General features: G+C 43.9%; 65 protein-coding genes, 3 tRNA genes, 3 rRNA genes and 1 pseudogene (2 of these 72 only partly in view). 13 read left to right on the top strand and 59 right to left on the bottom strand.

What is annotated here, in order from left to right; translation table 11 throughout:
- Both HXT26_RS01040 and HXT26_RS01035 read right to left on the bottom strand, forming a co-directional pair.
- Positions 1-791: the 5' portion of a ribose-phosphate diphosphokinase gene (locus HXT26_RS01040; RefSeq protein WP_004107531.1), read on the bottom strand. 223 nt of this gene lie to the left of the window's left edge; the window shows 791 of its 1,014 coding nt (coding positions 1-791); the start codon lies at positions 789-791; the stop codon falls past the left edge of the window.
- A 117-nt stretch (positions 792-908) separates the two neighbouring features.
- On the bottom strand, positions 909-1,985 hold the full coding sequence (locus HXT26_RS01035; protein WP_004118656.1) for a DMT family transporter: 1,077 nt from the start codon (positions 1,983-1,985) through the stop codon (positions 909-911).
- Positions 1,986-2,189: 204 nt separating this feature from the next.
- On the opposite strand from HXT26_RS01035, the gene rfbB reads away from it, so the two are divergent.
- Positions 2,190-3,281, top strand: coding sequence for a dTDP-glucose 4,6-dehydratase (gene rfbB / locus HXT26_RS01030; protein ID WP_004118653.1), 1,092 nt, complete (start codon positions 2,190-2,192; stop codon positions 3,279-3,281).
- 99 nt (positions 3,282-3,380) lie between these two features.
- Here rfbB and HXT26_RS01025 read toward each other — a convergent pair.
- Positions 3,381-3,465 (bottom strand) — tRNA-Ser (locus tag HXT26_RS01025).
- A 146-nt stretch (positions 3,466-3,611) separates the two neighbouring features.
- Positions 3,612-4,847 carry a UDP-galactopyranose mutase gene (gene glf / locus HXT26_RS01020; RefSeq protein WP_422112024.1) on the bottom strand — a complete coding sequence of 412 codons (1,236 nt, stop codon included), beginning with the start codon at positions 4,845-4,847 and terminating at the stop codon, positions 3,612-3,614.
- Positions 4,848-4,962: 115 nt separating this feature from the next.
- On the opposite strand from glf, the gene HXT26_RS01015 reads away from it, so the two are divergent.
- On the top strand, positions 4,963-7,107 hold the full coding sequence (locus tag HXT26_RS01015; RefSeq protein ID WP_410299555.1) for a glycosyltransferase: 2,145 nt from the start codon (positions 4,963-4,965) through the stop codon (positions 7,105-7,107).
- A gap of 50 nt (positions 7,108-7,157) precedes the next feature.
- On the opposite strand, the gene HXT26_RS01010 is transcribed toward HXT26_RS01015, so the two are convergent.
- Together HXT26_RS01010 and HXT26_RS01005 are read right to left on the bottom strand one after the other, a co-directional pair.
- Complete coding sequence (locus HXT26_RS01010) at positions 7,158-8,465, bottom strand: ATP-binding cassette domain-containing protein (RefSeq protein ID WP_174163626.1); 1,308 nt, start codon at positions 8,463-8,465, stop codon at positions 7,158-7,160.
- A 54-nt stretch (positions 8,466-8,519) separates the two neighbouring features.
- Positions 8,520-9,356 carry an ABC transporter permease gene (locus tag HXT26_RS01005; RefSeq protein ID WP_004107518.1) on the bottom strand — a complete coding sequence of 279 codons (837 nt, stop codon included), beginning with the start codon at positions 9,354-9,356 and terminating at the stop codon, positions 8,520-8,522.
- Between the two features lie 104 nt (positions 9,357-9,460).
- On the opposite strand from HXT26_RS01005, the gene HXT26_RS01000 reads away from it, so the two are divergent.
- From HXT26_RS01000 to HXT26_RS00990, 3 genes are all read left to right on the top strand, one after another.
- Positions 9,461-11,776, top strand: a complete 2,316-nt coding sequence (locus HXT26_RS01000; RefSeq protein ID WP_032835509.1) for a glycosyltransferase family 2 protein — start codon at positions 9,461-9,463, stop codon at positions 11,774-11,776.
- A gap of 63 nt (positions 11,777-11,839) precedes the next feature.
- Complete coding sequence (locus tag HXT26_RS00995; RefSeq protein WP_421777022.1) at positions 11,840-12,820, top strand: glycosyltransferase family 2 protein; 981 nt, start codon at positions 11,840-11,842, stop codon at positions 12,818-12,820.
- A gap of 296 nt (positions 12,821-13,116) precedes the next feature.
- Positions 13,117-14,541 (top strand): glycosyltransferase family 39 protein, encoded by a 1,425-nt coding sequence (locus HXT26_RS00990; RefSeq protein ID WP_422112023.1) that lies wholly within the window; start codon positions 13,117-13,119, stop codon positions 14,539-14,541.
- Here HXT26_RS00990 and HXT26_RS00985 read toward each other — a convergent pair.
- Positions 14,476-15,441 (bottom strand): DMT family transporter, encoded by a 966-nt coding sequence (locus HXT26_RS00985; RefSeq protein WP_116971168.1) that lies wholly within the window; start codon positions 15,439-15,441, stop codon positions 14,476-14,478. The two genes, HXT26_RS00990 and HXT26_RS00985, sit on opposite strands and share 66 nt — an antisense overlap.
- A gap of 98 nt (positions 15,442-15,539) precedes the next feature.
- On the bottom strand, positions 15,540-17,336 hold the full coding sequence (locus HXT26_RS00980; RefSeq protein ID WP_422112022.1) for a phosphotransferase: 1,797 nt from the start codon (positions 17,334-17,336) through the stop codon (positions 15,540-15,542).
- Between the two features lie 264 nt (positions 17,337-17,600).
- On the opposite strand from HXT26_RS00980, the gene HXT26_RS00975 reads away from it, so the two are divergent.
- Positions 17,601-18,731 (top strand): LicD family protein, encoded by a 1,131-nt coding sequence (locus HXT26_RS00975; protein WP_422112021.1) that lies wholly within the window; start codon positions 17,601-17,603, stop codon positions 18,729-18,731.
- Between the two features lie 268 nt (positions 18,732-18,999).
- The gene (locus HXT26_RS00970) at positions 19,000-21,192 is read left to right on the top strand and encodes a hypothetical protein (protein WP_407645753.1); all 2,193 of its coding nucleotides are present in this window, start codon (positions 19,000-19,002) and stop codon (positions 21,190-21,192) included.
- 326 nt (positions 21,193-21,518) lie between these two features.
- On the opposite strand, the gene HXT26_RS00965 is transcribed toward HXT26_RS00970, so the two are convergent.
- From HXT26_RS00965 to HXT26_RS00950, 4 genes are all read right to left on the bottom strand, one after another.
- The gene (locus tag HXT26_RS00965) at positions 21,519-23,531 is read right to left on the bottom strand and encodes a GH25 family lysozyme (RefSeq protein WP_422112020.1); all 2,013 of its coding nucleotides are present in this window, start codon (positions 23,529-23,531) and stop codon (positions 21,519-21,521) included.
- A 139-nt stretch (positions 23,532-23,670) separates the two neighbouring features.
- Positions 23,671-23,744 (bottom strand) — tRNA-Gly (locus HXT26_RS00960).
- Between the two features lie 120 nt (positions 23,745-23,864).
- On the bottom strand, positions 23,865-24,347 hold the full coding sequence (locus tag HXT26_RS00955) for a 4'-phosphopantetheinyl transferase superfamily protein (protein ID WP_174163604.1): 483 nt from the start codon (positions 24,345-24,347) through the stop codon (positions 23,865-23,867).
- A gap of 235 nt (positions 24,348-24,582) precedes the next feature.
- On the bottom strand, positions 24,583-25,164 hold the full coding sequence (locus HXT26_RS00950) for a DUF4190 domain-containing protein (protein ID WP_410297329.1): 582 nt from the start codon (positions 25,162-25,164) through the stop codon (positions 24,583-24,585).
- A gap of 713 nt (positions 25,165-25,877) precedes the next feature.
- On the opposite strand from HXT26_RS00950, the gene HXT26_RS00945 reads away from it, so the two are divergent.
- A complete protein-coding gene (locus tag HXT26_RS00945; protein ID WP_422112019.1) occupies positions 25,878-35,258 on the top strand; it encodes a Rib/alpha-like domain-containing protein in 9,381 nt (3,126 codons plus the stop codon).
- 327 nt (positions 35,259-35,585) lie between these two features.
- Here the strand turns inward: HXT26_RS00945 and HXT26_RS00940 are convergent, their stop codons facing one another.
- The 3 genes from HXT26_RS00940 to HXT26_RS00930 form a co-directional block, all read right to left on the bottom strand.
- Positions 35,586-45,170 (bottom strand): fatty acid synthase subunit beta domain-containing protein, encoded by a 9,585-nt coding sequence (locus HXT26_RS00940; RefSeq protein ID WP_422112018.1) that lies wholly within the window; start codon positions 45,168-45,170, stop codon positions 35,586-35,588.
- A 128-nt stretch (positions 45,171-45,298) separates the two neighbouring features.
- On the bottom strand, positions 45,299-46,945 hold the full coding sequence (locus HXT26_RS00935; protein WP_112928804.1) for an acyl-CoA carboxylase subunit beta: 1,647 nt from the start codon (positions 46,943-46,945) through the stop codon (positions 45,299-45,301).
- Positions 46,942-48,846, bottom strand: a complete 1,905-nt coding sequence (locus tag HXT26_RS00930) for a biotin carboxylase N-terminal domain-containing protein (protein WP_112928805.1) — start codon at positions 48,844-48,846, stop codon at positions 46,942-46,944. The genes HXT26_RS00935 and HXT26_RS00930 overlap by 4 nt, the downstream gene beginning before the upstream one ends.
- A 205-nt stretch (positions 48,847-49,051) precedes the next feature.
- On the opposite strand from HXT26_RS00930, the gene HXT26_RS00925 reads away from it, so the two are divergent.
- Entirely contained in the window at positions 49,052-49,702 is a 651-nt protein-coding gene (locus tag HXT26_RS00925; RefSeq protein WP_004106293.1) for a biotin transporter BioY, read from the top strand.
- A 227-nt stretch (positions 49,703-49,929) separates the two neighbouring features.
- On the opposite strand, the gene HXT26_RS00920 is transcribed toward HXT26_RS00925, so the two are convergent.
- The gene (locus tag HXT26_RS00920; RefSeq protein ID WP_112928807.1) at positions 49,930-50,832 is read right to left on the bottom strand and encodes a biotin--[acetyl-CoA-carboxylase] ligase; all 903 of its coding nucleotides are present in this window, start codon (positions 50,830-50,832) and stop codon (positions 49,930-49,932) included.
- A 102-nt stretch (positions 50,833-50,934) separates the two neighbouring features.
- On the opposite strand from HXT26_RS00920, the gene HXT26_RS00915 reads away from it, so the two are divergent.
- Positions 50,935-52,965 (top strand): DUF6020 family protein, encoded by a 2,031-nt coding sequence (locus HXT26_RS00915; protein WP_422112017.1) that lies wholly within the window; start codon positions 50,935-50,937, stop codon positions 52,963-52,965.
- A gap of 15 nt (positions 52,966-52,980) precedes the next feature.
- On the top strand, positions 52,981-54,342 hold the full coding sequence (locus HXT26_RS00910; RefSeq protein WP_422112016.1) for a helix-turn-helix domain-containing protein: 1,362 nt from the start codon (positions 52,981-52,983) through the stop codon (positions 54,340-54,342).
- Positions 54,343-54,463: 121 nt separating this feature from the next.
- Here HXT26_RS00910 and HXT26_RS00905 read toward each other — a convergent pair whose 3' ends face one another.
- From HXT26_RS00905 to HXT26_RS00815, 19 genes and pseudogenes are all read right to left on the bottom strand, one after another.
- Complete coding sequence (locus HXT26_RS00905; protein WP_004118594.1) at positions 54,464-54,925, bottom strand: hypothetical protein; 462 nt, start codon at positions 54,923-54,925, stop codon at positions 54,464-54,466.
- Between the two features lie 388 nt (positions 54,926-55,313).
- The gene (locus tag HXT26_RS00900; RefSeq protein WP_422112015.1) at positions 55,314-56,759 is read right to left on the bottom strand and encodes a hypothetical protein; all 1,446 of its coding nucleotides are present in this window, start codon (positions 56,757-56,759) and stop codon (positions 55,314-55,316) included.
- A 430-nt stretch (positions 56,760-57,189) separates the two neighbouring features.
- On the bottom strand, positions 57,190-58,050 hold the full coding sequence (locus HXT26_RS00895) for a hypothetical protein (RefSeq protein ID WP_004118590.1): 861 nt from the start codon (positions 58,048-58,050) through the stop codon (positions 57,190-57,192).
- A gap of 611 nt (positions 58,051-58,661) precedes the next feature.
- A complete protein-coding gene (gene rplA / locus HXT26_RS00890; RefSeq protein ID WP_004106273.1) occupies positions 58,662-59,357 on the bottom strand; it encodes a 50S ribosomal protein L1 in 696 nt (231 codons plus the stop codon).
- 14 nt (positions 59,358-59,371) lie between these two features.
- Positions 59,372-59,803 (bottom strand): 50S ribosomal protein L11, encoded by a 432-nt coding sequence (gene rplK / locus HXT26_RS00885; RefSeq protein WP_004118588.1) that lies wholly within the window; start codon positions 59,801-59,803, stop codon positions 59,372-59,374.
- Positions 59,804-60,302: 499 nt separating this feature from the next.
- Positions 60,303-61,235: pseudogene (locus tag HXT26_RS00880) on the bottom strand (ORF6N domain-containing protein).
- A gap of 348 nt (positions 61,236-61,583) precedes the next feature.
- Positions 61,584-62,951: an ATP-binding protein gene (locus tag HXT26_RS00875; RefSeq protein ID WP_422112014.1), complete on the bottom strand. Its 1,368-nt coding sequence runs from the start codon at positions 62,949-62,951 to the stop codon at positions 61,584-61,586.
- Between the two features lie 186 nt (positions 62,952-63,137).
- Positions 63,138-64,148 carry a class C sortase gene (locus HXT26_RS00870; RefSeq protein ID WP_422112013.1) on the bottom strand — a complete coding sequence of 337 codons (1,011 nt, stop codon included), beginning with the start codon at positions 64,146-64,148 and terminating at the stop codon, positions 63,138-63,140.
- A gap of 750 nt (positions 64,149-64,898) precedes the next feature.
- Positions 64,899-66,863, bottom strand: coding sequence for a SpaH/EbpB family LPXTG-anchored major pilin (locus HXT26_RS00865; RefSeq protein ID WP_422112012.1), 1,965 nt, complete (start codon positions 66,861-66,863; stop codon positions 64,899-64,901).
- A 242-nt stretch (positions 66,864-67,105) separates the two neighbouring features.
- Positions 67,106-69,496 carry a hypothetical protein gene (locus tag HXT26_RS00860; RefSeq protein ID WP_422112011.1) on the bottom strand — a complete coding sequence of 797 codons (2,391 nt, stop codon included), beginning with the start codon at positions 69,494-69,496 and terminating at the stop codon, positions 67,106-67,108.
- Positions 69,497-69,834: 338 nt separating this feature from the next.
- Positions 69,835-70,737: a transcription termination/antitermination protein NusG gene (gene nusG, locus HXT26_RS00855; RefSeq protein ID WP_422112010.1), complete on the bottom strand. Its 903-nt coding sequence runs from the start codon at positions 70,735-70,737 to the stop codon at positions 69,835-69,837.
- 41 nt (positions 70,738-70,778) lie between these two features.
- Positions 70,779-71,006, bottom strand: a complete 228-nt coding sequence (gene secE, locus HXT26_RS00850) for a preprotein translocase subunit SecE (RefSeq protein ID WP_004106254.1) — start codon at positions 71,004-71,006, stop codon at positions 70,779-70,781.
- Positions 71,007-71,042: 36 nt separating this feature from the next.
- Positions 71,043-71,118: transfer RNA gene (locus HXT26_RS00845), tRNA-Trp, on the bottom strand.
- A 156-nt stretch (positions 71,119-71,274) separates the two neighbouring features.
- Positions 71,275-72,513 (bottom strand): pyridoxal phosphate-dependent aminotransferase, encoded by a 1,239-nt coding sequence (locus tag HXT26_RS00840; protein ID WP_415706129.1) that lies wholly within the window; start codon positions 72,511-72,513, stop codon positions 71,275-71,277.
- Positions 72,514-72,615: 102 nt separating this feature from the next.
- The gene (gene proB, locus HXT26_RS00835) at positions 72,616-73,761 is read right to left on the bottom strand and encodes a glutamate 5-kinase (RefSeq protein WP_174163575.1); all 1,146 of its coding nucleotides are present in this window, start codon (positions 73,759-73,761) and stop codon (positions 72,616-72,618) included.
- A 25-nt stretch (positions 73,762-73,786) separates the two neighbouring features.
- On the bottom strand, positions 73,787-75,469 hold the full coding sequence (gene obgE, locus HXT26_RS00830) for a GTPase ObgE (protein WP_004118573.1): 1,683 nt from the start codon (positions 75,467-75,469) through the stop codon (positions 73,787-73,789).
- Positions 75,470-75,616: 147 nt separating this feature from the next.
- A complete protein-coding gene (gene rpmA, locus HXT26_RS00825) occupies positions 75,617-75,868 on the bottom strand; it encodes a 50S ribosomal protein L27 (protein ID WP_004106248.1) in 252 nt (83 codons plus the stop codon).
- 33 nt (positions 75,869-75,901) lie between these two features.
- Complete coding sequence (gene rplU / locus HXT26_RS00820; protein ID WP_004111933.1) at positions 75,902-76,210, bottom strand: 50S ribosomal protein L21; 309 nt, start codon at positions 76,208-76,210, stop codon at positions 75,902-75,904.
- A 174-nt stretch (positions 76,211-76,384) separates the two neighbouring features.
- Positions 76,385-79,669, bottom strand: coding sequence for an Rne/Rng family ribonuclease (locus tag HXT26_RS00815; protein WP_112928812.1), 3,285 nt, complete (start codon positions 79,667-79,669; stop codon positions 76,385-76,387).
- A 394-nt stretch (positions 79,670-80,063) separates the two neighbouring features.
- On the opposite strand from HXT26_RS00815, the gene HXT26_RS00810 reads away from it, so the two are divergent.
- Positions 80,064-81,005 carry an AEC family transporter gene (locus tag HXT26_RS00810; RefSeq protein WP_004106240.1) on the top strand — a complete coding sequence of 314 codons (942 nt, stop codon included), beginning with the start codon at positions 80,064-80,066 and terminating at the stop codon, positions 81,003-81,005.
- 221 nt (positions 81,006-81,226) lie between these two features.
- Here the strand turns inward: HXT26_RS00810 and HXT26_RS00805 are convergent, their stop codons facing one another.
- The 14 genes from HXT26_RS00805 to HXT26_RS00740 all read right to left on the bottom strand — a co-directional run bounded on the left by HXT26_RS00805 (position 81,227) and on the right by HXT26_RS00740 (position 99,565).
- Positions 81,227-82,666 carry a Maf family nucleotide pyrophosphatase gene (locus HXT26_RS00805; protein ID WP_112928813.1) on the bottom strand — a complete coding sequence of 480 codons (1,440 nt, stop codon included), beginning with the start codon at positions 82,664-82,666 and terminating at the stop codon, positions 81,227-81,229.
- Positions 82,667-82,699: 33 nt separating this feature from the next.
- Positions 82,700-83,776: a homoserine kinase gene (gene thrB, locus HXT26_RS00800; protein ID WP_032842465.1), complete on the bottom strand. Its 1,077-nt coding sequence runs from the start codon at positions 83,774-83,776 to the stop codon at positions 82,700-82,702.
- 18 nt (positions 83,777-83,794) lie between these two features.
- Complete coding sequence (locus HXT26_RS00795; RefSeq protein ID WP_004106232.1) at positions 83,795-85,168, bottom strand: homoserine dehydrogenase; 1,374 nt, start codon at positions 85,166-85,168, stop codon at positions 83,795-83,797.
- A gap of 61 nt (positions 85,169-85,229) precedes the next feature.
- Positions 85,230-86,222 carry a CPBP family intramembrane glutamic endopeptidase gene (locus tag HXT26_RS00790; protein ID WP_004118563.1) on the bottom strand — a complete coding sequence of 331 codons (993 nt, stop codon included), beginning with the start codon at positions 86,220-86,222 and terminating at the stop codon, positions 85,230-85,232.
- A 101-nt stretch (positions 86,223-86,323) separates the two neighbouring features.
- Entirely contained in the window at positions 86,324-87,466 is a 1,143-nt protein-coding gene (locus HXT26_RS00785; protein WP_174191631.1) for a D-alanine--D-alanine ligase, read from the bottom strand.
- 72 nt (positions 87,467-87,538) lie between these two features.
- On the bottom strand, positions 87,539-88,534 hold the full coding sequence (locus tag HXT26_RS00780; protein WP_422112009.1) for an NAD(P)H-dependent glycerol-3-phosphate dehydrogenase: 996 nt from the start codon (positions 88,532-88,534) through the stop codon (positions 87,539-87,541).
- A 141-nt stretch (positions 88,535-88,675) separates the two neighbouring features.
- A complete protein-coding gene (locus tag HXT26_RS00775; RefSeq protein ID WP_064340516.1) occupies positions 88,676-89,560 on the bottom strand; it encodes a lysophospholipid acyltransferase family protein in 885 nt (294 codons plus the stop codon).
- Positions 89,561-89,580: 20 nt separating this feature from the next.
- Positions 89,581-90,444: an anchored repeat-type ABC transporter permease subunit gene (locus HXT26_RS00770; protein ID WP_064340515.1), complete on the bottom strand. Its 864-nt coding sequence runs from the start codon at positions 90,442-90,444 to the stop codon at positions 89,581-89,583.
- A complete protein-coding gene (locus tag HXT26_RS00765) occupies positions 90,444-91,232 on the bottom strand; it encodes an anchored repeat-type ABC transporter ATP-binding subunit (protein WP_410295756.1) in 789 nt (262 codons plus the stop codon). The genes HXT26_RS00770 and HXT26_RS00765 overlap by 1 nt, the downstream gene beginning before the upstream one ends.
- 20 nt (positions 91,233-91,252) lie before the next feature.
- Entirely contained in the window at positions 91,253-92,968 is a 1,716-nt protein-coding gene (locus tag HXT26_RS00760; protein ID WP_004118551.1) for an anchored repeat ABC transporter, substrate-binding protein, read from the bottom strand.
- Positions 92,969-93,019: 51 nt separating this feature from the next.
- Positions 93,020-95,215 carry a choice-of-anchor M domain-containing protein gene (locus tag HXT26_RS00755; RefSeq protein WP_410299598.1) on the bottom strand — a complete coding sequence of 732 codons (2,196 nt, stop codon included), beginning with the start codon at positions 95,213-95,215 and terminating at the stop codon, positions 93,020-93,022.
- Between the two features lie 13 nt (positions 95,216-95,228).
- A complete protein-coding gene (locus tag HXT26_RS00750) occupies positions 95,229-96,431 on the bottom strand; it encodes a choice-of-anchor M domain-containing protein (RefSeq protein WP_117009056.1) in 1,203 nt (400 codons plus the stop codon).
- A gap of 34 nt (positions 96,432-96,465) precedes the next feature.
- Positions 96,466-98,784 (bottom strand): choice-of-anchor M domain-containing protein, encoded by a 2,319-nt coding sequence (locus tag HXT26_RS00745; RefSeq protein WP_117009050.1) that lies wholly within the window; start codon positions 98,782-98,784, stop codon positions 96,466-96,468.
- 226 nt (positions 98,785-99,010) lie between these two features.
- Entirely contained in the window at positions 99,011-99,565 is a 555-nt protein-coding gene (locus HXT26_RS00740) for a cysteine hydrolase family protein (protein ID WP_004118531.1), read from the bottom strand.
- A 346-nt stretch (positions 99,566-99,911) separates the two neighbouring features.
- Between HXT26_RS00740 and HXT26_RS00735 the strand changes: the two genes are divergently transcribed.
- Complete coding sequence (locus HXT26_RS00735) at positions 99,912-100,472, top strand: hypothetical protein (protein ID WP_117009052.1); 561 nt, start codon at positions 99,912-99,914, stop codon at positions 100,470-100,472.
- 113 nt (positions 100,473-100,585) lie between these two features.
- On the opposite strand, the gene HXT26_RS00730 is transcribed toward HXT26_RS00735, so the two are convergent.
- The 10 genes from HXT26_RS00730 to HXT26_RS00685 form a co-directional block, all read right to left on the bottom strand.
- The gene (locus HXT26_RS00730; RefSeq protein WP_415688424.1) at positions 100,586-101,836 is read right to left on the bottom strand and encodes a DUF6591 domain-containing protein; all 1,251 of its coding nucleotides are present in this window, start codon (positions 101,834-101,836) and stop codon (positions 100,586-100,588) included.
- A gap of 381 nt (positions 101,837-102,217) precedes the next feature.
- Positions 102,218-102,334, bottom strand: a 5S ribosomal RNA gene (gene rrf, locus HXT26_RS00725).
- Positions 102,335-102,513: 179 nt separating this feature from the next.
- A 23S ribosomal RNA gene (locus HXT26_RS00720) occupies positions 102,514-105,575 on the bottom strand.
- Between the two features lie 374 nt (positions 105,576-105,949).
- A 16S ribosomal RNA gene (locus HXT26_RS00715) occupies positions 105,950-107,476 on the bottom strand.
- The 16S, 23S and 5S rRNA genes sit together here, the layout of an rRNA operon.
- A gap of 192 nt (positions 107,477-107,668) precedes the next feature.
- Entirely contained in the window at positions 107,669-107,815 is a 147-nt protein-coding gene (locus HXT26_RS00710) for a hypothetical protein (protein WP_162720529.1), read from the bottom strand.
- A 144-nt stretch (positions 107,816-107,959) separates the two neighbouring features.
- On the bottom strand, positions 107,960-108,775 hold the full coding sequence (locus tag HXT26_RS00705) for an HD domain-containing protein (RefSeq protein WP_004104700.1): 816 nt from the start codon (positions 108,773-108,775) through the stop codon (positions 107,960-107,962).
- Between the two features lie 23 nt (positions 108,776-108,798).
- Positions 108,799-111,432 (bottom strand): KUP/HAK/KT family potassium transporter, encoded by a 2,634-nt coding sequence (locus HXT26_RS00700; RefSeq protein ID WP_012914496.1) that lies wholly within the window; start codon positions 111,430-111,432, stop codon positions 108,799-108,801.
- Between the two features lie 164 nt (positions 111,433-111,596).
- Positions 111,597-112,577 (bottom strand): TatD family hydrolase, encoded by a 981-nt coding sequence (locus tag HXT26_RS00695; RefSeq protein WP_004104703.1) that lies wholly within the window; start codon positions 112,575-112,577, stop codon positions 111,597-111,599.
- Between the two features lie 54 nt (positions 112,578-112,631).
- Positions 112,632-114,428 carry an ABC transporter ATP-binding protein gene (locus HXT26_RS00690; protein ID WP_012914497.1) on the bottom strand — a complete coding sequence of 599 codons (1,797 nt, stop codon included), beginning with the start codon at positions 114,426-114,428 and terminating at the stop codon, positions 112,632-112,634.
- 2 nt (positions 114,429-114,430) lie between these two features.
- A protein-coding gene (locus HXT26_RS00685) for an ABC transporter ATP-binding protein (protein ID WP_012914498.1) crosses the window boundary here: on the bottom strand, positions 114,431-115,343 show its 3' portion. It continues 902 nt past the right edge of the window; the window shows 913 of its 1,815 coding nt (coding positions 903-1,815); its start codon lies beyond the right edge, outside the window; the stop codon is at positions 114,431-114,433.

Below are 115,343 nucleotides of genomic sequence, written 5' to 3'. Positions count from 1 at the left end.
AGCAAAGCATGCGTTGCAACCAAAGTAACAGATTTTGCTCCAGCCTCACGCAAAGTGCGTACAGCTTCGCAAATAGTGCCAGCAGTATCAATCATGTCGTCAACAACAATGCAATCGCGTCCTTTAATCTCACCGATAATGCCATGAGCTTCAGCATGATTTGGACGAGTAATATCGCGCGTTTTATGAATAAAAGCAAGAGGTAAATCTCCGAGTTTTGCAGCCCATTGCTCAGAGACTTTGATGCGACCAGCATCAGGAGAAACAATAGTTGCGTTGTCGAGCTTCATAGAGTTTCGCACATAATCAATAAGCACAGGCATCGCAGTCAAATGGTCAACAGGACCATCAAAGAAACCTTGCTCCTGAGTTGCGTGCATGTCGACAGTCAAAATGCGCGTGGCGCCAGCAGCGCGGAATAAGTCAAACATGAGGCGAGCAGTAATAGGCTCACGTCCCTGATGCTTTTTATCCTGACGCGAATATCCAAAGAACGGTGCAACCACGTTAATACTGCGAGCAGATGCGCGTCGCAAAGAATCGACCATAAGCAGCTGTTCCATAATCCAATTGTTAATAGGATTCGTATGTGCCTGAAGCACAAACACATCTGAGCCACGAACAGGCTGAGTAAAGCGCACATACATTTCGCCATTCGCAAAATCGTAGGCAGTAGTCTCAAGCACATCAATACCAAGATACTGTGCAGTCTCATTAGCAAGCTCTGGGTATGCACGACCCGTAACTAACATCATCTGCTTTTTTGGATTGCCTTCAAGAATTATTGACATAATTGCCTTCCCGTTTGCAAACTGGTGTACGCGACATAGTCACTTCCCATTTTAGCAGCCTGTACGCCTCGTACGACACAACAAGCGTTTTATTTTAATGCGTTACTTTAAAAATTACTAAGCGCTACGTTTGCAAAGCAAAATCATCATTACGAAAATAAGCCCGAATCCCACAAAATCTGCCCATGAAAAAACGGCTCCAGTAAACATAACAGCAGTAATTGCAGCAGTAACAGGCTCGCTAGCTCCAAGCAAGGTGCCACGAACTGAACCTACTCGCATAATGCCCTCTAAGAAGAGCCAATATGCTCCAAAAGTTCCAGCAATAACAGTAAAAGTAAAAAGCAGCATAGCGCGCAAATCTAATGCAGGCATTGTTTCCCACGGTCGCACAAACGGAAGCATAATAAAACCAGCAATAATAAACGTAATGCCATTAACAGTCAGATTTCCCCATTTTGCAATCAATTTCACAGGCATAATAGCAAGCGCCGCTGTAGACGCAGCATCTGCAAGACCCCAAAGCAAACCCATAACAGGCAAAGATAGTGAAGAAAGATTACCGCCTGTAGCCATTAAAGCGGTTCCTGCAAAAGCTAGCACAACTCCAATAGTTTCGCGCATAGTTGGCACGCGGCGAGAGCGAAAACACACATAAACCAAAACAAACAGTAAGTTAAGGCTTTGAAGCACAGTAGCAGTGCCAGAATTAGTCCAATCAATAGTCCATAAATACGAAACTTGCGTAAGAAGAACACACACAATTCCCGTAATAGCCATTGAAATCCAAGTACGACCAGTTTTCACAGCACCACTTAACTGCTTAGGAGTGCACACTGCAGCAGTAATGACAAATAACATGCCAGCAGCAATTTGACGAACGCAAGCGATTTGCAAAGGAGATACGTGATACGTCGACATAAGGATTTTCGAAACTGTTGCGTTTGCACCCCAAAATGCGCCACCCAAAAGAGTTAAAAATATTCCTACAAGAATAGCGTTTGTAGAATGATTTAACGCTGGATTAGGTTTATTTGGAGTACCTTCAATTGCTTTTGCTGCAGCTTTTGATGTGTCAAAAGTCTTTGAACCTGTTGATTGCAATTTCGAAGATTGTTGCTTTTTTGTTGAAGAGGAATCAATATTTGATGAATCCAAATCATGCGCACTGCTACGCCAAGAAAACTTAACCATTATTAGATTCACCTCGCATCCCCAAACAAGCAAACATGCAGTAATTATTGCACATCTACTCAACTAATTTGCTGGTAAACAACACTTTAGAGAAACATACTCTATTTGCACACACGAAAGAAATGTATAGTATTAAAAAATTACAATTCAAAATGCGCATATTAAACAATAAAATCAACGCACTAGCCATATGAAGGCGGTAACATGCACAACTACGCATCAAGCAGTAATACTTTTCAACCACACCACATCTTAGTTACTGGCGGCGCAGGCTTTATTGGATCTAATTTTGTGCATTACATAGCTAAACATCATACAACGGTTGCTGTTACGGTACTTGATTTGCTTACCTACGCTGGGAATATGGCAAATCTTTACGACTTACCTCAAGATTTTGCAAACAACCGATACGCTTTTATTCGCGGAGATATTCGAGACGAAAATATAGTTGATCAGCTATTAGATCCGCATAATCCAATTAAAACGGCAGAAGGAACAACACTTCCTGCTATCGACGCAATTGTAAATTTTGCTGCAGAATCACACAACGATAATGCAATCGAGTTTTCTGACCCATTTATAAGCACAAATATTTTAGGAACGCATACGCTCATTAAATTTGCACACAAATATAATATTCGTTTCCATCAAGTAAGTACCGATGAAGTTTACGGGGATTTTCCTATTGACAGCGTGCTTAAATTTGACGAGTCAAGTCCATATTGTCCGTCTAGTCCATATTCTGCAAGCAAAGCTGCAGGCGATCTGTTGGTAAAAGCATGGTGTAGGACTTACGGTTTGCGCGCAACTATTTCGAATAGCAGCAATAATTACGGGCCACGACAGCATATTGAAAAGTTTATTCCTCGCCAAATCACAAATATTATGTGCAATATGCCAGCAAAATTGTACGGCGTAGGAGATTCGATACGCGATTGGATCCACGTTGAAGATAATTGCGACGCAATATGGCATGTTCTAACGCGTGGAACAATCGGTGAAACATATAATATCGGTGCCAACTGTGAAGTTAACAACATAAATATTTTGCGGATTTTGATGCAGTTAATGGGCATGCCGGAAACAAATATAGCGTATGTAAATCCCAGAATAGGCGAGGATAGGCGTTACGCACTAGATACTACGAAAATTCGAACGCAATTAAAATGGGAGCCTAAGTACAACAATCTGAAGCAAGGCTTGCAAGAAACAATATCGTGGTACGACTCTCACGCTGATTTATGGAAGCCTATTAAAGCGCAAGTCGAGCAGCATTATGCTGAATTAGGGCACTGAATTTGGGTGACGAATTTGAGTGACGAAATTGGGTTAAGCATCAATCGGGTTTTCGGCATGAAAAAAGGGCTTCTAGCGATTGGCTAGAAACCCTACTCGCGGAGAATACGAGATTCGAACTCGTGAGGCTGTTACACCAACACGCTTTCCAAGCGTGCGCCATAGACCACTAGGCGAATTCTCCAAATGTTAACTTAACAACCAAATCGCTTGATAAGCAAACAACTTAAATAGAATACCACGAATTTGAGATATTGCAAACTCGCGCGCGCCGAGGCGACTAACCACGACCAAATCCCCGGCAAATGTTTGCGGCGACGAAAGTTGAGACTACTTAAGCAGCGGCTCTACTTGCGATTCATAAGCTCGCAAAGCCATGTCGATTACGTTGTGCATGTCGTAATAGCTGTAAGTGCCCAAGCGACCGCCGAAAACTGTGCGAGGCTCAGCCGCAGCAAGCTCCGCATAGCGCGCGTACAAGGCTTTATCTGCATCAGTATTCACAGGATAGTAAGGCTCATCGTCGCGAGTTGCAGCGCGAGAATACTCCTGCCACACTACAGTTTCCCCAGCCTTCACGCTCTTTCCAGGCACAAAATCAGCCTCGCCACTAGCCTCTCCGCCAACTTCTTCACGCTCTGGATTAAAGTTCTTAAACTCAATCGCGCGCGTAAATGGCACATCAGCATCCGAATAGTTCATAACTGGGCAGCCAAAATGGTCGCTCTCCTCGTAACGCACTTCCTTAAAGTCCACAGTGCGCCACTTCAACTCGCCGAGCGCATAGTCAAAATACCTATCAACCGGACCGGTATAAACAACCGGCACTCCAGCCTCCGCCAACGCGCGCTTGTTAAATGGCTGCGACTCGTCGAAAAAGTCTACGCCAAGCGAAACGTGAATACGCGGATCGTCAATCATGCGCTGCATCCAAGCTGTGTAGCCGTCCGTTGGCAAGCCTTCCCAAGTGTCTTTAAAATAACGATTATTGTAGTTAAATCGCACAGGCAAGCGTTTAATAATTCCAGCAGGAAGCTCAGAAGGATCCGTTTGCCACTGCTTTGCTGTGTAGTTTTTAATAAACGCTTCATAAAGCGGACGCCCAATTAAGCTAATGCCCTTATCGTTCAAATTTTGCGGATCTTTGCCAGCAAACTCCCCCGCTTGGCTTGCAATCAAAGCCTTCGCTTCTTCTGGCGTGTAGTGCGCATGGAAGAATTGGTTAATCGTACCCAAGTTGATTGGCAACGGGTAAACTTCGCCGTCGTGAGTTGCGTACACGCGATGCACGTAGTTAGTAAACGACGTAAAACGGTTCACATAATCCCACACGCGTTTGTTGCTTGTGTGGAAAAGATGCGCACCATACTTGTGAATTTCGATTCCCGTTCGCTCGTCAAAATACGAGTAAGCATTGCCGCCAATATGATTACGAACGTCAATAATTTCAACGCGAGCGCCAGTATGCTCCACTGCTTGTTGAGCTACAGTTAAGCCGAACAATCCTGCTCCAACAACTACTAAATCTGGGTAAGTTGCATTTTGGGAGATTGCTGCTTGCGTCATATCATTTACCTTTCGTACTTTTAGTTGGGCTTATTATTCAAACTATGCTCCAACTCAATTCATTCATGCACAATACATTCTAAGAATAGGCTTAAGCGTATATATAATATCTAATATGACTAAGGCAAAGAGTGCAAAAACCCAAGAAATACAAGAAGCGCAAAATACTAGCAGCGCAAATAGCAACAATAGAAGTTGGGAAGTTGTAAATCGTGTTGTTTACCCTGTAAAAGACGCTGAAATTACTATGCCACTTTACGTAATTCCTTGGCATCGCTCGTATTTGCAGCGCACTGTGCTCGATCCTCGTATGAATATGCGCGCAATCGATATAAATAATCTCAATCTTACTGATTTTAAAAAGCTTCTTGCAGACACTAGCAGTCATTTGCCAAATGTTGAAACTCAAGGGGTTTGCACTGTTCTTTCGCGCAACTCACTTTGCATTGCATCTGGAAAACATGTGTCTCTTTGCACTTTCTTTAACGCTTTTCCTGCAAGCTATTGGCAGCATTGGACGAGCGTAAAAACTGTTAAGTTCACTGCCAGTGTTGAAGGCACTGGCTACTTGCAACTTATGCGATCGACTGGCCGCGGGCTTACGTATCCTGTGCAAAAGTTTGAGTTTGATTCTAATAAACAGCAACCAAACCAGCCAGCACAAGTTACGCAAGATACACAAATTATTAGCTACGAAATACCTATGACCGGTCTTGCAGACGGTGGATATTTTTGGTTTGAAGCTAAAGCAAGCGATTCTAGCAGTCTAACTGTTAGCAATGCCGAATGGAGTGTTCCTTTTGTAAATAAAGTGCAATTTAGCAACACAAAGCATCAGGAAGATTCAGCTAAGCAATCAAATAGCACTTTTTCTATTGCTATTACTACGTTTAATCGCCCTTCATACTGCCACAATCAGCTGAAGGCAATAGCAGAAAACAAAGCACTTCGCGCGCGACTTGACACAATTTATTGCACAGATCAAGGCACCGATTTAGTTAAGAATCAGCCTGGATTTAATGAAACAAGCGCAAATCTTGGCAACCAGCTCACCTATATTCAGCAGGCTAATTTAGGCGGTTCCGGCGGATTCTCGCGCGGCATGTTTGAAACGCTTAAAGCAGGAAAAAGCAGTTACACAATGCTTCTCGACGACGACGCAATTAGTGAAACAGAGTGTATTCTTCGCGCGCTTCAGTTTGCTGATTACACAATTAAGCCAGCCATTATTGGCGGCGGAATGCTTCACTTGGACAATCGTACCGTCCTTTACACTCAAGGTGAGCGTTTCACGCGCAACAATGTGTGGATGAAGCCTTCACAGAATCTTGATTACAATCATGATTTTGCAGCGATTACTTTGCAAGATTGCCCAGAACGTCACCAGCGAATAGACACTGATTACAACGGTTGGTGGATGAGCCTTATTCCAACTGCGATTATGAAAGAAATCGGTCTTTCGCTACCTGTGTTTATTAAGTTTGACGATACTGAATATTCGATTAGAGCACTTGAGCACGGATACCACACGATTTGCCTGCCAGGAGTGGCAGTTTGGCATCAAGCTTGGCACGATAAGGATCCTTCACGCACTTGGGAAGAGTACTTCTTCCAGCGCAATCGTTGGATTTGTGGATTACTTCATTGCACTCATCCAAGCTTACGTTTCGCGATTGAAATGCTTCGAAGCGACTTGGCTTCCGGCTTAAAACTTGCGTATTCTGCAATGCATTTGCATCATATGGGATTACAGGATATCTTGCGCGGACCGCAATATATTGTTGATTCAATGCCACAAAAGCTTGGCGAGGTTCGTAAAGCGCGCCAAGCGTTTAGCGACACGCAGCCGGTAAACGATAAGGCACTCATTAGTGAGGTTTTGCGCGAACACGTAAGCCCGTTTACTGCACATGACGCTAAGGCTTTGCGTAAAACACAAAAGCACGCAACGATTAAGGCTTTGTTTGCGCACGAAAAGCACGCAAAGAATCCTCGCCCAGAAGTTGCAATCCCAGCTCAAGACGTTTCTTGGCCTTCGTTTGTGGGAGTTAATACCGCAATTGTTACGGCTCCAGATGGCACTACTCTGAATCTTTTCCAACGAGATAGCAAGTTATTCCGTAAAATGTTGCGTGCGGACGCACTTTTGTCGTTAAAAATGTTGCGTAAGTGGAAGAAGCTGTCTAGAGAGTATCGCAGCTACGATATGGCGAACGTTGAAAGTTGGGATAAGATTTTCAACTCAACCAACAACAAGTAAGTAACGGAAGAAACAGCTACAAAACGCCGGAGAAATTACCGGCAAATGTTTCACGAAACTTGCTTAATCGTCATAGCACGATCGCTTAGCAAAGCATAATCACGATTGCGACTATCTCTAATCACAAACGTGCAAGCGTTCTCGTCAACAGCCACAGCTAGCAAATCTGTATAATCATCCTCAGTTGGGCTAGGTGTGCGTAAAGAAGTAAACAGCGTAAACTCGCCATTGTTAAACAAATTTAGCGGCATTTCAAAATACACTGTTTGATGCCCACGCTTTTGCATTTTCAGCACTTTAGAACCAGTATCGTAAGTGATTCCACCACGTCGAACGTCATGCAAAGCGATCGCCAAATAGAAGTCACCCGGCTCGTCATACTGATACTCAACAGCAAAACGGAAAGTATCGCTACTTTTGTAAATCTTGTCTTCCAAAGCATACGTCCTAAGCAACGGGCACTTTGCATTCAAACCTTGAGCATACTGACCCTTGCCCAGCTTTTCGCCAAGCTTATTTTGCTTTTCGCGTTCAGCTTCGATATTTGCCAAAGTATATTGATCTGCCACGGACTCAGTATTGCCAATCGCAGCAACTTCACCATCACTGATCATCATCGCACGTGTGCAATAGCGTTTAACAGCATTCATATCATGCGTAACAAGAATAACTGTTTTAGTAGGATCTTTTCGAATTTCAGTAAAGAAAGAATCGCACTTGCGCTGGAAAGCTTCGTCACCAACAGCCAAAACTTCATCAAGAACTAAAATATCTCCTTGCGCTTTAATTGCCACAGAAAAAGCCAAGCGAACTTGCATACCAGAAGAATAATTCTTTAACTTTTGATCCATAAAATCTTCAAGCTCAGCAAATTCCACAATATCGTCGTACATTGCGTCGATTTCTGCGCGAGTGAAGCCAAGTAAAGCTCCGTTAAGATACACGTTTTCGCGGCCGGTAAGTTCCGGATTAAATCCAACACCAAGCTCAATAAACGGCACAAGCTTGCCTTTTACTTTTACACTTCCAGTATTCGGGTAATAGATTTGCGAAATGATTTTTAGTAGCGTTGATTTTCCGCCACCGTTTCGACCGACGATTCCGAAGAATTCACCGCGATGCACTTGAAAGCTTATGTCTTTAAGAACGTTCTGAATTTTATAGCCTTTAATACCTTTTGTAAGATTTATAAACGCTTGCTTTAGACCAGTTGCTTGCTCTGTTGGTAGTTTAAAATACTTGCCTACATGATTGACTGATAGAACAATATCGTCGTCGCTTGCTTCCGCTTCTCGCGCTACATCCACTTCAGCTTCTCGCGTTGCCGTCACTTCCGCTTCTTCCTGTAATGTATTCATAAATTCCACTTCCCCGTCATAACTGTCGTAAAATTTTCGCAATTTTCAACATCGTCACATAACTTCTACGAAAAGACGACTGTTTCTTCTAAATAGATAAACTCCCAGCCACACTATGAGCACAGTAAGTAAAAGTGGCACACAAGACATCCAAGAGAATCCAAACTCACTCCACACAGTTGGTTGCGTGTCTGGAGCCAACATATTGTGACGCATATCTTGAATGCATTGTGCTATAGGATTAAGCAGCTCAAGCTTTGCCAGTGCCGCAAAAATACCGCCTTTATTAATCACATAGCTAAGCGGATAAATAATTGGCATGCCGTAAAACAGTAGCTGTTGAACCACTTCCCAAATATGCAAAATATCGCGGAAAAACACGTACATAGTAGACATTATTAACGCCATACCAATTGCAATCGCGTAAATCTGCACCAAACTTATTGGCAACAGAACCACTCTCCAAGTAAAATGCACTCCTCCAATAATTGCAAAAATAAGCACAACTACTAAGTTGATTAAGAAGCTTATTAAAGAACCAACTGTTGCTGAAACCACCACAATGTAGTTTGGAAAATGAATTTTGCGCAACAAATCGCCACGATCTACAAGCGAGCGCAAACCGATCGAGGTTGATTCTTGCACAAACTGCCATGCACTAATACCTAGTAATAACACCACAGGATAAGTCGGTGTGCCATCTGTCATTCGCAAAAACTTGCCAAAAATAAGATACATCACACAAAACATCATCAACGGCTTCAACGCCGACCATGCTACGCCTAAGAAGGAGCCTTGATAGCGCAGCTTAAAATCGGTTTTTACTAAACCACGAAGTACGATATTTGCATAAGCGTACTTGTTTCGACAACGAGTTATGAGATTTTTCACGTTCCCTATAATATCAGTTATATTGTAATTGAATGTGCTTAATCAAATATGATACGAATACACGCAAGTGCTACACATAAGACATTTATGCTAACATCGTACGTATGCCGAAAGTATCGATTATCGTTCCAATTTATAATGTTGAAGCCTTTTTACCAGAATGTTTAGAGTCTATCCAAAATCAAACTTTTACTGATTGGGAATGTTTAATGTTTTCAGATGGGAGCAAAGACGGTTCCATCGATATTATGAAATCTTTTGCTGAAAAAGATAGTCGCTTTGTTGTTATTGAAAAAGAAAACGAGGGCTATGGAGCCACTTGCAATCGCGGTTTGGAGCGTGCTAAAGGCGAGTGGATTAGCATTGTTGAGCCGGATGATTTCATCGATCCGCACATGTATGAGCGTCTTTTAAGCAATACAGATCTTACGAATGAAAAGATCGATATTATTAAAGGCGGATACTGGCTTTTTTACGATGGAAAAGATGGATATAAGGATGCAGTAGACACGCCAAACTTGTGCTATTTTATGCCTAAACACAGGTCTATTTTTAGCTTGAATGAATTTGCTGAGCCTTTCTACCATCATCCTTCTATTTGGTCCGCTATTTACCGCAAAGATTTTCTTAACGGAGATAACAAAAATAATGAAACCATACGTTTTAAGCCGATTCCTGGAGCAGGTTGGACTGATAATCCTTTCTTTGCGCAAACTATGGTTTTAGCAAATAAAATCTGCTGGAATCCTGGAAAGTACTACTATTATCGTCAAACTAATCCTGGCGCTTCTAGTTTATTGAAGGATTTTCATCTTCCGTTTGACCGTTTGCGTGATATGCGCGAGTTTCTCAGTAAGCAGAATATTTCACGCGAAGTTTTACAAGCTTTTTATTCACGCGAATTTGATTACGTTAATTCGTTAATTACTGAGTTTGGTTTTGACGATAAGAATCCGGAAATACGCAAGCTTATTCGCGAAGTTTTTAGTTCTATGGATTCAAAAGAAGTTTTCCTTATGGCTTCACGTTTAAGGCCAGAGTTTATGGATTACTACATGGATTTCTTAGGATCCTCGTACGAAGTTAAAGCACACAAAGCAGAATCTAATCCTGAGCTTTCTCTTGTTATTTTTACGCATAATGCTCATTCTTGGATTGTTGATTCTCTTAAAGCTTGCACTTCTATAAGCAATATTTCTTGCGAATTTATTATTGTTGACTCTCATTCTTTGGACAGCACTCTTAATATTGCTAACAGATTTACAGATAAAGATAAACGCTTTACAATTCTGCAAAATGACAATTTATATACTGTAAAAGATATGCTCTCTAAAGCGGTTGATTACGCTCATGGAGAATACACTATTTTTATGCCTTCAAGCTATATAATCAACGAAAACGTGCTTAGAGCCGCTTTAGATAATATGCTTAAATGCTCTAACAATAAAAATAAGATCATTGATCTTGAGTTCTTTAACAATAAGAGTTTGCATAGCGATTATCTAATTGATTGTTCCATTAAAAATGATATTAAACATAATATTGATCTTTCTGAAGAAAGCTTTATTAGACCTGTAAATAATGATGACACACTGCAAGATACTTATTACGGGTCTTACGCTCCTAAAGATATTGCAGAGCTTCTAATAAACAGTTGCTACAACTATGGCTGGCAGAAAGTATGGAGAACTGAATTTCTGAAATCTGCTCACATTGAAGCTGGAGTTAACGATACTCCTGCAACTCTTATGACTTTTAGCACTCGCGCAGCATTAGCAGCTCAAAATATTATGTATTGCGATTTGGCTAAATCATACGAAAATGCTTATGGCAGGTTCAGCATTGGAGCTGACGAAGGGTTCGAAAACCTTAACAGTAAAACAATTCCAGAAAACTTCTGGCTTTCAATAGAGCATCATACCTCATTCAACGAAGCACCGCTTGAAGTTGATTCGGTGTTAGAGGTTGGAAAATGGCTTGAAAGCGAAGGGCTTCTTGAAACATACAATCAAGGATACGCGAATGCTCTTGTGGAAAGCTTCGTTCACGATTGCCATACGCGAGTAACTGCTGAATCGTTGGCAAACATCGTCCAAGATAAGTTAAAAGAAGTATTAGAGGTTCTGAATTACGAAAGAAATTCACACAACTTACCAACGTATTTTTACGACGAAAAAGCTTATAACGAATTCCAAAAGTTGCAGCTTAACGCCACTTCTCGCACTTTGTGGCTAAAAGAGCGCATGCTTGATTTTGAGCGCAAAAGCGAATTATGCGAGCAGGAAATTAGTAATATTCGCACTTCTGCACGCTATGTTATTGGCGAAAAAATCGTAAAAACAGCGAAGAAAATAGCCTTCCCGTCTATTATTGCAAAATTGCAGAAAAAGATACGCCTCATGAGAAGAGATAATAAATAATTTAGATTCTCGTAATATACTATACTGTTTGTTGTAGGTAAATCTGTTGGAGATCGTTAGATTATGAATACTTCGTTAAACAATGAGCGTAAAAGTGTTCCAATTTTATACATTGTTGTACCTTGTTTTAACGAGGAAGAAGGCATTTCTAAAACCGCCGAAGTCCTCCAAACGAAGATGAATTATCTTATGAATCAAAAACTCATTCACTCTTACAGCAAGGTGATTTTTGTAGATGACGGTTCTAAAGATTCAACATGGAATTTAATTGCTTCTTTTAATCGCAAAAACCCTTCACTTTTTGGCGGAGTAAAGCTTGCGCATAACCGCGGTCACCAGAATGCGCTCTACGCAGGGCTTATGTACGCTCGCAAGCAAGGTTGCGACGCTGCTATTTCTATGGATTCTGATTTACAAGATGACGTAAATGCAGTAGACGAAATGCTTAAGAAATTTGTTGAAGAACATTGCGAGGTTGTTTACGGAGTTCGTTCTTCGCGCAAAAAAGACACTTGGTTTAAGCGCAATACGGCTTTGGCTTTTTACAAGGTTTTTGCTTCAATGGGTGCGGAAGTTGTGCCAAATCATGCTGATTATCGCCTAATGAGCGCAATTGCTTTGGATGCTCTTTCCGAATACAGTGAAGTCAACTTATTCCTGCGCGGAATTGTGCCAATGCTTGGATTTAAAACTGGCAAAGTTTATTACGAGCGTGGAGTAAGAACTGCTGGAGTTTCAAAATACCCTTTGCGGAAAATGATTTCTTTCGCTTTAGAGGGTATTACTTCATTCTCCGTTAAGCCGCTTAAATTAGTTACGTATATGGGATTGCTTTCTATTGTTATTGGTTTTGCAATGTTCGTATACGTAATTGTGTCTTTATTTACCAATCACACTGCTGTTGGTTGGTCATCGCTTATGTGCTCAATATGGTTTATTGGCGGATTCCTTATGATTTCTATGGGCATACTGGGAAGCTATATTGGCAAAATTTATTTGGAATCTAAGCATCGTCCACGCTACTATATTGAGAAATCTTTGTAAATACAGCCTTTGTAAATATAATTTTATAAATACAATTTCGTGAAGGCACTTTATAAAAGCAATTTTTAAAGAGAGGTTCAAAAAGTATGATTGAGCGTTTTCAGCATGTAAGCGTAATGCTCGGGCGCTTTTTTAGCAATGCTATTGTATGGTGTTCAGCTGTATTTTTCAGCGCGTTAGCATTACTGAGTTTAATTCTTTCTGCTCATCTTTTCCCCGGAGAATACAGACTTGAGTTTTTATGGTTTCAGTCGCCATTTGTACTCATTTTAAGTGCTTTATTATTCTTTATTTTCGTGTTTTTAAAGAAACGGCATGTTTTTGATAAAATCCGTATTCGATACTTTGCTGCAGCAGTTTTTGCTTATGTACTTGTATTGGGATTTTTGTGGATAAAAGTTACTCGTGCTTGGCCTGAATGGGATCCTGCTTATATGTTTAGCGCGGCGCAATATTATGCGGATCCTAATCGAAAACCTATAAATTGCGCTACTGATACGTCGGAATTATCGTGGATTATTTGCCCGGGCGGTTACTTCACTAGATTCCCATTCCAATTCCCTCTTCTTTCTCTTATGCGATTTTTGGTAATCGTTTTTGGCTCTAACGCGTACCTTGCTTTTGAAGTATTGAACGTGTTATGCGCTGCTATTACTGGAATTCTTATTGCATACTACGTAAATTTGTTGTTCCGTAATAAGAATGTAACTATTCTTTCTTTGCTTTTGTATGCAGCTTTTTTGCCTATGATTTTTTACGCGACTTTTGCGTATGGCAATACTGTTTGCTTACCGTTTGTTTTTGGCGCGCTCATTTTTCATGCTAAAAATATTAAAAGTGGAAGTTGGCTTAATGCGGTTCAGTCGTTGATTTGCATGTTCTTTGCTATATTGCTTAAGTCAACTATGGCTTATTGCTTAATTGGCATGATTGTCGTGTGGATTGTGTCGGCTTTGCGCTCTAAAAAGTGGGAACACGCTGTTTGCGTATTGCTTGCCATTGTGTTCTTTGCTTTAAGTAATGTTGCTGTGGCAAGTTCAGCTAATTCTTTCGGACATAATGCAAAAGATGGTTTGCCTTCTACTGTTTGGCTTGCAATGGCAACAGATCCCTCTCGCAAAATAGGTCCAAATAATCCTGGATGGTATAACGGGTATCCTACGAGCTTTGACGTTAAAACGTATAACAAAGATGATATTAAGAAAGAATCTACGGAATTATTGCGCAATAATCTTAAGCATTTCGCAAATAATCCTGGCGATGCTTTTAGTTTTGTCACTAAAAAATTTGCTGGAGAATGGCTTGAGCCAACTTATGAATCTTTGCTTGCAAGTAGTTGGAAGTGGAATGGTCCAGATAGGCCAGTTTTGCTTGATCGCAAAATGAATCCTGTTTTAAGATCGCTTTATTCTGGAAAGCTTAATATTATTACATTTACTTTCTTAGACGCTCTTCAATTTATGCTTGTTGCTTTTACCGCACTATTCTTATGCGTAACTCTACGAAAGAAAAAGTCAATTTCTTGCGAATATTTTACTCCGCTTGTTATTATCTTAGGAATGGCTGTTTTGTATCTTGTTTGGGAAGCACAGTCGCAATATATTTTGCCAGCATACTTGCTTATGATTCCGTTTGCCGCGCGAGGTTTCGATATGCTACTTTCGCGCTACGAAAATCGTGCTGCAAATAATAGTAATGCAGCAAACCCAAGCAATAATTGATGGCATTGTTTGGTAAATTATGGAAGATGCAATCATTCCCCATGCAGCGTATGTGACGTTTGCTGCCATTGCGCGAGAGGCTCCTACTTGTGCAATTCCGCGATAATAGCTTAAATACGAGCTTGTGCCTAGTAAACCTATTGCAATTATCATTGATATAGTTGCTAAAAGCTTAGAAGACGCAAATATGCTACCTGTCGCAATATTGGCTGTGAAGCATAGCATTAACGCGATTATCGTGTAAGAAATAGCAGATACTGTTTCTCGAATGTGTAAGATTATTTCGTCGTCTACGCTTTGTTTTCTAGCTGCCCAAGCACATACTACAGCTTCACTACCCCAACCAATTACGCTTAAAAACGCTCCAGCTAACCCTAGTAGTGTGTTTGTAATGTTTGCAGAACTTAATGTATTTTGCGCATCAGAGCATGAATAATATCCAAGTACTCCTACTGCTATAAGAGCTAAAGTAAAAGCTGCGTATTTTTTTGCACTTAAACGTTCTTTTAGCACGATTGCGGAAAGAACTGCTCCAAAAGCAGGATATAGTGCGGAAATCGCTGCAGCATACCCAGCTCCTATATTGCTTGCTGCTAAAACATATCCGCTCATGCCAATAGGCCCGCCAAGTAAGGATCCGATGATAATAGGCGTGAGAATTTTTGGCTTTTTTAGTATTTCAAAAGTTTTATTCCACTTTTTTCTAACACTTATATAAGTCCATATGAGTATTGCGCATACAATATCGTGAAGTAATGCGCCAATAATTCCTGTGAAGATTACTAGAGCAGTGTTGTTTTCGTATGATGTGTTATTTGTAAATACGAATGATGCAGTTAAAAGAGCTAGAAGAGCTGTATCTACTCCCCATAAAAGTCCACTTAGAAACGAATATTTCATAAATACCTACTTGCTTGTTAGAAGATGTTTGTGATTTGTTTCTGCTTGTTTATATGCTGCTTATTTAGCTTTCACTTGCTTGTTATTAGTTTGTCGATTTATTTATTATTTTCATAAGCTTTTAAAGCTTCGTTAATATATCGTTTCGCATAGCTGTAATACGTGTACATGCAAGTTCCTATATTTTCGCCTTCTGCTTGTTTAACAAGTGACCACAAATGCCAGCACCATCCTGCAAATCCTATATAAGCCAATAAATGACGCTTTTCTTGCGTAGATGGAGTATGCGCTAAATAAATAGGCATTGCTTCGCTTATTTCGGTGTTATTGAATTCGTCTGAAACACATAAAGTACCAAAATCTTGAGCGTAATCAGACATTCCAGCATATTCCCAATCGATAAGATGATAGCGATTGTTTTGATCTATTAGAATATTTGCGCCTAGTATGTCATTATGGCAAAGGCAAGTATGCGAGCCGTCTTGAGTAATTACAAAGTTATGAAGCTCGTCAGCTAAAACACTTAGGTCGATGATTTTTGGCGGTATTTCTACATTTCTATCATTAAGTTCTTTCATATAGCGCTGAGATTCTGCGTAAAAATCAAAGTTGCGATGCACGCTTTCGTTACTTTCATGCAAAGAACGAACTAATTTCAAGCTTTCCTGTAATTGGTTAGGATCGTGCATATTTGCAATATGGCAATCTGGCAAAAATCGTGAAATCTTCCAACCTTCTTTAGCGTCTGCTGTAATAAAAGTGCCATCTAAACCAAGTTTTTGAGCCAATTGCAAAGCTTCAGCTTCAGCTTGTCTGTTAATAAGCACGTCTGTTCCAATGCCAGGATGCCTATAAACGTATTCGCTATTGTCAACCGAAAAATGGCAAGATAAATTAGTAAGACCTTTTTTAAGCGGATAAACGTTATGAATATCGGATTTTTTGCAGTTAAGTGTTTGAGTGATATGGTCAAAAATTGCGCTATCAATATTTTCTAGGAAAAGTGGATCAAATTCGCGTAGCTCATCAATAGAATCAAATTCGTGAATAATTGGCGTATCGTACTTGCGTATTTGCATGTCGAGTTCGTCAATGTGTTCAATAAAAATATCTTCCCAAAGTTTTCCTGCAGTTTGTGGCAAATCGTATTCTTCACGAAGAATTTGCACAAATCGTTTAGAAAATGCTTCGTCAAAATATACGTGACCAATCATGTACCAAGCGTTACTTCCGCCAATCGTGACTTTTGTAATGCGATCATGCGCTCCGCAAGTCATGCACCATTCTTTAGTGTATCCTTGCTGGAATTGCGCGGAATAATAAGCTTTCCAAACGTATTTTTCAAATGGATTTTCGTCGAAATAATTGTCCGATGAGCAAATATAAGTGTTCGATAACTGGTTTGCTACTGCCATAATCGAGCTGTTATTATTGCGCGTGCTGTACTCGCTATTGGGCACGATTTTTACGTTAAAAGCGTCTTCTAAGTAGAAAAATTGCTCTTGCTTGTAGCCAACAACAATTGTTATATCGTTAATCCCAGCTTCGTTAAGTTGCTTGATTTGGCGTTCAATAAGAACTTCTCCTCGAACTTTGATTAGTCCTTTAGGTATCTCGTATGAAATAGGAGAAAATCTTGAAGAAAAGCCTGCTGCCATAATAATAGCGTTGCGTACTTTATATGGTTCAAGAGATTTCATGCCTTCTTCAGTGATGCGCAATTCGTTTGTTATTTCAATAAGATTTTTATTTTCTGCGCTTTTTATTGCTGAATTAACAGTTCCGAGTGAAATTCCTGATTGCGAGGCTATGTCTCGCTGGCTTAATTGCGCACTTCTGTTTTTGTTATTTAATAGCGTTGTAAGAAGCTTAAATTCGTTGTGATTGATAGCCATGCGAGCCTCGCTTGTGTTGGTATTTTGTTCATTATACAACAAGTGTTCAAAAATAGCTATTAAATTTTTATTTTGAACAACGCGCAGCTAAAGCGACCGAAACTGCGCAAGCATGTAAAGTTTATGTCGCTTTTTAGCGAGAATCCGACCGAAACTGTGCAGCCACGTAAAGAATAGGTCGCTTGCAAGCAACAAAACGTATATAATGAGTAACCATATGACTTTTGCTAGTAAAAGTGAGAGAAAGCAACAGAAGGTGTAAGTATGGCGTCTGTATTTCGTAAACTAATGCACAAATTTATTGAGCATTGTCCTTCATCAAAACGTTCAATAAAAGATCTTAGAGCGCAAGTTAGCGATTTACAGAACAGCATAGATCGCATGCAACGCGTGTTAGACGAGCAATTGCCACGCATTATTGAAAACCAACGCAATATGCACGTTGACATACTTACGAATCGAGAGCACGCTTCTCTCTTAGCTTGGGCAAACTACCGTCATGACAATGAAAGCGATTTTGACGCTCGCAAGCGTTTTTACTATGGTCTTCCTCAGGCAACTGGTTCAGTACGACTTATTCAACGCGGTTGCGCTTCGCTTTTAAATGAATTTGCAACGTTTGCTAAAGAATATAATTTGCAATATTGGGCTGATTTTGGTACTTTGCTTGGCACTATTCGCCATCGCGGATTTATTCCTTGGGATGACGATACAGATTTAGGAATGATGCGAAGCGATGTAGATAGGCTTCTCGAATTGCTTAAAAAAGATGAAAAGTTGTCTAAACGCTATCGCGCAGTGCTTATATTTGACCCTTACGTTTTCTGCAGGCAGCTTAGATTGCGATACAAAAATTCTGAAGACCCCAGCTTCATTGATATTTTCTTCTACGATTACATGCCTAAATACGATGAGCATACTAAGAAAAGGTTTATTGAAATTCGTGAAGAATTAAAAAAAGATTTGAAATCTAAACCTTTCTATAATAAATGGCACGCAAACGGATACTTGGAAGATGGCGAAGAGTTTAGTGACGAAATAGAAAATACTTTCACCAAATATCAAAATATTGCAAAAAGTGAAAATATTATTGCAGATAACATTACTAGCAACGAGTGCAATATTATTTACGGGCTTGATAACGTCGATTCTGAATTAATATACACATCGCAATATGAGGATATGTTCCCGCTTAGGCAAGAAGAATTTGAAAAATTCGCAATTTTAGTACCTAATAAAGCAGAAAAAATTCTCTTCAATTATTATGGGAATATTTATCAGCTTCCTTCAGATATGGTTTCGCACTTGCAGCATATAAGCCGTGAGTTACTTAATAACAAACATACTATTGAAGCAATTGAGCAAGATATTGAAACTAACCCTTATATGCACTGATCATGCTTAAACTCTGGAATGTAACAAGTATACGCATTACATTCATTGTCATTGATCATAAAATACATAAAGCGGTAAGTATTCGCGCTACTTGCCATGCGTTTGCAATATACTTGCTTTAAAAGTAACAGATTTTAGAACCGATACGCACAATAATGTGGGGTAAATAGTGGCAGCAATAGCGACAAAAAGCGAAATGCATGAAAACAGCACAAACGAAAAAAGTACGCGCATAATGCAGAGTTTTCTACTAAAAATAATGCCATCTATGCAAAATACGCAAAACTTTTTAAAAACCCACGCATTATTGCGCAAAATATTACCCTTTATAACAATATTTGTAATTACTGGACTTGTTACTATTTTCTTCTTCAGTAATCTATATCTTTCCTATAGTTCTAAAAATTATGCAGAAAAACAACTTGCTCTAGTTAACGCATCAATACCAGACTCCAGCAGCTATAATGCGCAAACAGGCAAAAAAGAAACTAAAGATCAAGCTCATATAGTTGGAAATACAATAAATATTCCAACTTCTGGATCAGATGTAATATTAAGCGACATCAACTCCGCTACTAAAGCTATAAAAATTGAGTTAGAGCAAACAAAACCAGTAACACTAGTTACAGGAACTGTTGAGATCGAAGACTTCGGCATAGCTCCAAACGCGTACACTCTAGCAGACTCTTTCCAAATGTCTACAGGAAAACACAACACTAGAACACTTCGATTTGAAAGCCACGGAGACGCTTATAAAATTCGCTTACACTTCAACCAAACAGGAGCTCCTTTTACACTCAAAGCTGTAACAGTAAATCCGCCTTTTGCGCTGCACATAAACTTTGGAATGTGGGCAATACTTTTCGTTGCAAGCTCACTTATATTCTTGGTATACAAGAAAAAGTGGTATTTGCTTAACTACGACCGCCACAATCTTGCACAAAATATAGTTTTTTGGGCAGTATGCGCAATGCTTATGGGATTCTCGCTCTACCTGTGCTTTGTTGTATATCACGGCCACGGCATACGAGTGCCATTCCCGTCTGACCTATACGATCGCGTCAACGGAAATCCGTACACTGAGCAGCTTAAAGCTTGGAAATCAAACTCTTTGGCTCTGCTGCAGCAGCCACCTAAAGAATTAGTAGAATCCGCAAACCCGTTTAGTTGGGGCCAACGCATGGACTTGGGTTCTAAAGGAGTATCCATACCTTGGGATGTGGTATTCCACAACAATCATTACTACTGCTACTTTGGCATAGTACCATTCCTGCTCACTTACTTGCCTTTTAATCTGCTCTTCCCACATGCAGTTCCTTCCGCAATATTAGTTGTTACAATATTTGCGGTTGCGATTATTCCGTCTATGTTCGCGCTTCTTAGAGAAGTTGTTGAATTCTTTGCAATACGTGCCAATTACTGCCTGTTTTTGCTTTCTGCAGCAGCCTTCCCATTTGGATGCTTAATCTTCTACTTGCAATCTTCAGCATCCCTTTACTATATGCCTCTGCTTAGCGCAATACTGTTCGGGATCTTATTCGTATACGCTTCTCTTAAAGCTGTGCGACTTCACGCAACTCATCCGCGCGCTGGGTATGCTCTTTTTGCACTCGCTGGCATAAGTCTTGCTTTACAGTGTGGATCTAGGCCAAACGCGTGCATTCCTGTTGTTGCTTTTATAGCTCCGCTGTTTATTGCGCTATTATTTGACGCGAAACGAAGTATTGCAAATCGCGTTGCTGCGGCTTCAAGCTTCCTTGTTCCTGCAATCGTAGGTGTAGCTGGAATATTAGCTTATAACTACTTGCGTTTTAAGTCTTTCTTTAATTTTGGCAATGAAGAGCAACTTACTAATTTCGATTTGCGATTTAATAGTAAATCTTTTGACCCTACTAAGATTCGCGATATTTTCCTTAATTATTTCTTAAAACCTTTTAATATTTCGGAAAATTTCCCATATATCTCTATACCTTGGGCAAATAATCAAGGTTATGGAAATTCTTTCTACACGCATATGATTTTCGGTCTTATGATGATTCCGCTTTTCTGGTGGCTGTTTACATTAAGACGTAAGTTTATGCAAAAAATTGAGTATATTATGACAGTCGTTGGATTAGTAGCATCCTTCTTGCTGCTGTATCTTAACTACTGTTTAGGCGGCAATTTGTACCGCTACTATTGCGATTCGATTATTATATTCATTTTGATTGCAATAATGAGTATGCTTCACAGAGTTAAGCCTTATAGCAAAGATATTGATATTACTTGTGAAAAAGATTGTGCAATTGCTGAGCAATCGTCTTTGCGTTTGTATATTCCAGCTGTGCTTTGTGCAGCGGTAACTATTGTAATAGTTGGTTTATTAGTATTCAGTAATCATACTGAGCCGTCTGCAGATATACAAAACGTAAACCCTGATTTATTCCTTAAGTGGAGTGATTTATTTACGATTGGTCGCTGATTTGCGCGACGACCTGCCGTAGCGCTTAAAGCGTAGCGCGCGAAGGCGACTCGGAGCGTGAGCTTGCTCAAGTTGAAAGCACGGTGTGCTTTCAACGCAAGCTCAGCAGCAAGTACACGCAAAGTGTACGAGCGCTATAAGCGCAAACACAAATTTTCCAGCCTCGTCAAAACCGAAAAATTAAATCAGTTACAAAACTCATAGACGATACTAAAGAATATCGAAAATAAAACTCGCGCAACATGAAACAAAATGTAAAATAAACTATATAAAAAATGGCCAGCATGCTGTTGAGCACACCGGCCACTTTAGACTAGTAGACTTAATTACTTAGCTTGCAATGTAGCCTTCTGACAATCCTGACGCCAAATACCATTGCCGTCATAATGCTCATCTTCAACAGGAGCACCGAGCTTTTCGAAGCCGCCGCGAGCGTAGTAATCTTTACGAAGATTGAACATAAGAACAAACTTCTTATCCTTACCATGCGTCCAAACGTCACCATTTTGGCAACGCTGACGCCACCAGCCAGCACCCATGTTTTCCTCTTCGGCAACAGGAGCGCCAAGCCAAGCAGCACCACGATGCCCTTGGTAAGAGTCGCGTAACTCGAACTGAATCACGTACTTAATGTCTTTGCCGTGCGTCCAAACGTCACCGTTCTTGCATTGCTGACGCCACCAGCCAGCACCCATATTCTCCTCTTCGGCAACAGGAGCGCCAAGACGACCATAGCCACCATGCTTGTAGTAAGAGTCACGCAATTCATACTGAATCACGTACTTCTTATCTCGACCCTGCGTAAACACGTCGCCATGCTGGCAACGCTGACGCCACCAGCCGCCTCCCAAGTTTTCTTCGTCTGCAACAGGAGCACCAAGACGACCATAGCCACCATGCTTGTAGTAAGAGTCACGCAATTCATACTGAATTACATACTTCTTATCTCGACCCTGGGTAAACACGTCGCCATGCTGGCAACGCTGACGCCACCAGCCGCCTCCCAAGTTTTCTTCGTCTGCAACAGGAGCACCAAGACGAGTGAATCCGCCGTGCTTGTAGTAAGAGTCGCGCAATTCGTACTGAATCACGTACTTCTTATCTCGACCCTGGGTAAACACGTCGCCATGCTGGCAACGCTGACGCCACCAGCCGCCTCCCAAGTTTTCTTCGTCTGCAACAGGAGCACCAAGACGAGCGTAACCGCCGTGACCATAGTAGGAGTCGCGCAATTCGTACTGAAGAATAAAGCTTTTATCTCCGTTGGTCCAAAGATCGCGGCGATTTGCTTTCTTACTTACTTTCCAGCCGTCTCCAACTTCTTGCGAAGAATTTGTGCTGGTGTTAGTAATCGTGTTACCAAACTCAGAAACACCATTGATTTCGCTGCCATCAGCCATGCCAAATGCGTTCAAATCAACGCGACCATCAATTCCGTCAACGCTGCCGTCGGAAGTATACTGCCATCCGCGCAATGCTGTAGAAATAGGGAAGCCTACACGAGAACCGTAGCTAGCAACCCAGCTTGTACGCTCGTGAATATACTGAGAATTTAATGGTCCTCTCAAATAATTTGTATAAGAGTAAACGCCGAGCTTATGGTAGCCTGCAGAAACTAACTGATTCCACCAGGAAGCAACAATATCCTGGTAAACATATGGGGATGTTGGTGGTTTATGACCACTCCAGCTCCACTTTTCCAAATCGTAATAAACAGGATACGTTAAATCTTGAGGACTTACTCCAGCACCCTGTAAAAGATTTACAATGTCGGCGCCTTCAGCAGCACCATCTTCAGCTTTTTCAGCATAGGAATACATGTAAATGCCGAATGGAATACCAAGACGCTTGCATTCGCTAATATTGCGCAAAGCTTGCTTGTCATATCCATTATCCCAGCCATAGCTAATACGAATAATCGCACCATCTACTCCAGAAGCTTTTACAGCATCCCAATCAATTTCTTTTTGATGCTCAGAAACGTCAATAACCGCCTTAGCGTTATTAACGAACACATCATCATTTCCATCGATAAAAGCCGTAGTACCATCAGCATCGCTCCAATGCGCACCATACTCATTATCAATAAACGAGCTTTGATACACAGTGCCAGAATGTGATTGAATAATAGGCTTAACAACACTTTTGGTATGCACATTAGCACGCACATTTGCATGCACATTAGTATTCACATGTTCAATCGATGAAGATTTTTGCGGCGCAATGACATTCATAGTGAAAGCAGTAGCAGCCGACACTAATCCAGCTAATACACGTACGATAATCTGTCCCACGAGTCCTCCAGACATGTTTTTTACGTGTTTCTCCGCTACTACCATAGCAATAGCACCCTAATAACAAGCATAAATTCAATAGAAATGTGAAAATAATATGCAAAAATATGTGATTTTTACAAAAAAACTGAAATAAATAAACCATTAAAAAGAGAATTGCAAAACGTAAAGCAAAAATAAAAAATGGAGCGGACGACGGGAATCGGACCCGCGTAATCAGTTTGGAAGACTGAGACTCTACCATTGAGCTACGTCCGCAATTACGCACCATACTTGCACGAAATATTCACGCACAAATATCGACTCGTTCAAGTATACAGATGCTTGTGACATCGACACAAGTGCACAAAACATATTTTTCTTATATTGTATCTTTTCTTATAAGACTTCAAGCATTACAACAGCTGATGCGAAAGCTGAATTATCGTCTAATAATCCGTCATGGCTGAGCGAAATATGCCAACGAATATTAGCTACGTGCTCACTACTATCTACACACTCGCTGGACGCACTGAAAAGCGATTTTACAAGTTGCGAATGCACATCTGAGCTGAGAATAACGCGCGGGCAACCATGGGAATCGTTAAGAATCTCGATACTAGCCCACGGCATGTTATCCAGAGTATATGGATAAGGGTTATTTATTGTGCATAACGCCTCGGACCACGCTTTAACCACAGCTTCTTTGCCAGCCCAACGTGCTGCAATATGTAAAGCTTTCTCATCATTCTTCACTTGCGCACGAAGATCACATTGTCGAAGCTCTCGCACAGAAAACAGCGCACGCCAACCATTGCCATCCTGCATCTGCTGAGCAAACTGCGCAACGTTTACCAAGTCGTGCCCTATTCCTGCAATCATACACACCTACTTTTAGTACATATACATACTTTTAGAATGGCACATGTTTTACACGCACCTACTTTTACACGCACCTACTTTTATGCGCACCTACTTTTAAATTGCATACTATTATTACTATATAAGCATATTTCGTTAGGTAAAAAGTAAAGGCGGATGCACAACACCCGCCTTTACAAGTAAATTTTTAATTATTACTAAAGAACTTATTATTACAAAATTACTTTATGCGAATTTAATAATTATAAGAACGAGAATAGCTGCTCTGCAAATCATTCACACCGTTAACAAAGGCATCAATCTTGCTGACCACAGTAATTTGAATATAAGCAGCAATAATAATAGTTATAATTCCAAGAACCAATCCTGCAACAGCCATACCGTGACCACGCTTGGCACCTGGAACACCAGCCTTGGTGTTACGCATTGCAAGAACAGCAAAAATAACAGACAGAATACCCAAAACCCACCAAATAATAGTGAATACAGGTACCCAAGCAAATATGGTACCAATAATTCCAAGAACTAATGATGCAACAGCCAAGCCTGAAACAGGAGCCTGCTGAATATACATTGGTTGCTGACCATATGGCTGCTGAGGCTGCTGAGGCTGCTGAGGCTGCTGAGCATAAGGCTGCTGAGCGTAAGGCTGCTGTTGAGCAGGCTGAGCATACGGTTGCTGAGGTTGCTGAGCATAAGACTGCTGAGGCTGCTGAGCGTAAGGCTGCTGTTGGACTGGCTGAGTGTAAGTCTGTTGGACTGGCTGAGCTTGAGGAACCGGCTGAGCTTGCGGAACCTGCTGGTTATTTTCGTCCATTTTCCCTCCATCTGCAAAAGCAATACAAGTAATACAATTCCATGTAGCTCATAAAGCTTTCCAAATAATTTCGATTGTCAAACGATAAGACAAACAATGCGATTATACAACACATGTAAGCCATGCAACACATACAACATTAATTAATTAATTAAGCGTCAACACATAACATATTTTGACATTTTTATGCTCTACGCAAAAATACTATATAAAATCTTGTATAAAATATATTTAAATCAACAATCACTTACGTGATTCTTTACTGCAGTAGCAAACGCCGAAAAAATCACCGGCAAATGTTTTCCAAAACTACAAAAACGACAGCAAACGCCAGAAAATTACGCACGCTACGACCTGCTTAAGCATGTGCGTGAGAAACGCTACAAGTGCGATTAATTCATATGCGAATAAATTACTATAAAACGATAAAATTTTAGATAATTTTAAATAATCCGTCGTTATGACAATATTTTATACATAGAGCACCCCCCCCCGGCAGAAAATTTTAAAGTTGTTATATATCTAACAATAAAAAAATTATATAAACTTTAATAAAATACTGTATAATATTATGAATTATGTGTATGCGCATAAATATTTATGCCAGTATTCGTTATGAAAAAATAACGAATAAGTATAGAAAAAATGGACATAAGTTTAGAATAAAACGCACTCATAGAAGTAAAAGTTAAAACCAAAACAAGGGGAATACTATGGCAAATAACACTCGCAAAAAGCTCTCTAGCAAAAAAGCTACGAGCGCATTTGCAAACACATGCGCATATTACGCAGCAAAAACGAACGCAACTTCCGCGTCTGCTACCATGCGCAAGGTGTCATTGAGCACACTTGCCACAGTTCTTACTGCCGCCACTTGCTTAGGCGGTCAGCCAATCCTCGCATCCTCTAATATTCTTCTTCCTCCAACTACGGCAGCTTTTGCGCAAGAAGTGCGTAGCGCAGACACTACTACTCCTTGGTTGCACACGCCAAATATTCTTGAGTTCCAGAGGTATCGCTTTGCTAACAGCAATGGAAACACTGGTTCAACAGCCGATTTAGGCGAATACGATAACACCACTAAGAAATCGGATATGTACGCACATCTTGAAAAGAACGGAAGCGACCAATACCTAGTCTTCGATGTGTTCTTTAACAACGATGGTAAATCTATGGTCACCCATTCTACACAACACCAATATATGTGGCAGATTCCTTATGCAATTGCAGATTTAAAAGGTGACGGTTCTTACAAAGGTGACACATTAAGCGATGTTTCCTTTGATTTCTATAAACGCAATCAAACTAATCCACAGATGACAAACGCTGTTCTTTCACGCGACATCAGATTGTTCGAAAAAGATAATAATAAATCATTTGTCACTGGTTTCTTAGGAAAGGATAATGATCACAATGGTTCTATCTATTTGTATACCTTAGGTATACGTATGGGAGCCAGCAACAGACAAGATTTGAAGGCTACTTTCCACAACAATGCAGGCGACGGCGTCATTAGCAATGCTACAACACTGAAAGGTGTTTACAGTAAGTACAGTTATGGCATTGGTTTAAGAACCACAAACGTCAACTACGCAGTACACATGCATTGCAAAGTAAAATTACGTCAAGGAGTCACTCTTGACGACATTCAAGATGCTTATACATTAGCAAATACAAGTAGTTATGGAACTACTACTAACTCCGCATATACATTTATTTCTGGTCGCGAGCGCTGGAGTGAACCAAATCTTAAGCGCACAAAAAGCGATAAAATCCCTCCAAAGCTGTATTTTAATGGCAAAGAGATTAGCGATTCAAACAACAGCATAACCGTATATCAGGGAGATATTCCTACAATCACTTTCGGCACATCAGATGACAGCGGAAAGGTTAATAGCTTCTCAGTTAACGGTCTTCCTAACGGTAAGGGCGATGTCACTGAAAACAGTAATGGCATGGAAGCAACTGAAGCTAAGCATCACAACCATGTTGTTAATAGAGTTAAGTTTGAATATAAGAACGGCAACACGCCAGCAAATACTGACTACACGGTTACTGTCTCTGCAACCGACGCTTCTGGAAACAAAGTAGAAAAGAAAGTTACAGTACATCTTAAGAACCTGAACCAGAAGTATCCTTCGCCAACCGCTACCCCAATTACTGTTGATTGGGGGCATACGCTTACCGAAGATGATTTAAAACCTCACGTTACTGGCATTAAGGGCGGCGGTAAGCTTGTTTTTAACGACTTCCCACAAACCAACATTCCAAAAGAATACTTTAATGGAAAAGATACTCTCCAAAACAATGCATCTGCAAAAGTTGTATACTCTGATAATTCGTATCATGTTGTTACAATTCCTGTAAACATTAGGAAACCACTCGCTTTGCAACATAAGAGCGAGCTGAAAGATCACGAAGTTAAAGTAAATGTTGGCGACACTCTTACTAAAACAGGAAACAAGGTTGACGCTAAGAAATATCTTGGCTTAACAGATAACGAAGTTAAAAATAAGAAAATCAAGAGCGCAGAGTGGGTTAATGGCGAACCTTCCACAGATGTTGCCGGAAAGAGAACTTACACTGCTAAAGTCACGTTTAATGACGACAGTACTGCGGAAGAAAAGGTTACTTTTACAGTTAAGCCTAAGAAACCTACAATTGAGACTGATTTGACTGGTGTTGCAGGCGTAAAGGGCAAGGAAGTTGTAGTTGATGCTGGTCCTGGCACAGCTGGAAGCACTGTAACGCTTAAAGATAGCAAGGGCAATCAAATTGGAACTGGAAAAGTTGGCAACGATGGCAAAGTTACGATTACAGTTGCTAACGGCATTCCTGAAGGAAATGTTACTGCAGTAACTACTACTGCAGATTCCGTAAGCTCTGAAGAAAGCGACGCTAAAAACGCTAGTAAAGACAATACTGCTCCAACACTTACTGGTCCTAATAGCGTTACAGTAAAAGTTGGCGAAGATCTTAAGATTAATCTTATTGCAAAAGATGATGTAAAGATTGAGTCTATTGACACAGCAACAGCAACTACAGCATTTTCTGGAACTGATTTCAATAAAATTATTGCTAACATGTCTCGTGCAAAAACTGCCTACACGAAGAATACTAATACAGAAAAAGAGTTTACGTACAGCTTCTCCGGCTTTAAGCCTGAAGAAGTTGGCACTTATACTCTTACGTTCTCCGCAACTGATGCTGCTGGTAACAAAGTAGAAAAAACTGTGGCTGTAAAAGTGGAGAAAAAAGAAGACATTAAGTCAAAGAATATTACTGTTGACTTAGGTCACCAGCTAGACGACAAAGATGCAAAGAAAGCTATTGCCAATAGTCGCAAGCTTCCAAAAGGGACTACGTTTGCTTGGGCAAAGAATGGCAAACCGGACACTTCCACTGTTGGCAAAGAAAAGTCTGGAACAGTTATTGTAACTATTCCTACTAACGACCCAAAGAATCCGCGCGTTGAAACTGTTGACGTTAAAGTAACTGTTAAGGATAGCGAAAGTCCTAAAGTTGCGATTCAGCAAAAGGGCAAAGGTGGCACATATAACACCATTAACGGCACATACCCTGATGGGCCAAAACACGCACAAGTATTCACTATCACTACGTACCGCGGCGATAAGAACGATATTAAGATTACTTCAACAGACAACAGCGGCAACGTTACAACTTTGACGTTGAAGCCATCTGTTCCAGGCGAAACAACTGGCACAACTACCGGAGATGGCACAACTGCAAAACCTAAGACTTTGACTCTTAACAATATAACGCCAATTAACACTAAGCCTGACACGTATACGCGTACCTTAATGGCGGTGGATCCTTCGGGCAATACTACTGAAGTTACGGTGAAGTTTATTGTTAAAACACAGTCCGAGAAATATGGTGACGTTAAAAACAATCCTGTAACGTACAACATGAGCGACGGCACAAAGCATCCGGATCCTAAGAGCGGAGTCGATCCAAAGTCACTAGAAAAACTACCTAGCGACGCTACCTACTCTTGGATTAAGGAGCCTGATTGGAATAAGCCTGGCGAACAAACAGAAGCTAAAGTTCGCATAACTTTTGCAGACGGCTCAACTAAAGACGTTACTACAACTGTTACCGTTAAGGACAATATTGCGCCTGTTATTAACACACCTAGCACCAATAAGGCAAAGAGAGCAGATACCGATAAAACACCTGAATACTACCAGTTCAAGGTGCATAAGGGCAAGCAGTTCAGCATTGATATCAACGCTTATGACAACAGCGGAAAGATTAAGAGTGCGGAATTTGGTTCGGCTTTGCCTAAGGAAATAACTGGCAGCAAGATTAGTATCACTGATAAAGATAAGAATTCTGCGGAAAAGCCTGCAAAAATTACTATTACAGGTACTGCTAATCGCGCTAATAATACGAATCCTGATGCAAACAAGTGGTCTCGTGATCTTGTTGTTAAAGACGAAGCTGGCAATACGTCCAAGATAAAGGTTCAGATTTCCGTATACACGGATGCTGAAGAGCACAATGCCACTGCCAAGCAAGTCGATAATCCTAAGGATAACAACGCAATTACCAACGCGATTACCATAACAAAATATGACAATCCAAATACGCCAATCAAAAAAGACGGCATAACATTTGATGTTGGCAATATTCCTACTAAGAATGGAAATTACACTATTCCTGTAACAATTCATTACCCAGATAAGTCAACAGAAAAAGTGGAAGTTCCTGTAAAAATTCAGAAAGATTCAAACGATTTTGAGCCTGAAGGCAAAACAATTGAAGTGTCTTGGCACTCTAGTGCGGAAGAATTGAAGAAAAAGGTTACATCCTTTGGTGACAACAACGGTCTTAAGTGGAAAAGTACAACAAAACCCGACGATAAAAATAAGCCAACGGTAACTATCGTAAACAACAGTTCCGTTCCAAGCACCGATAAACCTGGCGAGAGCCAAGTACAAGTTAAGGTTACGTATTCGGATGGATCTAGTGACGTTGCAACAGTAACTGTTAAGGTGCTGAATCCACAAAGCGAAACTTATACGCCAGAAGGTCAAACAATTAACATTGACTACAATAAGACGCCGAATACAGGTATATTCAGCAAGATTACTGGTATTGGCACTGGTAAGGGTATTAAATTAAAGAAGAACGGCGAAACAACCGACCTTACAAGGCTTCCAGAAGGTGCAAGTATTGCTATTGACGACAAGGCTAAGACTGTTCCAGATGGCACTCAGTCTGGCACGTTTGATATTCCTGTAACAATTACGTATAAAGATGGTTCTAAGGATCATGCAACGGTAAAGGTTACTGTAGGAAAGCCTCAGAGCGAAACTCACACGCCAAAGGTTGACAGCGGAATCACTAAAAAGTATGGAGAAAGTGGTCCTTCTGACACTGACATCATTGCTAAAGTCACTGTTCCAAACCAACCAACTGGTACAACAATTACAGTTGATAAAGGTCAAACACCTATCAACACTAAGACTCCTGGAACCGTAAACATTAAGGTTACTGTTAAGTATCCTGACGGTTCTGAGGATCATGTGGAAGTTCCTGTAACAGTTGAACAACCAGATAACGTGACTCATAAGGCTTCTGCAACTCCTATAGAGTTGAAGCGCAATAAAGACAATACAAATAAGCCAAGTGAAGATGAAATCAAGAACCACGTCAGTACTGGTGTCGATAAAACTAAGAAGCAGCCAACTATTACTGTAGCTAAGGATAAGATTCCAAACACAGACAAGACTGGTACAACTAATGTTCCTGTAACTATTAAGTATGAAGACGGCACTACCACAACCGTACAGGTTCCTGTTATTGTAACAAATACAAACGCAGACGAATATACTCCGAACGTTGACCCTGTGGAAGAGCCGTATGGCAGTAACGAAGAGACAATTAAGAAAGCGATTACTAATGCAGTAAACGTTACAGATTGGCCAGAAAAATCCGATAATAAGCCAAAATATGAAATTGTTACAGGCGAGACAATCCCAAGCGGCACAAAGCCTGGCACTTATCACGTTAAGGTTAAGGTCACGTACCCAGATAAAACAACTGATGAAGTTACTGTTGATGTGACTATTAAGAATAAGCAGTCGGATACTTTCGAGCCAACAGCAAAGCCTGTTGTTAAGCCGTTTGGCAAGCAGGTTACATCTGATGATGTAACTAAGAATGTAACTGTTCCTCATTGGCCAGAAGCAGACAAGGATAAGTTAACGATTGAGTTGAACGATTCTAACAAAAAGCTTCCAGATGGTAAGACTCCTGGAAACTACCCTGTTGAAGTTAAAGTCACATACCCAGATGGCACGACTGACACTGTTGATGTTCCAGTAACTATTAGCAATAAGCAGTCTGAGCTTTACCCACCTAAGGCAGATAATCTTGAAAAAGAGAATGGTCAAAAGCCTTCGGATAAAGAAATTATCGACAAAGTAAGCGTTCCTACTTGGCCAGCAGGCGAAAAAAATAAGCTAACTTACTCTATTGCTGATGGCGATAAGGATAAGATTCCTACTGGAGATAAGGCTGGCAAGTTTGAGGTGCCTGTAACAGTTACGTATCCGGATGGATCAACAACCGTGATCAACGTACCTGTAACTATTAAGGCTCCGACTCCAAAACCGCAAGTTGTGACTGTGCCAAAGGGCGTGGAACCTAAGCCAGAAGACATGATTTCCAATAAGGATAAGTTCCCTGATGGAACCACCTTCGAGTGGAATAAAGACAGCAAGCCAGACACCAAGACAGCTGGAAACAAGCAAGGCACTGTTGTTGTAACAGTTCCAGATCGGCCTTCTCAAGAAGTGCCAGTGACTGTAAACGTTGTTGATCCAAGTGCATCTGAAGTCAACGTGCTACAAAAAGGCAAGTTGCCAGAAGCTAAAGATGTTATTAAGGATTCTAGCAATAATAGTAAATTCCCTGATGGCACTCAGTTCAAGTGGAGTAAGGAAGATACACCGGACACTAACAATACTGGCAAAAAGAACAGCAAGATTATTGTTACCCTCCCAGGTCAATCCCCTGTAGAGGTGCCTGTAACGGTTAATGTTTTGCCAACGCCAGAAGCGAATATTGTGAACATTCCACAAAATGGAACAGATTTCCCAATCGCAAGTGATGTTATTAAGGATTCTACCGATAAGAATAAGTTCCCTAAGGGCACTAAGTTCGAGTGGAAAACTAAGCCAGATACTAAACAGTCTGGCAACAACAAGAAAGGCACAATAACCGTCACTGTTCCAGGTGTAAATGGAAAGCCTGGAACTTCTGCTGATGTAGAAGTTACTGTGAACGTAACTCCTGAGCCTAAGGCAAAGGACACCTCCGTTATTCAGAACAGCGATCCTGATCCTAAGAACAGCATTGAGAACAAGGATAAGTTCCCAGACGGAACTACCTTTACTTGGGGTACAGGCAAAGACGGAAAGTCTGGCAAGCCAGACACATCTACAACTGGCGAAAAAACAGTAAACGTTGTGGTAACTGTTCCAGGACAAAAGCCTAAAGAAGTGACTGTAAAAATTACTGTTACAGCATCTCCTGAAGGAAAAGACGTAACCGTGCTGCAAAAGACTGACGGCAAGGATACCACTCCTCAGCCAAAGGATGTTATTAATAATCTACCTAAGGATGCTAATATTTCTTGGAAGAAGAAGCCTGATACGTCAAAGACTGGCAACCAGCCAGGAATTGTGACTGTTAAGGTGGATGGCGAGCCAGATGTTGACATTCCAGTCAACGTGCTCGTTGTGCCAAATCCAAAAGGCAAGACGGTAAACGTGCAAAAAGACTCCGCTTTGCCGGATCCAAAAGACATGATTGCCAATAATGGTGACTTCCCTGAGAAAACCACATTTACTTGGGCAACTAACGGTAAGCCATCAACGTCTAGTACTGGTGAGCAAACTGGAACTGTTGTTGTAAATATTCCGGATATTACAACTCCTGTGAATGTAACAGTAAAAGTAAACGTTGTGGATAAAGACAAGCCATTTATCAACGATGACAAAGCCGAGAACACACCAGATAAGCCTGATAAGACCACTATTACTGGTAAAACTCAGCCAGGAAACACAGTAACTGTCAAAGACAATGACGGTAATACTGTTGGTACTGGAGATGCCAACAAAGACGGAAACTTCACTATCGAAATCGATAAGAAGGATCCTGGTACAAAACTCGAGCTTGTTCCAAGCAAGGGTAATAACGAAGGCACTCCAGTAGAAGTAAAAGTTACTGCTAAGCCACAAAAGCCAAAGATTACGGTACCAACCGACGATCACAAGAACGGCGGAAACGTAACTGTAACACCGCCACACGGCGATGAAAACGTTGTCAAGATTGTGATTAACGACAAGCCAAATCCGCTTAACGGTCCAGAAAAGCCAGAACAGACAATTATTGTCAAGAAGGGTGATGACGGCACGTGGAAGATTGACGGAGACACTCCAGAAGGTGTAACTGTTGATCCGCAAACTGGCGTTGTTACGATTCCGGCAAAAGACTTGGAAGACGGTAGCACTATTACTGCAGTAGCTAAGAACAAGACGGATAAACCATCTGATCCTGCTACTGCTGTAACCGGCTTTAAGACTCCGCAGATTACCAAGCAAACGCTAAAAGACAATCCATATGATTCTACTAAACAAATCATCACTGGAAAGACGCTTCCAGGCGCGAAGGTAATTGTTACCGACGAAAAGGGCAAGGAAATAGGAAGTGGCGTTGCAGATAAAGATGGCAACTTCACTATTACTATCCCGAAGCAAAAGCCTGGTGCTATCGTCACCCTCACGCCAACCAACGGTAAGGGTGATGATGCAAAGACGGGCGATAGTGTAAATATTACTATCGGCGGAAATATTACTAAGCCAAAGATTGACACTCCAACCAATGGTGGCGCTAGCGTAACGCCGGATCTCACGGATACTCGTGTCAACAAGGTTGTAATTACCTACACGCCAGAAGGCAGTGAAACAACCGCAACGATTACCGTTGTTGCTGAAGGCGATAAGCATGAGTGGAAGATTGACGGCTCTGCACCTAACGGCGTGACTGTTGATCCGCAAACTGGCGTTGTTACGATTCCAGCAAACAAGATTAAGCACGGTAGCACTATTACTGCGCAATCAGAAGACAGTAGCGATAAGACTGGCAAGAGCAAGTCAGAAGTGGTAACTGCTAAAGTTGGCGAAAAGGAGAAGCCTGCACCAACTCCAACGCCTATCCCAACAGACAGGCCACTTGTGGTAACACCACAAGATGGTGCCGAGCAGGGCTCTGCAACTGTTACACCACCATCTGACGCTGATTCTATGGAGATTACATACACTCCTGAAGGAACTGGAGCGGCTGGTGAAATACCTGGAATCTCTATTCCTGGTTCCCCGTTGGTTCCAACACCAACACCAACACCTACCCCAACACCTACCCCAACTCCAGCGCCTGATACCACTCCTTCTACACTCGTAACAATCAGAGTGAAGAAAGGAACGGACGGCAAGTGGACGTTTGACGGAAAAGCTCCAGAAGGCGTAACAGTTGATCCAACTACTGGTAAAGTAACGATTCCAGCGAATAAGATAAAAGACAATACCCAAATCACTGCGAAATCGAAGAAGGGTGAAACTACTTCTCCAGAAGTAACAGGCATAGCTGGAGCGAACCCAACAGGAAACCCAACGCCGTCTCCTTTGCCGTCTCCTTCACCGCTTCCTGATAAGCTTCCTGACGTTCTTCCTGAGCAACTTCCAGAAGAACCTACTGAGCAAAATCAAAGCGACAAGAAGGAACAAGAGCAAGATTCTAAGGACAATAAGCAGCAAACCCAAACTGCTAAAACTCAAGAATCTAATGAGAATAAGTCTGATTCAGACTCTGTAAAGCAAAATGCAAGCAACGCGAAGAACGTAGCAAATAACGCTCCGGCACGGCACTCATCCGGTAAGGTTACTACTTCAAATCTGAGTAACACTGGAGCCGCTATTGCTGCTGCAGGAGCTGTTGCAGCATTTGCAGTAGCAATAGGTGGAGCGATTGCTGTTATTGCTCGCAAAAGGAAGCGCAAGTAAGGCGTACATGCTGGGAAATAGTCAGCATAAACCACAAAACTAAATAAACTAAATAACTAAATAACTAAATAACTAAATAACTAAATGCTCTGTGGAAGAGAAAATTCGCAAATTGCGATAACTACTCAACCACAGAGCATTTTAATATACAGGTTTTTGCCCACTATTTCGCGTTGACATACTGTAGTGCTCAAAGCGCAGCGAGCGAAGTGCACAACGGTGTAAAGTTTCTGCCGGATTTCGCCTAAAAAACGACCTTTATTTTACACGCCTGTAAAATTTAGGTCGGATTTAAGCTAAAATCCGACCTTTTCTTTACATTTGCAACTACTTAGACTCAGCAGTATAGTATCCGTTAGCGTTAAGGCGAGCTTCAGGATTAAGCAACATCGCCTTTTCTGCTTCGTGACCGTCGTAGCGAGTGCCATCCGGAAGGCGCGTGCCATCCTTCAGCAAGTGACGATTCTCAACAGGCTCGAACAAAGCAGATCGACCCATCATGCCTTCCTCAAATCGCCTCTGACCTGCAGCCAAACGCGCATTTGCCTTGGTACGCCAATTCTTAAGCGCATCAACACCTGCGCTAGCAGCCACAGCCGCCTCAAAAGCACCAGGGTGAACCAATGCCACAAATCCGCTAACATGACCGAAGCCGAGCGAAGTTGCGAGAGCAGCCTTCACTGCGCAAGAACCTGCACCATCGCCAATCCGCATCGGCTCACGCAACCAAACCATGTGGTCGTCGCGCGCAAGCTTAGGATCCACGCAGTCAAGTGATGCGTTTCCAGGAATTACGCCACTTCTAAACAGTTGAGTCAAACCGTTGATTTGGAAGATGCACGCGCCACCCTTTGCGTGCCCGGTCAGCGTCTTTTGGCTGATTACGAACAGCGGATTTCCGTCCGTACGTCCGATTGCGTGCGCAAGAGTATTGTGCAGCTCGGATTCGTTCGGATCGTTGGCATTCGTAGACGTATCATGCTTAGAAACCACAGCAATATCGTCCGGAGTAACGCCGAGAGCTGCCAAATCACGCACGAGCTTAGACTTAGCTCCACCCATGCCCGCAGCCAAAGCACCCAAGCCCGGAGCAGGAATAGAAGTGTGAATGCCGTCAGCGTAGGAGTGAATGAAACCAACCACACCAGCAACAGGCAAGCCAAGCTTCAAAGCAATATCGCCACGCGTAACCAAAATCGTACCGCCACCTTGAGCTTCAAGGAAGCCGCCGCGTCTGCGATCGTTTGCGCGAGAGAAGAATCGTGGATCGATGCCCTTCGCATACATTTCTTCGCTATTGGCAGTTGCGTTCATATTGCCGAAGCCAACTACGGATTCCACGCCGATATCGTCAATTGCGCCAGTTACTACGAAGTCAGCTTTGCCGAGAGCAATCTTGTCGACGCCTTCTTCGAGCGAAACAGCTGCAGTTGCGCATGCAGACACCGGCTGAACCATATTTCCGTAGCCGCCGATATAGGTTTGCATTACGTGAGCTGCAACAACGTTTGGAAGCGCCTCTTGCAGTACGTCCGTAGGAATTTCGTGGTTAAGGAAGCGATCCAAGTACAGTTTTCGCATTGAGCTCATGCCACCGAAACCGGTTCCTTGCGTGGAAGCAACCATTGACGGATGCACAGATTGCAAAATCTCCGAAGGTGTGAAACCAGCAGAAATGTAAGCGTCTACAGTTGTGACAATATTCCACAACGCAATCGTGTCAACACTTCCAACCATTGAAGCAGGAATTCCCCACTTCAGCGGATCGAAGCCCTTAGGGAATTGTCCACCGACGGTTCTGGTCATTGCAGCCCTACGCGGTACGCGAATCATAGAACCTGCCTTGCGCGTAACAGTCCATTCGCCAGATTCTGCATCGCGAGCAATCTCAGTGTGCGATTCGTCAAGTGCCACATATTCGCGCGCAATTGTTTCTGTTGGAACGCTGAAGCTCACGTCGTGATCGAGGAAGATTTCTGCTTCTTCTTCGTTCGCTCCATCCTTGTAGTCGCCGCCCATGCCGGTTTCGAATGGTCGAATACCCGAGCGCGCAACTACTTCATCGCGATATTTCTCTGCAATATCTTCTTCTGGAACAAGCGTGCCGTCCGCATCGTACCAGCCTGGCTTTGGTGAATCCTGCCAAGTAAGCAAGCCCATATTCCAAGCCAATTCCAGTACTGCTCCTGCAGAAAGCTCCACGGATCCATCTTCGCGAATTCCAAGTTCTGCTTCGAAACGAGTACGTCCGGAACCCCACGGTCCAAGCTCGCCGACTGAGACGATCACAATTTCGTCTTCTGGACGCGCTGTTACGTTCTTCCAATCAGCCAAGTTGACTCGCGGCTGAGTTGGCACGTAAGGAGTTGGAAGTGCTTTGTTGGTTGATTTAGCAGTTGATTTAGCAGAAGATTCTGCAGCTTCTTCTACAGCTTCCACCGCTTCTTCCTCAGCTTCCGCACGCTTCTGATCTTCCAACGCTTCTGCACGAAGAGCATTCAAATCAAGAGGCTCCTTGCCTAATCCACCCGTAAGATCAACGTCCAAAGGCGCAATTGCAGCCTGTTCGCGCGCTTCCTTCGTGCACAAATCGAGCAAACGATCTGCCATTTCTTGCGTTGAGTAGGTAGTTAAGCCATGACGTTCAACTACAGCCACAAGCGGATCATTTCCACCCATCAAGCCGGTTCCACGCACCCATCCAATCTTAGGATGCGCAAAAGTCACGCGATCCGACCACACACTTTCTGCATGCGCACGGTTCACAATCGCATCGAAAGCACTCTTGACTTCGCCATAAGCACCATCGCCGCCAAACATACCGCGGTTTGGAGAGCCAGGTAACACAACGTGCATACGATGTTGCACATCCGTATCTGCTCCAATTTGCGCAAATCCGGCGATTGCACGCTCCACTCCCCACAGCATTAAGCGCGATTGCGATTCAAAAAGCGAACCAGAATCAGCCAAAGTGCCGTGAACTGGAGGCGCTGCAAACGGGAAGAACATGCTCGGCTCGTAAGCAGGCTTCAAAATAGTAGTAGTTGCGCCGCTAACTTTCTTCGAAACTGTGCCAACCCACTTTACAAGCGCGTCAACATCGCGGTAGCTAGACAAGTTTGCTGGAACAAGCCACAACTTTGCGCCCATTTGAGCGTTTTCGCGATACGCTTTCTTCGCCCAAGACTTAACGCTCGGCTTGAAACTGTGCGAAGTTGCGATAACCGTAGCTCCACCCTTAAGCAAGCCCGTTACTACGCGAGCAGCAATCGAATTAGGAGCAACACCTGTAACTACTGCAACTTCTCCTGCAAAACGAGTCGCTTGAGCAGTATCAGCGTTGTTTTGCGCAAGTTTAGTGCGAGAATCGTGAGCAATATCATTAAATATTGTTGCAAGATTGTTTAATTCGCGAGATTTAGAAAGACTTGCAAACCACTCAGCTTCCGAAGCTACTGCTTCCCCTGCACCAAGGAAACTACCAAAATCATTTAAGATTTCAGAAACTTCATTTACCTGAATATCAACATTCTTTCCAGCATACTTGTAGTACAAGCGAGCAACGTCTTCGCGAGCCGAAGCCCAGCGGTCGTCGAAAAGAATTGCCTTACGCTCATCAAATCGAGGAGCCACCTGCTTTGGCCAATCCGCACCAAGCTCAGCTTCAACAGCAGACACAACAGCAGCATTTTCGTCACTTTCAGTTTCTGCTTTAGGAGCCTCAACACCAAGCTTTGCTAGCACAAACTTAGCAGTTGCAGCAAGTACGCCATCTGCGCCAACAACCTGCTGAGCGAAAGCGTCAAGAGCTGCAGAATCAACAACAGCACCGCCTGCGCCGCCAGCAGCACCAGGCTGAGAAACGCTAACGCCGTGAGCTTGAGCAACTTGCGCAATTGCTGCGTCGATTAAAGCGTCAGCTGCAGCAGTATTCTTTGCAGGATCAGTTGAAAGTTGCGCAAGATTTTCACCGCGCACGCTAGCACCTTCACGCGTTTGCAAAACCAAAGCCGCAAGAACGTGCGCACGCCAGCCTTCGCCAAGCTGCCAAACTTCAGAGATTCGCTTGTCAATTTGCGCTGGTTTCACACCGGCTGCACCGAAAAGCGCACGCAAACGTTCGCGCACAATATCGGAAAGCACAGCACCAAAAGCCTTATAGCGCGGAGCAACCGAATCAACTAACTTTTTAAGCGCACTCATTGGAGCTTCTGCAGCACCATCCACGCTTGCCACGCCAAGCTCGGAACTAATATCCATAAGAAGCTGGTTTCTGCGCGAAGATACGCCGTTTGTAAGCGTATCAGTTGTATCAGTGTCGCCGATTTGGTCAAGACGGATTTTTGCACTATACGCAATAAGCATTGAGATTGCGTCGGATGCTTTGAATGGCAAGTCTGCTACAGGTCCGCTTGCTGCTGCATTAGCTGCAGAAGCAGAAGCCGCAGGAGCAGCAGAGACAACATTTGCTGCAGGAGCTGCAGGAGCAGCAGTCGCATCAGCAATGCTACTTGCTTCTTGACTATCTTCCTCAGTAAACACTTCAGGCACAAGCGAATCAGTGTCAGTCATATAAACGCGGCCTTCATCACGACCAACGTTGTAAACAGTCACTTTTTCGCCACTAAACTCCGGCAAAGCAAGAGTTTTAGCACCAAGATTTGCCAAAGTTGGCGCATTTCCTAAACCAACTTCAACGTACTCTTCAACACCAAGACCACCGCGAGCGCGATCGGCAAACATAAGAGCCTGCGTTTCAATCCAGCGAACTGGAGAAGCGAACTGCCATGAAAGAAGCTCCGTAAGAAGCAATCTACCGAGCTTCTGCTCATCCTCTGCATAAGATTTCCACGTAGTTTCATCTTCCAAAGCTGCTTCAATGCGCTCAGATGGCACAACATCCAAGATCTTTTGCGCAAATTCTCGCGTAAGCTCAAACGGGCAAGCCACGAGGTTTGGAATGTAACGGTCTACAAGCACAGAGTAATCAATATGCTTCGGTAGCAGCGAATCGAGCTTGTCGCGGAATTCCGGCACACCCTTTCGAAGAATTCGAGAGTGGAACGGCACGTCAATTCCTGGAACAAACATGAATGGAGGTTTGCCGCCATACTCCTTAGCGCGCTTAGAAGCGTCTGCCGCCAATGCCTTCAAGCCTTTAATAGTTCCAGCAATTGCGTACTGCTGACCTGCCAAGTTGTAGTTTACAATTTGCAAGAATTCGCCAGTAGCCTTGGAAATGCCATCAACGTAAGCGTTCACGCCTTCGTCTGACACTCCAAACTGGTTTGGTCGAAGCGCACCCATGCGGTAGTTCGAGCGACCTTGCGCATCGCGCTCAATCAAGTGATGCATTGTAGATCCGCGGTGGAACACCAATTCAAGCACAGTTTCGAGTGGAATAATTTGCGCGAAGGAGCTCAAAGCATTGTATTCGCCAAGCGAATGTCCTGCAAAGTAAGCAGGCCAAATATCGCATCCTGCTTCACGCAAACGCGCGGTTTGCGCAAAGGCAACTGTTGCGAGCGCAACTTGCGTAAATTGCGTTAAATTAAGCAATCCTTCAGGATGGTGATAAGTTACGCCGTGAGCAGTAAGCTCCTTTGGATTATCGCGCACGACTGCGAGGATTGAGAATCCAAGCTTTTCGCGAGTAAGCTTGTCTGCTCGCTCCCAAGTATCGCGCACTGCAGGTGACTTTGCGCGCTCATCCAGCGACATTCCTTGCTTTTGGATACCCTGACCTGGGTATACGAATGCTGCACGTGGAGCGCGAGTAAGTGCGCTTGCTTTAGACACGATTTGCCCATCAACTCTGCATGTAACTTCCAAAGCGAGACCGCCGCGACGAACTTTTCCAACGCGTTCAACTGTGATTTCTACTTCGTCATCAAGTTGGACCATGCCGTACATGTTGTAGGACCAGCCAATGAGCTCGTAGCGAGCACCTTTTTCATCAACTGCTTGAGCCACATGCTGAGCTGTTGCAGAAAGCCACATACCGTGTACCAAAGGAGCAGAAAGCCCGGAAATTGCAGCACCTCGCTTAGAAGTGTGAATTGGGTTGAAATCTCCAGAAGTACGCGCAAAAGCGGTCATATCGTGAGGAGCGCGAACGACTACTCTGCGTAAAGCTCTGCGAGGCGTGTCTTCAATTTCATATCCGTGCAATCCTGCAGCTTCGCCATATTGCGCAGCTGGAGCAGGAAGCGCGTTGCTGAAGCTTCGTCCACGAATAGCAAAACGCTCAGTTTCGTGAGCCAAACGAGTTCCATCTGCAGCAGTATGCACTACGTGAATAGTTACCACGCGTCCGGAAGCAGATTCTGCATACGGCTCAGCCCAGCCGAGCAAATTAATTCGCTTGTCGACATACTTTTTAAAATCTTCAGCATCGACGTCAAGTTCTACTAAATGATCTAGGTGAACAGCGTTAAGCAGACCCTCAATAATCGGGTATCCATCAACCATTACGGAACCCAAAGCCGAGTAAATAGTCGGCCAAGCAGGACCTACTAACGCGTCTGGCACAATGCGAGAAGCAAGCAATCCATCTGGAAGTCTTCCAGCAGTAGCAGACTCGTGATCAATTCCAAGATTTCTTGAGAAAGTATAGGAAGAATGAACCAATCCAAACGGGAAATCTCTATAACCTTCTGCGAGCAAATCTTCCGGCAATTTTGCCAAACTGCCATCTTCTTTTACTGTTTCAACCTTAGGCATAGCGTCAAGCACATCGCCAGTAATCGCTGTATTTCCAATACCTGCGGTTGCTGCAAGCATTTCGTACACGTGCTTTGGCAAGCGCTCGCGGTCAACTACTGGTATGCTTCCAGCTTGACTTGCGTCAACAGTTAGCGGAATTACAATATCTCGTACTGCATGCTTGCGTTTTGGCGAGTTTGCAGCATTTTTTGTAGAGTGTTTTGCTTCCTGATTTTCTTGATTATCCCAGAATGTATCTAGCTTAATATCTAAATCAAGCGAAATTACGTCATTATTACTAGAAGTTACTGTAATTACGTAATTTTCGTCTCCTAAAGACGTTCCGTAAGCAGGGTTTGCAGTTACATGACCAACCCAAGAAATATTCGGGCATGCGCGCACGTAAGCTTCAACGTTTTTAGCATCAGCAATCTGACTAAAAGCAGATTTTGAAGACTTGCTCGCCGCATTTTCCTTATTTTCTGCTTCTACTCCAGTTTCAGCTCCAGATTCTGCACGATTGAGCACAGCTGCTTCAAAACGTCCCAGAATATCGGCAATCGGCTCATCCATAGTCGTAATTCCAGCCACGGAAATCGGTCCTGGAATTACGCGCACAGCATCTGCCGAGTAACGCGAATCTTCCGACTGCCAAAGCTGATCTTGACCCCACCAACGCAACAAATCGTTGTCAATAACTGGCACGAATGGCATTGGCTTAGGGTATTCGCGCACCAAAGTTGGGAACCAAGCGGCATCCATTGGCACAACGTTCATCTCGCGAGCTTGAGGCAACGCATCAATCAGCGTATATAAAGCAGCTTGAGGGTGCTTAGAAACTTCTTCAATAGAAGGCAGAATAGAAGTAAATTCGCCTGAATCTTGATTAATTAAACGCGCTTCAATACGCTGTAACAAATGCATGTAGCGATCTGCGTAAGTCGGATCCACCCAAGGGTATGCCAAATCTAGGAAACGTTGAGCAAATTGCAAGTAAGTCATGCTTTCTACGTCACCAAAATATGGCTTTGCAGTAGAGTTAAGCGCTTCGATTACTTCATCGCGACGTGATTCAAGCTCTTCAGGATGTTTCATCATATGAACGAGCAATCTACCGCAGCGAGCAGAAGCGTTTTCTAACTCGTAAATATCTGCGTGCAAATGGCTTAAACCACTCGTCACACCGCCAATCACTTTGCCAGAAGGCACCCAACGCTCACCCATTGGCGCGAACGGATCCTCATCAAAACCTTCAATGCTAGAAGATTTTGGCATCGCAATACCCGGAGTTTCCACAAGCATACGCTTTACTTCAGGGCTTGTATGCGCTTCTTTTGCTGTCATTGCAGCTGTGCCAATCATTACAGCATCAACTGGCATATTTGGCAAACCGTATTCACTCGCCCATTCACCAGAAATGTAGTCTGCAGCACGCTCAGGAGTACCAATACCACCACCTGCAACAAGCACCAAATTTTCGCACTCACGCACTTGCGCGTAAGTTGTCATAAGCAAATCATCAAGAGATTCCCACGAATGGTGACCACCTGCAACACCGCCCTCAACCTGCACAATAATCGTGGCTGGAGCAACAGCCTTAGCAATTCGCACAACTTGACGAATTTGATCAACTGTTCCAGGCTTAAACGTTACGTAAGGGAATCCATCAGCTTGCAAAGATGCTACTAATTCCTTGGCTTCGTCAAGTTCTGGAATGCCTGCAGAAATAACTACACCATCAATAGGAGCTCCCGACTGCCTCTTTTTTGGCACGATTCGCTTCGAACCAAATTGCAAATTCCACAGGTAGCGATCCATAAACATGGCGTTAAATTCAATAGTTGCGCCTTCACGAAGCTGATTTTCAAGCGACTTCATATGACGATCAAAAACTTCTGCAGTTACTTGACCGCCGCCAGCAAGCTCAGCCCAGTAGCCTGCATTTGCTGCTGCAGCAACGATTTCCGGCTCTACTGTCGTTGGTGTCATTCCTGCAAGAAGCACAGGAGCTTTGCCTGTAAGCTTGCTAAATTTAGTAAGTACTTTACGTCCTGCAGGCGTGTTGATTACTCGAGGAGCAAAATCAGCCCAGCAGCCCGTACGCTCTGGCTCAGAAGCAGAGTCAGCTGTTGAAAGCTCTGCACGCGAGCGCAATGTAGCAGCCTCTACTATTCCAGCGCCGGTTCCTTGCACAAGCACTCCAGTAAGCTTTCCTAGCACTTCGCTAGGACCCATGTCTAAAATCCAAAGCGAGCGCGCGTCATTTTGCTCCAAAACTTCGCCAATTTGCGTAGCCCAATCAACAGGAGTTACAAGCACTGCATCCGCCAATTCGCGAGCAACTGTAGTGTTCAAACCAGCCTCATTTGCCCACTCTACTACCTGCTCAACTGCAGATTGAAGCATTGGCGAATGGAATGGAACTGTAACATCCAAATATTCAGCAACTGGCGCAAATACAGCTCCACCGCGAACTTTCATTTCGCGCAATTTTTTCGAACGCTTTGTTTCTTTTTGCGCTTCGTTTGCAACAGCTTCCATATCTTCCGGGTATCCTGCAATAACCACGTGATTGTAAGCGTTTTTAACAGCAATTGACACTTCACCGCGCGTGCGCTCTACGCGTGAAATTAACGCTTCTGCCTGCTTTTTAGTAACTCCTTTAAGTGACAGCATTGGCGTATGCTCGCCGTCACCAGTAATTTCAAGCATTCGAGATTCGCGATCTCCTGCAGCTCCAATTAAGTAGGCAATTGCGAGTAACTCTTCGATTTGAGCGCGAGCCTTCTGCCAAGACTTTGCTTTTATGCGAGCTTTTACCATTTCTGCTGCGATTACGCCTTGAGAATGACCCAAAACTGCGCACGGCTTATTTACTTCAAAGTTGTATCCAAGATTTGTTAAGTCGCGCACTGCACCGAACTGTGCAAGCGTAATTCCAGGCACACTAAGAAGCGCGTTTGCAGCGTTAATATGCTTATTTTCTAGCGCGTCAAACACGTTTATGTCGCCGCCTGCATTTGCTAAAAGCTCAGAATAAATTGGCGATAGCAAAGCTTTTGCGCCTGCTTCATACTCGTGAAGTTCTGCGTTTAATTCTTCGTCTGAACTAAGCTCGCGCAAAGCTTCAACCCACGGAGTTGACTGACCTGCAAACACGAGTGCGTGCGGATTATTAGCGAGTTGGTCGAAAAAGTATGTTGTCATGATGTTTCCTTCTCGTCGATTTGGATAAGTTTTATAAATTCTGTAAGTTTTGTAAGGTTTATAAGTTCTGTAAGTTCTATAGTTTTTAGTTATAAGTTTGATAATCCCTATTGTTTTTATAAATATGCTTACATTGGCTGATTTCCGTGATGCTTTCCAGTTCTGGAAACCCGCTTTTTACTGCGCAAAAGCTTCAATGAGCCAGCAATCATATCGCGAGTCTGCTCCGGGTCAATCATTGCGTCAATCTGCCCAGTTTCCAACGAAAGATTTGCGTTAACAGTAGTCGCCTCATACTCGTCAACCAGCTGCTTTCTAAGAGCTGCAACGTCTTGTCCACGCTCTTTAGCTTTTTGCAAATCTTTACGATGAATAATATTCACAGCACCTTGCGCACCCAAAACCGCAATCTGGCTGGTTGGCCACGCGTAATTTACGTCCGCACCCATCGACTTGGAACCCATAACGATATAAGCTCCACCGAAAGCTTTGCGCAAAATCACCGTAACCAGTGGAACTTGCGCGTTCGCGTACGCATAAATCACTTTCGCACCTCGGCGAATAATTCCTGCGTGCTCTTGATCTGAACCAGGCTTATAACCAGGAGTATCTACTAGAGTCACCACAGGCAAATTAAACGCATCGCACAATCGCACAAATCGCGCGACTTTTTCAGAAGAATTTACATCCAAAATACCAGCGTTCACCTTCGGCTGATTTGCTACGATTCCAACAGGATGACCCTCAATGCAAGCAAAACCAACCACTGCAGAAGCAGCATACAATTCCTGCACTTGCACGAACTCACCATAATCAACAATTCTGCGAATCACGTCGAGCACATCGTAAGGCTGACGGTCGTTATCTGGCACAATATTCGCCAACTCGCGCGCAGTTTCGCGATCCGCGCGCGTTGCAGCGTAGGCAAAAGTTGGAGGCTCTACCTCACAGCTAGATGGCAAATAAGCCAAAACTGTGCGCGCGTAGTCAATTGCGTCAGCTTCATCCTCTCCCAAATAGTGAGCGACACCGGAAGTTGCGTTATGCACAAGACCGCCGCCCAAATCGTCCATGCTAATAGCCTCGCCGGTTGCAGCTTTAACAACATCCGGACCGGTTACAAACATGTTTGAGTGCTCGCGAGTCATAATAATCAAATCTGTTAACGCAGGGCAATAAACTGCACCGCCAGCGCAAGGACCCAGAATAATTGAGATTTGCGGAATCAAGCCGCTTGCTTCGCAAGTTTTTTTGAAGATACGCCCGTATTGCATAAGCGCGCTCACGCCTTCTTGAATGCGAGCGCCGCCGGAATCAATTACGGCAACAACTGGCACGCGAAGTTCAACAGCCATATCTAAAAGATGGCAGATTTTCTCGCCTTCAGCTTTGCCTAAAGTTCCGCCGCGCACGGAAAAGTCTTGCGCATAAACTGCAACTTTTCTGCCATAAACTTCGCCAAATCCGGTGATAACAGCGCATCCTGCAACGTCGTTATTAATGTCACCACCGTTAAAACGTCCGATTTCCACGAACGATCCAGTGTCAAAAAGCAAGTCAAGACGCTCTCTTGCAGTTGACTTTCCTTTTGCGTGCTGACGTTCTAAAGCTTTTTGTTCTGCGTCACGAGCAAGTTGTGCTGCGTGCTGAACTGCAGCTTTTCCGCGACGAGGCTGCAAGTTTGTATCGTCAGCAGAGCTATTAACAGAAGAGTTATTAACTGTTTTCGCTGAAGTTTCAGAGATTTCAGACTTTTCTTTTACTAAAGCGCTCATTTCTGCTCTCCTTCCAGCTTTTCATCGCTTTTTTCGGAAGATTTTTCTGCGCCTTTATCTGCGCTTTTGTCTCCAGCAAGATCAATCGTCACAAGCTTTGCGCCCGATTCCACGCCGTCACCAGGCCCCACAAAAATTCCAGTAACAGTACCAGCTGCAGGAGCGTAAACATAATTTTCCATTTTCATAGACTCAAGCACCACAAGCAAATCACCCTTGGCAACCTGCTGGCCTTCAGCCACATTCACGCGCGTAATAACAGCTTGCATAGGCGCTGCGATTACGCCAGGAATCTGCTTTTGTTCTTCAGATTTGTGAGTACTTCCGCGAAGCGAACGTCCGCGCAAAGGCTGCGAAGCTCTAGAAACGCTACGAACTCGCGCAGAACCAGTCAAATTATCAACAATATCTTGCGGAATCGTAAGCTTTACGCGCTTATTATCAACCTCAATAATGAAGGATTCCATTGCAGGCTGCTTATTTTCGGATTCATCCGCAGACTTTCCAGAAACAAGCGAAGCCGGCTGACCGCCCAAGGAAGCTGCAGGAACGCGGTTCAAATACTTGCGTTCCATCCACTTAGTAGACACGTCAAAACTGTGATTTTCCGCAGTAAACTCAGGGTCGTTAAAAATCTGCTCAAAAAGTTTTGCTGGAGTTGGCACGCCCTCAATACAAAGTTCCTTCAAAGCGCGACGCACGCGAGCGACAGCAGTTTCGCGACTTTGCGCAGTAATAATAAGCTTGCCCATCATCGAATCGAATTTTGGCGAAATATTATCGCCAACTTCAACACCAAAATCGACGCGAATACCAGGACCGGAAGGCCACTTTATTTTCGTTAAAGTGCCGGAACTTGGAGTCAAATTCGTAGCAGGATCTTCCGAAGTAATGCGAAGCTCGAAGCTGTGTCCGCGAGGTTCTGGATCCTTAATCAACTCGCCGCCGTCAGCAATATTGAGCTGTTCTCGCACTAAATCAAGTCCACTAACTTCCTCACTAACCGTGTGCTCAACTTGCAATCGCGGATTAACTTCCAAGAAGTAGACTTTATGCTGAGAAGTCACCATATATTCGCACGTGCCAAGACCAACGTAGTCAACAGCTTCAAATAGGTTACGAGAATATCGGTAAAGCTGATCTTTTTCATCGTCGGTCAAGAACGGTGCAGGAGCTTCCTCAACCAGCTTTTGGTTTCGGCGCTGCACCGAGCAATCGCGCGTGGAATATACGGTGAAATTTCCGTGAGCGTCGCGGCCGCACTGCGTTTCAACGTGGCGAGCCTTGTCGATAAAACGCTCAATAAAATATTCATCTAAGTCGCCGCCCTGAAGAGCGTCGTGATTCATGTAAAAGCCTCGCAACTCGTCATCGTTACGAACGACTGTAATGCCGCGTCCGCCACCGCCATCCGTGCGCTTCATCATCACAGGATATCCGTGCGTTTGCGCAAAAGTTAAAAGTTCTCGAATATCTTTTACCGGCTCCGAAATGCCTGGAACTGGCGGCACTTTCGCGCGAACTGCCACGCGACGAGCCGTAATCTTATCTCCCAAATCAATAAGAGCTTCCGGGCGAGGACCAATCCAAATAACCCCAGCATCGTTAACTTTTTTCGCAAAAGACGCAACTTCCGAAAGGAAACCGTAACCCGGGTGCACAGCATCCGTGCCGCTTCTTTTAATAATGTCAAGAATCGCATCTTCGTTTAAATAAGTATCACGATACGTGTCTCCGGAAAGTGCGTACGCTTCGTCTGCCATTTCTACAAACTGCGCGTTGCGATCAGTCGGTGCATAAATAGCAACGGTAGAAATGCCCATTTCGTGAGCCGTGCGAATAACTCGCAAGGCAATTTCACCGCGGTTTGCGATGAGAATTTTTTTGATATTCGTAACCATACGTTACAAGATATTAGAAAAGTTGCGTTTACGGATGAGTCGACATACACAAAAGCTAGAGCAAAATTTTGTACACTTCTCCAATGCACATGATTTTTTAGGCACGTAATGTGATTAGCGAAACGGAAAACAACCGGCAAAACCGTTTAATTGACAACCTATTAGCTGCAAACGGCAAACCGGAAATAACCAAAAGAAGGTTTTCATGACTAACATAAATCAAAATAATGCAGCAACAGCAGCAGCAAATTCAAACGTTGCAAATAAGTTGAAAGTAGCTGCAGCATGGCTTGCAAAGCCAGCGCTTCTCACTGTGCTTTTGGCTCTTTCTACCATGGCAGGCGCAATTTATCTTCCTATTACTCCTGTGCCTATTACGTTGCAAACTCTTGTTTTGTGCATTATTGGTTTAACTTTGAGCTGGCGCGAAGGCGTAGCTTCTGTAGTTATGTACCTTGCTGTTGGCGCAGCAGGTTTGCCTGTATTTGCTGGCTTTAAGGGCGGCTGGGCTGTTTTTGTTGGCCCTACTGCAGGATTCTTAGCCGGTTTCATATTTGGCGTTGCTGCAACTGCAGCTTTGAAGCGCGTATTTGACGTAGCTCTTGACGCAATGATGCCAGAAAACTCCTTCAAGAAGACTTTCGCACGCTTCTGCACTTACTCTGTAGCTTCTATAATCGGCACGATCGTGATTTACGCATTCGGCATTTTCGGTCAAAGCTACCTAACTGGCATGCCACTTTCAACTGCCGCCGCAACCTTGATTATTTTCATGATTGGCGATTTGATTAAGGCTTTTGTTGCGAGCGCGGCTTGCTCCGGCTTGTACAACGCACTTAACAAAAAGCGCGCGTAGCGGAAACGTTATATTGCAGAAAAACGGCATTTCCTTTACACGACTGTAAAGGGAATGCCGTTTTGCATAAGATTGCCGCGCACTTGCTCTTTGACTGAGATAACTAGCAAACAGCTGACGCTTGCGCTTTAAGCGCTCGCTGCTGAGCTTGCACGGAAAGTCCACTGGACTTTCCGTCTGAGCAAGCTCGGCGCTCCGAATTGCTTTCGCGCGCTAAATCGCAGCGCTCAAGCAGGTCGTCGCGCTTCATACGCAACTGCGTGCACATCGCCGCTTTTTACCACAATTTCCTCGCCAGATGCCTCACGAATTGTAAGCGACGCATCTTCTCCAAGCCGCACAGCAGTTCCTGTCACCACGCTTCCGTCAATTGGATGCACGTTAACTTCGCGTCCAAGAGTCCAACACACACCATTTACCTCTTTAAGCAAATCGGCAGCGTTACTTGGATAATCACGCATAAAATCGCACAATCTCGTCCTCAATCCAGTAACTATTTTTGCAGCAATCGTATCACGCAATTCTTTAGATTCCGGCAAATCAGTCATATGCATTTGCAACGAAGTTGCCATCTTAATTGGCAGCACTTCTTGCGGCACGCACAAATTCAATCCGATTCCAAAAATTACTCCAACAACATTGTCTTTGCTTGGATCGGCTACAATTTCTGTTAAGATTCCGCCTTCTTTACAATCGTGCAAAAACACGTCGTTAGGCCATTTAAGTTTTATCGCGCAAGCATCACCGTGTATCGGCGAACTTCCGCACTCTTTAAACGTTTCTAGAAGTGCGTCACGCGCTGCAAGCCCTGCAATAATAGGCAGCCAGCCATTGTGACTTGCGTCCATAACAATTGACTTCGGCAGCAAAGTTACGAATGAAACTAAAAAGCTTTCTCCCGGTCGGCTTACCCACGCGCGCCCTAATCGTCCTCTTCCTGCTGTTTGCTCGTCTGCCACAATCGCAACTATTGCTGGCTTTCCGTCATCTCGCGCGATTATTTCGCCTTTTTGTATCATTTCTCGCGCAATATTTTGCGTAGAATCTGTAATTGCGAAATATTTTACCAAATCTGCTACTTCTGATGTCTGCGGCATCAATGCCACACTTTGCGAAGAAAAAATAGTCATATGTATAATTTACATCAGATTATATTTTTGCGCGCGTAATTGCATGTTTTGCGCGCAATAGCAACCAAAATAGCTAGGCATCAATTAAGCAGGTGTTAACACATGGAGCGCATACGTCGCAAAAAGCAGTACAAGAAGCCGCGCACATTGCGTGCTGTTGTAGCACGTTTTTTAGATTACACTCTTGCTGCTTTGTTATGCTTTATACTTGCTTTTTGCACTAGCCTGGGGCCAATTTTCCGCAGTCAAGATATTAAAGTTCATTTAGGATCAATCGCTGATTTTTCGTTGGTTAATGCTTTTATTTTCGTTGCTGCCTTCATAATATACGCATTAATACTGACTGTGCTTATTTACTACGGTAAAAATAAAAAGTTTTTGCCTAAATATCAACGTTTTATGAAATTAATAAAGTCAATTGCGTTAAGAAAAAATAGTGAAAATAAAAAACAGTCAAAATTACAAAAATTTACTACTAAACACGCTATTTTCCGCAATATTTCGCATTTTCTTTTAAAATCTGCAAAACTATTTTTTAATTGCGCTAAATGGTTCATTAACCACTCCACTCGCAACAGAAGAAACCTACTTCTTACTTTTTTCGTGGGCTGGATTTGGGTTCCAGCTACGTTACTTGCCGCATACGGTGCAGATATATGCTCGCAAATTCGTGAGTACAGTTGGACTTGGAATAAAATTACAGGCTTAGACCAGCCTTATATCGGCTTCTTTAGCTTTGTCCCAATGGATATTTACCCAACTGCGCACTACTTGTGGCCAACTCACCCAACTTATTTAACAGATCAGCACAACATTGTTCTAACTGTTATTTATGGCGCAACAACAGCAGTCTCCAGATACTTTACCGACTCAAACGACGCTGGAATTGCACTTCTTGCCTTTGCACAATTTGCATTTGCAGCATGGTGCGTTTCTGCAACAGCACACCGCTTCTTAAACAAACCTTGGCTTAACGCAGAATCTAGCTCAACAAATTGCAGCACAACAACTTTTGCAAGATTCGTTATTCTGCTTATGTTTTTACTTAACCCGCTTGTGTTGTGCTCAACTATTGCGCTTACAAAATCTCCGCTTTTTGCGTTCGCTTTTGTTTGGTGGTTTGGCATAAATTACGAGTTAACTAATTGCTATCATGCGAAGGACACTAAAAATACACCTAGCACAAAACCGAATGCGCAAAAGCCTAGACTTCACACTGTTTTGGAATTAATTGTTTCAGTGTGCGTAATGCTTATTGCTGCAAAATACGCTTGGTATATTCTGGTTGTTCAATTCATGCTTTTAATTATTTTTGAGCGCAAACGCTGGCGTTTGTGGGTTTGCGGAATTTTGCTTCCAATCGTTGTGATTCACGGCTCGTTAATTATGCTTATTTCGAGCGGTGCTATTATTAGCGGCGATCCTATTGAGAGTCGCGGCATTCAGTTACAACAAATTGCACGTATAGCTAAGCTCGATCCGCATAGCATACCACGTAGTGCAAAGCACATTATTGCACCAATTTTTAATCTGGATCAAACTGCAGAAGCATACAAACCTTATGACGCAGACCCTGTGAAATCTTCCGGATTGCAATCTAAAAAAGTGAGTTATCGTTGGCGATACGTTACTAAAGACAATATTCGTAAATTAGATTTCGCTTGGTGGCAAATGATTACGCATAGTCCATTTGTGGCAACTGACGCTTTTCTTGCAAAGACTTACGGATACTTTGATATTTTTGACCGCCCGTATGTTGGGCCAGAATACTACATAGACACTGACAGCATACACAAATCTGATTGGATTAAATATTGGAATCCTAAGTGGCGAACTAAATTTGCAGAAGACATTAGCACGTTTAGTGATATTCCTGTTTTAAGTTGGCCAATTCACGGAAATACTTTCGTTATTTTTACACTACTTATTGGAGTTGCAGAAATTATTCTTCGCCGTTGGCGCACATTGTTATGGCATATTCCACTTGCCTTGCTGGTTGGAGTTATGATTCTTGCTCCAGCTAATAATTTTGAGCGACACATGCTACCGTTAGCTTTTGTTTTCTGCTTTGTAGCACTTACTTTTTGGCGAGATACTTTTACTCAATCGCGCTATAATAGTAGAGAATGTTAGAATCAAAGGCATAAGATGGACGAGAAGAATACACCTCAGTTTGCGCAAGATAGCAGCGCTGCTTCTTCTATTATGTCCGAAGAAAATTATGAAGATAAACTTGCAGGAAACAGCCTACTTAGTAGCGATTTTCTTTCGATACTAGCAAGCGTACAGGCAGCAGAAAAGCACGCGGAGGATTCTAATATTGCCAATTCTCTTGAAAATCAACAGTTAAACAAAACGCAAGTAAACGCTGTATCAAATGATCAAGAAAGCTCTTCTAAAGCAAAGCAATCTAAAGCAGAGCAAGAAAACGAAGAAAAGCACAAGCACCACTTGTGGCATCGTCTTTCATCAAATCAAAGTCGTTCGAGTCATTCAAGTCAATCTTCTGAAAATACTAAAGGTAATAATTCACCGAGTTTTACTCCATTGCCCAGCGCGCAAAAATCAACTAGCTCGGAACCGCTTAGAATTTTCGACAATCGTGATGGCCAAGTTTTTGACGCGGCGATGCGCTTGCAATTACACTCGATTATTGCCACGTGCTTAATGAATGGTATTGCAGATGCTCGTATTGACGCTTTCATGCATTTGCTTCAATGGTCAGATTCGCCAAAAGTTATTGTTATTGCAGGAACTTTCGGCACTGCAATTAAGCCAGATGACGGACCAAATCGCAAGCCAGCACCAGATATTCCACCTGATAACACTGACACTTTGCGCCGAAATATTTGGCCACAGCTTAGCAGTTGCAATGCATATGATGCAATAGTTGAGCGCACACAAAGTAGTGCTTTGCAGCGCATTACGGGAGCTTGGCAAAAAACGCAAGCACTGATATCAGCATCTACGAAAAATTCTTCTACTTTTGCAGCACCTTCTCATATTATTCTGCTTGCTGTACGCGAAAATCCTAGCGATCAAGCTTTAGAGAAGCTGTGCAAAGTTTTTGAGAATTCTCATAAGACGATTTGTGTTAGTAGCATGGTTGAAGGCGTTGAGCAGATTTCTTCCGCTCTTACTGCTACTCTTGCCGCGATTGCTGTTGCTCCAGCAGTAAAGCATTTGCCGCAAATCATTCACACGGATGATTTGCTTCCAGAGCGAGCGCTCATTGGCGATGCCACAGCTTTTGATACTCTTTACAACAAGGTGTATCAAAGTTTGGCTCCTTACAGTCATGACGATCCGACTTTGGAAACTATTGACATGTTCTTGCGCTTTGGTGGAGCTCTTGACCAAACAGCACACGAACTTAATGTGCATCCAAATACTGTTCGTTACCGTTTACGTAAAGTTGCGCAAACTACAGGATGGGATGCTACGGATCCGCGCGCCGCTTATGTGCTGCAAACAGCTATAACAATTGGTAGAATTCGCGATTCACATTAAGTCTAACTTTACAAACAAAAAACGTGCGACGCAAAACCAAAGGTTTTACATCACACGCTAAATGCAAGAATAAAGCAAGCACAAACAATAACAATATATTATTTATACTTACAGCACTAATTTAGTGACGAATCTTGCGAAGAGCAGTACCCATGCCGGCAAGAGCAGAAGCAACGACAGCAATCACAGCTACCGCAGCACCGGTCTTAGGAAGCTTAGCCTTAGCTGGAGCAGCTGGAGCTGGAGCAGCTGGGGCTGGCTTCTTATCATTCTCATGGAAATTGCTGGTAAGAGCTCTGTTGTACAAAGTCTTTGTAGCAGGCTCGCAAACTACAGTGCCCAAAGCGTTCTTGTAGCAGTGATTCATATCAGGAACCTGGGTAGGGTCATTGTAACCCTTAGGATTAGCAGGAGCCTCATGAGTCTCTGGATACAAATTCTCACCGTTCAATGGATCTGGAGTACCGTACTCAAGAACATGAGTATCGATTTCATCATCAGCCATTGCTGGAGCAGCAAAAGCACAACCTGCAAGCAAAGTAGCAGCTGCAGCGAAAGCTGCAATGGTCTTCTTCTTTAACATATTAGACCTTCAATCTCTTTTATCTGATCCCCGCGCAAAAGTTAGGGCTAACACGCAGAAGCCAGATACCAATATTAAAACTGGAATAAACCAACCCGGAATACACCAACTCGGAATATACCAATCTAAATTACAATAACACAGGGTACACCAATTTTTCACAAATAGAAAGTATTTTAAAGAAAAAACACTAAATAAAGGCGTTTTGTTGTAATAAACAAACTATTAGCAGTATAAGAGAATGTTTAGAACTCAATACAGAACAAACTATGGATAATCAGCAAACAGACATAATACTAAACTCAATATTAAAAAGTGAGCATGCCGTATTCGCATACAGCACGCTCACAAATAGTTAAGCAATCATGCACTTTTGTGCATTAAAAGCTTAGTGGCGAATCTTGCGAAGAGCAGCACCCACACCAGCAAGCACAGAAGCAACAACAGCAACCAAAGCTACAGCAGCACCGGTCTTAGCCAATGGAGCAGCAACATTCGCAGCATTCTTCGTTGCATTCTTCGTTGTCTTATTGTCATTAGTATTACCAGCAGCATTTCCAGCGCCGTTGCCAGTACCAGCGCCATTACCGCTAGGCTGACTTGGAACAGGAGTCAAAGGATTAATAGGCTTTGGAGTAAGCTTCTTGCTCTTTTCAGCTTCAGCAAGCAAAGCGCGAGCACCCTCAACAGTCTTAGCCTTACGAATCAGCTTAGCAACGAAAGTGAAACCTTCCTTCTCAGCTTGCTTGGCAATCTTCTCAATCTCAGCCTTAACAATCTTCTGGAAAGCAGCCTTAGCTTGAGCAAGAAGCTTTACAGTATCAGCATCAAGCTTGCCATCCTTAGCAGTCTTCTTAGCAGCTTCTGCATTAGCGTTCATTTCCTCGTACAAAGCCTTAGCTTGCTCATAAGTCAAGCCCTTGAACAAGTCAGCACCATTATACTCAGGCACATTATTAACTGCAGGAGCTACGCCATTGTTAATATTTCTTTTTTCACGCTCAGCCTCAGCAAGCAAAGCCTTCAATGCAGTCAAAGTAGACTTCTTGGAATTACGAATCAGCTTAGCAACGAAAGTGAAACCTTCCTTCTCAGCCTTCTTAGCTAACTCTTCCCTAGCATTCTTCTTACCCTGCTCAAGAAGCTTTGCTACAGCAGCAGACTCCTTAGACTTAGCATAATCCTTCAAAGCATCAACAACACTCTTTGGCAAGCCAAAACGCTCAGCCTCAGCAATAAGCGCATCCTTCTTAGCCTTATCTTTAGATATTGCTTCTTCAACCTTCGCTCTTTGAGCGTCAAACAAAGCTTTTTGAGCAGGACTAATCTTCTTCTTCTGCTGCTTCAGTGTAGCTTCAAAAGTCTTAAAATCGCCAAGACCAGCCATAGTCGTAACAACATCATCAGTTACATCGCTCTTATAAGTAAGAGTAACTGTAACAGTATTCTCACCAGCTTCAATAGTCTTAGGATAAGCAATAGTACCAACAGTACCAGTATCAACTACAGAATCACCCTGAGCAGGAGTAAGATCATTCTGCACCTGAGCTAACAAGCCAGCACCAATCTGAGCTATAGTATAGTTAATATCGCTCTTATCAGCACCGTACTTATCACCCTTCTTATAAAGAGTCATAGCAGTAGTCTTATGATCCGTTTTACCTACCTTAAAGTTAAAAACAACACCTTTAAGTTCAGTAGCATCAGCGGACTGCACAGTAGGAGTAGAACCACCATTAACAGGCTGCTCTGCCATAGCAGGCGCGGCAAACACCAAACCAGAAACCAATGTGGCACCGGCAGCGAATGCGGCAATCGCTTTCTTATTCAACATAATAAACCTCAATTTTCTCACATAAATTGCGCGACATCATTTGTTCACGCAAAAGCAAAATCAATAAACAAAATTTAGTAAATATTCAAAATGAGTTTCATATTTTGGGAATTAATTCAATATCTTGAGCAATAACCTTCAAACTTTAATCAAAACCCAAAATACTAACACATACGGCAAAAGGCTTGGGAAACGAATGCCCCTAGTAGCACAATTCCCCAAGCCTCTTACACTAATCAGCATTGCTTCCCTAACAAGCAACACTGACTCAACACTCAACAGCTAGCTTACAAACACTATCAACGCCAGCACTGTGAAGAAAGAGATTTGGCAAAACAGTGAAAACGCACAATAAAATTTGCAAGTCGCCTGTGGCATAAAACTTAAACAGTCTCATGCCACAAGTTGAGTGAAAAATTATTCACTAAATTTAGTGACGAATCTTGCGAAGAGCAGCACCCATACCGGCAAGCACGGAAGCAGCAACAGCAGCCAAAGCTACAGCAGCGCCGGTCTTAGCCAATGGAGCAGCGGCAGCTGGGGTCTTAGCTGCAGCAGTCTTAGCCTCAGCCTTAGCAGCAGCCTTCTTAGCTGGAGCCTTCTTACCTGGGAAGTTTGGTTCCTTCTTCATAGCATTCAAGATATCCTTGGCACCAGTGTCGCAGCTCTGATCCTTAGCGTGATCGCGTGCGGAATCCAACAAGGCAGCAGCGCGAGTACGGTTGTTATCAGCAACCTTGAGCAAAGCTTCTACCTGAGCCTGAAGCTGCTGGACTTCGTGAGCCTCAACGTAATCACCCTTAGCAAGGGCATCCTTCATATCCTCAGCAAGCTCAGCCTTGAGATCCTTAACAGTAGCTTCAACATGACCGTAGTGCAAAACAGCCTTCTCAAGCTTACGACGAATATCCTTCAAGTAAGCGCAGGTGTCACCCATACCCTTGATGAGGTCATCCCAGCCGTGAGCCTGTGTAGCTTCAAGCTTTTGGAGAAGAGCATCATAAAGGTGAACATTGGTCTGCGCACGCTTCAAAACCTCTACGAACTGACCCTTGTAGTTATGCTGAAGCAAATCAGAGTTGATTGGATCATGGCTTTCTGGATCAGCTGCAGGAGTACCAGGAACACCATTATCAGACTGCTGACCAGTTGGATCAGTAGTGTGGCTGCTCATACCTGGAACCTTAATCCAGTCATCCAAGCCTGCTGCCATTGCTGGAGCAGAAAAAGCGAAACCGGAGAGGAGGGTGGCGCCAGCAGCGAATGCGGCAATAGCCTTCTTATTCAACATAATATTTTCCTTTCTTCTTCTCCTTCACGCCAAACGCGCGAAGAAAAATTAACATTCACAACTTAAGTTTTGTGAATAACTACCAGCGCAGAGCATCCGGCTGGAAGCTGTTATTAACATACCCCCCCCCCCGTTCGAAAAAGTCAAGAGCAGACGCACAACTCATTAACAAAAAACATTTATATTTTTACGGAAATATTTCAGTCAAACTATTTTTAAGTATAAAAAATACAGTATTACACATTACTTTTCGTAAAAATGTCAATTTCAAGGTTTTTAAAGATTTTTCCCAGAAAACTCTCAGGAAACTCCTGAATACTCCCCCAACCAGCCGCAAAACCGTTGCAAAACCGCCATTCCCCCGCGACACGCCGCGCACGACTACGCGCCCTCAACTTCTCCAGTCACCTATTCATTACTGACGCAGTTTGCATACTGCACCAGCAACGCTAAATCGCAATTACTCGTTGCTAACGCAGAAACGCAGTAACGCAAGTAACAAAAAACGCTGAAAACATGACTCAAAAGAGCACATTTTCAGCGTTTATAAGTTTTAAACTTAATCTACTACTTACCAGCCATGCTTTCGCATAAGCTACGCAAGCAATAAATCAGGCAGCAATGCTGGCGATATCAACTGGAACACCAGGAGCCATCGTGGAGGTCACAGTTACCTTAGTAATGTAACGACCCTTGATGGTGCTTGGCTTCAAGCGACGGATTTCGTCTGCGACAGCCTTGAAGTTCTCTTCAAGAGCCTTAGCATCGAAGGAGAGCTTGCCGAAGAGGAAGGACAGGTTGCCCTGGCGATCCACGCGGAACTCAATCTTACCGCCCTTAATGTCGGCAACAGCCTTGGCTACATCCATAGTCACGGTGCCAGTCTTTGGGTTTGGCATCAAGCTACGAGGACCGAGAACACGACCCAAGCGGCCAACCTTACCCATCATGTCTGGGGTTGCAACGACTGCATCGAAGTCAAGGAAGCCACCGGCAACCTTTTCGATAAGCTCGTCATCACCAACAATGTCAGCGCCAGCTTCCTGAGCCTCAGTAGCCTTTGGGCCACGAGCGAACACCAAAACCTTAGCGGTTTTACCGGTGCCGTTTGGCAAATTCACAACGCCACGAACCAACTGATCAGCCTTGCGAGGATCCACGTTAAGGCGCATAACAGCCTCAACGGACTCGTCGAAAGCGTGCTTTGGCATGCTCTGCAACAAAGCGATAGCTTCAGCTGGGGTGTACAGGTTATTGCGGTCGATCTTCTCAGCCGCTTCACGATACTTCTTAGAACGCTTAGCCATTTCTACACTCCCTTTCAGTCGGTAACGGTAATACCCATCGAGCGAGCAGTACCCGCGATGATCTTCATACCGGCCTCGACGTCACGTGCGGAGAGGTCAGGCATCTTAATTTCGGCGATTTCGCGCACCTGAGCCTTGGTCACAGAACCAACCTTGTGAGTCAATGGATTCTCGGTGCCCTTCTGGATTCCAGCAGCCTTAAGCAACAAAGCAGCGGCTGGTGGGGTCTTCAAAATGAAGGTGAAGGAACGATCTTCGTAAACGGTGATCTCTACTGGGACGATCTGACCCATCTTGTCCTTCGTCTGGTCGTTATATGCCTTGCAGAAGTCCATGATGTTCACGCCGTGGGAGCCTAATGCTGGGCCCAGTGGTGGAGCTGGATTTGCCTTACCAGCCTGAATCTCGAGCTTAATAAGCGCGGAGACTTTCTTTTTCGGAGCCATAATATGGTTCTTCTTTCTTGTACAAGCGGTTCAAATGGTTGCTGCAAACTCTTCTATAGTCGCTTCTTACAGAAGTAAAGCACTTACGAAACGTTGCTATAAAGCCGTTTTGCAGCTTCCTCCCGCATCTTGTATTGCTGTGCTGTGCTAGCGGATTCCTCCTCCAGTCACAAGCCTTCCTATTATGCCACATCTTCGCGACACGCATCATTACGAAAGCTGCAACTATCTTTGCATAGCTATTTTTGCGCAACTACATTTGCGCAACAGCAAAAGTTGGAAGTCTACTTCCAAGTTGAGCGCAAAACACTAGAACATTATAAAATGTTAAAACTCTAACTCAGGATTCTTTAACAACTCATCAAACATCGCATGATACAAGCGCAAAGGCAGATCCTGTCGCTCGCGCGTTACAGCGCGCTCACGTCTTCGCTTGCATTGAAAGCACACCGTGCTTTCAACTTTGAGCAAGCTCAGCGCTCCGAATTACCTTTGCGCGCTACGCTTTAAGCGCAAAGGTAGGTCGTCGCGCACAAACGTAAACAGCCTCATCGTCCGTCTCATAATCTATAACCACATACCTATCGTGATACTTTCTGCCAGCAGTCTTAAACTTCAAATCAACACCAGGATAATCGCTTACAAAATCACTCAATATGCTTTCCGTAAGCATATTCTTGCTCCTAGAATTATCACTAAAAACTACTATTCCCACCCCTTCACCAGCAAAACGTAATAGTTCCAAAGTTTTAAGACCAATATAATTATCAACAACGTAAATGCTTTTCTTAGCTGACTTATATATTTTGCAATACGCAAGATCCGCTTCTATTTTATTGCCGTCCATAAGAAGAAAATGTTTATACGTATTTGGATTAATAAAATTATCCATTACCTTATTAAAATCTTCCTTCGTTGCCATTTGAGATTTTATTTCCGCTATATCTTTAGTATTCTGATTCGTTTGAATCGCAAGCTTAGCTAATTCCTTCGCGCCAATAAAATCCCTGTTTTCAACAATATAATCCTTCATTTGCTTAAAGGTTCTAACTAATGCCCTACTCTGTTTAACAGCAAGATCACCTCTTAACACAGTCATGAGCATATAAATACCCTGCTCCGTAAAAGCATAAGGCAAATATCAAGAGCCACCCCAACTTGAGGTGAAATTTTTGCACCTCAAGTTTTTGAACTCGTCAGCAGTTAGCCGAAACATAAAATCTTCGCCCTCAAACTTTTCAATATTATTCTTAATCTGTCTATTGAAATTTTTCGTTTCATACCCATATATTTCAGCAAGCTCAAAATCAAGCATGACTTTTTGATTACGAATGTTGTAGATTTTCTCTTTTATTGTTTCAGCGTCTATTATCATTCCAACAGACGCGTTTTTAGAGTCAGCGATAATTAGATTTTTATTCCCCTCTACCATAAGATCACTCCTAAAAAATGTGCGTAAAACCTAGCGCTGTACAACAAAAACTACATTTCTAACACAAAACCCATGAATCGCAAGCAATCAGGGTTATTCCCAAAAATCAATCACAAGCCATAAAACATCTAACAACTAGCAAAACTAGCATGCATCAGCGCATAAATATAATTCTATAAGATTCCACAAATAAAAAGCAACAAAAAAAAATCGGTTTTAATACAAACGCACAGCACATTTATGTAGTGCGCTTGTACCTGATTTACGGCATGTCATGCCAAATCAGCCAAACGGCTAAGCCGTGAGGAATAAGTGCACTACATAGCAGCGCGAAGGCAGGTCGGAACGCTACACCAATCCACACATATAAAGTGGTAATATTATGCAATTTAAATCTTTTCTAACGCTAAGCTGTTTAGGAGCAAATACATAACTAGTTCCAATTCTTTTTGAAAACTTCGCCTTAAATTTATCAAGAGAAACTGTTTTGAACACATTTCCAGATTTAACTTCAATCGCAGATATACGCATTTTGCCAGCAGAATCCTGAAAAGCTTTAGAAATCAAAAAATCTATTTCCATTGTATTTTCCGAATTTTCTTTGTCTCTATTTGAATAGAAAAATAGGCGATGTCCAGATGCTATTAGCTGTTGCGCAACAACGTTTTCAACTAGCATTCCTTCATTAATTGAAATTTTTCCAAATAAAATTTCTTTATATAGATTATTAGACGCAATACTACTATCTGAAAGTATCATAGAAGTCAACAAACCAGTATCAGCCATATAACATTTTACTAACGCATCATCTGCATTAAGATTCAATCCCACATTTGGATCTGTAGATTTATAGCAATTATTTGTAATACTCGCATCCGAAAGCCAAAAAAACGCATCCTTATAGTCACGCATACGAGCATTCTTACCCAAGGAAGTAATCCTATATCTTTTTTCATGCCTGGAAAGCTGTGCTGGTATTCCATCAAACACAGCCATAACTTTCATTTCATAACCTTTTGCAAACTTTGCAGCATCCTGCCTATAGAGCGAAAGAATACGACGCTTAACCCTATCTACTCGAGCAAAATCTCTCGAATCAACATATTCATTTACAGATTGCGGCATGCCACCAACTAGCATATATTCTCTAAAAAGTCGCATCGCTTTTTTATGTAAAGCATCCGGCAAAGGATTTAACTCATCAAATGAATTTTTAATAACTTTCGATAGATTTTCTTCTCCAAAAGCCCACAAAAATTCTTCAAAATCAAGAGGATACATGCGTTCTTCTTGTTCTTCAGATGGAATCAATATTGTTTCAACATTGTGTTTAATAGACAATAACGAGCCAGTCTCTATATAGTCGTATCTGCCATCTGCAACTAGTTGTTTTACAAATTCTCTAGCCTGTGGGAAAAATTGCACTTCGTCAAAAACCATTACCGATTCACGGTTATAAAGTTTCACACCATACAATGCAGATAGGTACGTAAAGAAAGTGCTTAAATCTGAACGATAATCTTCAAATAGCCGAAGCGCATCTTTTGATGCTTGCGAAAAATCAATAAGAATATAAGACTTGTATTCGTTTCTTGCAAACTCTTCAACTATAGTACTTTTCCCAACTCTTCGAGCACCTGTTACTAAAAGCGCTGTTGAACCGCGATCAGCATTCTTCCAATCGAGCATTTTTTGATAGAATTTTCGCCTTAACATATAACACCACTCTTAATTACCACAAAACCGTTGAAAATACTATTGTTTTATAGTATATATTTCACGAAAATCAATGTCAATTTATGCTAAATTTTCACGAAATCAGGGGTAAATATATGCCGAATTTTCACGAAAATCAAGGTGTTATTTCTCTAAATCTTCGCAACACGCTGCATTACAGCAATTCTAAGCAGTTATATGTTTGGCATGAGCAAGTGAAGCAGCACGGCGGCGGCGCTTGCGAACCGCGGCAATAATCATCGTCGTAAGAATCACCGCGCATCCAATAAGCGCGAGCACAAACATCGTCATCCAAAGCGGCCACTGCAACTTATCACCCGGCGCGGAAACTGGATCCGGTAGCACGCGATACCCCGTCACCAGCAGCCGCTGCGTATTCACACCATACGGCGTACACGTAAGCAGCGTCGCCAAATCGCGCCCCTTCTCGCGCTGAAGCAATCTAATATCATGCGGATCGACCACACTAATGCGGAATACCCTGTAACGCAGCGTCTCCCCCTGCACGTCAAAGTAGAAGAAATCACCCTTCTTCAACTCTACTAAATCATCAAACATGGTCGCATTCGGCAAACCCGTATGCGCCGTCACAACAGCGTGACGCGTTTTGCCACCAACCGGCAAATCCGTGCCATACAAATGCCCGGCGCCATACGCCAAAACCTCCTGCGAACTACCGTGATAAATCGGCAGCTTAACGCCAATCTTCGGGATTTTTACGATACCCATAATCCCCATCGGCTCATCCAGCTGCTTCGCATATTCCTTATACTCCGGCGTCTTCATATAATCCGTCGTGCCATCATAAGGATCAGCCGTAATAATCGACTTGTGGCGCGCATTATAACGACGAGCCGCGTTCAAAATCTTCTCGCGAGCGCTCGCAGTCTGCTTACGACTCAAACGATCATACGCGGTAGAAATCTCCTTCGACACCTTGTTATTCCACAACGTTGACGCTATCGGGTACGTGAAGCACAAAATTGCTGCAAGTGCGAGGGCAATTGGCTCAAGAGTGCGGCGGAGTTTGGATTTGGGTTTTTTCGTTGGCTTTGGTGCGGGTTTTGATGCGGGTTTTGATGCGGTTGATGAGTCTTGAGTTGATTCGGTTGCAGGTTTTGCTTTAGACTGATTGAAGAAAGCATATACTTTTGTAACAACTTTGTTTAATTTCATGCTTCCTCCTTGTGAAGTTTATATGCGTAAATACTTGCTTGATGTGGCGCGAGTTTTGGGGGCTGGTGTTTGGCTGGTGGATTTCTGAAGTGGATGTGAGTGGTGGGTGTTACTTGTCTCGCAGCGCTCCGCTCTTATACCTTACTTGGACTTAATGGTTGCGTAGTTAAGTTTAGTTTTTTACTTACTTTCTCTGCAAAAATAGTATTCGTCAATAAGATTATTACTATCGTTCCGCTTTTATATTGCTCGACCAAGCAACACCCACCCCTCACTCGTAAATTCACACATCGTTGTTTTGTGGTGTGGTAGGAGTGCTTGGCGTGGTGTATGCGGCAGCAATGACGTTAATGTCCTTTGGACAACAAGCAATCAACGTCTGCAGAGCAATAATGCTAAAGTTCACTAAGCAATAAATAATCGACGTTTGCAAAACATTACTGCAAAGATTCAGGAGGTTTGGGGGAAATACGACCTTTATTTTACGCGACTGTAAAATTTCTGCCGGATTCGAGCGCGTAGCCGACCGTTTCTGTACATGCACGTAAAGTTTATGCCGCTTGTTAGCGCGCAACCGACCGTTCCTTTACACGTGTGTAAAATTTCTGCCGCTTGTTGGCGAGAACACGACTTTTTCTTTACGAGGCTGCAAGAGAACAATCATAAGAGCAAGTGAGTCTAGGATTTAGTTCAGTAAACCCTAGACTCACACTTTGCTATTAGACTACAAGACCAGCTTTAGAAAGCGGATCAAGCGTTCTGCTGCTGTTCTTCTTCCTTGCGATTGCGCACGTACATAATCACGCTCGCAACAATAAGAACTATGCCCACAACAGCGAAAATCAGCACGCCGTAAGCACCAGTTGCAGGAAGATTGAACCAGAAGCTCTTGCCGTTGTCGCCGCCCTTAAGTGGGAGGTCCTCAAACGGCTCAGCCGTAGTCTTATCTTTCTCAACAGTCACAGCATGAACTACAGGAGAAATCGCATAACCCTTAGGAGCTTTAACCTCAACAAGATAAACAGGAACACCAGCGCGAGTCTTGTATGCCTTCGCGAAGTTACCTTTAGCATCTGTTGTAGCAGTCTGCACATCAGTAGTAGCAGCGCCAACTGGTTGGGAAGCACCAGCTGCAGCAGCATCATTAATAGTTGACGCAGCCTTGCAAGCATCAATCGAGCCAAGTTCCTTATTTTCCTTCAGACCTTGAGCGCAAGCATCAGCCTTAGCCTTATCAGCAAAAATCCTGAACTCAGCATTTTCAAGCGGCTTCTCTTCAGTACCTTCCTTATAGAACTTACGCACCTGAAGGAAACCGAAGTCAATAGTCGCTTGAGAATGATCATTATCAGGAATGATTGGCGGCAAGTCACCCTCATTCTTCTCATGAGCCTGGAAGAAGCCAGACTTGTTTACAATCTCATCCTTCTTCTTATCATCATCAGACATTGGCTTAGATTCGGTTGGAGCAGTGCCACCTTTGAAAGCATCGCTAATCTCAAACTCGAGATCAACCGTAACCTTAGGTGCTTCTTGACCTTCAGTAACGTTATTCAAGGCATCAGCAATCTTACCTAAGCCAGCATCTGTAAATGTTACTAAAATACGGGTGTGGCCATCAGCAAGATCCTTACCTTCATCTTTCTTACTATCAGTCACTAAAGTGACTTTGTAATCTTTAGGTTCAGTTGCAGTAGCTTTATCAAGAGTTGTTGTGCCAATCTTCACAGTCTTCACAGCATCAGCAAGAGTTGGAGTAGTTGTTGATCCAGCAGGCTTTTGTACTGTCAAAGCAGCGGTTGGAGCATCATCGAAGACCTTATAGCCCTGAAGATTAGCAGCAGTCAACTTACCATCTTTAGGCTTAGCTTTGTTCACTTCTGCAGTAATTGTAAAAGGCACTTTATCCTTAACGCTGGCGAACTTAGTCTTATCGTAAACCTTCTGAATAGTAGCCGATAGATCCTTGTTCTTCGGCGTCACAACAGGATTATAGTTATACGAAACAGTCGTCTTTGCATCCTTGCCCTTACCTGTCGTAGTGTACTCCGGCAAAGGAAGCGTCATATAGAAGGATTGCAAATCCGAAACACCATAGCCCTTAGGCGCGTTAGTTTCCTCAACCTTATACAAACCAAGATCAAGATTATTCTTGCCATCACCAAACTTGGCTATACCTTTATCGTTAGTGGTCTGCGGAGTAATAGTGTTAGTAGCATCAAGCTTGACTTCTGCATCATCACCACTGTCTTTAATAGTGTGATCATTCAACTTAGTAACAAGCTTTGCAATCTTCTGCCAAGACTCAAATTTGCTAAGATCTAAAGTAACGTCTTCTTTAGTTTTCTTACCACCTTTATCTGTTTTCTCTTCCTTAACAGAAATGACCTTAGTCAATTTGAAAGTAGCATCTTTAAGCGGCTTAAAACCAGTTTTGCATTGAGGATCTGTTTGTGTCTGAGAAGTAGTAGAGTTATCATCCTTCGTCTTCTTCACGCACTTAAGGATGGTTATAGTACCTTTTGTCGGAGCATCCTTCTCCCACGGAGCCTTAGGATTCTCAGTAGCATGGGTTTCATTATGCACAGGATGGTTAGGATCCGGTTTCGCACCCCACGCAACGCCAGCCACGGTTACAGCGCCGGCGACGCACAGCGTGCCAGCCATAGCAAGCGACGCAATCGCCGCCACGAATTTATTAGTGAACTTTTTCATGTTCACCCCTTTCATTGCTTTTTACAGCAAGTAGAAAATTGATTTGCATTTATCATGCTCATACGAGTAAAGTTTTAAAATTTTTGGCATTTACCTTGTGTTATCACGCTCCCGAATCCCGAAAGACTGCACAATAAAACAATACGCAATAAAACAATGCGCGAAACAGGAAGGCTTTATGCGCAAATGCGTACGCAATCGCCTTATGCGAAGCACGGCGAGTAAATGCATATACAACTGCTTCATACGTAATTGCATAAGCCTCGCCACCTTCCCAAAATTAATTTGCGACCGCGCTCACTTTGACTTACCACGAAGCCAGCCGCCAGCAGATTCACCAATAGCGCTGCAAGAATACCGAGCTGCAAATTCCAACTCTGCCCGCCCGTATGCGGCAAAGTAAACTTGCTCACCGAATGAAGATTGAACGTAAAAGCAGCAAAATCCTTATGTTCTTTAAGAGACTTATCACCAGCTAATGCCTCATCAATGTCCGTAGGCGTTTGCTTGCCAGATTGAGCATTGAACGCTTTAGGTTTCAGCGCGTACACAACGCACTGGTAATTGCCAACATCAGTCGGCTTTATACTCACTTCCATATCAGTTCGCGCAGCAGCATTACAGTCCTTATCACCTTTTTTGCATCTATTTTGATTATCATCCGCAGGCACACTCAATCCAAGCTCGGCAAGATTACTGCTCCAAGTCTTATATTCAAGATCTTCCGCAGATTGCGGAGATCCAGCAGTTTGAGACGGTTGCGACGGTTCAGAGGGTTGCTCAGATCGCGAGCCAGAATCCTTCTTCTTGCCCTTCGAGCAGAGCACGCGCAACGTAATCTTATTCGCGCTATCCGCCGCAGAAGTAGCATCAACAAACGGCTTAAGACTCATACCGAGTATCGCAGAAATCTTGTTATTGTCGCTAGTCAACGCTGTTGTAGAATCCTTAAACGGATACACTTTCAGCGTAAGATCATTATCACCAATTTCTGGCTCTGGAGGCTTACTTGACTGCACTTCAATCGTAACTGACTTATAATCCCAGTCAATGCCTTGTTGAATATCCGCCTTATTTTTCCACTTATCTTCAACTATGTTTTGTTCTGGATTATCAAACAGAGATTGCTTATTAGTTGCTTTATCAAACTCTTTTGCTAGTGTAGAAGATTCCTTAGTTTTACCGCCTTCTAAGCGCTCTAATTTAACATCTTTAACAGCAAACACTTTGCACTCAAAAGTCCCAGCCTTCGTAGGCGTGTCACTAATCCAGCTTTGAGATTCCTCGGTATAATCATCATTTTCATACACAGCAGAATTCTCTGCAGTGCTATCCTTTGGTCGATCCTTATTTTCAATATGCTTGAACTGAGTCTGCGTATCTAGACTCAAACCATTAACACTATCTACCGTGTAACTGGCTTTATCACCATTACCAGTCTTGCAAATCATATGATGATGAATAAAACCAGGCTTATATTTCGATTGCGAATCAATAAAAAGCTTATTAATAGGATCGTAAGTGTCTTTCTTATCAGTACTGCCAGTAGCACTTCCTTCAGTACCTCCGCTAGGAGCTGAACCCTTAGACTTTGGTTTTATAGTAATTCTATTACCGCTTACAGAAACTTTATCATCCTTTTTCCCAAAATCGTATAAGCTCAGCTTTAAATCACCAGATTCAGCCTTAGGCAAATCATCCTTAGCAAGTATCGCTTTAATCCTAGTGCTGGATTTAGAACCATTTGGATAATGTATTACAACATTAAACCTATATGTATTATCTACTAGCCATTTGCTTGCAAAAAAACGTATAGAACCATCGCTATTAGATACACCCTGCGTAGATTTAGCAGTGTAGCTATCATTCTTATCATTCTCACCCTTGAAAAAAGCATACTTTACGGAATCATCAGTTTTACCATACTTCTCCAACCCAAGCCAAACGCCATTAGGTAATGTTTGCTGCACAATACCAGCAACTTTTATTGTTGGGGTAATAATCTGAGGAACCCTATTATAAGACTCGCCATCCTTGCCTTTAATGTTTATTGTGTCTTTATTACCTTTATCTTTACTACCATAAGTAATGCTGTAGCATTTTACAGGAGTATTATACTTTTTATTATTCTTGCACACTTCCGGAAGTTCAGGCTTTTTCTTCACACTTCTGTCAGTGCCTTTAACAGATTCCGTAGAGGCGCCTTTCTTTTGGGCATCTTTAGCTTTTTTATTTGCAGCAGTCTCATTTACAAACTTCTCAGCCTTAGGCTTATTGACACCATTGTTACTAGCAGGGTTCTGCTTTTCAACAGACTTTAGCTCACCATCATTCTTCTTTAAAGTATCAGAAGAGCCAGTATTTTTCTTATCATGCTCAGCACTATTAGATTCACTCTGATCAGGCTGCTTATTCGATTCACTATCGTTTTTAGCAGAACCAGCCTTCGCGCCCTCAGCCTTCTCAGTAGAAGTAGCACTTTCACCAGCACCTTCGCCAGCACTTAAAGCAGAAGTTGGAGCAATCACAAAAGTAGCAAGCAACATTGCAATCGCCACGAAAAAAGCAAATAACGAACGGCGAATTGAGCACACTAGTCGAAGGAAACGGCTAAATATATGCGAATTAAACATATACACCTACCTCCTAATTCACCAACTCTTATATAGTAATGTCGTTATTACAACGGCACTGAAAAACTCGAATTCTCTGCTAAAAACGCTCTTCTCAAACACTCAGCACTATACCCCCCCCCCCACGCCTATTTGCAAGCCAAACGAAATATTTGGAAATATTTATTATTTACATTGATAAAAGCACTGTAATTGCAAGAAAATTTAGGATTATTTCCCCATTTTACGGCGTGTTGCAGTAAATAATAAAAACCGGGGCGCGAATTAACACACCCCGGTTTGTAAAAGTTACAAAAACTTAAAGCTTTTCACTCAAGCTTTTGGATCAGTCTTTCATCTCAAACAATCGGCTCCACTTGGTTGAATCCAAGCTCCACAGGAGTTTCACGCCCAAAGATGGAAACCAACACTGTAAGCTTCTGAGTTGTAGGCTCCACGTCCGAAACCACAGCTGCCATCGTTGAGAATGGACCGTCAGTCACAGTCACCTGATCGCCAACCTTGTAAGCAACCTCAACCTTACGCTTGCGCGCTGCAGCCGGCTTATCGCCAGCATTCTTCAAAGCTTCGGAAGCAATCATCGGAGCCATCATTGACACAACTTCCTTGCGGCTCAATGGTGCAGGCTCTCTAGAAGGACCAACAAAACCAGTCACACCCTCAGTCTCGCGCACAATGCGACGAGCGTTCTCATCCGGCCACATGCGAATCAATACATAGCCTGGAACACGCACGCGGGTAATAACCTTCTTACCCTTTTCTGTATGCTTCTCGACTTCTTCCATAGGAACTTCAATCTGGAAAATCTTATCTTCCAAACCAAAGTTCTGCACGCGGGATTCAACGTTAGTTTTCACGCGCTTTTCGTAACCAGAATACGTGTGAAGAACGTACCACTTGCCTTCCAAAGTGCGAAGTTTCTTAGAAAATTCTGCTACAGCGATTGCGCCGGCATCAGTTGGGTCGGCTTCGCTAGTTTCGCCAGCATCGCTAGCTTCATCAGTTTCGCCAGTTTCGTTAGAAGCATCAGCAACACTGTCAGTTACAACACCATCAGCAGCAGCGCCATCAGCTACATCAGCTTCAACATCAGCAGATTCCTCATCCACATCAGCTTCAACAGACTCGCTAGAAGCAGCAGCTTCATCATTCACAGCTGATTCGTTTGCTTCGTCAGCATCATGAGAAGCAAAAGCCTCATCAGCTTCACTTGCTTCTTCGAGATTGAATTCATCAGTCATCTTGCATACACCTTCAAAATTTCAACTCAGCCAATTTCAACTCAGCCGAACAGCCACATTACGGACTTACCCAAACCGAAGTCCATGCAGGTGACGAAAGCCATCAAAAATACAACAAATATGAAAACTGCAGACGACCAAGCAAACAACTCTTTGCCATGAGGTGCAATAACCTTGCGTGTCTCGTCAATAGTTTGCTTAACGAACATGCCAATACGCACGAACAAGTTATGCTTTACTGCTTTCTTAGTACTACGTGCCTGCGCCATGCTTGAATCCTTCGTGTAAAAACTTGAACAAAAAACTGGCAGGGACGGCGGGACTCGAACCCACAACCTACGGTTTTGGAGACCGTTGCGCTACCAATTGCGCCACATCCCTAAGGTGAACTTGCTCATCATACCCCAAAAGGGACGAAATAGCAAACCGCCAGATAGACATACTATCTCATGGGCATGATTTCGTTATATCATCGCACAAAAGCGAGTGTCGCATTTTGCATGGCAAGCAAGTTCTTATTTTGCAATAAATACTTGCTTAAGCTTCAACCCACTTCTTCATGCGACGCATGCCCTCAGCAAGCTGGTCGTCAGCAAGAGCGCAAGAGAATCGCAAATATCCAGGAGCACCAAAAGCCTCTCCTGGAACCGCAGCAACATGCGCTTCGTCAAGCAACATTTCAGCAAATCGAGAAGAAGTATGCGGCACTTCGCTATGCTCCCCGAGCGGACGCTCAAGCAGCGCCTCAACGTTAGCAAACGCGTAAAAAGCGCCATGAGGAAGAGGGCAAGTAACGCCGTCAATATTGTTCAACGCTTCCACAATCGCTTTGCGTCGAGCGTCAAAAGCCCCACGCATAGTGGCAACCACGTCTAGCGAACCGCCGACTGCAGCAATTGCTGCACGCTGCGAAATATTAGAAACATTAGAAGTCATATGGCTTTGAAGCTTAATTGCAGCTTTAGCAACATCTTCTGGTGCCACCATCCAGCCAACACGCCAGCCAGGCATGGCGTAAGTTTTCGCAACACCATTCAAAATCAGCAGCTGCTCGCGAATTTCCGGCACCTCTACGCCAATATACGAAGTCGAAATGCCGTCGTAATGCAGGTGCTCGTAAATCTCGTCAGAAATAACCCAAATATGGTGTTTTACAGCCCACTCGCCGATTGCGCGTATAGTTTGCGCGCTCCAAATAGCGCCTGTAGGATTCGAAGGCGAAGTTACGATAATTGCGCGCGTGCGTGAAGTACGAGCTGCCTCAATCGCCTCAATATCTGGTTCAAAACCGCAATCTGCACCTGCCAAAACTGGCACAGGCACGCCGCCTGCAAGCTTCACAGCCTCCGGATAACTCGTCCAATATGGAGCTGGAATAATAACTTCGTCGCCATCATTTAAGAGAATTTGGCAAGCCTCATACACAGCTTGCTTTCCGCCGTTTGTAACTACGACTTGTTTTGGGGAAACTTCGTAGCCGGAATCTCGCTGCACTTTGCTCGCAATCGCCTCCCTAAGCTCCGGTAAACCTGCCGTAGCAGTATAACGATAGTTGCGCGGGTCTTTACACGCTTGTGTTGCAGCATCAACAATATAAGAGGGAGTAGGAAAATCTGGCTCGCCTGCGCCAAAGCTTACAACGTCAATGCCGTCAGCTTTCATAGCTTTTGCCTTGCCGTCTACTGCCAAAGTTGCACTCGGAGCGACCCGGTTAATACGCTCGCTTAATACGCGCCAATTTTCTGAGGATGAAGTTTCTGCAATATTCTCTGCCATGATTTACAGTGTAACCTTAAGCCGCGAAACGAGCGAAACAAGCGAAACTGTCGAAAACACAAAACCATTTGGTGAAATCAACAAAACACGAACCACTAGTAATCACACAAGCACGAGATTGTCGCGGTGCACAACCGGATGCGCATACTGACGGCCAAGTGATTCTTCAAGCTCATCGCTCGTACGCCCCATAATCTCCGGAATTTCCTCCGCGTCAAAAGCAACCAAACCCTTAGCCAAATGGTTACCCTGCTCATCGTCAATCCACACAGGATCCGTCGCCGAAAACTCGCCACGCACGCCAACAATACCAGCCGCAAGCAAGCTCGCGCGACCTCCGCGAACCGCCTTCGCAGCACCATTATCAACCACCAAAACTCCGTGCGGATGCGAAGCAAAACCAATCCAAAGTCGCCTTGAAGAATCGCGCGTATGCACCGGCGCAAACACAGTACCAACAGCATCTCCAGCCAGTGCCGGACCGGCATTTCCAGCGCAAGTTAGCACAGTTGGAATTCCCGAAACTGCAGCAACATGCGCAGCTTCCATCTTCGTCACCATACCACCGGTACCTACGCCCGAAACACTTGCGCCAACTTTCACTTCTTCAATCGCGCGCGTCACATCTGGCACAAAACTCACACGCTTAGCACCCGGTTCACTAGGCGGCGCAGTATAGAGAGAATCCACATCCGTAAGCAACACAAGAGCTTCCGCTCGCACAATATTTGCTACAAGAGCCGCCAAACGGTCGTTGTCACCAAATCGAATTTCGTTGCTAGAAAGTGCATCATTTTCGTTTACTATTGGGATTACGCCAAGCTCAAGCAAACGTAGCATTGTGCGTTGCGCATTTCGGTAGCGCGACGGCGAAATAGTAACGTCCGCCGTAAGAAGCATTTGCCCGACTCTGAAACCAAATTGCGAAAATGCAGCTTCGTATTGAGCCATAAGCAATCCTTGGCCAACTGAAGCCGTTGCCTGCTGAGTTGGCACATCTTTAGGACGCTCATTAAAGCCGAGCAAACCAAATCCAGCTGCAATTGCGCCAGAAGACACAAGCACAATGCGAGCACCTTGCATTTGCGCGTGACTTATTGCAGCCACAAGAGCGCGCAACTTTTGCACATCCAGCTGCCCGGACGCGCTCGTAAGTGAGCTTGAGCCAACTTTTACAACGATTGTACGCGCCTCACGAATTGAACACCGAACCCCATCTTCGGTAAGCTCAATTTCTGGATTATTCATAAGATTCCCCTTGACCTTGATTTTTCTAGTTTTTCTGCTCTTCTCCACGACCAAACAAGCTATTTTCATCATGGCGATCGTCATCCACAGAAGGATCTGCCCAGTGACCCGACTTTCGCTCAGCCATCATCGCGTCTCGAACTGCGCTCTTTGCATCCATCATGCTGTGATAATCTCGTCTACGCTCAGCATTCGTACGCCTTGCTCCGCGAGGATCGTTCGCTTCGATTCGCAAATCCTTACCACGCGCACCCAAGTTAGCGCCGTCCAATCCTTCTGCACCGGCGGCAATACTTGGATCCCAATCGAAACAAACCATATGATTCCCAGTGCCAATACGAATTTCGTCTCCTGGACGCGCTCCCTTCTTGCGCAATTCGTCCTCAACACCAAGCTTTGCTAAGCGATCTGCCAAATAACCAACGGCTTCGTCGTTGTCAAAATTCGTTTGTACAACCCAGCGCTCAGGTTTTGCGCCAGTAACAGTGAACCAAAAATCACCATTCCTATCTTCTTCGCGCTTAATTTCAAAGTCTGCGCTATTTCCACGTCCATCATCGCGGCGACGACGCAAAGCTGAAGTCTGCTGCTCAAGCGGCTGGATGACAACACGCTCTTCTTCTCGTGCTGCTTCCTCGGCAGCGAGCTTCTCGCGCATCTTTTCAACCAATCGTCCAAGCGCAAAACCAAGCTCTTTCAAGCCCTCGTGAGACGCGGTAGAAATCTCAAATACAGTCAATCCCATTTTCTCAAATTCACCGCGTACAAAATCAGCCAATTCTTTAGCTTCAGGCACATCGACTTTATTTAGCACAATAATGCGCGGACGCTCTGGAATTGGAATCGCACCCAACGGAAGCTCAAGTTTATCAGCGTATTGCGCAAGCTCATGCTCAAGAGCGTGGTAATCGCTAATTGGATCGCGATTTGGCTCCAGCGTTGCGCAATCAATTACATGCGCAATAATCTCTGTGCGCTCAATATGACGCAAAAACTCAAGACCTAAGCCTTTTCCTTCGGAAGCTCCTGGAATTAAGCCTGGAACGTCTGCAATTGTGTAGCGATAGTTGCCGAAGCTTACAACGCCTAGGTTTGGCACCAAAGTAGTAAACGGGTAATCAGCAATTTTCGGCTTAGCTGCACTAATTGAGGCAACTAAGCTTGATTTTCCTGCAGAAGGGAATCCAACTAAAGCTACGTCTGCGATAGACTTGAGTTCCAAAATTACGTCGCGTTCTTCGCCAGGCTCGCCTAAAAGCGCGAATCCTGGGGCACGACGAGTTTTGTTTGCGAGTGCTGCGTTGCCAAGACCGCCGGCACCCCCCTGCGCCACAACGAATTTGTCTCCAACATGTTGCAAATCCGCCAAAACTTCGCCAGGTCGCTTTTGAGAGCCTGCGGCACCGCGTGCTGTAAAAACAACAGTTCCAACAGGCACTGGAAGCACTAAGTCTGCACCTTTTGAACCGTCTTTAGTGTCACCTAAGCCCATCGTACCGTTTTCTGCAGTGCGGTGAGGCATGAAGCGGTAGTCAAGTAAGCTGTTTGCGTTGCGATCAGCTACAAAAATAACGGAACCGCCGTCACCGCCATTACCGCCATTTGGGCCTGCTAATGGTTTGTACTTTTCGCGACGAACTCCGGCAGATCCGTTTCCACCATCTCCGCCTTTTACATGCACTGTTACGCGGTCTACAAAATCACTCATACTGCTACCTTACTCGAAGCTAAACACCTAAATTCTCGGGAACATGCGAGAACAAAAAAGCCGCACCGAACTGGGTGCGGCTTAAACGTTTTATCGCCGAGTTATTATCGTCGACTTATTGTTGAAGCACTTTGGCTTAGCTAAAATTCAGGCGGTAACAACGTCAACAACCTTGCGGTCGCGACGGATACCGAACTTCACATTGCCGTCCACCAAAGCGTACAGCGTGTGATCCTTGCCCAAAGCAACATTCTGACCTGCGTGGAACTTAGTGCCGCGCTGACGAACGATAATGTTGCCAGCCACTACAGCTTCACCGCCAAACTTCTTAACACCAAGATATTGCGCTTGTGAGTCGCGACCGTTGCGCGAGCTAGACGCACCCTTCTTATGTGCCATCTCACTGTCCTTTCAGGTTTATAACACCGTCAATCAGGCGATGGCCGTGATCTTGACGAGAGTCAACTTCTGACGATGACCCTTGCGACGAGCCACACCAGTCTTGTTCTTATACTTCATAATGCTAATCTTTGGACCTTTGGCTTCGTCATTCAAGACTTCTGCCTTCACCGTGATCTTAGCAAGATCCTTGGCGCTTAAGGTCACCTTAGCACCGTCAACAACGAGCGCGACCGGGAATTCCACGGTATCGCCCTTCTTTGCATCGAGACGGTTCACGAGAATGGCGTCGCCAACCTCGACCTTCTCTTGATGGCCACCGGCCTTCACAATCGCGTACATAATTCGTTCCTTAGCTCAATTGAAAGCTTACTTTTGCCTTGCGCACAGCAAAACGCGCGCGGCAAGACACCGACTATCAAAAATACACCTACCCATGTACTAACGTCAAGTCGCTAGATTCATGAGTCAATGCAGACAATATTCAATATTGTACTCAAGGCATATACTTAGTCACTATTCAGAGGCGCAATCATCATTTTCTGTAGTTTCTTGCGTAGTTTCCTGCGTAGCATCTTGCATAGGTTCTTGCGTAGTATCTTGCGCAGGTTGCTCCGAAGTATACCCAGCAATCTCTTGCGTAGTATCCTCTAAATTATTTTCAATTAATTCTTCAGAAGTTTTATTCGCTTCACTAGTTTCCGCAACTTCACTAGTTTCAGCAGTTTCGCCAGCATCCGCAGTTTCGCCAGTTTCATCCGCCTTAGAAGATACAGACTCTTTGTCAGAATTCAAAAAATTGCTATACTGCGTTTCTTCTTCAGATTTATGAGCTGCGTCAGTAATTACAGATGCGGCAGCTATACGCGCTAACTTAGCTCTCACTTCCGCACTAGAACCCTGCTGCTTAACAGGCGCAGGCTGTTCCGTTGCGCTTCCGTGACCATACTTGTTTGTTTTAACAAAAGGATCTCCGCCCTTAAGCGCATAAGGATCTGCATATTCCGAAGAAACAGTAGGCTCATCGTGCAAAATAAATCCACGTCCCTTGCACGTTGGACACTCTTCAGAGAACGCTTCAACTAAGCCTTGGCCAACGCGTTTACGCGTCATTTGCACAAGACCAAGAGACGTAACTTCAGCAACCTGATGCTTCGTGCGATCCCTAGCCAAGCATTCCAAAAGCCTACGCAAAACCAAATCGCGGTTCGCTGGCATAACCATATCGACATAATCGATCATGACCATGCCACCAATATCGCGCAAACGAAGCTGGCGTGCAATCTCTTCAGAAGCCTCCAAATTACAACGAGTAACCGTTTCTTCCAAAGACTTACCACGCCCAATAAATCGTCCAGTATTCACATCGATCGTAGTCATTGCTTCCGTACGATCAATCACGATAGAGCCGCCAGCTGGCAAATAAACCTGACGCTCCATGCCCTTACGAAGCTGACTATCAATCTGCCACTTATCGAAAACGTCTTTGCCTTCATGCTCAGCAGGATCCCAATATTCAACCTTGCTGCGCAAATCTGGAGCCATCATCTCAAGATATTCATCAATTCGCTGACGCACTCCCTCGCCTTCCACAATAAGCTTTTGGAAGTCATCGTTGAAAATATCGCGCACAACACGAATTGCCACATCAGGCTCACCCTGTAACAACTTAGGACGCTTTCCATGCAAGTATTCTTCGCGCTTAGCTTCAATGCGCTCCCACTGCTTAACGAGCGAATCTAAATCTTTTTCAATCGACTCCTCGCTTGCACCGTCAGCAGCAGTACGAATAATAACACCCATATCTTTTGGCGCAATCTTCGACACAATAGCGCGCAAACGCGAGCGCTCTCGATCTGAAAGCTTGCGGCTTACACCTGTCATACCGCCAGATGGCACAAGCACTAAGAAACGCCCTGCAAGAGTTACTTGCGAAGTCAATCGAGCACCCTTATGTCCAATTGGATCCTTAGTAACCTGCACAAGCACAGGATCGCCAGACTTAAACGCAAGCTCAATCCTACGAGGCTGACCTTCAAGACGAGCCATATCCCAATTAACTTCGCCTGCATAAAGCACGCCATTTCGAGCCTGACCAATATCCACAAACGCAGCTTCCATGCTTGGAAGCACGTTTTGAATGCGCCCAAGATAAATATTTCCAACAGTAGCAACTTCTTGAATATCAGAAACATAATGTTCTACAAGAATATTGTCTTCAATAACGGAAATTTGCGTATGACGATCGCGCTCACGAACAACCATTAATCGTTCAACATTTTCACGACGAGCAAGGAAATCTTGCTCCATAAGAAGGTTTTGACGGCTACGCTCACGCCTATTATCTCTACGGCGTTGGCGCTTTGCTTCAAGTCGCGTAGAGCCTTCAATATCCGTAATTTCGTCTATATACTGCTGCTTGCGCGAGCGGCGAGAAGTCAAGTCGTCTTCGTTTGCATTAGTGTAGTCGGATGACTCTTCCTGAGAAGGTGCGGAATTCGTGTCATCGGAGGATTTAGAACGGCGGCGGCGACGGCGGCGCGTATAAAGAGTTTCTTCCTCATCTTGCTCACGAAGTTCTTCTGGATCTGGAATTAAATCGCGATCTTCTTGAGAGACTTCATCTAGACTTGTGCGTTTTGTGCGAGAATTCACGTCATCGTCAAGATCATTTGAAATATCAATGTCTAAATCGCGACTTCCGTTGCGGCTTTCATTTCGATCAGTGCGAGAGCTACGACGGCGACGACGGCGACGCGTAATCATTATTTCATCGTCATCGTTGCCATTATTCGCATTATAATCGTCGTTTGTACCTCTGTTATCGCCTTCGTCACTGCTATTGCGGCTATCTCTGCTATTGCTACCGCCTCTGCTGTCTACTGCACCGTTTTCATTTCGAGCGTCATCATCATTAGAGATGTTATTCGACATATTGCGACGATTAGAACGCCTATTCGAAGTATTTTCTGCAGATAAAATATCGCTAACATCAAGAGTTTCATCGATGCGCGTATCAATGGGAGCATAAACAATATTGTCGTATGCAAGATCCTCTTCAATTTGCTCAACTTCAGCTGCAGCACGTCGCTCAACAGCATTCAATCTGCGAGAACGGCGAGAACGCTGGCTTTTGCGAGTTTTTTCGTCGCGATCATCTTGCGAATCCTGAAAATTCTTAGCGTACTCAGAATCTTGAGAATACATAGAATGACTTGTTTCACGCGATGTTTCACGACTATTCCCTCTGCCACTATCACGCTTTATTTCGCTTGAATTCTCGCGTCTTTCAGAACGAGACTTGCGTTCGCTACTATCACGACTATCACGAGAATCACGGCTATTGCGTCCACCGCGCCTTCCGCGAGAAATATCACGTAAATCATCGCGCAAATCATCATTCAAGCCATCACGCGAGTTGTCACGCAAGTCATTACGCGAACTGCTGCTTTCCTCGCTACGATCGTTCACTACCTTAGGAAGAACTGGCTCCTGGAATAGGAGCGAAGTTATTGGGCGCGATTTAACAACATGCGGCTCAGAATTCTTCGCACTAGAATCCTCAACTTTTAGTTCCATTGCTTCTCCAGCCGCACCGGCACCACGAGTAACTCGTCGACCGCGACGGCGACGCGTAACGCCAGAGCTTTGCTGCAAAGTATCACCGGCAGCCATATTACTTTCCGCAAAATCTGTAGATTGCATTATTCCGGACATTTCCGCAGAAGTAGCGGTTTTAGACACAGTTCTACTATTTTCAGCTTCAGATTCATTGAAGCGTTCTCTTATTATTCTGGGCACTATGCTCCTCACGAGACGCTGCATCGCCTCGCATCCCTGGCTTTAAGTTAAGCACGCACGTGCGCGAGCCACCCCAAAGCTCTCTACAAAGTCTAGCTGCGCGACAGCGGACGCCAGCCTCGGAAAACGCTCACGAGGGGATCGACGCCATCGATTGCCTGGCGGCTTGCAGTGCCACCGCTCTCTAGTATGCCATATTGCCGAGTCAAATATATGACTCGTTGAATATTAAAATTTGCATCGCTGTTTTTAAGCCAATTAGCAGTTACTAAAAATTCCAATAATTTCAAACTTATCCATAGCGCACATAAAAGTTGCGTATCTCTCCTATAGTTACAGCATAGGTTCGCACGCATGCAATTTGCGTGCGATTAACGAATTTTGGAGGCAAGAAATGGGCTTAATCAGCGCAATGCAAGGCTTTTGCGTAATTGGCATTGTTATTGCTGCAGGCTACGTTACTGCTCGCATGCGCGTTGGCGGTTCACAGGCTCAAATGGTCCTAAATCGCGTAAGTTTTTTCGTTTCCAGCCCTTGCTTAATGTTTGCAATACTTTCTAAAGAGCCTATTTTTGAGATTTTTCACTCTTCGATTTTTGTTGCATTCTTTTCTGCGATGATTGTTGGAGTTGCGTTCGTTCTGCTTAATCGCTTTTGCTTCCATCTTCCTGCAGCTGACTGCACTATAGGTGCTCTCAATTCTCTTTATTTAAATTCCAACAATATTGGCTTGCCGGTTGCGACTTATATTTTGGGAAATCCTGCGCTTGTTGCTCCGATTTTAGTTATGCAACAGGCTGTATTTACTCCTGTTGGTTTGACTGTTCTCGACATTACAACTACTGGAAAATGTTCTCTCAAGCGCATTGCACAGCAGCCTTTAAAACAACCACTTTTAATTGGTTCGCTTGGGGGAATTATTATTTCTGCAATTTCCGCAAAAGTTGGCTACTTCCCTGTTCCTAATTTTCTTTACGATCCAATTAAGATGATTGGCGATTCTGCAGTTCCAATGATTTTAATGGCTTTTGGAATGTCGCTTTACGGCAGCAAGCCTTTGCAAAAAGATTCTAATCGAGCTGCTATTGCCACGGTTGCTGTGTTAAAAAATCTTATTATGCCTGCAATTGCGTTTTTGCTAGCTTATTTTGTGATGGGTTTCCGCGGGGCGACTTTGTATGCGTGCGTTGTGTTAGCTGCTCTTCCAACTGGTCAAAACGTTTACAATTATGCTGCGCGCTACAACGTCGGCTTAAGTTTTGCGCGCGACGGCATACTGTTTTCTACTGTCACTAGCCCAATTTGCATAGCCGTAATTGCCGCAATTTTGGGATGATTTCGTGCGCAGTTTATGCCGCCTACGCGCGCAATGCTGCGCTCAGGCAGGTCGGAGCGCACACAAAACACAACCCAGTTTCTAAAACCCAACCACACAAACCTGCCCTGCCTTCGTCAATCGAGACGAAGGCAGACCTCGCTTGCGTTGAAAGCACACCGCGCTTTCAACCCTAAGCAAGCTCGGCGCTCCGAGTTGCTTTCGCGCGCGCTGTGCTGCGCTCAAGCATGTCGGAGCGCTAACTCATCAAGGCGCGCACGGAAAGACGGCCAATCCGTGCGCATTGCCGTAAGCAACTTCAGCTTAGGCACGTCGTCAATTGGCACCCACTTAATTTCCATACTCTCGTCGTCGTGCGCGCAAGGATCCACACTATGCCCCGGCTTTTCAAACGCAAAAACCGTTGTATAACACCAGTTTCCGTGATCCTCGCGGTAAGCTCCAACAACTTCAATATCTCCCGAAGTAATATTTGCTTCCTCGAAAGACTCACGCAATGCGCCCTCAATCGCGCTTTCTCCATCGGAAATTGCGCCACCAGGGATGCCCCAAGTGCCACCTTCAGCGCTCCAAAGCGCGCGATGTTGCATCACAACGTGCGTCACGCGACCAGTTTCGGCATCTCGCCTAGCAAGCAGAACTCCAGCAGCACCGTTATGACCCCAATGCCTGCGACCACAATCGCAATGCACCCAGCCATCTCCCGGCTGATGCACATTTTCTTTAGGCACTTCCGTGGAAGTCGGATCATTCTTTTCGCCAGTTTCTTCCAAGCTTTCCTTATTCCACAAATCCGGCCAAGCATATCCAAGCTCTGAAACCATTTGTCTCAGCAGCGGCAAGCTGATTCCAAGAACACCGTGAGGATCTCCATTAATGCTTTCAATAAAAGCTCCGCCAAAACCTTCTAGTGTAAAGGATCCTGCAACTTCTAGAGGTTCACCAGTTGCTACATACGCGCGAATTTCCGCGTCACTCATTTGCGCAAAAGTTACGCTTGCATGACTTGTTTTGCAAATAGTTTTGCCGGTTTTTGCGTCGATTAAGCAGTGGCCAGTCCACAATTGTCCTGTTTTTCCGCTCATCTGCTTGATTCTCTCAAATGCCACTTCAGGAGTATGCGGCTTTCCGTAGCACTCACCATCGAGTAAGAACATGGAATCGCAGCCAACAATCAGCACACCGCTACAATCATGAGAAGATTTATTTGTATATGCAAAATCGTGAATATCGAAAGTTTTTGTAGGAACAGTAACGCCTGAAAAATCGCGAGTTTGCGCCGTATCTACGTTATGCGTTACGTCTGATTGCGAATCGCTTGCTAAAGCATTACCAGCAGATTTCGCAGTTTCTGCAAGTTCAGAAGATTCAGTTTCAGCTTCCAGCGGATACCCCACAACTAAATCGCCACTAGCCGAAGCAGCCGTATCCGCCACACGTTTCCACGCATGGTACACAGCTTGAGCTTTTGCGCGAGCCAAAATAGAAACTCGCTGCTCAGCACTCAACTGCTCAACGCTTGCACCTCGCTCACTAGCGGCATCACGCAAAGCCGCCGGCTCATCCACTTCGCTTACGTGAATTACCGGAATCACGCCAGCCGCCGCCAAAACCGCTCTACGCGAAGGAGACTGCGAGGCTAAAATCAACGAAACTGTCATACCTTACCCTTCCCTTTTACAACTTCACACAACTTATTCGCGAGTTATTGCAACGCCAGTAGAATCAACAGGCACGTGCAAAACGCGCCAGCCCGTACGCGAAAGCCACGGCTCGGCAATTGCGTCGATTTTTTGAGCTGCACTCTTGTTATACTCGGCATCTCCTGCATAAAATACAGCAACGCACGATCCTGCTCCCGAAATCGCTGCCGCAAAACCATGCTCGCGCAACGTCTCCACCAGCTTCCACGAATCTTTCATAAGATTTGCACGATACGTTTGATGAAGAGCATCTTGAGTTGCTGCAAAAAGTAGCGCATTTCGCGAAATATCAGATTTTACTGTGCCTAATTTATTTTCAGAATCGCTATTTAACTCACCAAAAGCAACCGGAAGCATTGCAGCTCGCGACACATTAAATATTGCGTCACCATACGGCACTTTTGCTGGAAGCGCGCGTCTAGCAAGCTCTGTAGAAAGCTCGAAATCAGGAACGAATACCGACACAGAAATATCTTGCGAAACTTTGTATCGCACAGTATGAAAACCGGTAGAAAGCGGAGCTTCGCAATCTCCAGCCACGCGCACAGAACCTTTGCCTTCCCCAGCATCAAGCTTCCAACTCATCGTCAAACCGCCAAAAACTGCAGGAGCAACATTGTCTGGATGACCTTCAATTGCGGCCGCAATTTCGAAAATTGCTTCGCGATTAAGATCACCTTCGTGAGCAAAAGCCCAAGCAGCAGCAACTGCAGCAACAATCGCTTCTGCAGAAGAGCCCATACCGCGCGCTTGCGGAATCCGATTATGCGCTTCTAACGTAAATCGCAAGTTTGGCAGACCAAATATTTTGCAAGCTTTGCGAAAAGTCGCTACAACTAGATGCGTTTCATCTTTTGGAAGCGTATCCTCGCCTTCGCCGTGAATAATTACGCGCACGTTTCCAGCATAATCGAGCGAATCAAGCGAATTTTTAGAACGATTATCATCCAGAGTAAAAACTAAAGAATCCGCATAATCAAGCGCAATACCGGCTGCATCAAACCCAGAACCAAGATTTGCGCTAGTTGCTGGCACGCGCACGGAAACACTGTTACATACTGGCTTCATACGATCACCTGCAGCTTTTCACTTTATAACGCGCAAAACTAGCGGCTTTCCGCACACAACGTCCAACTTCTGCAAATCCTCGCAAATAGCTTGAACCGCAGCTTCCGAACATTCGCTCACAAGCACGCGCACACTGCCAGGTCCACCAAGACCGCACTGTGGGCAATCCGAATCACCTTCAGTTTGAGAATACTTAGCTTGACACGCCGAAGCCAAACGCTCATACACAACGCCATGATCTGCAAAAACATCCATAACTTCGCTGCACAAAGCCAAAGAAGTATCTTCCATATTGCAACGAATCACAAAATCTGCTCTGGTCTGCTCGCTAGAGGCCGGCACATACTTGTTGTACATTGGCACGCCAAAACCTGCGCATCCACGCACAAGATTTCGAGCAGCACTAACAACATCTCCAACAACAGCACTTGCAGTTGGAGCGCCGCCGGCACCGCGTCCGTAGAACATCAAATCATCTGCAGCCTGCGCCTTCACAAATACAGCATTAAAACTGCCATGAACCGACGCCAAAGGGTGCTCCGCGCCAACAAGCGCCGGATACACACTAACGCTTACTCCGCCATCTGAGTTTGATTCGCCGTCGCAATGCCTTTCAACTGCTGCAAGTAGCTTAATTACACGCTTTTCCGCGCTCGCTGCAGCAATATCTTCAGAGTCAATCGCGCTAATTCCTTCAACAGAAACATCGTCAATACTTACCGGCATTTGGAATGCGAGAGTTGCAAGAATCGCAGCTTTATTTGCAGCATCGAAACCTTCAACATCTCCGGTCGGATCCGCCTCAGCATAACCCTTTTCTTGAGCTGCGCGTAAAGCCGAGTCAAAATCAAGTCCGCGCACAGTCATTTCGTCAAGAATATAGTTGGTAGTTCCGTTTACAATCCCGAAAATTTGCGTAATTTCGTCGCCAATAAGTGACTCTCGAAGCGGTCGAACAATAGGAATCGCTCCTGCTACAGCCGCCTCAAAGTACAAGTCAACTCCGTGACTTTCTGCACACTCGTATAATTCCGGACCAAACTTTGCAAGCAACGCTTTATTTGCAGTAACAACAGATTTTCCATGGCATAGCGCACTTTTTACAAAAGTATGAGCCGGCTCAAGTCCGCCAATAAGCTCGATTACAATATCAACGTCTTCGCGGGTGCACAAAGAGGCAGTGTCTGTAGTTAGCAAATCACGCTTAATCCAAGGAGCGTCAACTTCTTCCGGATGCAAGCACGCAACTCCTGCAAGCTCAATATTTGCACCAATTCTAGCCGCAAGTTCATCACTCTGCTCAACTATAAGTCGCGCTGTTTGCGAACCGACTGTTCCGGCACCAAGCAATCCAACGCGAATAGTTTTATTGGCTAATTTTTTGCTTAACATATAACTCGCCTCCTTAAGTCATGAATTTTGAATTTTTGTTTTTCGTTACGAAAAATAGCAGTTACGAAAAAAGCATCATCACATTAAGAATCACAGAAATAATCAAAAATGCAATTACACCTACGGTTCCATAAAGTGATTTCAAATTATTTTCCTTAGGCAATTCCAAAGGCGCATCAAAGAAAACTAAATATCGGCGACTACGAGCAAGTAACACTATTCCAACTACAAGCACTGCAAACACAAATATGCTATATAATCCAGCTAGCACAAATCCAGAAGGCAAATCCATTAACTCTTTATTCGATAATTTGTCAATTTCTATAACATTCCCGTTTGCATCTGTCATCTGTTTTAGTAACCATAAAGCAACAACGCTTCCTTGGAAGTTCACAATCATGTGAAGAAATATGCTGTAACGCAATTTAGAAGTGCGTACGTACATGTACCCGAGAATAAGCCCAAGCCCGAAAGCGTAGAAAAATTGGAATATATTCATGTGGAATAATGCAAAAGCTAAAGCAGAGAACACAATTGCTTTCTTTTCGCCATACACACGCAATCGAGAAAGTATTTGCTTTCTAAAAAACCATTCTTCCATAATAGGAGCAAGAATCACTACGAACACAAACGTTTCCCACATATTTCCAGACACAATAGTCTCTGAAATGCGATTTTCTGCTTTACCGTCTGTAATAATTGAAGCTAATGTTGTACCAATTAAGTTTCCTCCATACATAACTGGCACACTAACTGCGTAGAATCCCAAAAATTGACGCAAAGACATAGAAAATTCACGCGACGCAAGAGTTGGTACTGCTCGCATAATCAGCATTGCAATAGGAAGCGCTATTAAATATTGCGCAATGTCAGACACTAATATTGTTGCAATAGATTTTTCTAAAAATTCTTTAGGCAAAAAATACGGAAAACACATACCTAATGCATATGCAGCAGCAATCCACACAACCATGAACATGCATAATGACATTCCAATAGTTCCCTGCCGCTTTCGCGCCAACAAATATGTGTCGTCATGTTGTATCTCTTGCATACTCATTCCTTTTGTTATTCTTTACGCTTTATTGTGATTTTTCGCTTTTTATTTGACGTGTGCTACGTTTGCGCTGCTTGCGCTACTCGCACTATTCACACTTACTTAAGCACACCCTCAATAAGCTTCGTAATTAAATCGCCATAGCTTATTCCGGTTGCTTCCCAAGCTTTTGGATACATGGAGATTGGCGTAAACCCAGGCATTGTATTGATTTCGTTGATCATCACATGACCTTCAGGAGTCACGAACGAATCAACACGGCTTAATCCTCTACCGTCTGCTGCTTTGAATGCTGCGAGCACTGTTTTACGCACGAGCTCCAAAGTTTCCGCAGGAAGATCTGCTGGAACTTCCACGTGCGAAGCCGCGGAATCCATGTATTTGCTATCAAAATCGTAGAACTGATCTTCGCCAGCCTGACGCTTGTCTAACACAATTTCACCTGGCAAACTTACTTTCGGCTCCTCGCCATCGCGAGCTGCAAGAACCGCACACTCGATCTCGCGCGCGTTAATTCCTTGCTCTACTAGCACTCGCCAATCGTGCTTCGAAGCTTCAAAAACGGCTTGTGCTAAAGCCTTAGCATCATGCGATTCCACTTTTGTTACGCCAAAACTAGATCCTGCACGGCTTGGTTTTACAAAAAGCGGATACTCGAGTTTTGCTGCCTCAACTTGCGCAAGCATTTCGTTTGCGTACGCAGCAAAGCGATTCGTCGAGTCACTTGCAAATTTTCTAGCATCCAACGCAATTCCTGGAGCGACATCAATTCCGGCAGCCTTAAACAGTTGCTTTGCGTAGTATTTATCCATGCATGCAGCCGAAGCCAACACTCCGCAACCGACGTACGGCACTTGCATCATTTCTAGCAAACCTTGCAAAGTGCCATCTTCACCGTTTGGACCATGAAGAACTGGGAAAACAGCGTCGATATGACCTAAACTTTCAAGCGTGTCGTCCGCTTTTCGCACCAAGAATCCGTCTGCACCCTTTGCAGGGTCAAGCACAACATCGCGCGTTCCAGCGGTTTTTGTGATTACTGGCAACTCGCCTTCTTCCATGCGGAAGTTACGAGGATCTTCACCACCAACAATCCATTCGCCTTGTTTTGTGATTGCGATCCGCACAATGTCAAAACGATTTTCGTCTACAGCACTGAGCACTCCAGCAGCAGATATGCAAGAAATCGAATGTTCGTCTGCCTTACCGCCATACAAGAACACTACACGCTTTTTCGTCATTTTTTTCCTTTATATATTTTTGAATTATTCTAGTTATTTTGGATTAGTTTTGATTATTTTTGCAAACGCTACTTACTCTTCGCAAACATCGTCGTCGAAAAGCATTGCGAGCATTTCTTGGCAGAAAATTCCTTCTTCAAGCACGCGAGCCATTGCACTTGCAAGCGGAGTTGCAACACCCAAACGCTTGCCCATTGCAACTACTGCACTTGTGGTTGGCACGCCTTCTGCAACACCATTGCTTACGGCAGTTGCTTCTTCAACGCTCATGCCTTTTCCAAGATTTGCACCGAAAGTATAGTTGCGGCTTAGAGGAGATCCACAAGTTGCAACTAAATCACCAAAGCCAGCAAGACCTGCAAAAGTGCGCGAATCTGCGCCTTCTGCTACGCCCAATGCCGTCAATTCTGCCAAACCGCGCGTTTCAATCATAGCCGCCGTATTTTCGCCATATCCTGCGCCTCGAGCCATACCAACTGCGAGCGCAACCACGTTTTTAAGCGAGCCACACATTTCTACGCCGATTACGTCTGTTGACACAAATGCTTTAAAGTAGCTGTTTGAGCATGCTTTTGCAACTACTTCTGCCTGAGATTTTTCTGCGCAAGCAACTACTGCTGCAGCCGGGTGGCGAGATGCAACTTCCTTGCTCAAGTTTGGTCCGGAAAGTGCAGCAAAACGGTTACGCGGTAAGTTCAAAGCTTCGCACACAACTTCATCCATACGTTTGCCGGTTGTGCGCTCAATGCCTTTCATAAGCGAAACAACGATCGCATTTTGTGGAATCAAACCCACAAAACCTTCCAACGCAACGCGAGCAAACTGTGCCGCAATCGCCACGACTACAATATCCGCATTCGCAACAGCCTCTGCTCGATCCCCAGTTGCAGTCATGTTTTCTGGAAGTTTTTCTACGCTAGGCAGACGCACGCCATTATGATGATGATCGCGAATTCCTTCAACAATTTCCGGCTCTATTGCCCACATTGTCACTTGATTTCCTGCATCCGCAAGTACTTGTCCAAACGCAGTTCCCCAAGCACCAGCACCCAACACCGTAACGTTCATGTTTTACGTCCTGCCTTTCGGTTGTGAGTTTTATAAGCTACTGTATAGCTATTTATTTGTAATCACACTATTACATAATTCTACACATGCCGCTTTACGGGATTTTTAAAAGATACTTTATTTTATTCTTCTGTATATTTTTTATTCTTCCGTAACGCGTTTCATCTGCCTGTAATCGAAGTATCCTGCAGGAGATTTTTCTCCACGAATTTCTTCCATAATCTGCGTCATACGCACACGCACGCGACGAGCCAACTCTTCAGCAGATTCAAGAGGAGGTAGCTCTCCCCAATTTTCACTCCCCTTTAGCAAGTCAGCATAATCGAGTTGGGTATCGTAGCACATTACAACATTTTTCTTTGGCCATGGCCACCAGTGGTTAATGCTTGCTGCGCCCCATGTAACCGCGCAAAATAGCGGAATCTGATGTCCGAGTCTGCGCGATGCTTCGAGAGCAATTATACCAATTCCGGGCTTCATGCTCATAGGCCATTTTTTAGGATCGCGCGTAACTGTTCCTTCAGGCCATACACTTAAAGGTCTGCCATTGGTGAGGATTTTAATAGATTCTTCTTCTATTTCTCGCGCTTTTCCGCTTCTGCGAGGAACCGGCTGCATGCCTACAAGTTGGAACCATTTGCCTAAGATTGGCCAGTGAGCGAGTTCCGCTTTTGCCATGTAGCGCGGACGACGACCTTGGTGGAATAGTGCAGTCATAGGTATGAAAACGTCAAACATCGTCACGTGTGTGCAAGCTGTAATAAACACGCCTTCTTCTGGCACGTTTTCCAATCCCCACGCCTTTACTTTGCAGCGCGAACGCAATACGCGCGACGTTCCTTCGAGCAGTCTTTCGGCGGCTTTAGGATTTTGCGCGTCAATTTCTACCTGATTTGGCTTGCGTTTTCCTGTCGGATAGTAATACGTTGGGTCAACTAAATTGTGTTTACTTGCTAAAAGCTTTACTTGCTCATCACTGAGTGGTTTTACTGCACTTCTTGGCGAAGGTTTTCCTTTTGATACCATGCTTTCTATTGTGCAGCATGCTATAAACCTACGCTACGACCTACTTTTGCAATCAACCCATGTTTAGGAGAGCACGCCCAAGCGAGCACAAAGAGAGCGGTTGCTACGAGCACAATTGTTCCGCCCGTTGCTGTATCAAAGCTCCACGAAATATACATTCCAACAATCGAAGAAACGCAACCAATAACAGGAGCTAAAACCATCATCCTAGATAGCCGATCAGTAAGCAGTCGCGCAGTTGCAGCAGGAGTCACAAGCAGAGCAAGCACAAGCACGTTTCCAATAATTTGCACGGAAACAACTACAGCGATAGCCACTAACACGTACAACATTCCATCTAGCCATGCAACCGGCAATCCCATTGCGCGCGAAGTTTCTCGATCCATCGATACGCAAACAAGCTCTTTGTGGAACATGCATAATATAGCCAAAATAATCAAACCAGTAATAGCAACAACAGCAATATCTGAATCAGGAATACCTGTAATCGAGCCAAACAAGAAGGATTCTAAGGATCCAGCGTAGCCAGATGCTTTAGAAATAATCACAATTCCAAGAGCAAAAGCAGATACGAAAAATACGCCAATAAATGAGTCTTCGCGAAGCCTACGGTTTTGGCTAAAAATAGATACGATTAGCGCGGTTGCAACTCCTGCGAGTGCTCCTCCAAATAGCAGATTTCCTTGCAATACGAAGGCTATAGCAAGTCCTGGGAATACTGAGTGAGCTACAGCATCTCCAATAAACGCCATTCCTCTAAGCACTACATAGCATCCAACTACACCACAAATTACGCTAGAAAGGCACGCTACAATAAGTGCTTTTAGCAAAAACCAAAGGTCCGGATTTGTTAAATCTTGTATAAATTCTATTGGAGATAACATTACTCTTTTACCACACTTTCCTTACCAATTACGCGCTCAACTGCTTTAATAAGCGGATTTTGCGGAGCTACGTGGAAGGTTTGTACCCACTGTTCTGTTTGCAAATTTTGCGGATCGTCGTCGCCCACAATAGTGCCATCAAATAGCATTATTCTCGAGCATGAGTTAATTGAGCCAATAATATCGTGTGAGCTCATGAGAATTGCTTCACCAGAAGCAGACAATTTCAAGAACAAATCGGTAAGCAGCTCCTGAGTAGGCATATCGAGTCCAGTAAACGGTTCGTCGAGCAAAAGTAAACGCGGCTCTCCAGCTAATGCTCTAGCAACAAGCACGCGTTGCCGCTGGCCTCCAGAAAGTTCTCCAATCGTGCGATCTTGGAAATCAGCCATTCCTGTGCGTTCAAGCGAGTTTAATGCGATCTCGTAATCTTCTTTTTTAGCGCGGCGAACGTAACCAATATGACGAATCCTACCCATCATCACTACATCTAAAACAGAAAGTGGGAAATCCCACGCAATATCGTGACGTTGTGGCACATACCCAACGTAAGATACGCGAGAATTAAGTTTTGCACCTTCCATATGAGGAGCACGCACTTCGAGTTTTCCAGTATGTGGAATCAAACCCATAATTGCACGAAATAGCGTTGTTTTACCGGCACCGTTTGCACCAAGCAATCCCACAAATTCGCCACTATTAATGGTAAAAGAAACGTCTTTTACCACAGCGCGATTCCCGTACGAAATATTCAAATTGTGTGCGCAAATTACTGCATTTTCTTCCATATTTACTACCTTTAACACTTTCACTTCAAACATTTCGCTAAAGAATCCGCGTTAGCTCGCATCATATCCGCGTAAGTTCGCACATTTGCGTCGAAAGCGTCACCATAAATTGGGCAAACTTTCACATGCGCTTCAGACGCAAGCTCTTTAAGCACAGACGAGCGAGAAATTAAATTCGGCTCTAAAAACACTGCAGGGATTTCCAAGTCGCGCAAAATTTGCGAAAGTCTGCGCCTATCTTGCACGCTTGGCTCGCTTGAAGGGTTGATTGTTACAAATCCCGCAATATTTACGCCATAAGCTTTACCTAAGTATGCAAAAGCGTCATGCGTTGTAACCAAGTTGCGACGCTCTTTTGGAATTGACGCCACTTTTTGCCTCATATACGCGTCTACATCTAATAGCTTGTTAATGTATCGGTCCGCATTTGCGCGATATTTGCGAGCATTTTTAGGATCGACTTCACACAAGCGGTCAGCTATTGTGCGCACATAAGCAATTCCGTTTTTCACTGACTGCCATAAATGCGGATCAATATCTCCGTGAACATGTTTTCCAAGAACAGCTTGTGGAAGTTGATAGATTTTCTGCCGTGCAAATCCAAGGAATCTATAGCCTTGTTCAGCTGGAATTTCTTTTAAAGCATTAGTCGGCACTTCTACTACTACATCTCGCGGCTCATAATACACGCGCTTTGGTGCAACCGACCGCTTTTCTTGCAAAGTGTCAACTCTGTACAAAAATCCGCGTTTAGCTAAATCGTAAGCCAAATCTGCATGGCCTTGATTCAAAACTACACTAGCTCCACGCTTTTTCGCTAATTTCTGCGCGTTAATGCCAACAGCAAAACGCATAGTTGCGTTTCCTAAACTTGCAACCCTCTCGTTTTGAGCATTGAGCATATCTGCGTGAAAACCGAGAGTATATTCTCCTGGCTTACTAAAAGCCCAACTTAAATGCGTGTGCGCGTCCGCAGGCAAATCCACATGATCTTCATCGTTAATTCCGTTTGCTGAATTAACGTAAGTTTCTACACTTCCAAAAGTGCCAGTAAGGTAAGCGAAAAGCGAACCAGGACCAGTTACTTTAGTTGCAGTTAAGCGGATCCTGTCCGAACGCTTCATGTTGTATGCTTTTGGCTTTATTACAGTAGCGCGTCCTTCTTTCGTTACAGTGGAAGGCGCGTTTGATTGCGAAGATTGAGAAACCTGAGAAGACTGCGACTTATCAGATTTCTCTTGAGATTTTTGTTGCTCTTTAGTATCTTCAGCTTCCTCAACCGTCTGCGAAGTTTGGCGTTCTGTAGCAAGACCAAGCCAAATAGTGTCCAACGACACATCTTCGACCATTGGAATAATATCCGCCGCATGTTTCACGCTTTCTTCAGCAAGTTGCACATTCGGCACGCCTTTTCGCAAATTCGCATCTAAAGCAGTAATAACACCATGCTCCTCAAGCATCATGTAATTACTAAAAGCCACGTCCGCATACACAACATCTCTGATTGAACGCAATCGCGGCTCGTAAGAGTGCGGATCTGCATTATCAGGTACGATTGAACTCACATTTGCAGCATCCCCTGCTACATTCGCCACCATATCACGCAAAACGCCTGTAGTTGTAACTACATTAATGCGACCATCGCGATGTCCTGCACGATTCCCATTAGCACTACCACAAGCAGAAAGCGGCAAAATAAGCGCGACGACTGCAATTGCACCAATCGAAGAAAACAAAGTTTGCTTTACTCTTCTGGGCCTATGAATCACCCTTACACACTCCTACTACTAATAGCGCAACAGCCAGTTGAAGTTAATAAGTCCGCGATTGTAGAGATACCAAATTCCTGCACCCAAAACGCCAAGCACAGCAATAATTCCACCAGCAAGAAGCGAATAAGCAAGTAAAGGATTTCGCTTAAATAATCCTGTTACACCTTTTGCTTCAGACTTCACAACATCGTCATTATCGTTCAACTTCTGTCGGTACAAACTTTTAGCAAGCCTCTTGTTACTAATTTTTGAAACAAGACCTTTATGCTTTTTAGCTTTTCTTGGCAATTGTTTTCCAGAGTGTGAATTATTTGATCCAAAACCACGACCACCAACAAAAGAATTTCCGCCACCGACAAAACCGATTCCACGGCTGCCATGATTGCCGCCAGAATGAGGCAAATTAGCAGGTTTTGCTGGATTATGAGGTGCAGAAGGTCCACCTTTTTTGCTTTTGGTGTCCTTTTCTTCATTGTTTTCAACACCGCCAGCAGAGCCCATTGGTGTTTCTTGTGGATCTACACCAACAGCAACGTGAATATTGCGAGTTACTGTAGAATTTCCGTCAGAAGCTTGGAATTGCAATGTGTAATATCCAGGTTTGTCGAAATCCCAATTCGCATGAGCATGCGTATTTGCAGGTATTGTATAATCTGCTGCTCCTTGAGTGGAGAAAATCTCTTGATCTCCGCCGCCCAAACCTCCAAACATCCAAACGCGTACGTTTCCAGGACCTTCAACTCCTGTTAGGCTCAATTGAGTTGGCTTATGAGGATTCATAGACTGATTATTCCAACCCATCCATGGCACACCATCAATTTGTGTTTGCGGTATACGATACACGCCGTTAGTTTTACCAGCATCACCAACTGCGAATACAACTGTATCCGGGTCTCTAAAGACGTGGCTTCCTGTCACATCTTCTTGCACAGCCATATCAACTTTATTTGAATCGCCAGTATATACAGCAATATCAACATGACCGTGGTCTATAACGAGTTTGTCACCCTTGATGTCTTTGAACTTTGTCGAAGTAGATTGCTGACTTTGAGAATCTTGCTTTCCGCTTTTCGCGTTATGTTCCCCATGAATAAGACCACCGTTATTACTTCCAAAAAGTCCTCTATTACTTCCAAGAAGTCCTTGTTGTTGCATTTTTGCTCCAGGCCATGGAGTCACATACACAGTGTTGTTGTTACCGTTAATGAAGAAAGATCCGTTACTTTGTTGCACATTAATACTGTGATCCTCACTTTGAGAATCGTCATTATCATCTGAATCTTCTTCGTCATCTTCACCATCTTCATCACCATCAAAAGATGCGCCATCATAATCAGCAAAATCCCCAGCTGTTACATCATGATTAGTGACGTGGAATGTATAGACTTGCTCAGAACTTTGCTCCTCGTCACCAACGGTAGTAGTAGCCTTCATTTTTAACTTGTACACACCAGGACGGTTAAAAGACCAATACATGTGAGAATGCTTGCCACCAGTCTCAGTGATGTCAACATCTTTCGGCCATCCGTCAACAGAACCAAGCATTTTCTCATAATCGTCACCGCTGCGAGTATACATAAAAACTTCGCCGTTGTGGGGTGCTTCGATACCAGTTAATGACAGTTTGACTGTTGGGTTAACTTTTGTAGAACCAGCTCCCTCATATAACGGTCTAGTATCTAAACCAGGCCATAATGCACCAGTATTTCCAGCTCCAGATTGATCAAAGAACCAGACTACACCTTCGCGAGTTGTTGCGTAGATTTCTTTTATTACCGAATTGTTCTCATCTTTGGAAAGCTGCATGATGTTTTTAGAACCGACTTCAAAAATAAGTCGATTCGTATCGTAACGAGTGCCATCATGATCTTCACTTTCAAACGCATCTCCCAAGGTGCCTAATACTATGCGCCTGCTTGTAGCATCAAAGAAAGTTGCAAAAACGTCAGTATGACCTTTATATGCATGGCACATTACAGCTTTACTATCAGCCGCAGGTTGTGAAGCAGTTTTATCTAAGCGAGCAGCCGTACACGCTTTAAAATTAGCTTGCTTTATTGCGTCAAAATCTTTAGAAGATTTCTTTCCGCTTACAACAGTTGCGTCACTGCCATTGTCAGCAAAAGCTGCGGGAGTTCCCATCATCATGCCACACAAGCACACGCCCACCAACAAAGCGCGAGATAGTTTCTTTATACTATTACGAACCATTTTCGTCACACCATTATTTCCACTGAGTACCATCAGATTGCATATTGTCTGATTGAGAATATTGAGAATTATTAATTGGTGACATCACTGTCGTTTCTTGATCACGCACTAGATTTGACAAAGTACTGTCGCCATTTGCATTATTCACAAAATTTGCATTATTTGCATACTGTTGATTAGCTTGTGCAGAAACTTGCTTAGCAAGCGCAAGATTTCGTGCTTTCTTACTTTTAACTACAGCTATTAGCACAAAAATCACAATAATTACGGCAATAATAGCAACAAAAATACCTACGATTTGAAGAACTAGAGCTGTATCGTCACTTTTCTCAGATACTTTGTGAGAATGCTTATGCTGGTTGCGAAGGAGTTTGTGATGATTGTTAGTTTCATCTTTTGTGGCTTCATCGTTGTCTTCTTCATCTTGATCCTCTTCGTCGCCTTCGCTGCCACTTGCTCCAGCAGCAGCGCCCGCACCTAAAGCAGCATTAGGATCGGTATTATCTCCAACTGCAAAATTAAGAACACGCGTATCGCTTACAGCGCGTCCGTTTTTAAGCTTTCCTGAAAAAGTAAGCTTCACATGATAAATTCCAGGCTTAGAAAACACCCAATTCACGTGAGTATGAGCGTTAGTTTCAATCCAGCTGTTTTGCGGATAACCTTTAGTACTATCCCAAAGCTGCTGTGGATTGTTATTGCCATTTTCTAAGTAAACATGCAATTTGCCTGGACCACTTACTCCTTCAAGCGAAAGGTTTGCACCACGATCGAGCTCGTTAAGCACGCCACCTTCCTGCGTATTCCAACCAAGCCACGGCACATCAGGATTCTGAGTTTGTGGAATAACATACAGCTTCGTTCCAGGCTTTTCGCCAATAAAACTGTAGGCAGCGTCATCAGGCATAGGAATTATTGAATTGCCACCTAATTTAAATACCACATTTTCTGGGTCTCGCCACACTGGTTCATCACCAGTATCATCGCGAATCTTCAATTTCCATTTGCCGTCGATTAGCGTTGGTCCAAAATCAGCATGACCTGCTTGAATCATAACTGGCTGATTGCCTTCAGTGGCATAAGCAGTTTCTTGCATTGGATTTGGTGCACATAAAGATGCAACCAAAGTTACTAAAGAAAATATGAGCGCAAGCAACGCAGTAGAATATGCATGCTTTCGTTTTACTTGCAATGTTTCATTTTGTTTGTAATTCATCATTTAAACTTTCTAGTAATAATACGAATACTATTTACAACAATTTCAATCTAGGACGTACCAAAGCACCGCATGCACCAGTTATTGTGCATAAGCCGACGCTCGCACCTGAAGCTGCAACCGCAACCCACTTAGTCGAGGAACTATCACCTTTTGTATCATCTGAATCATCTTCATACGCTTCATCAGATTCTTCGTTGTATTGCCTTGCACCTTGCAAAGCATGGTGTTCAGTATTCTTAACAAAATCAGGGTTATTGACAGAACTATTTTTGGACTTATTGCCAGAATTATTATCTGTTCTCACGAAATTACGAATAGTCTGTCCACTTTTCTTAGAGCTCTTGTTCTTAGTATGAGTTCCGCCAGAAGTTCGTCGCGATGAATTATGTAACGATGTTCCGCTTGAATTTTCTGTTCTTGTAAAAGAACTAGAACCAGAACTAGCACCACTTTGCGTATTATTTTTAGAATTATTCTTACGATTAGTGCGGTTAGTCTTATTGCGATTCTTCTTTGTGCGCTTGAATTTTCTGTTGGATTTCTTAAAGAAATTAGATTCGAATTGGAATCCACCATTAGAGCTAGATCCGAATAGTCCAGAATTTGCAGCACCGCCGAATACGCCTTTCAAAAAGTTCTTTCCACCAGCGAAATGCTTAGTCTTATTTTTGCGCTTATTATGACGCTTCTCATGGTGCTTTTTCCCGTGAGGGTTCTCATCATCTTCAGAATCAGAACCACTTTGATCATCATCGCCATCATGGTTATGAGAGTGAGGAACACCTTTCATCTCAATAACATAATCGCAAAACTCATCAAACATTTTATTACGGTAAAGTTCACCGTTCTTTAAAACTAAGGAAGGACGAATCGTTGCACCTTGCATTGACGCATCAAGTTTTAGCTCCAACTTGCTGCTTGCAGCACCCGGAATGCGCTTAAATTCGCTTTCTCCTTCCTTTTTCATCAACCAAACATAATCTTTGACAATGGAAGTTACTGGACTTGTCGGATCGTCAATTGGCGCACCGGTAACACCGTCGGTTGCAACATGAGGGTTAAGCAATACTGTTTTCGCGTGTAAAGTATCCCCTGGTTTGAAACGCTTATAAGGAGCAATTGCTTTTACTACAGGATGTCCGTCGGCACCGTGATCTTCAACGGCGATGGTTGCAGACGCAGTATCTTTGCCAACTTGCGTTTCACCTTCAGTTGCGTGAGCATACACTTTCATCTTGTTCATTGCAGGCTCAGCCGGAAGCTGCAATCTCTCAGCAAAAAGAGTGGTTCCATACGCGTCAGGACCTTCGTCAGCACGCACATATCTCCACTCAATACGAGCACCCTTTGGTTTGTTAACTACTTTTAAGTCTAAACCACCATAACCTTCGTATGAATGATAATGCGGATGAGGCCCGGAATCACGAATATTGCCGATGCGCATATCGCCGCCATCGTCTTTATCTGTGTCTTTATGATCTTTGGAAGCTTCGTGCGCTTCTTCATCATCGTCAGGATTAATAAAATCACCGCGACGGTGCAAATCAAGCGTTTCCGTAATGCCAGAAGCAGGTACTTCGCCTGAATATGTATCTTCTACTTCAAAAGTGTATTCTGCAGGTTCGGTTGTGATCTGCTTCTTAGTGTTCTTATTTGTAATAGTTGCTGCTACTTTTAGCTTGTAAACGCCAGGCTGCGTAAATCCCCAGTTTGCATGCACGTGGCCAGCAGTATGTTGGTGAATTACGCCAGGTAGCATAAATCGACTGCCATCAGTATCAGGTTCGTCGTCTAAATCATTCTCTTCAAATGATAATTTCTTCGAATTTTTTCCAATGCCATCGGTAGTCCAAAGCAGAATGCGCCCGTTCATTGGTCCAGTAACTTGCTGAATTGCAATATCTGCTGTTGCATCATCTGCGTGAGATGCGCCAACTAAAGATGCAGCATAACCTGTGTCCCAACCCGGGAAAAGAGGGTTCCCTTTTTGATTTCCGGAACTATCGAGATAGTAGTATTCAGTAGCGAGAGCAGGAAGTTGCGATTTTGTAGTGTACGTGCTTTTAGCTACGCGCAAAGTAGTGTTTTCAGGCTTTAAGAAAGTAGCAGCGTCTTTTTCGACGGCCATAATGAATTTACCATTGTATTGAATTGGGTAAAACACGTCTGTATGGCCGTGACTTAGCACTTCCTTTTTTGTAGGATCGTATTTTTCAGCAGGATTACCATTTTCTAATGCAACTGCCGGTAAAGCTGCACTAAATCCTGATGCGAGCACGGCAATGGCAAGTATTGCAACACTTGCCATTGCAAAAGCACGTTTCACAATATTCCTAATGACCTGAGTCATAATTACTATTTCGCTCTCTACACTTCATCTTCTTATCGTTATATGCGCTCTTCTTTTCGCAAATAATTATGGAAGATTTTTAACAACGTCTATTAATAATAATAATGATTCTCATTAATAGCAAGTCGACACTCCGAATAAACAAAAACGCTGGCAGCTTAAAGCAACCAGCGTCGATTATTTAATAATTATTCAATATCTATCTAATATTTTTTAAAAGCAACTTTTAGCCTTCCACAATATCAGCATTAAGGCAAGTCTTAAAATGACGCAAAGCCCATTCGTGACCTGCAGGATCAAAGCTTGCAACGGCATCCTTGTGAACCACAATCTTGAATCCAAGATTATACGCATCGACAGCAGTGTGAAGCACGCAAATATCCGTGCAAACTCCCACCAAATGCAGCTCCTCAATATGGCGTTCGCGAAGCTTAATCAGCAAATCCGTGCCATTAAACGAAGAGTAGCGAGTTTTATGAATGTAATACACGTTGCTTTTATCTTTATTTGCTTCGTAAAAATCACCAAGTGTGCCATATAACTTCTGGCCGTGAGTTCCTGCGATATTGTGAGGTGGGAAAAGCTTAGTTTCAGGATGATACGGATCGTTCAAATGGTGCGTATCAATCGCAAAAACCACGAACTCACCAGCGTCAAGAAATTCCTGCGAAATCTCAGTAATACGCTTCTCGAGCTTTTGCGCAGGCTCGCCCACAGTAAGAGAGCCATCGCTTGCCACAAAATCATTCGTATAATCAATGTTAATAAGGGCTTTATTCATACCCACTCCTTGTATGAAATTTACAGAATAATCGCAAATAGCATTACTGCTAACAGCATTATTGCAAATAGCTCTACTGCAATAGCATAATCGCTTTAGTTACAATATTCCGCATTCTTAATTGCTTGATTTTATTTCAATTGATAGCCCAATTATCAACTCAATTGCTGGCCCAATTGCAATCGGCGCAATACCTTAATATTCAAAGAATACTCAAAGCTCACTTGCTTCTGCACCGACTATCATCATTTAATCACTACCTTGCGGCAAATTTTAAATCTTACTGATAAAATATTGGAACAAAAAACAAATTAACAGTACTAAGTAGTTTTATAGGTAGGAAAATATGAAAAAAATAAAAATTCACCAGATTGTTAATCTTATTTTTAGCGGCATTGCTTTAATTGGATTGCTTCTGCCATATTCTTCATCGTACGGAGAATACAGGAATTTTTTGACATCAAATCCAGACATCTTGTTCGCAAAAGAAATAGGTTTTAAAAATATTGACGCTGTCGATTTATCGATGTTAGAAAATCTTAGGTTATATTTCTGTCTTGCTAATAATTCTCATGGAAATGACTGGCTCAAGAATGAAGCAATAATAAATGTTGTTCTCATAATTGCACTGATCGCATCTATACTTCTTATACTATTGTTTACACTTTTAAATAAGCCTGTTGCAAATATTGTATTTGCACTCATCTTGGCAGCTGCATCACTTCTTATGAATTATGACGCAGTAAGCCGTCATGCACTTCCTTCAGATAATTATACTTTTGGCTTTACATATTACCTTTATACGCCGTTGGCAGTGGCTGTAATAGTTTGCTCAATAGTTGGAATTGTCATAAAAAAGAAAGAAAAGAAAGCTGCAAGACTTTCAAATTTTGCACATGCAAAATAAGAGTAAACAAAATTGTAAATTGTAAGCAGTTTACAAAATAATTGTAGGGGTCAATATTTTAGAACATTGACCCCTACTATTATCGCTACATTTGCAAACAAATATAGTTAATACTATTGGGACACAGCTATAAGTTTCTTAGAAACTCTCGCTTGAACATCAACATAATAATTAAGCTCATCAGAGTTCAAATCTTTGCTATGCCAATTGTTGAACTTTTTTACTGCATCATTATATTTATCTAAATACGCAGAGTACTCATTAAGAATAGTCTTATCAGTTGGATTTTTCTTATACTTTTTCATGAACGCAACATATTCGTCCATAACTGTTTCATAGCTATCCATTGCCGCTTTGAAATCACTACGCAATCCATTAACAAGCTTCGTGTTAGTTTTAGGTTTTGGTTCAGCTTTTGGAGTAGCTTGCTTTGGAGCAGCCTTTGCGGCATCTTTCTTCGCATCAGACTTATTGGAATCATCACTGTCTTTAGACTCGTTATCTGGAGCACTGATACTAATGCTCATAATATTATTGCCTTCGTATCCTAATGACAAATCCCAACCTGAATTATTTTTCGCATTGTACAAATCATCTTTCTTGCTGTAGTCAACTGTAAAACCTTTATCAGAGCAAGCTTTCACATATTTCTCATAATCTTCCATACTGGTGTTGCCAATATAAACTTTAAAGCTATCCTCATTTTCGTATGAGAACTTTCCGAATATAGATTTTGGTACAGGCAATTGATTAGCTGCTTTACTCGATGGCCAAGTAATTGGAGACATTTCCATCGGCGCATTCAGCGCGATACTTAGCTGATTATTGCTTTCATAACGAAGCAATTTTAATTTATAGCCTTCACTGTTATAAGAAGAATATTCTGTAGAATCAGTTTTTGAATCTACAGTAAATCCTTTATCCTTGCAAGCTTTAATATAATCATTAAACTGTTTGGCAGAAATATTGTTTATATCAACATTCATTTCTTCAGAAGAGTTTTCAATGATTTTACCCATGTTAGATGGAGGATTTGGCAATTCTGAGCCTAAAACCATCTCATTCCAATTAATAACAACGCCGTTATCTAATTTTTTAATATTCAAGAATCCGCATATTGCAACAACAATTATTATTATGCTGAGTAAATAAAACCAAAATCTTTTATAAATTGGCTTTTTCTTTTTGGCATGCATGCTGCCATAACCTGTAGCTGCTGGAACAGTGAGATTCTGTTGCGGCGGCGGAACAGGAATATTTTGCTCAAAAGTCGAAGCTGCTGTTGATTGTTCGACCTTTAATTTTGATCCGCAGTATGGGCAGAAGTCATTCCAAGACTCCATTCCGCAACTTGTACATTTCATACATCATCTCCTAACAATATTGATACGCATATATCATGAAAATGCATCTCATGCTTTGCTATAAATAATATCAAATAAATTGTTGGACTTTTAAGTATTAAATGTTGTATGAGTTTTGGGGGTTTAACGTCAACATCTGCTCCATTTGCGAGACGACACTCGCACTATACGTGCTCGCTACGAAACTCGCGTTGGAAGTCCACTGGACTTCCAACTTAAGCGAGTTTCCGCTCCGAATTGCCTTCGCGCGCTAAATCGCAGCGCTCAGACAGGTCGTCGCGCCCACGTTTGAAGGATTACAGATAACAGTATACGAAAACGAAAGAACAGTATGCGAATATGAAAAAAGCGGGGAGTAAAAAACTCCCCGCTAGAAAAATAATGCGGCAGCGTGCTAGTCTCCCACACCCTATCGAGTGCAGTACCCTCGCCGTGTCAGGCCTTAGCTTCCGGGTTCGGAATGGGACCGGGCGTCTCACCTGAGCCATGACCACCGCAAAACTAGATTATACACTCAAAACCATTGAGTGGCAACACGTGGCGGTTAGGGAACCGGACATGAACGCGCGTAAAAACTCTTTTACCAACTGATCGTTAAGCAAAACATTCAGTACTCATTAACGCTAGAAGAATAATACTCATAAGGAACTCACCCTCCCCACTAGTAAAAGTGAGGAAGAATGTCACCATCGCCCGTTAGTACTAGTCAGCTCCACCCCTTACAGGGCTTCCACATCTAGCCTATCAACCACGTGTTCTACATGGGGGCTCACACACTAAAGTGCAAGGAATGCTTATCTTGGAGCAGGCTTCCCGCTTAGATGCTTTCAGCGGTTATCCCTTCCGAACGTAGCTAACCGGCAGCGCCACTGGCGTGACGACCGGCATACCAGAGGTTCGTCCACCCAGGTCCTCTCGTACTATGGGCAGGTCTCCTCAACATTCCAACGAGCGCAGAGGATAGAGACCAAACTGTCTCACGACGTTCTGAACCCAGCTCGCGTGCCGCTTTAATCGGCGAACAGCCGAACCCTTGGGACCTGCTCCAGCCCCAGGATGCGACGAGCCGACATCGAGGTGCCAAACCATCCCGTCGATATGGACTCTTGGGAATGATCAGCCTGTTATCCCCGGGGTACCTTTTATCCGTTGAGCGATGCCACGTCCGTACGCCGGCACCGGATCACTATCTCCGACTTTCGTCCCTGCTCGACCCGTCAGTCTCACAGTCAAGCCCGCTTGTGCGATTACACTCAACACCCGATTGCCAACCGGGCTGAGCGGACCATTGAGCGCCTCCGTTACTCTTTAGGAGGCAACCGCCCCAGTTAAACTACCCGCCAGGCACTGTCCCTGACACGGATAACGCGTCGAGGTTAGACGCCAGATATGGAAAGAGCGGTATTTCACCTGTCGACTCCACGCAAGCTAGCGCCCACGCTTCACAGCCTCCCGCCTATGCTACACGATCCACACCTAACGACAATACCAAGGTATAGTAAAGGTCCCGGGGTCTTTTCGTCCTTCTGCGCTTAACGAGCATCTTTACTCGTACTGCAATTTCGCCGGGCTCCTGGCCGAGACAGTGGGGAAGTCGTTACGCCATTCGTGCAGGTCGGAACTTACCCGACAAGGAATTTCGCTACCTTAGGATGGTTATAGTTACCACCGCCGTTTACCGGGGCTTAAATTCACCGCTTCACCGAAGCTAACGGATCCTCTTAACCTTCCGGCACCGGGCAGGCGTCAGAGCGTATACAGCGGCTTACGCCTTCGCACGCTCCTGTGTTTTTGGTAAACAGTCGCTACCCCCTAGCTTGTGCCACCCCCAACAGCTCAACAATGTAAAACCATATCACCATCAGGGGTCTCCCTTATGCCGAAGGCACGGGAGTAATTTGCCGAGTTCCTTGGCCAGGATTCGCCCGATCGCTTCGGTATACTCTACCAGACCACCAGTGTCGGTTTAGGGTACGAGCGGAATCACACCTCACGTTGAAGCTTTTCTTGGCAAGCAGGATCACCGGAATCAGCCTTACAGCCTACCCATCACGCCTCAGCTTAACATCCCCCGGATTTACCTAGGAGACAGCCCACACGCTTAGCCACGGAAAACCACCTCCGCAGCCGGCTACCTACCCGCGTCACTCCCACGCTAACCTACTACCGATACAGTCCCAACACAAACCCATCAACAACCCCGAAAGGCAATCAACAAGAAAATGAAGGTTAGTACTCTCAGATTCAGTTCGAACGGTGTAACACCGGTACGGGAATATCAACCCGTTCATCCATTCGACTACGCCTGTCGGCCTCGCCTTAGGACTCGACTCACCCGGGGACGACGAACGTGGCCCCGGAACCCTTAGTCATTCAGCGGACGGGATTCACACCCGTCTCTCGCTACTCATGTCTGCATTCTCACTCCTGTAAAGTCCACGACAAGTTCACACTGCCGCTTCACCCCATACAGGACGCTCTCCTACCCCGCATGAACAAAATTCATGCAGCCGCGTCTTCGGTGGCGTGCTTAAGCCCCGCTACATTGTCGGCGCGGAACCACTAGACCAGTGAGCTGTTACGCACTCTTTCAAGGATGGCTGCTTCTGAGCCAACCTCCTGGCTGTCTATGCGACTCCACATCCTTTCCCACTTAGCACGCGCTTCGGGACCTTAGACGACGATCAGGGCTGTTTCCCTTTTGACGACGGAGCTTATCCCCCGCCGACTCACTGCCGTGATAAACCTAACAGGTATTCGGAGTTTGGCTGCTATTGGTACCCGGTATGGGCCCGCAAGCATCCAGTAGCTCTACCCCCTGTAAGCAATAACACGACGCTGCACCTAAATGCATTTCGGAGAGAACCAGCTATCACGGAATTTGATTGGCCTTTCACCCCTAACCCCAAGTCATCCCCCCAGTTTTCAACCTAGGTGGGTTCGGTCCTCCACACGGTCTTACCCGCGCTTCAACCTGCTCAGGGCTAGATCATCCCGCTTCGGGTCCAGGACATGCGACTCAAACGCCTTTTAAAACTCGCTTTCGCTACGGCTCCCCCACCCGGGTTAGCCTCGCCACATACCACTGACTCGCAGACTCATTTTTCGATAGGCACGCCGTCACCCCACAAAGAAGGCTCCGACGGATTGTAAGCGCACGGTTTCAGGAACTATTTCACTCCCCTCCCGGGGTGCTTTTCACCTTTCCCTCACGGTACTAGTACACTATCGGTCAGACAGGAATACTTAGGCTTACCCAACGGTCTGGGCAGATTCACGCGGGATTCCACGAGTCCCGCGCTACTTGGGAATAAACATAAAGAGACATCGCACGACAAGCTACGGGGCCATCACCCTCTACGGCTGGGAATTCAATCCCATTCACCTAGCACGACATTTTATCACTCTCCTCAACCCCGTCAGAGGCTGAACAGTCCATCCCACGACCCCGAATGCGCAACACCTGACGGCTATCACACGCACCCGGTTTAGCCTGATCCGCTTTCGCTCGCCACTACTCACGGAGTATCCTTTCCTGCAGGTACTGAGATGTTTCACTTCCCTGCGTACCCCCCACAAAAACCGTGGTGACCACTCATAACAGTGGCCGGGTCTCCCCATTCGGAAATCCTCGGATCAAAGCCCACTCGGCAGCTCCCCGAGGCATATCGCAGCCCGTCACGTCCTTCATCGGTCCTGTCTACCAAGGCATCCACCATACGCCCTTACCAGTGACAAACACTAAAGTAAGAACCCATCAGCAAAATTCTCTAGACAAAAAATCATCACACTAAACGATCACAAAACGATCAAGCGACTCCAACAAAAGGAGCCGGTTGAAATTGATAAAAGCAAAAAAATCGAAACCAAAAAAGTCTCGCATTTTACTCGCGTCCACTATCCAGTTCTCAAACCACCACAACACCACAAAACCAGCATCAACACTCAAAAAGCATCAACCTGAAATCCTGTGAGTCAAGGACCGCAACCCCAAAACAAGGGGGGTGGCAATCCGGGAACCCAAAAGCATGCCCAACAAACTCATATAAACGTTAACCACTGTTTTCCACACCAGTAACCACACTCAACCGAGCGTGCACAAAAACTCCGTAGAAAGGAGGTGATCCAGCCGCACCTTCCGGTACGGCTACCTTGTTACGACTTAGTCCCAATCACGAGCCTCACCTTAGACGGCTCCATCCCAAAAGGGTTAGGCCACCGGCTTCGGGTGCTGCCCACTTTCATGACTTGACGGGCGGTGTGTACAAGGCCCGGGAACGCATTCACCGCGACGTTGCTGATTCGCGATTACTAGCGACTCCGCCTTCACGTAGTCGAGTTGCAGACTACGATCCGAACTGAGACCGGTTTTAAGGGATCCGCTCCATGTCACCATGTCGCATCCCGTTGTACCGGCCATTGTAGCATGCGTGAAGCCCTGGACGTAAGGGGCATGATGATCTGACGTCATCCCCACCTTCCTCCGAGTTAACCCCGGCGGTCCCCCGTGAGTTCCCGGCATAACCCGCTGGCAACACAGGGCGAGGGTTGCGCTCGTTGCGGGACTTAACCCAACATCTCACGACACGAGCTGACGACGACCATGCACCACCTGTGAACCTGCCCCGAAGGGAAACCACATCTCTGCAGTCGACAGGCACATGTCAAGCCCAGGTAAGGTTCTTCGCGTTGCATCGAATTAATCCGCATGCTCCGCCGCTTGTGCGGGCCCCCGTCAATTTCTTTGAGTTTTAGCCTTGCGGCCGTACTCCCCAGGCGGGACGCTTAACGCGTTAGCTCCGACACGGAACCCGTGGAATGGGCCCCACATCCAGCGTCCACCGTTTACGGCGTGGACTACCAGGGTATCTAATCCTGTTCGCTCCCCACGCTTTCGCTTCTCAGCGTCAGTAACAGCCCAGAGACCTGCCTTCGCCATTGGTGTTCTTCCCGATATCTACACATTCCACCGTTACACCGGGAATTCCAGTCTCCCCTACTGCACTCTAGCCCGCCCGTACCCGGCGCAGACCCACCGTTAAGCGATGGGCTTTCACACCAGACGCGACGAACCGCCTACAAGCTCTTTACGCCCAATAATTCCGGATAACGCTTGCGCCCTACGTATTACCGCGGCTGCTGGCACGTAGTTAGCCGGCGCTTATTCGAAAGGTACACTCACCCGAAGGCTTGCTCCCAATCAAAAGCGGTTTACAACCCGAAGGCCTTCATCCCGCACGCGGCGTCGCTGCGTCAGGGTTTCCCCCATTGCGCAATATTCCCCACTGCTGCCTCCCGTAGGAGTCTGGGCCGTATCTCAGTCCCAATGTGGCCGTCCGCCCTCTCAGGCCGGCTACCCGTCGAAGCCTAGGTGGGCCATTACCCCGCCTACAAGCTGATAGGACGCGACCCCATCCCATGCCACTAAACACTTTCCCAACAAGACATGCGTCAAGTTGGAGCATCCAGCATTACCACCCGTTTCCAAGAGCTATTCTGGAGCATGGGGCAGGTTGGTCACGCATTACTCACCCGTTCGCCACTCTCACCAGTCAGCAAGCTGACTAGATCCCGTTCGACTTGCATGTGTTAAGCACGCCGCCAGCGTTCATCCTGAGCCAGAATCGAACCCTCCACGAAAAACTTCAATGAAGAGCCAACAAAAGGCTCCAATATTAAAAAGAAAAAGACGAGACATTCTTTAAGGAAAGAACATCCCAACAAAAAACCTCACCACCATTTAACCATCTCTCAGGCACCCTGCAATCTGCAAGGCAGGCAATGAACTGGCAATAATTAACTAATAAGTAGTACAGACACGCTCTTGAGTTCTCAAACCACCACCACACCAGCCGGCCCATCAACCTCAACCGAGGAGAACCAGCCGCGCTGAGCAGCAAGAGATAAACTTACACCAACCCACGCTAAAACGCAAACCCACCAAAAACAAACACCCCAAAACCATTGAAAACAAGCCAAAACACCGGCGTGTCGAAAACCACGCAAAAAACACCAAAAAACATGCTATCTGATATTGAATCTATAAAAAACTTTTTAAAAAATAATAGATTTCTTAAAAAATACACAAAAATAGGATAAAAATACGCAAAAAATCAATAGCGCTCACGCATCAACACGCATATTAAAGATTTCTGCCAGGCCTGCAATATCTGGCTCACCATATTTCGTAACTAATTGCATCCACCGATTAGCATTGTCTTCACCAAATCGCGCAGCCTTGCGACGATAAGAATCAACTGTCAAAAAACGAGGAGGTATCGATTTGCTGTTATATTTATCCGCAACCATAACAATTTCTTGCTCAACTGTTTGCGGAATATAGTCTTCAGCAGGAAGAGGCAAATTTTGCGCAACAACTTGCTCTCGAGTTAAGCCAACTCCAGTATGGTTGCGCGCAAATTGCGCAGCATCCTCACTAAAACCATTATCAATTAAATATTTATATCCGCGCAAACCATGCAAAATATAATTCGGTCCATCAAAGCGTAATATGCCACCAGCGTTACTACTGCCATCACTTTCAAGCACAAAATACGTGCCAATATCATGCAACAATCCACCTATTAAAGCTGCGTATTCATCAATATACTGTTTTGGAGCTAAGCCATCACTAACCGCAGGTAATATTGCATAACTATCTCCGACAAGCTCCTGAAGGCAATTTTTTGCTATTTCAGCACGCTTACGCAAAGTTCCACTCATTTGAGCAGCACGATTTTCAGCGGACAAAAGCATATTGCAATGATGAGCAATTTGCCAAGCAATTGTTGAGATTACAACACAATGACCGTGAATAAGCTCATAAGCAGCAGAAGATGGTGCAGTTGCACTATGCAATTTCTCTACTTCACCAAAATCAGGTAGATTAGCGAGTTTTATCGAGTTGCAATTAAGTATGCTTTCTGCACCATTTTCCATTTTAAGGCTCTTCCTTAAGATTCTTACTTAAGATTATTTTTTGCACTCTTTTCAGTTGCTGCACTCTTTTCAGATTTCACACTATTCGCATCATTGGCACGAGCAGCATCCTCCACAGCCTGCACAACAGCATGCGTTACATTCGCTGCATCGATATTTGCCCCATCTTTATTAGGCTTCTCCACGCTAACTTTTTTTGTCTCTTTAATTGGAACTGGGCTAATTTTCCCAGTATTGGCAAGTTTTTCGTTAGCAAACATCACATTAGCAGCAGCAATATCTCGTGCGTTCATAACAGCAGTCTGCTCAGCATCAGTAGGTCTGATATCTTTCACAACGTGAATATTAGTTTCAAGCGCTGAGGCACCTTGCAAAGATTGAACTGCTCGCTGAGAACAGTCTTCACGCTTCAAACGCGGAGGTCTGCGAGTAGAAACAAACAACGGCTGCACTTCAACAACCGGATTGTAAGGAGCCAAACCAAACCATTTAACAGGCGTACCAGCAACATGTCTAATTGCATATTTCATCTTTAAAGATAACGCTCCACGCACAGAAATATTAGATTCCGGCATCAACGCTTTGTGCAACAGAACATAGCGAATTGGTCCAATATCTGGATCTGCATCAACCTTTGGATACACGGATTTTTGCTGAGGAAGTTCGCCCGTGTGCGATAAGTCATGCATAATTTGGTGAAGATACGCTGGTATAGAAGGCGACACTTTAAATCCGAGTTTAATTTTTACGCGGAATAAGTAGTCCGTACCGAAATTCTCTACACAATACTCACGAGTAAACGGAGCGTCATCTGTTTCTACAGAAACAGCCCACCAAGCTCTAGCACGCTTTGGATGGTCGGCAAAAATAGAGAAGAAGATTCCAGTATCGAGACGCTTCATTTCACGATCGGAAGTCAAATACACAATATTGTCAGCGAAATACGGAATACGGAAATCTCCGTGCAACTTATCTAGCACAGGTAGGAAATCTTTCGGTTTCATGTGCAAACGTTGCGAACGCTCAATTTTAGTTCCATCTTTCCAAGTGACCATAATGATCAAAATTGAAACACCGAGCAGCATAGTAAACCAGCCACCGTGCATGAATTTCGCCATGGAAGCCACAAAGAACATCATCTCAATCATGAGGAATACGATTGCAAATATGAAGGCACCAAATCGCTTCTTTTGATACCACATGTGCACTGTGAGCAAAATAGTCGTAGCAAGCATAGTTAGAGTTAAAGCTAAACCGTATGCGCCAGAGATATGTTCAGAATCGCGGAATACTGCAAGAACCGTAATAGTGGCAACACACAGCACAACATTCACAACTGGAATATACAGCTGTCCACGAGTTCTAGCAGGATATCGCACTTGCAAATGTGGCATCCAATTTAGGCTTGTTGCCTCAGAAACCATTGTGTATGCGCCTGTAATCAACGCTTGAGAAGCAATAATGCCAGCAGTAACCGAAAGAATAACGGCAACATATCGCACATTCGGTTCAAGCATTTGGAAGAATGGGTTCAAACCTTCTATCGACCATAATGCTTTATCGTTTTGATTTTTCAACATCCAAGCGCCTTGCCCAAAGTAATTCAGCAGCAAAGCAACTTTAATAAACGGCCAGGTTGCGTACACATTGCCTCTACCAACATGACCCATATCAGAATATAACGCTTCAGCACCGGTAGTAGAAAGGAAGATCACACCCATAACCGCTAATCCCTGCACATTATGCGTGCTAAACAGGAATTTTATGCCATGAATCGGGTTAAGTGCTTCAAAAATAGTCCAATCTTGGCCAATGTTCATGACACCAACCAGCGCAAGGAAAGCAAACCAAAGCATCACAACAATGCCAAATACTTTGCCAATTCGCTCAGTTCCGCGTTGCTGTACAGAGAAAAGTATGACGATTATAATAACCGTAATCATCATCGACAAATTCTCATTTTCTAAGAATATTGGCTTAAACACTGCAATAGTGCGCAAACCTTCAACTGCTGAAGAGATGGAAACTGCAGGAGTCAGCACAGAATCTGCCAAAAACGCGGCTCCACCAATCATTGCCGGTATCGCAAGCCATGCGCCTTTTTTACGTAGAAGCGAATATAAAGCAAAAATGCCGCCTTCGCCTTTGTTGTCTGTTCTCATTGCAACAAATACGTATTTTACGGTTGTAATTAATGTGATTGACCAGAACAGTAGCGAAAGCATTCCGTAGATAGTCGCGCGATTTATGTTTTGTAAGCCGCCTTGACCTGCTAAAAATGTTTGCGCAGTATAAAGCGGAGAAGTACCAATATCGCCATAAACAACGCCAAGAGCAACAATTGCCATTCCCAATGTAAAACGATCGGAACTGGTTTGCAATTTTGCCCACCATCTACCTAATGGACCTCGTACGGCACTAGCAACAAGCTTTTCCGCTTCTTTTACCTCTTGCGCTTGCTGCTGAGCTATTACTTTGCGCTCTTCGCGTGTTGTCGTTTTTTTTGACACCTGAGGAGCCTTAGTAAACGAGGCAGCTCGCAATATAGCATCCTTAGTACCTTTTAAGGATTTAGTGCTTTTCTCGGAATCTTTCGCGCCGTTGCGAGGATCCTTTGTACTATCGTTTGACGGTACAGCAGTGCGTGACTTAGTCATGCTTAATTGTTCCTCCATATATGAGGCTTCTTCTTGATGCCAACAAGAAGTCGCATAAACCTCACACCTCACAGTTTTATTTCCGTACTTGGATATTGTATACAACAATAGTGCATCGCGCAAAAAATATTAAAAAATCCTTGAAAATTAAGGATTTTATATTCCTAAAATTCGTAAATTTTTCGCGTATTTTCGCGTGTAACTTTCGCTGCTTGCAATAACGATATATTTAGAACTTCAGAAAGTGTTTCTAGCGTATAAGGAACCATATAAGGCGCGTTTGGCCGTCCACGATACGGCATTGGCGTTAAATAAGGCGCATCCGTTTCAACAGTTATATGGTCTTTGCCAATAATTCGCGCAGATTCGCGTAATTCATCATTGCCTTTGTAACTTATAGTTCCAGAAAAACTTGCGTACCAACCGTGCTCTTTCAATATTTCGGCTAAATCCACAGCACCAGCATAACTGTGAAATACTGTTCGCTCAGGAGCGCCATCTTTTAGTAAGACTTTCACTACGTCTTCATGCGCATCACGATCGTGAATTTGTAAAGGTAAATTCAGCTCTTTTGCGAGCGCAATATGGTCGCGGAAAGCCTCTATTTGTGCTTCTCGCGCAGGCTCTCCCGTACGAAAGTAGTCTAAACCGGTTTCACCTATTGCCACTACTTCTTTTGGATGAGCAATTACTAGCGAGCGCAAATGTTGCATAGCTTCGTCAAATGGAATATCGTGATACGGCTTGTAAACTATCGGTAGTCCGTCAGGTCCTTGAGCGCCTTTGTGACCATGTAATACTGCTTCGTTTGGATGTATTGCTATTGCTGCACGAACTGAATTTTCATGCGTTTGAGCAAACTTAATCGTCGGCTCCCAATCTGGATATTCACATCCGACTTCTAGCATGTGTGAAACGCCTGATGATTTTGCTTGAGCAACTAAATCGTCTGCAGTAGGTTCCGCTATTAAATCGCGACCTTTTTCTGCTAATTCTTGATTCAAATTATGTGCAAAATCCACAACGCTAAGCATGTGCGTGTGATCGTCTGCAATTGTTATGCCTTCTTGTAGCAGATTTTCCCATACTGCAGATTGCGCTGCTAAAGCCGGCGCCCAATTATGTTCGCGATGATGTTTACTCATATTTTTAAGTCTACTCGCAAACTCAACTGTCAATTTTTATTGAATGATAAGTATTTATAAAACTGCTTTGCGAATTGCATCATATTGCGATTTTACAAGACGATAATACGCTCCTCTTGCCTCCATAAGCTCGTTATGAGTGCCTTTTTCAACAATTTCTCCATGATCGATTACACAAATCAAATCCGCATTCTCAATCGTCGAAAGCCTATGCGCTATTACAAAAGATGTGCGATTTTTAAGTAATTGAGCTAATCCTGCCTGTAATGCTTCTTCTGTACGAGTATCAATATTACTTGTTGCCTCATCTAGAATAAGAATTCGCGGATTCGCAAGCAATACTCGCGCAAACGATATAAGCTGACGCTGACCTGCAGAAAGAGTGGCTCCGCGCTCTTCAATTTCAGTATCGTATCCGTTCGGTAATCCTTCAATAAATTCGTGAGCATGAACTGCGCGCGCTGCATTCTCAATTTCTTCATCAGTGGCATCGAGCTTCCCATAACGGATGTTCTCGCGTACGGTTCCACTGAAAATAAAGCTATCTTGCAACATTACGCCCATTTGTTTTCTAAGAGATGCGAGCGTTACTGAACGTACATCGTACCCGTCTATAGTAATCGAGCCTTCTGAAACGTCGTAGAATCTAGAAAGAAGACTTACAAGAGTTGTTTTTCCTGCGCCAGTAGGCCCCACAAGAGCTACAGTAGTACCAGGATTAACATGCAAATCAACCAAGTTCAATATTGGCCTTCCATCTTCTTCGTAACGGAAAACAACGTCATTTACGTCTACTTTTCCTTCGATCTGAGGCAATTGAATAGCATCTGGCTTATCTACAATATTTGGCTTAATTCGTAAAGTTTCAAAAATTCGTTCCAAATAAACTGAGCACGTTACAAGTTGCGTGTAGAAGTTTCCAATATTTACTACTGGATCCCAGAAAGTAGTCGAATACCAAACAAATGCTATAAGCGTGCCCGTGCTCACGTTCATTGCACCTAAGTTTGCTATGCCAGCGTAATACAAAAGCGCTATTGCTGCAGTCTCAATAATTGAAGCACCAGGCCAAAGTAACATTTGCACTCTAACGTTTCGCATCCAAGCACTTCTTACTTCTGCTTGTTGCTCTTGAAAAGTAGTGTATGCCATAGCTTCTCGCGCAAAAGTTTGCGTTGTTTTTACTCCTGCGATTGATTCGTGCAAATACGCATTTAAATTACTTTGTTTATTTGATAACTTTTTAGACGCTTTTCTTTGCAAAATTTGTAAAGTTCGCGTCCAAATTATAAATATTGGGAATAGCGCCAAGCTCCACAAAGCCATTCGCCAATCTATAACAAACATTGTTATTAATGTAATAATAAGCACAAAAACGTCAGAAAATACGTTAATTAAACCGGATGAAAGCGTGTCAGAAAGCGTATTGATGTAGTTTACAATGCGAATCAGAATTTTCCCATGCGGACGCGAATCAAAATAATCAAAAGACAGTGATTGCACATGCGTAAAAATATCGCGACGCATGTCTTTGATTATCATCTGGCCGATGCGTGTAATCGCTAAAGTTCTGTATGCTAAACCGAGTTCATACAATATAATGAGCACTGCAAATACTGCAATAATTGTATATAAATAATTGACGTTTTTCTGAGGCAATACAACGTCGATTAGCGTTTTTGTAATCATTGGCATCGCTGTCATAATTATGCTGCCGCTAATAACTACCATAATTACGAATAGAAGTTTAGTAGCATACGGCTTCATATATTTTCTAACGCGCATAAGCTCGTGCACATTTATGTGTTCTTCTTGAGCTTCGTCTTCACGATAAGTATTACGTTGTGCCATTTCTACTCCCCCTTCGTTTCGAATCCTGCAGACCTGCCAGTTTTAAAGCCAAGTTGCTTTCTATAGATCTCCCAATACCTCCCGTGCGCCGCAACAAGCTGAGCATGCGTGCCACGTTCAACAATTTTCCCGTGATCTAGCACAACAATCATGTCTGCATCTTTAACGGATGAAATTCTGTGCGCAATAGTGATTATTGTGCGCGTGCCATCAAGCTTTTTCAGCTCCTGCTGAATATGCTCTTCCGTTTCCATATCTACAGCAGAAGTTGTATCGTCCATAATCAAGATTGCAGGATTATTTGCCAACGCTCTAGCTAAGCTCAAACGCTGCTTTTGCCCACCAGAAAGACCTACCCCGCGCTCGCCTACTACTGTTTCATAACCTTCTGGCATATCCATAATAAAATCGTCTGCTGCAGCAATTGTTGCCATCGTGCGAATGGTATTATCTAATTCCTTACAATTTTCTTTAGTTTGAGGTAATCCAAAACTAATATTTCCTGCAATAGTGTCCGAAAATAGGAATGTTTCCTGCGCAACTATGCTAACTTGGTTACGAACAGTTTCTAACGGCCATTCGCGCACGTCTTTTCCGTCAATTAAAACACGACCACGCGTAGGATCATAGAATCTTGCTATAAGACTTACGAGAGTTGATTTGCCGGAACCAGTTTCACCAAGAATACCCAGTTTGCTTCCAGCAGGAATGTCTAAATCAATATCTTTTAAGATTGGAGAGTCTTGATCGTCTGGGAATGAAAAATCAACATGCTCAAAAGTAATTTTACCTCTAATTTTAACGGTTTCGTCCGATTCTTTTGGATGTCTAATATGCGATTCTTGCGTAAGAAGTTTGCGAATATTCACGCATCCTGCGTTAAAACGCTGCCAATCATTAATAAGCCATCCTGTC

The organism is Gardnerella sp. DNF00497B (assembly GCF_049262725.1).
Taxonomy (GTDB): domain Bacteria; phylum Actinomycetota; class Actinomycetes; order Actinomycetales; family Bifidobacteriaceae; genus Bifidobacterium; species Bifidobacterium leopoldii.
This window is presented reverse-complemented; position numbering and strand designations above follow the sequence as displayed.

Coding starts and splice junctions, on each gene's coding strand:
- rplK (WP_004118588.1), bottom strand. CDS start 59,803: ATGGCTCCGAAAAAGAAAGTCTCCGCGCTTATTAAGCTCGAGATTCAG.
- HXT26_RS00935 (WP_112928804.1), bottom strand. CDS start 46,945: ATGAGCGCTTTAGTAAAAGAAAAGTCTGAAATCTCTGAAACTTCAGCG.
- HXT26_RS00875 (WP_422112014.1), bottom strand. CDS start 62,951: ATGTTAAGGCGAAAATTCTATCAAAAAATGCTCGATTGGAAGAATGCT.
- HXT26_RS00690 (WP_012914497.1), bottom strand. CDS start 114,428: ATGGCACAACGTAATACTTATCGTGAAGACGAAGCTCAAGAAGAACAC.
- HXT26_RS01015 (WP_410299555.1), top strand. CDS start 4,963: ATGACTAAGGCAAAGAGTGCAAAAACCCAAGAAATACAAGAAGCGCAA.
- HXT26_RS00785 (WP_174191631.1), bottom strand. CDS start 87,466: ATGACGAAAAAGCGTGTAGTGTTCTTGTATGGCGGTAAGGCAGACGAA.
- HXT26_RS00945 (WP_422112019.1), top strand. CDS start 25,878: ATGGCAAATAACACTCGCAAAAAGCTCTCTAGCAAAAAAGCTACGAGC.
- HXT26_RS00995 (WP_421777022.1), top strand. CDS start 11,840: ATGAATACTTCGTTAAACAATGAGCGTAAAAGTGTTCCAATTTTATAC.
- HXT26_RS00900 (WP_422112015.1), bottom strand. CDS start 56,759: ATGTTGAATAAGAAAGCGATTGCCGCATTCGCTGCCGGTGCCACATTG.
- glf (WP_422112024.1), bottom strand. CDS start 4,847: ATGACGCAAGCAGCAATCTCCCAAAATGCAACTTACCCAGATTTAGTA.
- HXT26_RS00950 (WP_410297329.1), bottom strand. CDS start 25,164: ATGGACGAAAATAACCAGCAGGTTCCGCAAGCTCAGCCGGTTCCTCAA.
- HXT26_RS00895 (WP_004118590.1), bottom strand. CDS start 58,050: ATGTTGAATAAGAAGGCTATTGCCGCATTCGCTGCTGGCGCCACCCTC.
- HXT26_RS01000 (WP_032835509.1), top strand. CDS start 9,461: ATGCCGAAAGTATCGATTATCGTTCCAATTTATAATGTTGAAGCCTTT.
- obgE (WP_004118573.1), bottom strand. CDS start 75,469: ATGAGTGATTTTGTAGACCGCGTAACAGTGCATGTAAAAGGCGGAGAT.
- HXT26_RS00700 (WP_012914496.1), bottom strand. CDS start 111,432: ATGACTAAGTCACGCACTGCTGTACCGTCAAACGATAGTACAAAGGAT.
- HXT26_RS00810 (WP_004106240.1), top strand. CDS start 80,064: ATGGGCTTAATCAGCGCAATGCAAGGCTTTTGCGTAATTGGCATTGTT.
- HXT26_RS00770 (WP_064340515.1), bottom strand. CDS start 90,444: ATGTTATCTCCAATAGAATTTATACAAGATTTAACAAATCCGGACCTT.
- thrB (WP_032842465.1), bottom strand. CDS start 83,776: ATGAAGCCAGTATGTAACAGTGTTTCCGTGCGCGTGCCAGCAACTAGC.
- HXT26_RS00930 (WP_112928805.1), bottom strand. CDS start 48,846: ATGGTTACGAATATCAAAAAAATTCTCATCGCAAACCGCGGTGAAATT.
- HXT26_RS00985 (WP_116971168.1), bottom strand. CDS start 15,441: ATGAAATATTCGTTTCTAAGTGGACTTTTATGGGGAGTAGATACAGCT.
- HXT26_RS00915 (WP_422112017.1), top strand. CDS start 50,935: ATGGAGCGCATACGTCGCAAAAAGCAGTACAAGAAGCCGCGCACATTG.
- HXT26_RS00865 (WP_422112012.1), bottom strand. CDS start 66,863: ATGAAAAAGTTCACTAATAAATTCGTGGCGGCGATTGCGTCGCTTGCT.
- HXT26_RS00745 (WP_117009050.1), bottom strand. CDS start 98,784: ATGACTCAGGTCATTAGGAATATTGTGAAACGTGCTTTTGCAATGGCA.
- rplU (WP_004111933.1), bottom strand. CDS start 76,210: ATGTACGCGATTGTGAAGGCCGGTGGCCATCAAGAGAAGGTCGAGGTT.
- rfbB (WP_004118653.1), top strand. CDS start 2,190: ATGCACAACTACGCATCAAGCAGTAATACTTTTCAACCACACCACATC.
- HXT26_RS00975 (WP_422112021.1), top strand. CDS start 17,601: ATGGCGTCTGTATTTCGTAAACTAATGCACAAATTTATTGAGCATTGT.
- proB (WP_174163575.1), bottom strand. CDS start 73,761: ATGAATAATCCAGAAATTGAGCTTACCGAAGATGGGGTTCGGTGTTCA.
- HXT26_RS00840 (WP_415706129.1), bottom strand. CDS start 72,513: ATGGCAGAGAATATTGCAGAAACTTCATCCTCAGAAAATTGGCGCGTA.
- HXT26_RS00805 (WP_112928813.1), bottom strand. CDS start 82,666: ATGACAGTTTCGTTGATTTTAGCCTCGCAGTCTCCTTCGCGTAGAGCG.
- HXT26_RS00940 (WP_422112018.1), bottom strand. CDS start 45,170: ATGACAACATACTTTTTCGACCAACTCGCTAATAATCCGCACGCACTC.
- nusG (WP_422112010.1), bottom strand. CDS start 70,737: ATGACTGATGAATTCAATCTCGAAGAAGCAAGTGAAGCTGATGAGGCT.
- HXT26_RS00870 (WP_422112013.1), bottom strand. CDS start 64,148: ATGAAATTAAACAAAGTTGTTACAAAAGTATATGCTTTCTTCAATCAG.
- HXT26_RS00780 (WP_422112009.1), bottom strand. CDS start 88,534: ATGAACGTTACGGTGTTGGGTGCTGGTGCTTGGGGAACTGCGTTTGGA.
- HXT26_RS00695 (WP_004104703.1), bottom strand. CDS start 112,577: ATGAGTAAACATCATCGCGAACATAATTGGGCGCCGGCTTTAGCAGCG.
- HXT26_RS00740 (WP_004118531.1), bottom strand. CDS start 99,565: ATGAATAAAGCCCTTATTAACATTGATTATACGAATGATTTTGTGGCA.
- HXT26_RS01010 (WP_174163626.1), bottom strand. CDS start 8,465: ATGAATACATTACAGGAAGAAGCGGAAGTGACGGCAACGCGAGAAGCT.
- HXT26_RS00910 (WP_422112016.1), top strand. CDS start 52,981: ATGGACGAGAAGAATACACCTCAGTTTGCGCAAGATAGCAGCGCTGCT.
- HXT26_RS00925 (WP_004106293.1), top strand. CDS start 49,052: ATGACTAACATAAATCAAAATAATGCAGCAACAGCAGCAGCAAATTCA.
- HXT26_RS00705 (WP_004104700.1), bottom strand. CDS start 108,775: ATGGAAAATGGTGCAGAAAGCATACTTAATTGCAACTCGATAAAACTC.
- HXT26_RS00765 (WP_410295756.1), bottom strand. CDS start 91,232: ATGGAAGAAAATGCAGTAATTTGCGCACACAATTTGAATATTTCGTAC.
- HXT26_RS00775 (WP_064340516.1), bottom strand. CDS start 89,560: ATGGTATCAAAAGGAAAACCTTCGCCAAGAAGTGCAGTAAAACCACTC.
- HXT26_RS00965 (WP_422112020.1), bottom strand. CDS start 23,531: ATGGTAGTAGCGGAGAAACACGTAAAAAACATGTCTGGAGGACTCGTG.
- secE (WP_004106254.1), bottom strand. CDS start 71,006: ATGGCGCAGGCACGTAGTACTAAGAAAGCAGTAAAGCATAACTTGTTC.
- HXT26_RS00795 (WP_004106232.1), bottom strand. CDS start 85,168: ATGTTAAGCAAAAAATTAGCCAATAAAACTATTCGCGTTGGATTGCTT.
- HXT26_RS00980 (WP_422112022.1), bottom strand. CDS start 17,336: ATGGCTATCAATCACAACGAATTTAAGCTTCTTACAACGCTATTAAAT.
- HXT26_RS00860 (WP_422112011.1), bottom strand. CDS start 69,496: ATGTTTAATTCGCATATATTTAGCCGTTTCCTTCGACTAGTGTGCTCA.
- HXT26_RS00755 (WP_410299598.1), bottom strand. CDS start 95,215: ATGGTTCGTAATAGTATAAAGAAACTATCTCGCGCTTTGTTGGTGGGC.
- HXT26_RS00970 (WP_407645753.1), top strand. CDS start 19,000: ATGCAAAATACGCAAAACTTTTTAAAAACCCACGCATTATTGCGCAAA.
- HXT26_RS01035 (WP_004118656.1), bottom strand. CDS start 1,985: ATGGTTAAGTTTTCTTGGCGTAGCAGTGCGCATGATTTGGATTCATCA.
- HXT26_RS00730 (WP_415688424.1), bottom strand. CDS start 101,836: ATGAAATGTACAAGTTGCGGAATGGAGTCTTGGAATGACTTCTGCCCA.
- HXT26_RS00955 (WP_174163604.1), bottom strand. CDS start 24,347: ATGATTGCAGGAATAGGGCACGACTTGGTAAACGTTGCGCAGTTTGCT.
- HXT26_RS00920 (WP_112928807.1), bottom strand. CDS start 50,832: ATGACTATTTTTTCTTCGCAAAGTGTGGCATTGATGCCGCAGACATCA.
- rplA (WP_004106273.1), bottom strand. CDS start 59,357: ATGGCTAAGCGTTCTAAGAAGTATCGTGAAGCGGCTGAGAAGATCGAC.
- rpmA (WP_004106248.1), bottom strand. CDS start 75,868: ATGGCACATAAGAAGGGTGCGTCTAGCTCGCGCAACGGTCGCGACTCA.
- HXT26_RS00735 (WP_117009052.1), top strand. CDS start 99,912: ATGAAAAAAATAAAAATTCACCAGATTGTTAATCTTATTTTTAGCGGC.
- HXT26_RS00790 (WP_004118563.1), bottom strand. CDS start 86,222: ATGCAAGAGATACAACATGACGACACATATTTGTTGGCGCGAAAGCGG.
- HXT26_RS00905 (WP_004118594.1), bottom strand. CDS start 54,925: ATGTTAAAGAAGAAGACCATTGCAGCTTTCGCTGCAGCTGCTACTTTG.
- HXT26_RS00750 (WP_117009056.1), bottom strand. CDS start 96,431: ATGAATTACAAACAAAATGAAACATTGCAAGTAAAACGAAAGCATGCA.